Genomic DNA, 110294 nt, shown 5'->3' with positions numbered 1-110294 from the left:
GAAATTCCATAGCCAAACGCAATACGCGCTTGATCGGTTGGCATCCACTTTTTAAAGGGGTGCACTGTCCCCCCAACGGCACCGGGGAAGCCAATTTTTGGTGTCTGACCTAAACCAACTGCAGTATAAAAATCCCACATCTCTTCTGATGACAGGCTGTTCATTGCAATTTTTGCAGTACCGATATTGCTAGATTTCTGAATGATCTCTGAAACTGTCAGATTTCCATAAGGATGAGTGTCGGTGATAGGTTTTGGACCAACAAGATACTTAGCGCCAATCACCATATTGGTCTCGGGCTTTACCGAGCCTTTTTCCAAAGCAATCGCAACTGTTAATGGCTTCATTGTTGAGCCAGGCTCAAATGTATCTGTCAAAACACGATTACGTAGCTGCTCACCCGTGAGATTTTTACGATCATTTGGGTTGTAACTTGGGTAATTAGCTAAAGCTAAAATTTCACCCGTCTGCGTATCTAAAACTACAGCGCCGCCAGCTTTTGCATGGTGCTTCTCAACTGCATCCTTCACAGCGTTGTAAGCGAGATACTGAATTTTGCTATCAATAGACAGATTTAAATCTTTGCCATTTTGTGGCAACTGCAAGATCGCCATTTCCTCAACAACACGACCCAAGCGATCAACTACTACACGCCTTTGCCCTGGATGGCCAGCAAGCTCTTTCTCTCTAGAGAGCTCCATCCCCTCCTGGCCACGATCCTCAACGTTAGTGAATCCGACGACGTGCGCCATGGCCTCGCCTTCTGGATAAAAACGGCGATATTCGTTATTCAAGCCAATGCCCGGAATTTCTAATTGTTTAATTTGTTGTGCAATTGCTGGCTCAACTTGACGTTTTAAGAAAACCTGCTTGCGCTCTTCTTTTAACTTCTTACGTAATTCTGCTTCAGTCATTTTGAGCAGACTGGCAAGTTTTTTAACTTTCTCAGCAGATAAGTCATCTGGAACTGTGTCGTTGTAGGCGATCACAGACTTTGCTTCTAAACTTGTAGCAATCACCTGACCATTACGATCCAAAATTTTTCCACGACTTGCAGGTAACTCTAACTCGCGCTGAGTTCCTCGCACTCCCTTAGCTTCATAAAATTCATTTCCAGGGCCTTGAATCCAGAAGGCGCGCAGTAATAGCAACATGAACACAAAAAACAACAGGAATAGCATTAAGCGTGACCGCCACATTGGCAGACGCAATACTAAATTTGGTGTAGTGGAAAAACGAACCGGCCTCATTTAGCCTCCTTCAAGTACAAAGTACGTTCAGGGGAAATTGGGGACATACGTAATTGATTGCGCGCGATATCACGAATACGCGCAGACTTCGAAAGATTGCGTTGCTCATACTCCAGGCGCAGAAAATCTTGATTTAACTTGCGCTCTTCAATTTGGGCACGCTCTTGAGCAATAAATAATTTACGTGCACGTTGCTGAGCTGCTACTAGGGATAAAGAGCAAATTAACAATAAAGCGAGCAAAGTCAAGGTAGCGCGATTCATGCAGATACATCCATCCGCTTTTCGGCAACACGCATGATGGCTGAACGAGCGCGTGGATTTTCTGAAATCTCAGCATCACTTGGCTTAACGCGGCTAATGATTTCTAAAGCGCTTTGTGGCAAGTCCTTTTCGCGCACAGGTAAACCACGAGGTACCTCTACCTTTGAGTGCGCCTGTAAAAACTGTTTCACGATGCGATCTTCTAACGAGTGAAAACTAATGACTGCAAGTCTTGCGCCTGGCTTTAATAAATTCATAGCAGCTTTTAGGCCTAGCTCCAAATCTGCCAGCTCGCGATTAATCAAAATACGGAGTGCCTGGAAGGTCCTGGTAGCTGGATCTTGACCAGCTTCACGTGTTCGTACCACGCTAGCAACCAAGCTGGCTAGTTGCGTTGTGGTTTGTGGAGACAAACCTTCTTCGCGCTTTGCCACAATAGCTTTAGCGATCTGAAATGCAAAACGTTCTTCTCCGTAAGTCTTAATCACGTGCGTGATCTCCTCCTGCGGCGCCTGCTCCAACCACTCTGCAGCTGTTAAGCCCTGCTCTGTATTCATCCGCATATCGAGTGGGCCCTCGCGTCGAAAGGAAAAGCCCCGATGCGCTTGGTCTACCTGTGGCGAACTGATTCCTAAATCCAACAAAATTCCATCGACTGATTCTGCTTGCGCGTATTGATCCATCTGCGCAAAGCTGTCGTGCACGATCGTTAAACGTGGATTGTTGATTTGCCGTGCTACCGCAATCGCATCCAGGTCTTTGTCGAAAGAAATCATGCGCGCAGATGAAGGAAGCTCTTTGAGCAAGGCCTGAGTATGACCACCCCGTCCAAACGTTCCATCGATGACTAGAATATTTTTCGCTGCGTTTTGTTTTTGAATGAGCGGACCACTGATTAGCGCCGTCACCGCCTCGGCCAGTAACACTGGGCGATGAGTTATGTTCATAGCACCCTGTCATCAAAAATTAAATTGCTTGAGTGCTTCAGGCATGCCTAGTGAAATGGCAGCCTGTTCTTTTGCAGCATATGTTGCGGCATCCCACAATTCCAAGTGACTGCCCATGCCAAGCAAGATCACCTCTTTCTCGATTGCTGCTGCTGCACGTAATTCGGGGCTCACCAAAATTCGGCCAGCATTATCTAAATCAATTTCTGAGGCATTACCGAGAAAAATTCTGCGCCACCAATGCGCATCCATTGGTAGTTGAGCGACTCTTGCTCTAAAACTTTCCCATTCGGGTCTTGGAAATAGCAAAAGGCAGCCATCTGGATGTTTTGTGAGCGTGAGGCGGCCATCGCCTTGAACCAACAAGGCGTCACGATGCTTGGCCGGAACCGACATTCGACCTTTTGCATCCAAATTGAGTGATGACGCACCTTGAAACACTATTTACCCCACTTTTTCACACTTCCTCCCACTTTAGAGGATCGCAATAAGGGGGTCAAGTGTTTTTGGGTATTTTTTTGGGAAATTCTCTAGTGTTTACAAACACTTAGCGTCATATGTTCAGAAAATGATGATAGTAAAATAGCTACTTGAAACAATGGCTTGGAAAATATACTTAAGAATAGGTCTTAGCTATATAACTAGATAATACCCAAATATACTGTTTTTAAAAACAGTAGTGCTTGAAAAAATAGATGAAAATTAATCTGAAATTAAATCTCTGGATTTATTCAGATTAAATTGCAAATATCCATTTTAAATTTTGTAAGCAGTTGTTGTCATTACCCTGGACATTGCTTGCATAATTTTCTGAATTGGCTCTGGCAAATTCGCTCCACCAGCATGCAAGGCTGCTTGCCCATGCTCGATCTCATCCATTCGCATTTGATCAACGATTGCACGTGAACGATGATCTTCTGTAGGTAATTTTTTGAGGTGGCTCTCAAGATGGCTCTCGACCTGTTTTTCAGTTTCAGCAACAAAACCTAAACTCCACTTATCACCCGCTAAGCCTGCTGCCAAGCCGATCGCAAAGGATCCTGCATACCAAAATGGATTGAGATAACTCGTATGTGAGCCAAGCTCTTTCAGGCGAGTTTCGCACCAAGCTAAGTGGTCCATTTCTTCTTGACCAGAGTGATCAAGCATCTCTTTAATTTCTGAATTTCTGGCAACTAATTTTTGTGACTGATACAAAGCTTGCGCGCAGACTTCGCCAACGTGATTAATTCGCATCAACCCCGCTGCGTGTTTTCGTTGCTCTGAATCTAACGCAGCATTTGCTCCAGATTCTGAGCCAGGAGTAGGCCTTTGAGCATTTGCTCCGCCAACAACTGAACGCAGGGCGGTATCAAATTCAACAATGAAGCGGTCTATTGGGGTCATATATGGAAAATTAAACCAGAACTTCAGCTTTACAGCTTTGCTTGGTCTTTAATCCCAGCTCCGCCAATAGCTTACGGTCCTCTTCCGCCTCTGGATTACCGGTAGTGAGTAATTGCTCACCATAGAAGATTGAATTGGCACCTGCCAAGAAACACATAGCCTGAACAGCTCTGCCTAATTGTTGGCGGCCAGCTGATAAACGCACGCGAGCCTTTGGCATGGTGATGCGAGCTACAGCAATGGTTCTCACAAACTCCAAAGGATCTAAAGGTTTCTGATCGGCCAAGGGTGTTCCAGCAACAGGCACTAAGTGGTTAATGGGAACAGACTCAGGATAAGGGCTTAAATTTGCCAAGCGGGCTAAGAAAGCAGCTCGCTGTTCACGGGTCTCACCCATACCCACAATGCCGCCGCAGCAAACAGACATGCCGGCTGCACGAACATTGGAGATAGTATCTAAGCGATCCTGATAACCGCGAGTAGAAATCACTGAGCGATAAAAATCTTCGCTGGTATCGAGGTTATGGTTATAAAAATCTAAGCCAGCCTCTTGAAGCGCTAAAGCTTGATCAGCTTCCAACATCCCTAAGGTCGCACAGGTCTCAAGGCCTAAAGCTTTCACTCCCTTAATCATTGCCGTGACTTTTTCAATATCGCGATCTTTGGGCTCTCGCCAAGCCGCCCCCATACAGAAACGGTTTGATCCTGCAGCTTTAGCAGCTTTAGCAGCCTCTAATACCTCCTCCAGGCCCATTAACTTCTCAGCCTTCACGTCGGTGTCATAGCGCGCAGCCTGCGGGCAATAGCCACAATCCTCTGGGCAGCCACCAGTTTTGATCGATAACAAGGTAGCTAACTCCACATCACCTTCAGGGAAATGGGTTTTATGTGCCTCTTGAGCCTTGAGCATTAATTGATCAAAAGGTAGGGCAAACAATGCTTCAATTTGAGCTACGGTCCACCCGCCAGAGGAATCCACCTCTTTACGTAAATTAGCCTTAGATTTAACTAAGGTGAGAGGTTTATCAGTGGTTTGGGTGTCCAACATGGGCAAATTCCAGAAAATAGATCAATTCAAGCCATAAACATAACAGATACAAGCCGGAAATTGGAAAAACTAGTGGTCAAATATCAAACATGAAGGTTATTTCTGATTTAAATCAACCCACTCTTGTTGATCGCAGCTTGGATGCTGTTTGGCACCCCTGCACTCAGATGAAACATCACGAGTCTTTTCCCTTGATTGCCATCACCAAAGGCAAGGGTCCGTGGCTTTATGATGAACAGGGTAATGCCCTGCTCGATTGCATCAGTTCTTGGTGGACCAATTTATTTGGCCACTCCAATCCGCAGATTAATCAAGCCATTACTGATCAGCTAGAAAAAATTGAGCATGTGATGCTCGCTGGATTTACCCATCAACCAGTGGTTGAGCTCTCTGAAAAACTTTCTGCACTCACAAATGGTAATTTAGGTCATGTCTTTTATGCGTCAGATGGCGCGTCTGCAGTAGAGATTGCATTAAAAATGAGTCACCATTTTTGGCAAGTCAATGACAAACCAAATAAGAAAAAATTCGTTTGCCTAGAGAACGGATATCACGGAGAAACGCTCGGTGCATTAGCGGTAACCGATGTTGCTATTTTTCGTGAAGCATATAGCTCAATCCTGCAAGAGGTCTATACCGTCTCATCACCCGATGCACGCAAAGCAAAAAATGGTGAGAATGCAGAAGAGGTTGCAAGGCATGCAGCAGCCGAACTCGAAAAGCTATTTAAAAAAGAGCATCAACACATTGCCGCAATCATTATCGAACCGCTAGTGCAATGCGCAGGACAAATGGCAATGCATTCACCAGAATATCTTCGCTTAGTGAGAGAATTATGTAACAGCTATGACATCCACCTGATAGCCGACGAGATCGCGGTAGGCTGTGGGCGCAGCGGTAAGTTTTTTGCCTGTGAGCACGCTGGTATTTGGCCAGACTTTCTTACTCTATCCAAAGGTATTAGCGGTGGCTACCTTCCTCTATCGCTTTGCATGACTACCGATAAAATTTATCATGCGTTTTATGGCGATAAAACCCAACAAGGCTTCTTGCACTCACACTCATACACAGGTAACCCATTAGCTTGCGTTGCAGCGCTTACTTGCTTGAATATCTTTGAAACAGAAAATGTTTTAGAAAAAAATATTGAGCGCTCACAAGATTTAGCAAACGCATTTGCATGGGCAAAAGCAGATTCTCGAATCGAGCACTGGCGTCAACAAGGAATGATTCTGGCTTTCGATCTTAAACAGGAAAGTATTAAGAATATCAGTAGCTTTCCACGTGAAATGTTTGCTAAAGGACTTGAGGAAGGAGTTCTCATTAGACCAATTAGTAATACGATTTATGTCATGCCTCCCTATATCCTTTCGTCCGAAGAGACTATGCGAATGGGTAAAGCTGTTGAGCGTGCACTAGATAGGGCTCTGGCATGACGAGTTCATTTAAGGCCTTAGAACTCGCACAAGAAAGTATTGCGGATTTAGATCTACAACTACTCAGACGAAAATTACGCGTTACCCAATCACCTTGCAATAGCAACGTAACTGTTGAGAATAGGCAACTTAAGGCCTTTTGCAGTAATGATTATCTTGGTCTTGCCAATCATCCAGACTTAGTCGATGCCTGGTCACAAGGCGGTCAACAATATGGTGTTGGTAGCGGCGCTTCGCATTTAATCAGCGGCCACAGCGCTGCACATGAATTACTTGAAATAAAATTAACGTCTTTTCAAAAGAAGCATATTCAAAATGCTCGCGCTCTATTTTTTAGCACTGGCTACCTTACTAATCTAGCCGTCATCACAGGTTTAGCTGGGCTTACCGAGCGCGGTGATCTGAGTATTTACTCGGCCAAGCTCAATCATGCTTCGCTGATTGACGGCGTTCGATTGGCGGTCGCGCAAATGAATGCGACGGTCAACTTATTCGACCATACTCAACTTAACTCATTAACTGACACACTCACAAAGGATACGAAGTCTCTGAAACTCATCGTGACTGATGGCGTCTTTAGCATGGATGGCGATCTTGCGCCCGTTAAAGCATTACTTCAGATAGCCGAGCAGTACGATGCCCTATTGATAGTCGATGATGCACATGGTTTTGGAGTACTAGGCAAACAAGGTCATGGCATCTTAGAGCAAGAAGAAATTCAATCTGACCGCATTATTTATATCGGTACCTTGGGTAAGGCTGCTGGCGTGAGTGGGGCCTTTGTTTGTGCACAGGATTCTTTTATTGAATGGCTGGTTCAAAAGGGTCGCCCCTATGTTTACAGCACTGCAACCCCTCCTGCTATTGCACACGCCTTACTTAAAAGCCTGGAAATCATTGACAGTGCTGAGGGTATAGAGCGTCGTGCTCAGCTCAATCAACTCATCAAAATTTGGCAAGATGAAATGATCTTTTCAGAATGGAAAAAAGTCTCTTCTTGCACACCTATTCAACCAGTCATATTGGGTAGCAATGCCAGTGCACTCATGGCGGCTAAGTTATTAGATGATGCAGGTTATTGGATTCCGGCAATTCGTCCGCCAACAGTAGCTCCTGGTAGCGCTCGCTTGAGGATTACTTTTTCTGCAAATCATAGCGCTGATGATTTACATAAACTAATTACTACCTTAAACAGAATAGAGCAAAAAGTAAGCAAAAAGGTCATGCATGACTAAGATGACTGGCTTTTTTGTAACAGGGACCGACACTGAGGTTGGTAAAACTTTAGTGAGCGGTGCGCTGATTCTTAAGTTACGTGAACAAGGAAAACAAGTAATCGGATTTAAACCCGTAGTTGCTGGAACATATCAAGATGCCAGTGGTCACACCTTGAATGAAGATCTAGAAACCTTACGCATTGCTTCCCAGTTAGCGCCAGGCCAATTTAACTTATCTCCTTATGTTTTAGATATGCCGGTGGCACCTCATCTTGCTGCCGCAATTAAAGGTATTGCGCTTGATATGAATACCATCATTCAAGCACTTGACGATGTTCAAAAACACAGTGATTGCATTGTTGTCGAAGGGGCAGGCGGATTCTTGGTTCCCTTAAGTGATGATCAAGACCTAGGTGATTTAGCGCAGAAAATTGATTTGCCAATAGTTTTGGTAGTTGGTATGAAGTTAGGTTGTATTAACCATGCTCTACTCACGCAAGAAGCAATCAAAGCACGTGGATTAAAAATTGTAGGTTGGGTTGCAAACTCTCTCGAAAATGAAATGCCTCTTTTACAAGAAAATGTTGCCACCTTAAAAGCAGCAATCAATGCGCCCTTTTTAGGGTTAATTCCCTCATTACCAAATGCGCTTCAAAAATCTCATAACAGCCCCTATTCAATAGAGGCGCTCGATTTTGCTGCACGGCACATCCAAATAGCGATCCACTAAAGCCACTAGAACAAGCCCTAAGGTGCAACTGGTGGTACTTTCAGATAAGATAAAGATATGAATTTAATTCCCGAAATCCTTGATTCTGCAGCAGCTATTCAAGATATTCGTCGCAATATTCACGCTCACCCTGAATTACGCTTCGAAGAAAAACGCACATCTGACTTAGTTGCAGAGGCTCTTTCTAGTTGGGGAATTACAGTTTATCGAGGCATGGGGAAAACGGGTGTTGTTGGTCGTCTAGATGGCGACTTAGGTCCTGGAAAAATGATTGGCTTGCGGGCTGATATGGATGCACTCCCGCTTCAAGAACACAATAATTTTCAGCATACTTCCCGCAACCCTGGAAAGATGCATGCTTGTGGTCACGATGGTCACACCGCAATGCTGTTAGGTGCTGCGCAATACCTTTCAAATCATCGCGACTTCAAGGGTACTGTGATTTTTATTTTCCAGCCTGCCGAAGAAGGCGGTGCTGGTGCTAAAGAAATGATCCAAGATGGCCTCTTTAAAGAATTTCCTTGCGATGCGGTTTTTGGCTTACACAACTGGCCTGGCTTAGCCGAAGGTCACTTTGGCGTAACTACTGGGCCCATGATGGCCTCTAGCAATGCTTTTGAAATTACCATTACTGGTAGAGGTGGTCATGCTGCGCTACCTCACAATAGTGCCGACCCCGTTCTCACTGGTGCGCAAGTGGTGCTGGCACTACAAAGCATCATTACTCGCAATAAGCGGCCTGTTGATGCCGCCGTTCTTTCAGTTACACAATTTCAGGCAGGCAAAACGAGTAATGTCATCCCTGACAGCGCATTTATCGGCGGTACAGTCAGAACATTTACCTTGGAAGTGCTTGACTTGATGGAGCGACGTCTTCGTGAAATTGCGCACAGTGTTGCAAGTGCATTTGATTGCCAAGCTGAAATTACTTTCCTCAGAAGCTATCCGCCGTTAATTAATCATGCTGCTGAAGTTCAGTTTGCCAGCGAGGTTATGAGCGAATTAGTAGGCAAGCAAAATGTGAATACCAATATTGACCCCACCATGGGTGCAGAAGATTTTGCCTTTATGTTGCTTGAGAAGCCGGGATGCTATGTGTTTCTGGGCAATGGGGATGGGGATCACCGTTCGGTGGGTCATGGCATGGGCCCGTGCCATCTTCACAATCCCTCTTATGACTTTAATGATACATTGATTCCAGTGGGCGTGAGCTACTGGGTAAAGCTAGCGCAACGCTACTTAGAAAAAAACTAGATCTTTTACAAGATCATTTCACTTAAGAGTTAGTAAATTTAGCAGGTCGCTTTTCTACAAATGCGGCCATACCTTCTTTTTGGTCATTCGTTCCGAAGCAAGTATGAAACAAGCGACGTTCGAAATGGATTCCTTCTGAAAGAGTCGTTTCATAAGCAGCATTCACTGCCTCCTTCACCATCATTGCTGTTAGTAGCGGCATATCAGCAATCTCTTTGGCAATCGCCTTTACTTCTTTCAATAAATCTGCTTTTGGAAAGACTCGAGACACCAAACCCGAACGCTCAGCTTCTGCAGCATCCATCATTCTTCCGGTTAAAGCCAAATCCATTGCTTTGGCTTTGGAGACTGCCCGGGGCAAACGTTGTGTACCGCCAGCGCCAGGAATAATGCCAAGCTTCACTTCTGGTTGCGCAAACTTGGCACTATCAGCAGCCATGATGGTGTCGCACATCATCGCCAATTCACAACCACCGCCAAGTGCATAGCCCGATACTGCAGCAATCACAGGCTTGCGAACTTTTTGCATATGCTCCCAATTTCGGGAAATAAAATTATGGCGATATACATCTTGAAAGCTACGCTTCGCCATTGATGAAATATCGGCACCAGCAGCAAATGCCTTCTCGCTACCCGTCACAATGATGCAACCAATATTGTCATCGGCATCAAATGAAAGCAATGCTTCACCAAGCTCATCCATTAATTGATCATTAAGTGCATTGAGAACCTCAGGGCGATTTAAGGTAATGGTGGCTACCTTGCCATCCACTTCAGTCAAAATTGTTTTATAGCTCATCAACTTCTTTCTCTCTATGTCGATCAATTAACGTGGTAACAATAACCACATCTTGCCATTTTGCTTCATACGTCCTGCAATTTCTCCTGCAGCATCACCCGAACCCCAATAATAATCAGCTCTGACACCACCCACAATCGCTTTTCCAGTATCTTGTGCCATAACCAGTTTTTGCAATGCCTGATTACTTAAAGGCCTGGTGGTGGCTAAGAATACAGGCGCGCCTAATGGCATAGCCTGTAAATCAACCGCAATGCTACGCTCGCTAGTCAGCGGAATACCCAGCGCACCATTGGGACCTAAATCGGCATCAACATTACTTGGCAACTCTTTGAAAAATACAAAGCGTGGATTGGCGTTGAGCATTTCATTTACCCGATCAGGATTTCGCTTGGCCCATTGTGAAATTCCCTGCATGCTTGCTTCACCCCGTGTCATCTCTTTGCGATCTATCAACCACTGTGCGGATGATTTAAATGGCTGCTCATTGGTACCGGCAAAACCTAATCGTAATATGCGGCCATCCTGAAGGCGAATTTTTCCTGAACCCTGAATTTGCATAGACGCAGCTGCAACAGGATCTTGTACCCAAGCAATTTCTGATCCCTGCAGCACTCCCGAGCTAATGAGCTCAGCCCTTGCTGGTCCTGGATTTGGTCGTGATTTTTTCCAAGCATTTGGATAAGAATACAGTGGCACGTTATAGATACTGGTGCGGGTTTGTGAGCCATTCATGACCGGTTCGTAGTAGCCAGTGACCAAGCCTATTTCGCTACCAGAACTATTGCGGATTTCGTAAGCCTGAAAATTACTTTCAAAATATCGACGAATCGATTGAGCATCACGAGGAGATACAGTTGTAGCTAGCGTACACACCTGACGCCAATTGACTTCTCCACTACGCTTACGTAATGCATCACAACTTTTTAGCCACGCAGGCCAAGCTTGCGATAAATCATCATCTTGCCATCCTGGCAAGGCTTGCCATGACACGGCATTAAAACTAGCTATCGACGAACTATAAGATGTGGGTGCTGCACCAGAATCGCTGGACCGATAGCCTGTGCCGCGGGTAGGAGGTGTTGAGCACCCAACAACGAGACTCGCAATCAAAATAGCGAATACACTTACCTGAACTAATTTAAATTTAGAAATCATGATTGCCAATTTACTCGATGAATACCCAATGCTGCTTTTTGTACTAGAAGGGGCTATCGCTTTGGGACTTCTGCTATTTATTGTCCTATGGACAGGCAAAGGGAAAAAATAGTTTTTCCAAGTGCTTTGGTCTAATGCAAGGTTCGCGGCATCACCAGTGCAAATTCTGGAATTGGCGCCTGGAAAAACTGCGCTTCCTCAGTAACGCAAAAGTACTCTCCTCGCATGGTTCCGGCCGGCGTGGGTAAAGTAGCCCAGCTGGTGTACTCAAACTGTTCCCCAGCGCGCAATAAAGGCTGTTGGCCAACCACCCCTAGGCCACGTACCTCCTGGACATCATTGTCCCCATCGGTAATGAACCAATGGCGGGCAATCAGCTGAATACTGGCCTTACCCGTATTACGAATAGTGACCGTATAAGCAAAGGCAAATTGACGATTATCGGGGTCAGATTGCTCTGGAAGGTACTGGGCTTTGACCGTAATGCTAATTTCGTGAGGATTCATGCTCGAATTCTGCTCCATCCTAAGCCCAACTGCAAGCTAGAATCTAGGGATGGAAAGCCAAAAATTACCTACAAATGGTCAATTCGTCATTGCCCCCTCGATTCTGTCGGCTGACTTTGCCTGCCTAGGCAAGGAAGTTCAAGATGTTCTGGTGGCGGGCGCCGATTGGATTCACTTTGACGTGATGGACAACCACTATGTTCCTAACCTCACAATTGGCCCACTAGTTTGTGAGGCTATTCGCCCGCATACCATCAAAAATGGCAAGCCTGCAATGATCGATGTTCACTTAATGGTTGAACCTGTAGATCGCATCGTGCCCGATTTTGCAAAAGCTGGTGCAAATTTAATTAGCTTTCATCCTGAGGCAAGTCCTCATGTTAATCGCACGCTCAATTTAATTCGTGATCAAGGTTGTCAAGCAGGTCTTGTATTGAATCCTGCAACACCACTCGATCATCTGGACCACACCTTAGAATTACTCGACTTAGTTCTGCTCATGTCAGTCAATCCAGGCTTTGGCGGTCAATCCTTTATTCCAAGTACGCTTGAGAAGATTAAGCAAGTACGCGCACGCTTAGATCGCTATGAAGCTCAAACAGGTCGCCATATTCGTCTCGAAGTAGATGGTGGAATCAAGGTTGACAACATTGCACAAGTTGCACAAGCCGGTGCAGATACCTTTGTCGCTGGCTCAGCTATTTTTGGAAAAGAAAATTACACACAAGTGATTGAGGCAATGCGTACTGAATTAGGAAGGACTGGAAAGTCCTAATGCAGCAGGAAGAATTTAACGCCCTAGCAAAACAGGGTTTCAATCGCATTCCCCTTGTGAAAGAGGTACTTGCTGATTTAGAAACACCGCTATCGCTCTACGTCAAACTCAGTCAAGCGTTTGGCAAGAAAAATACTTACCTACTAGAATCTGTATTGGGTGGTGAGCGCTTTGGCCGCTTCTCCTTTATTGGCTTGCCTGCCAAGACAATTGTTAGAACGGTTGGGACCCCAACTTCACCGGTGAATGAAGTGCTCACTGACGGAAAAGTAGTTGAGAGCAATACCGATAATCCACTGGATTTTGTAGATGCTTATTTCAAACGCTTTAAGGTTGCTGTCCAACCAGGTCTTCCTCGTTTTTGTGGCGGTCTTGCTGGCTACTTCGGTTATGACACCGTTCGGTATATTGAGTCACGTCTAGCTAAACATGCTTTACCAGATGAACTCGGTGTGCCTGATATTCAGCTCATGCTTACTGAAGAGTTAGCAGTGATTGATAACGTTGCAGGAAAAATTTATTTCATCGTCTATGCAGATCCCAGCATTCCCGATGGCTTTGAGAAAGCGCATAACCGCTTACAAGAATTACTCACTTGCTTAGGCAAGCCAGCGAATATGCCAGCATCATTGCCAAGCACAAAGACAGATTTAATTCGCAAGTTCAAGGCTGCAGATTTTGAAGCGGCAGTTCGTAAAACTAAAGAATATATTTTGGCTGGTGACTGCATGCAGGTTGTAATTGGCCAACGCATTAGCAAACCATTTACTGAATCGCCTCTGGCGCTCTACAGAGCCCTGCGTTCCTTAAACCCATCGCCTTATATGTATTTCTATGACTTTGGCGATATGCAAATTGTGGGCTCTTCCCCAGAAATCCTGGTTCGCCAGGAAAAACGCGCTGCAGAAAAAATTGTGACGATTCGCCCTCTTGCCGGTACCCGTCCGCGCGGTGCTAACCCAGAGGAAGATGAGCGTTTAGCAAAAGAGCTACTTGCAGACCCTAAAGAAATCGCTGAGCACGTCATGCTAATTGACCTGGCTCGTAATGACGTTGGCAGAATCGCTAAGACAGGATCTGTAAAAGTCACTGACTCTATGTCGATTGAGAAGTATTCCCATGTGCAACACATTGTGAGCTCTGTAGAGGGCGATCTTCTAGATAATATGAGCAATATGGATGTTTTACGAGCAACTTTCCCTGCAGGCACCCTCTCTGGCGCACCTAAAATTCGTGCCATGGAAATTATTGACGAGATGGAAATTGTGAAACGCGGTGTTTATGGTGGCGCAGTAGGATATCTTTCTTTCTCTGGCGATATGGATGTAGCTATTGCTATTCGTACTGGTGTGATTCGTAATGGCATGCTGCATTCCCAAGCGGGTGCCGGTGTTGTTGCTGATTCTGACCCCACTGCTGAATGGAAAGAAACCGAAGCTAAGGCACGTGCAGTATTAACAGCCGCAGAATTAGTGCAAGGAGGACTCGATGCTCCTCATGATTGATAACTACGATTCTTTTACTTACAACCTTGTGCAATATTTTGCAGAACTTGGTGAAGAGGTCAAAGTATTTCGGAATGATGAAATCGCGGTAGAGGATATTGCGAAGCTAAACCCTGCTCGCATTTGTATTTCTCCTGGACCCTGCAGCCCTGCAGAAGCTGGTATCTCAGTGGCGACAATCAAACGCTATGCTGGGCAGATTCCAATTCTCGGCGTATGTCTTGGCCATCAAGCCATCGGCGAGGCTTTTGGAGGCAAGGTGATTCGCGCCCAGAAGGTGATGCATGGTAAGACCGATCTCATTCACCACACTAGTGTGGGTGTATTTAAAAACTTGCCAGATCCATTTAAAGTTACCCGCTATCACTCACTCGCTATCGAAAAAAGCTCCTTACCCGCAGCGCTAGAAGTAACAGCTACATCTTCTGATGGAGAAATCATGGGTGTTCGTCATCGTGAGCTCGCAGTAGAGGGAGTGCAATTTCATCCTGAATCTATCCTTTCTGAGCATGGTCATGCCCTGCTGAAGAATTTCTTACTTAATAAGTAACTCAGAAATTAGATATGAGCGCTACGTCAATTACCCCACAAGAAGCCCTACAACGTTGCATTGAACATCGTGAACTCTTTCATGATGAAATGACTGCGATGATGCGACTCATCATGAACGGGGAAATGTCGCCAGAGTTAGTCGCTGGACTATTGGTAGCTCTACGCACCAAAAAAGAAACCGTTGGGGAAATCGCTGCAGCAGCACAAGTGATGCGTGAATTTGCAACTACCGTTCATGTAGATGATCGCGCCCATTTAGTGGATGTTGTCGGTACAGGTGGCGATGGAGCGCATACCTTCAATATTTCAACTGCAGCGATGTTTGTTGCTGCAGCTGCTGGAGCAAAAATTGCTAAGCATGGTAATCGTAGTGTGAGCAGTAAGTCTGGCAGTGCTGATGTGCTCGAAGCATTAGGCGTAAATCTAGGACTTTCTGCAGAGCGGGTTGCTAAATGCATCTCAACTGTAGGTGCTGGCTTTATGTTTGCCCCAAATCATCACCCTGCCATGAAAAATGTCGTACCCATTCGCAAACAATTAGGTGTGCGAACTATTTTCAATATTTTAGGGCCACTGACTAATCCTGCTGATGCCAAACGCATCTTGATGGGCGTGTTTCACCCTGATCTGGTCGGTATTCAGGCTCATGTATTGCAAGCCTTAGGTATGGAACATGCGCTTGTGGTCTATGGTCGCGATGGTCTTGATGAGATTTCTCTCGAAGGTCCTACTCTTGTAGGCGAACTTAAAGATGGTGTTGTGCGCGAATATGAAATTCATCCAAAAGACTTTGGACTCAATACCGCTCTCACGAATAGCTTTAAGGTGGCTAATGCAGAAGAGTCAAAACAAATCGTATTGGACGTGATCGACAACAAGTCAGGCGCCGCAAGTGATATTGTTTGCCTGAATGCTGGTGCTACGCTCTATGTTGCTGGTGTATCCAAGGACATAGCCTCCGGCTTAGTAACGGCTAAAGCAGCAATTGCATCCGGGGCTGCACGTCAGAAGTTAGACGCATTTGTTGCCGCAACCCAATCCAAATAAAACCCATGAGCGATATTCTCGACAAAATTGTTGCGACCAAGAAGATTGAGATTGCACATAACCTCAAAAAAATCTCTCTTGGAAATCAGCGCGAGATTGCAGAATCAAATAATCAGGATGTCCTTCTAAAGCCACGTGGTTTTATTAGGGCTATTGAAAACAAAATTTCTGCTGGCAAAGCTGGTGTCATTGCCGAAATCAAAAAGGCAAGTCCGAGTAAGGGCGTTCTCCGAGAAAATTTTCAGCCCGCAGAAATCGCTCAGTCTTATGAAAAGCATGGCGCTGCCTGTTTATCAGTTCTTACTGATATCGACTATTTTCAAGGCTGCAATGCTTACCTTCAAGAAGCTAGGGCTGCATGCAGCATTCCCGTGCTCCGCAAAGATTTCACGATAGATCCATATCAAATCTATGAAGCTCGTGCAATCGGCGCAGATGCGATCCTCTTAATTGTGGCTTGCCTAGAGCTTAATCAAATGAAAGAGCTTGAGGCCTGCGCTCATGAGCTAGGCCTAGACGTTTTAGTGGAGGTTCACAATGCTCCCGAGCTAGAGCAGGCCTTAGAACTTAAAACACCCTTACTTGGCATCAATAATCGCAATCTCAAGACCTTTGAAGTCACACTACAAACAACACTATCTCTCTTGCCCATGGTGCCTAAGGACAAAATTTTAGTAACAGAGTCTGGAATATTGGGTATTGCCGATGTACAACTCATGCGCGACAATCAAATCAATGCGTTCTTGGTTGGCGAAACATTTATGAGAGCTACTGATCCTGGGGCAGCCCTTAGAGAACTTTTTGCCTAGCCTTCTTCAACATATCTAAGCTGTACTTGATTAGAGAAATTAGCAGTAATGAACCAAGTACGTCCCCAATAAACATTACAGAGGCGTGGTTTATTCCGCCTGCATTCTCTAGCGCCATAGTAGAAAACCACCACTGATGTAATCCAGCACTGAGTAATGCATAGATCAAAATACAAATCACTAGCTTTCGAAAATTGAGATCGCTTAGATCAGGCGACAAGCGAACGTTCTGAATCACAAAAACTCTTGCTACGTAGGGGGCAAATCCAGATACCAATCCAATACCAATACAAATTAGGAGGTCGCGAGGAAAGTCGCCATAGTAGCTAATTAAAAAAGAAGCTAGAGAAATTCCAATGGCGCCTGGAAGTCCAAAAATCAAGGTTAAAAATAAACGCAGACCTGCTGGCAAATAAATCCAATTAACGCCCAGACTAAATACCAGTTCGCTTGTTAACCAATTATTTACGTAGAAAAGAAATGTGTACGATAGCGCACTAATTACAAGCGCAAAGGTGACTTCAGAAAGCGTTCCCAGTTGTTTACTCATTACATTTATTATGAATGCTTTCGATAACGAGAGCCGCTTGAGAAAATCAAGCCAAGGGTATACACTAATACTAGCTCTATAGCTAATAACAATTCACCGCACAACATATCCCTAAATAATGGCCACCACAAAGTCCCCTTCTTACATCCGATTTTTGAATTTGCTCGATGCTTTAGATCGACTCAATCCTGGCAAGAAACTAGACTCTATTGAAGAAAGCTTACTAGACAAGATTGTTCAGTGTGCTAATTTAAAAGAGTCTGTACTGGTTGGTGATTTAATTTCGCTCGCGGAGCTCGGCTCTCAAGCCACATTGCATGGTCGCCTGAAGAATCTGAGTGCGATGGGCTATATCAAGATGGCCTCAAATACTGATGGCCGTAAAAAAGAATTGTTACCAACAAAGTTGGCAATCAAGCGCTATGAAGAAATCTCTAAATGCCTAGAAAAGGCGGCTAAGACTGCTTAAGCTCCTTACTCGCTAATAAAAAAGCCCTTAGAACAAGGGCTTTTTTATTGTGTCGCAAAACAGATTACTGCTCTAGACATTGAACAAGAAGTTCAATACATCTCCATCCTTAACGACATATTCTTTACCTTCGGCGCGCATCTTGCCAGCCTCTTTAGCGCCGGCTTCACCCTTAAACTGAATGAAGTCATCGTAGGCAATAGTTTGTGCGCGAATAAAGCCTCGCTCAAAATCTGTATGAATAACGCCTGCTGCTTGTGGCGCAGTATCACCTTGGTGAATGGTCCACGCGCGCACTTCTTTAACACCAGCAGTGAAGTAAGTTTGTAAACCGAGTAATGAGTAGCCTGCACGGATTACGCGATCTAAGCCAGGTTCTTCCATACCTAAATCAGATAAGAACTCTGTTTTATCAGCGTCATCAAGATCGGCGATCTCAGCTTCAATTGCTGCGCAAACAGCAACTACTGGAGCTTTTTCTTTGGCAGCATGCTGCTTTACTGCATCAAGATGAGGGTTATTTGTAAAACCATCTTCTTTTACATTAGCAACGTACATTGCTGGTTTAGCGGTGATTAAGCACAATGGCTTAATTAGTAGTAATTCTTCTTCACTTAAGTTAAGGCTACGCACTGGCAGTGCAGAATCGAGATGGGCTAGCACCTTAGTTAGAACAGCAACTAAAGCTGCTGCTTCTTTATCGTTGCCTGACTTCGCAGCCTTACTAGAGCGATTCAGTGTTTTCTCAACGGTTGCCAAATCAGATAAAGCCAATTCAGTATCGATCACGCCAATATCAGCGATGGGATCAATCTTGCCGGCAACGTGAATCACATTGGGATCTTCAAAGCAACGGACGACATGGGTAATAGCGTCGGTTTCCCGAATATTGGCTAAAAATTGATTGCCCAGACCTTCACCCTTGGAGGCACCAGCAACCAAGCCGGCAATATCGACAAACTCGACGGCAGCAGGCAGGATGCGCTCAGGCGTCACAATCTGCGCTAGGGCAGCTAGACGATGGTCAGGCACCTCAACCACCCCTACATTGGGCTCAATCGTGCAGAAAGGATAGTTTTCCGCCGCGATCCCAGCCTTGGTAAGCGCGTTAAAGAGGGTAGATTTGCCGACATTAGGCAGGCCGACGATGCCACATTTCAAAGACATAAGCATATTGTAAAGGGGCGCGATTCGATATCATCGAGTTATGTCAGAAGTTCATCTCAGCACCCCGCCCAAAACCCCTGTGCAATCCGCCAAAATTCGCTCCACAGACGTGGTCGTTGTTGGTGGAGGCATTGCTGGCAAGGCTTGCGCGCTTGGTCTAGCGCAGTTAGGCCTTAATACCATTGAGATTGCCCCCGATCTGGGTCAGACGGTACCGACCCCAGAAGGACTGCAATGGGGTCAACGAATCTACGCCTTTTCTCCAAGCACCCAAAAACTATTGGCCCATTTACAAATTTGGGATGCGCTTGATCACAGCCGAATGCAGTCAGTTCGGGATATGCGGATTTATGGTGACCGGGGTGAAAAACATGATCAACTTCATCTTTCTGCATTTGAGGCGGGCGTCCCTCAATTGGCCTGGATTGGTGAATCGAATTTAATTGAGCACACACTCGATCAAGCTTCTCGCTTTCAAAATAAACTAGAGCGTGTTATCGATGTCATTGAGAAGATCGAGGTTGATGCAAATGGCGGCACGCTACACCTAAAAAATGGTGGCGCTATTCGAGCACAAATCATTATTGCTGCTGATGGAGCAAATTCTCCCATTCGATCCGAACTTGGTATTGCAGCGAGCGAAGAGAGTTACTCGCAAAACGCCGTAGTTGCTAACTGGACTTGCACATACCCACATCTTGAAACAGCCTTTCAATGGTTCTTGCCTGGCGGCGATATTGTGGCGATGTTGCCTTTACCTGGCAAGCAAGTATCAATGGTGTGGTCTACATCAGCTGAACATGCTGCAGATTTATTAAAACTGAATCAAGCCCAATGGCAAGATCGATTTGCCTCGATTGCGAATGGCGCCATTGGAAAACAATTGGGTGAGCTCACTCTCAACTCGACCCCGGCGGCATTTCCATTACGAAAGATTCAGGCGAAACGTTTTATTGGCCCTGAATCAACACCGAAAGTTGTCCTCATTGGCGACGCAGCCCATGTCATGCACCCTTTGGCTGGGCAAGGATTGAACTTGGGCTTACGCGATGTTGCCGTACTACTCAATATCCTTGGTAAACGTGAATCCTTCCGCTCACCAGGTGATACGGTCTTACTGCGTCGCTACGAGCGTCAACGCCAAGGTGATACTAGTGTACTTTTGTGGGTCACCGACAAACTCAAGAAATTATTTTCTGCTAGCAGCAATACAGAACGACAACTTCGTAACTGGGGGCTTGGACTAGTTAACAAAAGCCACTTTATTAAACAACGCCTGATTGAGCGCGCTTTAGGGGACATTGATTTTGAATAAATTACTATCTGCAGTAGTTCTTATCTACATTACCCTTCTCTTCCCTAGTCTTGCTAATGCGCAAGCTGAGCAGCAGATTAAAGCGGAGATCCAAAAAAAGCTCGGGCCAAATGTAAAAGTAAAGAGCGTATCAGCAACACCAGTCACAGGTTTGTATGAAGTGTTGGTTGGTAATGAAATTTTTTATACAGATGCCTCTGGAAAATATTTAATTCAAGGGGAGATTATTGAATTAGCGAGCGGTAAAAATATTACCGAGCAAAGGCAAACTGATTTAAATCGCATTAAGTGGACCGACTTAAACCAAGCCAATGCTATTAAGACGGTGCGCGGTAATGGCAGCCGTCAGCTAGCGGTATTTTCAGATCCTAATTGCGGCTACTGTAAGCGCTTAGAAAAATCTCTACAGCAATTAGATAACGTCACTGTTTATACCTACCTCATTCCTATTTTGGGCGCTGACTCACTACAAAAATCAAAACAAATTTTGTGCTCTGCAGATCCCTATAAGGCCTATATCGACTGGATGATTAACGGGACCGCTCCCAGTGGAAAAACTGATTGCAACACTCCACTGGATAAGAACACTGCGTTTGCAAAAACCTACGGCATCACTGGTACACCTACTCTTTTCTTCACCGATGGTAGTCGCTTCCCTGGCGCGGTTCAGATTACTGATATTGAAAAGAAATTTAGTACCTTGAAATAAATATCATGAATACAGCAGATCTACCAGCAATTCAATATACCGTATGGCCTGCAGACCTTCATGGCCATCGCTATCGGGTGAAATTACATATTGCAAAGCCAAATCCTGAGGGGCAAGTATTGCAGATGCCGGCATGGATCCCGGGAAGTTATTTGATTCGTGACTTTAGTAAACAGATTGAATCGCTTGAGGCTTATTTAATTGGCGCTAAGAAGAAAATTTCCTTAGAGAGGATTGATAACGATCATTGGCGCTTACCAAAAGTTAATGGCGCTGTTGAGATAGTAACAACGGTATACGCCTTTGATTCCTCTGTGCGCGCTGCCTATCTCGATACAGAGCGTGGTTTCTTCAACGCAAGCAGCTTATGCCTTGCTGTGAAAGATCAAGAAAATTTACCTTGCTCGCTTGCGATTGCAGCACCAGAGCGTAGCTTTACAGATCAATGGTCAGTGCAAACTGGTTTAAGAGCCGCAAAAACAGATAGTCGTGGATTTGGTTTCTATCTTGCACAAAATTATGATGACCTACTTGACCAACCAGTTGCCATGGGTGAGTTTCAGATCATTCGCTGGAAATCTAATGGCGTTCCACATAGCATGGCCATCCAGGGATGTATTAATCCGGTTGATACAAAACGCCTTACACAAGATTTACAAGCAATTTGTACTTCCACAATTAATCTCTTTGAGCCGAAAACTAAACGTGCTCCTTTTGCAAACTATCTCTTCCTAGTAAATACAATGCTCAATGGCTATGGTGGACTTGAGCATCGTAATAGCACAGTACTAGTATCTCGTCGGGATCAGATTCCACAACAAGATATGCCACTAGATGAGTCTGCATATCGCGAGTTCTTGGGCTTGTGTAGTCACGAATATTTTCATGCGTGGTTAGTAAAGCGGATTCAGCCAAAAGCATTCCAACCCTATGACCTCAATAAACGCAATCACACTCGTTTACTCTGGCTATTCGAAGGCTTTACGAGTTATTACGATGATCTCCAGCTTTTCCGAAGCAAACGCATCGATCTCAAAACGTATCTAGGCCTCATCTCCACGAATTGGAATGGTATCCTGCGTGGGCCAGGAAGAAATAAGCAAAGCCTAGCGGATAGCTCATTTGATGCCTGGACCAAGTATTACCAAGCAGATGAAAATACCCCTAATGCTGTAGTGAGTTACTACGGTAAGGGCGCCTTACTGGCGCTAGGATTGGATTTACAAATTCGTGCATTCTCAAAACACCAAAAATCCTTAGATGACCTCATGCGTCTGATCTGGCAAAAGCATGGTGCCACGCTAGATGGTATTGCCGAGGATGGGCTCGACGATTTGATTTCTGAATTACTCGGATCTGGTTTTTCCAAAACTTGGAATGAAATCAAATCACGTTATATTTTTGGCACTGAGGATATCCCCATTCAAAAATGGATTGCCTCTAAATTGGTTTTGGTTAGGCCAAAATCTCAGACCAAATTGGAGAAAATTAAACTTCGGCTTGGTATGCGCCATACCGATAGCAATGGATGGCTAAAAGTAAGCCATGTCTTAGATGGGGGTGTAGCTCAATTAGCAGGCCTTGCACCTGGCGACCTTCTTGCTAGCATCAATGGTCAACGCCTTACTAGTGCTCGCCTAGATAAGATTCTTGCTAGCCTTGCGGAAGGGCAAAGTATTCACTTTTGCTTCTATCGTGATGATTTAGAGCATGAGCGGATAGCAAGCTTGCATGCTAGTCAATTGCCGATGCAGTTTGAGCTCATTGCTAATAACGCAAACCTGTAATACAGATCTATTCTTTCGCTAGATGCCCGCCTTCTCTAAAGACGACATTCCAATAGATTGGCAAGATTTACTAGGTAACTATTTTGATTCTAGCGACTGGATCAATTTAGCGAGTAATTTACAAGTAGCTCTTGATGTTGATCCTACAATGATCCGACCAGAGCCAAGTCAGTTCTTTAGGGCGCTCAAGCTAACCCCCGTTGACTCAGTAAAGGTCGTGATACTCGGTCAAGACCCTTATCACTCTCCAGGCCTTGCTCAGGGCTTAGCATTTTCAATTCCAGAGAACATCCCTACCAACTCGCGCGCATTTCCTAGCTCACTACGCAACATTAGCAAAGCACTTGCTCTGGAAGGGTTTGGTCAGCTGCCTAACGGTGACCTCCATACCTGGGCAGAACAGGGAGTGCTACTTCTCAATACAGCACTGAGCGTCAGATTAGGTGAAGCAGGAAGTCATAGCAATTTGGGTTGGAAAAGTTTGATTGATCGACTGATTTCGGGTTTAGCTTTGCACAGGTCCCATTTGGTTTGGATGCTCTGGGGTGGCCACGCACAATCTAAGCTAGACTTCATTGAATCGGGTATCGATCAACTGATTCTGCAATCCTCACATCCATCCGGTTTAGGTGTTTATAAAACCGATAAGCCTTTCTTAGAGCCTGGAGCAAAAGCCAGTTGTAGTCATTTCACTAAAGCAAATGCATGGCTAAAACAGCACGGCAAGGAAGAGGTGATTTGGGTGAGTGCCGCGCCCCAGACAGCCCTATTTAGCTAAAGCTGTAAAAATACAGCCTGCTAGGCAAGAGGCAAAAATGGCACTCAACCACTCTAGCATCTGCCCAGACTGAAAGAACCCAAAGTATTGTCCAAGATAGGAGCTAGCAAGGGCGGTTGTAAAGCCCAAAAATGCTGCTAGTAGAAGCTTTATCGGCCCTGGGCCATTGGATTTGCCAGGATAAAAAATCCAGGCAGAAGCCCCAGAAATACCCCCAATCACTAGAAAAGCTAAAAACCCCATTGATACCCCCATTAATGCTGTCATCAAATCTATAATCACCATCATTATGAAGTTGTTGACACTCGGCATCAATCATCACACAGCGCCGGTCGCTATTCGGGAAAAGGTCGCCTTTGCCCCAGAATTTCTTCAAGAAGCGTTGCATGATCTACGCCAACATTTGCTTGGTGCGAATCAGGCTGGCCTGCCCGAGGCTACGATTTTATCAACCTGTAACCGCACCGAGGTGTACTGTGCGGCAAATGATGCTAGCGCTGCTGGCCTTTTGCATGAAGCGACTTTTGATTGGCTCGCTAAAACCCAACAACTAGCACCAAGTAGCCTCCAGCCCCATATCTATTCCTTACCTCAATCTGATGCCGTGCGACACGCCTTCAGAGTTGCCTGTGGCTTAGATTCGATGGTGATTGGCGAAACCCAAATTTTAGGGCAAATGAAAGATGCGGTTCGCACTGCAAATGATGCGGGTGTTTTGGGAACCTATCTCAACCAACTCTTTCAGAAAACATTTGCTGTTGCCAAAGAAGTACGTGGCTCCACTGAAATTGGTGCACATTCAATTTCAATGGCTGCTGCATCTGTTCGTCTTACAGAACGTATCTTTGAAAAGATTTCTGATCAGCGCGTTTTATTTATTGGCGCTGGTGACATGATAAGTTTATGCGCTACGCACTTTGTTGCACGTAAACCTAAAAATGTGGTGATTGCCAACCGTACCATTGAACGCGGTCAAGAATTAGCAGATGCTATTTCTGCGCAAGATATACAAGCCGAGTCTCTCAAACTCTCAGAGCTTCCCGGCCGCCTGCATGAATTCGACATCATTGTTTCTAGTACCGCCTCATCCCTACCCATCATCGGCCTAGGCATGGTCGAGAGCGCCATCAAACAGCGCCGCCATAAGCCAATGGTGATGATTGATCTTGCAGTTCCCCGCGATTTTGAGCCAGAGATTTCAAGACTAGCTGACGTATACCTTTATACGGTAGATGATCTTGGTGTCATGATTCAGACTGGCGTTAATTTACGCCAAGCTGCAGTGAGTCAAGCTGAGGCGATTATTGAAGATCGTGTTGGCAATTTTATGCATTGGATGCATGGACGAGATTCTGTTCCCATCATTCAGGATATTCAATTACAAGGTGAGCGCTTAAGACAGTTGGAATTAGAGCGTGCCATGAAACGCTTAGGGCGTGGTGATGACCCCCAAGAGATTCTGAATGCGATGGCTCAAGGTCTAACGAATAAATTCTTGCATGGCTCTCTGCATGCATTGCAACACTCTAACGGCGCTGAGCGTGACGCGCTAATTAAACTCTTACCCAAACTATTCGCTACACACACTAAGCCAGAAGACCATTAGATGAAGCCCAGCATGCGGGCTAAGCTAGAACATCTAGACACGCGCTTAGCCGAACTCAATTCCCTCTTAACTTCCGAAGAAGCAACCAAAGATATGGATGCCTATAGGAAACTCACGCGCGAACATTCTGATATTGCTACGGTTGTTGAGCAATTTGGTCTTTATAAGCAGGCTGAAGAGGATGCCCAAGCTGCCGAAGAGATGCGCAGGGATCCCGATATGAAGGATTTTGCCGACGAGGAACAAAAACAGGCTTTAGCGACCATGGAAGAACTTGCAGGGACACTGCAAAAACTCTTGCTACCTAAAGACGAGAACGATGAACGTAACGTCTTCCTAGAAATTAGAGCGGGCACTGGCGGTGATGAAAGTGCGCTCTTTGCGGGCGACTTATTACGGATGTATACCCGTTTTGCTGAACGTCAGGGCTGGAAAGTGGAAGTTGTGAACGCAGCTGAATCAGATTTAGGGGGTTATAAAGAGGTTGTCCTGCGTCTTGTAGGGCAATCTGTTTACTCTCGCCTGAAGTTTGAATCTGGTGGCCACCGCGTGCAACGTGTGCCCCAGACGGAAACTCAGGGACGTATTCATACATCAGCCTGTACTGTAGCGGTGATGCCAGAGGCTGATGAATTACAGGCGGTCAAAATTAATCCTGCTGAATTACGAATCGATACTTTCCGCGCCTCTGGTGCTGGTGGTCAACATATTAATAAGACTGACTCTGCAGTCCGTATTACGCATTTACCCACTGGCACCGTTGTCGAATGTCAAGATGATCGCAGCCAGCACCGCAATCGCGAACAAGCAATGAAAGTACTCGTATCACGAATTATGGATGCCCGTGAACGTGAGAAACATCAACTCGAAGCGCAAACTAGAAAATCCCTGATAGGCTCTGGCGATCGTAGTGATCGTATTCGTACCTATAACTTTCCGCAGGGACGAATTACCGATCACCGTATTAACCTGACGCTCTATAAGATCGATGCCATGATGGATGGTGACATTGATGATCTGTGCAATGCACTAGCCTCTGAACATCAAGCTGAGTTACTGGCCGCCTTAGGCGATAGCTAAAATAAATCATGGGTCAAGATTTGAGTCTGCGCTCTTTATTGAGTGCTACATTACTTCCCTCTAATGAAGCTCGAATCCTTCTGGCTCATTTACTAGATAAGCACTACCAACTTCCTCGCTCCGCTCTACTAGCGCATGATGATATGGAGCTTAATGAGCAAGCATTAGAGGATTGGAGAGCCCTTGAATCAAAAAGGCTTCAAGGCGAGCCGATCGCCTACCTCATTGGCAAACGAGGTTTTTACAGCATTGAATTACAGGTTGCGCCAGGCGTTTTGATACCCCGCCCCGAAACTGAACTGTTAGTTGATATTGGTCTTCGTGAAATTCAGCGCATTACAAAAGAAACTGAGGCAGCTCAAGTTCTTGACCTAGGAACGGGGTCTGGAGCGATTGCACTGGCCATTGCACATGAAGCCCCAAGTGCAATAGTTACCGCAACAGATCAGTCCTCCGAGGCCCTAGAAATTGCTAAATCTAATGCCAAGCATTTGGGCCTTGAATCTCGCGTGCAGTTTATGCAAGGGAATTGGTACGAAGCCTTGGGGGGTAATGCGCTGTTTGATGTCATCTTAAGTAATCCTCCTTATATCGCCCATCAAGATCCTCACCTAACTCAGGGCGATCTGCGCTTTGAACCGATTTCAGCGCTGACCGATCATGGGAATGGATTAACTTGCCTGGAAACGATCATTCAAGGGGCCGTAAATCATTTAAAACCCATGGGCCTTATTGCGGTTGAGCATGGCTTTGATCAATCCCAACAAGTGAGTAGACTGATGTCAAATGAAGGTTTATTAAATATAAATCACGCTGTAGACTTATCAGGACATATTAGAGTTACCTTTGCCAGAAAAGCTAGTTCATAAATCATGACTTCCAGTATCCAAACTCTAGTAAAAAAAGGTATAGAGTTTCTGAAAAATGGCAACCTTAGTGAGGCCAAAATAGCTTTGGTAGATGCAATAGCTATTGAACCAAATAACTTCGATGCATTGCTAAATCTAGCCTTAACATATGCCCATAGCGGCTTGCTTCAAGATGCCAAACAACTCTTTCTTAAGGCTAGCTTAGTCAATCCTCAAAATCCTGAGCCACAGTACAACTTAGGGATTATTTATTCATTAGAAAAAAATAGCTTAGCAGCAGTTGAAGCTTACAAGAATGCAATCCATATAAATTCAACGCATATTGAGGCATACACTAATTTAAGTGAACTTCTAATTCAGCTTGAGCGTAATGAAGAGGCGTTAGAAGCAGCAAATCAAGCAGCTCAACTAAGCTCCTCCTATGCAGAAACTTGGATCAACCAAGGAAAGGCATTGGCAAACCTAAAAAGAAATGAAGAAGCCCTTGGTGCGTTCAAAAAAGCCCTTGAACTGAAGCCGACGCATGCAGAAGGTATGCTTCTATTGGCCGAAACGCTAGATGAACTTGGACAAGAGCAAGAATCATTAAACCAATATGATCGATTAATTAATCAATTTCCACAACATTGCGGAGCCCTCTCAAATAAAGGAATTATTTATCATCGTCTAAAGCGTTACGAAGAGGCTCTGGAAATATATGCCCAAGCTCTACGTGTGGAGCCAAATAATGCAGCAATATTGACGAATCAAGGTGCAACGCTTAATGAATTAAAGCGATATAAGGAGGCGCTAGATGCCCATGAGCGATCAATAGGAATTAACCCATTAATTCCTGTGTCCTGGCTGAACTTGGGGGTTGTTTTACAAAATCTCAAGCGCTTCGATAAGGCCTTAGCTGCTCACGAGCAAGCCCTAAAAATACTCCCAAATTATGCAGAAGCTCTCATTAATAAAGGGAGTGTTTTAACAGAGCTCAAGCGCTATGAAGAAGCCCTGAATACTTTTACGCATCTTCTGAAAATTACTCCAAATGAAAAAGGCATCTTAGCGCAAATAATGCACCTAAAAATGAGATTATGCGAGTGGAGTAATTATGAAGAATACTATTTGAACTTATTGGAAGCCTGCACTAAAGGTGAGGATACCTGTCAGCCTTTTATTTCATTTAGCCTCTTTGAGGAATCTGCTTTACAAAAAAGCCTTGCTGAAGCATGGTCAAGAAAAAATACCTCTTCAGACTCTACTCTGCCAAAATTTTCTGGGGGAAAGCGTACAGGGAAAATTCGGATTGGCTACTATTCTCCAGACTTTAAAAATCATCCGGTCTCATATTTAATTGCTGAATTAATTGAGCTACATGATAGAAATAGATTTGAGGTAATTGGATTTTCTTTTGGTTCCGATGATTTGAATCTAATGCAAGATAGGCTACGTAACTCATTCGATCAATTTATAGACGTAAAAAATAGATCAGATATAGAAATTGCAAGTCTCTCCAGGGAGATGGGAATCGATATTGCAATCGATTTATGTGGTCATACGCATGAAAGTCGCAGCGGTATCTTTTCTCATCGCGCCGCGCCAGTTCAGGTAAGTTACTTAGGTCACCCAGGCACTATGGGGTCTCACTATATTGATTACATCATTGCAGACCCTATTCTGATTCCAGCCTCTAATGCTGCTCATTACACTGAAAAATTAATTCATCTTCCCTACTCTTTTCAAATTAATGATCGTAAAAGAGCAATTGCAACTCATAAACTCAGTAAAAAAGACTTTGGATTACCGGAGAGCGGCACAATTTATTGCTGCTTCAACAACAATTTTAAAATTACGCCGAAGGTTTTTCGATCCTGGATGAAAATCCTTGCTAGTGTAGACAACAGTGTCCTATGGCTACTCAAGGACACGCCTGCTGTAGTTGAAAATCTAAGTAAAGAATGCATGAAATCGGGTGTTGATCCTTCGCGCATCATCTTTGCAGAAAGAATTCCAGCAGAACTTTATCTTGCGAGATATCGATTTGCAGATCTCTTTTTAGATACCTGTCCATTTAACGGTGGCGCAACTGCAAGCGATGCCTTATGGGCTGGCTTGCCAATTATTACTAAATTAGGCGATGCCTATGCCGGCAGAATGGCTTCGAGTCTGTTGCAAGCTATTGGCTTACCAGAACTAGTAACCAGTACAGAAAAAGAATATATTGAGCTTGCACAAGCTCTTGGACGAGACCCTTCTAGATTGGCAAGCATTAAAGCAAAACTTGCACATAACAAATTAAGCGCGCCCCTATTTAATACGCCTTTAAATGTTAAATACATAGAAACAGCTTTTGAGAAAACGATGGAACGTTATTTAAATAATCAAATCCCTGATCACATTACAATTACCGCATAATTTTCTTTAACACCAGCAGCACTAACCAACACAAAAAATGAACTACTGAGGTATCATTTATTGATTACATTTAAAGGATTTTTATGGACTCTCAAGCTCAAATCAAAGAAATTGTTACTAGCCATCCCGTTGTGCTCTTTATGAAGGGAACTGCACAGTTTCCTCAGTGTGGATTTTCTGGCAATGCTATCAATATTTTGCGCGCAAGCGGTGTCGAAACACTCCACACCGTTAACGTCTTAGAGGATGCTGGAATTCGTCAAGGTATTAAAGAATATGCCAACTGGCCAACCATCCCCCAACTCTATATCAACGGTGAGTTTATTGGTGGCTCAGACATCATGAGTGAAATGTTTGAGTCTGGTGAGCTTCAAAAACTAATCAAAGCTTAATTACTCCTATTAGCGCAGTGACTTTTGATCTAAGCTCGCCTCTACTATTTGGCCTGCCATTTGCTTTGTGTGCAGGCCTTTTAGTTTATGCGCTAAATTTACGCTCTGCCCTATCGCGTACTGAGCAACAAAGCCAGACAGAAGCAGCGCTTGCAGTTGCTCTGCGTACTGAGCGAGATCATGCACTTCAGAGCGCCATACGCCTTGAAGCAGAGTTAGATTCTGAGCGCAAGCAAGGCCTTGGAAGGGTTGAATCTCTCAATGAAGCTAAAGAGGCTTTAACAAACCAGTTTAAGAATTTAGCCAACGAGATTTTGGAAGATAAATCGAAGCGCTTTACTGAGCAAAATGCTGCTAGCTTAGATGCACTGCTTAAGCCGCTACAAACTAAACTCACTGAGTTTAAAGAGCAAGTCAACACCTCTTATGGCAATGAGGCACGCGAACGCTTTGCCCTCAAAAGTGAAATTGAACGCTTAGCCAACCTCAATCTACGAATGTCTGATGAAACACGCTCCTTAACGCAAGCACTTAAGGGCGATTCAAAAGTGCAAGGTAATTGGGGAGAGCTGGTTCTAGAATCCATCCTAGAATCCTCTGGGCTGCGTAAGGGTGAAGAGTATTTAGTCCAAGATAGCCATACTCAATCGGATGGGTCGCGCCTACAGCCCGACGTTGTGATCAAGCTTCCCGAAGGCAGAAGCCTAGTAGTAGATAGCAAGGTATCCATTACTGCTTATGCAAGACATGCCCAAACAACCGATCCAGTCGAAGCGGAACAAGAGCTGGGAGCCCATATCCAATCTCTTCGCCAGCATATACAAGGCTTATCTGGAAAGAACTACAGCTCCTTATATGGCGTTGGCTCTGTCGACTTTGTTTTGATGTTTGTGCCCATTGAGCCAGCATTCTTATTGGCGCTGAAGACCGCGCCCAATCTCTACCAAGAAGCGTTAGCCAAAAATATCGTGTTAGTTTGCCCAAGCACATTGATGGCTACCTTAAGAACTGTTGCCCATCTTTGGAGACAGGATCAGCAAAATCGTAATGCCCTTGAGATCGCCAAACAGTGTGGCAATCTCTATGACAAGTTTGTGGGATTTGTGGAGGACCTAGAAAAACTAGGTCAACGTTTAGATCAAGCGCAATCCAGTTATCACGATGCTTTTAATAAATTGAAATCTGGCAAAGGCAATCTCATTCGCTCTGCTGAAAAAGTTCGTGAGCTTGGAATCAAGCCTAGCAAAAATTTATCTACGCCATTGATCGAATCTTCCACAGATTCTGAATAACTCAGCATCAATAAAAAACCCCGCCTAGTTCACACCAAGCGGGGTCTTATTTAAAACGCGTTTCTGAAATTAGATCTACTAATTAAGCAGACTTTCGCGCACGTGATGCAGGTGCAGCGGATTTTTTAACTTGAGCAATTTGACCTTGAATAGCTTCGATCGCTTGATCGGCAGTTTTTTCTGCGGTCACAAAAGCTTCTTTGCTAGCAGAGCGGAACTGCTCAAAACCTTGCAATGCACTACCGTATGTAGTCTTTAAAGATGAGATAAACGCCTCAGAGCCTGCTGGTGCATTAGCAGTAACAGTATTGATCCAATCTTGAAAGCCATCTTGTAACTGGTCAATGCTCGCATCAACTACATTTACAAATTCTTTATTGCCATCACGCAATACTTTGCTTACTTTCTTTTGGTACGCAGCAGTTTGGCTACCGGCAGCTTGCAATGCTTCAGCACTCAAAAGTTCAGTAACTTGTTTTGGGTCCTTAGCCGTTAAAACTTGCTGAATGCCATTTTGAGTATTTTCTAAAGCATCTTTTGAAGCAGCGTAATTTAACTCAGCTAATTTCTGAGCATTTTCTAGGGCAGCTTCGCTCAAAGAAAATGTGGCCTCAAGGCTTTTGCTGTTAATTTGGGACAATTGAGCGGTGATTTGATCTTGGTTCATGTATTTCTCCATAATTTAAGTGGTACAACTAATTCATTAAGTGCGGGATTGAGAGATTGAAAGGCTTCAAACGCCCTAAATATTGCACTGCACCATAGAACTGTAACTGAACAAATATGACAAATCAAGAACTTTTTGCTGCTCTGCAACATATATATTTAAAAACGAACTAAATTGAATAAAATCAATACCTTAGAAAAAAATAAAGAGGCTCATTCCTATCGAAAAGTGGCTTTTGCTGCCTGCTTTGGGACCTTTTTAGAGTGGTATGACTTTTTAACTTTTGCCACTTTGGCAGTTGTTTTCGGCCCCCTATTCTTCCCTTCCAGCGATCCAGGGGCAAGCTTACTGGCAAGCCTGGCAACTTTTGGAGTTGGGATGGTAGTGCGCCCTATCGGTTCAGCCATATTTGGCTCTATGGGCGACCATATTGGCCGTAAGCCCGTCTTTATGATCACGATTGCCCTTATGGGTCTAGCCACTGTCTGCGTTGGCTTTTTACCTACCTATGCCGATATAGGTATTTGGGCGCCCATTCTCCTAGTTACCTTACGTCTACTCCAAGGCTTATCCGCAGGCGGAGAGATTGGGGGAAGTGCTGTATTCCTAGCTGAGCATGCTGGTGATGGATTCAGAGGCTTTAAAACCAGCTTCTTACAGCTGATGGGCCCACTAGGAATTCTGTTTTCCACCCTTCAGATTGCCTTGTTGAGAAATTACTTAAGTCAGGAGGAATTTATCTCATGGGGTTGGAGAGTGCCATTTTGGATCTCACTTCCACTACTGATGATTGCATTTGTTATCCGCAAATCTTTAAAAGAAACGCCAGTATTTGTTGGGCTATCAAAACAAAACCAAAAAGTAGAGTCACAGCTTGTCAATAACTTTAAGAGTGCAGAAATTCGTAAAAGAATGTTTTTGTTATTTTTCTGCGTCTCATCAAGTGGGGCAATCTTATTTTTCTGTGTTCAAGTGTATACAGCCATTTTTTTAAAAACCAGCGTCAATCTCCCTCCAGAAATCGTCGATCAACTATGTATTTACTCGACGATTGCTCTTTTGCCCTTAACTGTTTTTGCAGGATGGTTATCTGACAAGATTGGTCGAAAACCTGTAGTCACTAGCGGACTGATATTGGGCGCCCTATTAATGCATGGCGCTTTTGAACAATTACAGAGCCTAGGAAATTCCTATCTAGAAAATAACAGCCTCATTACGCTACTATTCATTGCAGGTATTCTAGTAAGCCTCTCTTTGATATTGGCTTTGGTAGTCGGACCACAAACAGCTTTACTTGCAGAGCTATTCCCAGCAAGAAATAGAAATAGTGCAGCAACCTTACCGCACAATCTTGCAGCAGGGTGGATTGGAGGACTTCTTCCACTAATAGTTACCTGGCTAAATCAGCAACTAGGGAACAGTCTTGCAGGATTATGGTATCCAGTCATTTTTCTCAGTATTGCCGCCATTCTTGCTATCTACTTATTGCCTGAAACAGCCCATAAAAACCTCAATCAATAGATGCTAATATTCTCATCATGAAAGCTCCAGAAAATATCCATGTCATTGAAGATGTCGTCTCGAAAGAGTTGCAGGATGAGCTCGAGAAAAAATTACTCAGCAACCAGTTTCCGCTTTATCTCAATACAAAATCAGTCTATGTAGATGATCAAACGGGCTTTTGGGACAAAAATACTAAAGAATCTGTCAGGCTCAATCACTGTTTTGTGACTGAAGGAAAGTTAGCATCAAATGAATGGGGTCTTATTGAATCTCTAGCGCTAGCCATCGTCAGTAAAATTGGTGTTCCACCAAAAATGTCCAGCTGTAAGCTGAATGTTAATTTTCCTGTAGTCGAGTTTTCAGAGAAAAATTACTATCCCCCTCATTTCGATACAACTGATAAGGGGATTGTTGCAATTTATTACGTCAATGACTCTGATGGAGATACGCTTTTTATGACCAATGAAAAAGTAGATGAGCAATACCCCGTCATTTATTCATTTACCCCTAAAAAAGGAACGTTGGTTTACTTTCCTGAGAGCCAGCTCCACGCCAACAAGCCGCCTCGGGCAACCCCAGCAAGATGTGTCATCAACTTTAATTTCTTGCAGGGCTTCTAAATAGTAAATATCACAATTGCTTAATGCTATCCGATATACGGCCGGCAATTGCTTGTTTATAGCGAGTCCACCAATCAATACAATTAGCTTGCAGTTTTATGATCTCAGCAGGATTGGTGCTCAGTGTGCTTTTCATTTGCACAAGATAAGAGGGTAATTGCTCCCAAGAATCGATCATTGGAAAAGGTACGGGGCCGATTGCAGCTAGGGCATTTTCTGAAACCAGGAAGTCATGTTTTAAAGAAATAGGAATTGCTCCAACCTCCAATGCGTCGTAAAGACGAATCGTTTCAGGCGAATTACCAGCAGGGCATGGTGCAAAAATACTGTCCTCCAAAATTGCGGAATATAGACCTACGTTATAGCCGCCAGCAAAACCATTGGAGGGCATAACAAATAAATTCTCACCACACAAAGCCGCAGCTTTTGCAAAGCTTTCACGTTCGCCCTGATAGGACGCTGCATTATTAATCCAGCCCAAGAATGCTGCGACAGCTTGTCGTTGATCTGCCTGCTTCAGGGCACTAGCCGAACGTGGTCCCACTCCAGTTCTAAAACCATTAGGGGCCCAAAGTACTTTTGGCGCTCCAGCAACTGTAGATACGATGTGGGAAAAGTAATAATTTCTGATTACTAAATCACAGGCTGAATACAGTGCAATATTTTTGTCTGCTCGCTCATCACCCATATGGAACAAAATAACTTTATTGCCAGCAGTCTTGAGCGCCTGAATTAATCCAGGATTAATTTCACCCAGCTCCAAATAGACTACTCTAGAGTTTCTGATTTTTTCCGGATCAAAGCCTGGGTTATAAGGTGCGCCACCTAATAGGTCATTCTGAATAAACCACGTCTCGAGAGCAGCGTTTAAGGTATCAGGTGTGGCAACTATCTGCAATGAAGTCATACTCATTAGCCGCCGTGATATTGAATGATGGAATCTTTACTCTGATAGTAGGCAGTCATCTCATCAAAGAAAGGTGGTGGATCTGAATAGTCATGCCACACCTTGATTGGACCAAAAAAACTACGGTGCCACATAGGTCTAAAGTTCCAATTTAAGGGCAGGATAAAAGGATTGAAACCCGTATTTTCAATGGCCAATGCAAATGAGCCCTGATCGTTTGCAGGCATTGTATAAACCCCCTGCTGTCCAACTCCAAGAATAGAGGAATCTACTGTATTAGCTAATTTTTTCCACTCTTCAAAAACATCAGCTGACTTCTTGGTAAAGAAGATAACGCCTGTGTTGTATTCAATTTCATCACCCTTAAATAGATTTGGGTAACGACGACCCCAGGGAGCCTCACATATGGATAGGGCTAAGCCAAACTGCTTGGCTTTTTCAAACCCAAAGCTCAGATCCCCCATAACAACCGTATCCAGATCTAAGAACAGGGTTTCGTCGAAAGGCGATAAATCCATCATGGCAGCTTTTTTATTCAAACTACTGGGATCCCCGCTGGGCGCATCTACCTTGATAATTTCATGGGGTAAATCTGGATGATGCTTTTTGACTGAATTTTTGAGTCGGTCAATGGGTAGCTTTGCTTCATCGCCCCAGTAGATTGAAATAATTCCTCTAGACATGTCGTACCCAAATCGTTAAAGATAATTTTGTTAAATAAACTGATATTTTGGATTGTAGAGGAACTGCCCGGCTGTTTGTTGGTTAAACTGCTATCAACAACACTTCAGTAGACCCATGAAAAAACTAGCGGCTGTCATTATTGATACCTACCCAAATAAGCATTTGGCAGTGGTTGCAATTCATATGGCCTTACGCCTGCCAAATATCGGGAAAATATATACTTTCTCGGATGAACCATTCTTTGATGGCGCTGAATTTATCGAGGTGCCAAAGCTTTCTAGCAACAATGATTATGGCACCATCATCTTTAATATGCTGCCCAAGCATGTAAGCGAAGAGCATTTTTTTATCATTCAGTGGGATGGCTTCCCTATACTCCCAGAAAATTGGAATGATGAGTTTTTAAAGTATGACTATATTGGTGCTCCATTAGGTGGCTGGGTAGGTAATGGCGGCTTTAGCCTTCGATCGCAAAAGCTATTACAAGCAATTAATACCTTAGGAATTGGGATTGATCCCAGCAATCCAGACGATCAACCCGAGGACGCAATCATCTGCACTAAATTTAGAAGTCTGCTTGAATCACAAGGTATTCAATTTGCACCTCTGGAGGTTGCTGAAAATTTTTCTTTTCAGGCTGGGGCGATTAAACCTGACATATTAGGGTTTCATAGTGCGGACAACCTACCTTTTTTTATTCCAGAATCTGAGCTTGTAAAAGTGGCAGACCAAATTATTGAACGAATTCCGCAGCCATTAATGATGCTGCGCTACCTGCAAGTCTGCATTCAGGAAGGCTATCACCAACTGTTTTCAACAAGTGTTAGAAACTACAAAACAAAGCTAAATTTAATGAAAGCGATAGATTTTGAGCTAAAGCAGAATCCCAGTAGCCCACTAAAAGGCTTAATTGAAAAAATCAACTTGTAGGATCATTACTTTATGTTTTTAACCGCATTTATCAGCATAGTTATTTTTGTAGTGCTTGCACTGCCTATTAAAAATTGGCTTGAAATCAAAGGTGCCGAGAAAAAAGATGTAGCTTGGTCTGCTTGGCTCAAAAATAAGCCATCGAGGGAAGAGTTTTGCAAAATGCACAATCAAGATATTAAAAATCCTGAATGTGACTTTTGTGGAGGGAAGAGAATTATTCCTAGCCTTGAAATGGTTATTGTGTATAAACCTAAATTTGGACTAATCAATAATTCATTTGAAAAATACTCTTACTTCAAAAGCCATATTTGCTCACAATGCAGTAGCGAGCTGTTTAGGGAGCGCTACGAAGACCAGTGAGCCGGGTTTACAGTCCCGATGGTCTAACTACACCATCTTGAGTAAGCACTAATTGATAGCCTGTAATATTTGGATCGAAATTAAGCTCTTCAATTACGCTCATTAATAGATAGGAGTGAATCCGCTCCAAGCAGAATGCAATGATTCGCTGATTATATCCATCATATTTTTTAGCACCCGCCTCCAAATATGCTTTTGTTAGCTGTTCCAGAATTCTCATATGCTTAATGAATCGGTCGGCAGGAAAAACCCCGACTGAAGGTGCTGTAATCATGTGGGATGAAGAAAGCAAATTCACGACATCACCTCCATCAAGTACGCCAATATCCATTGCCAAAGCAAGCATTCTTAAATACTCCTGCAAGGGGTGTGAAAGTTGAAAATGGTTTAATTGACTGCCGTTATGAATGATGACAGGTGTGCCGATAAGCCATGAGCCTGACTTTGGCAAAATAATTGAAGGGTCCTGTCTTTCGGCTTCTTCAGGTGTTACTGCAAAGGTGTGCGATTGATTTAAATTGGTAGGCGCACCCATCTTTTGAGAGGACAAGAGTCGGCGATAATGCTCGACAATGACGACTCCAAACTTTTCCTGGCTTTCCTCCAAATATCTTCTTAAGCCAAAAAGGTAGTGATACTCGCCAATCTCCCTATCGTCAACACCTGGATAAATTGAAAAGTTCGGCAAGGTTAAAAATTGATCGCCCTTGTCCTGATAGGTAACTTGCTTAAATTTCCCCCAAAAACTAAATAAAGGAGATTTATGTCCAATCACCACCGGGAGGGCAAGTAAACTCATAAACTAGAATAGTACAAATAATTGAAATTCATAATGAAATAATACCAATGAATACTTTAACAAACCTCTATGATGAACATTCTGGAAAAACCTCAGATAAATGGGCGATTTATCTTCGGGAATATGAGCAGAAATTTGAGCCATACCAAAATCTTGCGATCAAACTTCTTGAAATTGGGATTCAAAATGGTGGCTCCCTTGAAATTTACTCTAAATACTTCCAAGAAGCTAAGCGCATTATGGGATGCGATATTAATCCTAAGTGCTCAAATCTTAGTTATGATGATCCAAGAATTCAGGTTATCGTTGGAGATGCAAACCAGCCCTCCATTAAGGCAGAGGTACTAAAAGAAGGGCAATTTGACATCATTATTGATGATGGCTCTCATACCTCAAAAGATATTGTTCAATCCTTTTGTCACTATTTCCCCGCACTCAAAGAGGGTGGGATTTTTATAGTCGAAGATTTGCACTGCAGCTATTGGAATGAATTCCAAGGTGGGCTATTTCACCCCATTTCTTCAATGAATTTTTTTAAACGTCTGGTCGATATACTTAACTTTGAGAGTTGGGGAATCAATAAGCCAGCGGACTCTGTATTAAAGACTTTTCTATTAAATTATGATGCCGCCATCACCGAAGATGATTTACTAAAAATTCATTCTATTGAGTTTGCAAATTCACTGTGTTTTATTAAAAAAGAGCACCCTGAAAAAAATTTAGCGGGCAAGAGAAGGGTAGTTGGAACAGAAGCCATGGTTGAACCGATCGTTCAAGGACTTAATGGACAAACTATTCAAGCTCTCGATCAGTCTAGAAATTCGTTTTCATCTAAAACCTTGCTACCAGAAGAGGAGGCGCTGTTTCTAGCGCGTGAAAACACAAAACTAAAACAAGAAATTGAGGATTTGAAGGCTGCGTTAAAAAAATAGCAGCTATATGAATGGTGCCCCTTGTCCGACTCGAACAGACCACCTACTGATTACAAATCAGTTGCTCTACCAGATGAGCTAAAGGGGCACGGTAAGTATTTTAGCCTATTTCACAATCTTCAAGGCGGGCCTGCTAGTTTTAGGCTTCTCGGGGGTTCCGTCCGAGGAGTCTGCACTAGGCAACTGCCGGGCTTGCTTTGGATCGAATGGAAAAGACATCCCTTGCCCATTCTCCCTGGCGTAAATGGCCAAGACATGGGTTACTGGAACCATAATCTTTCTTGGAATCCCACCAAATCTAGCCTGAAAGCTAATCCAATCATTTTCCATCTGCAATTGATGGCAGGCCTCTAAGGAGAGGTTTAAAACGATCTCGTCATTCTTCACAAACTCCATAGGCACTTCTACGCTAGTGTCTACAAAGACCGCTATAAACGGCGTAAAACCAAAATCCGTGCAACACTGATGTAGAGCACGGATTAGATAGGGTTTATTGCTTGGAACGTCAGGCATTCTGACTGAAATGAACCGCTAGTAAACCTTAGCGGCGCATTACCTTTTCTGAAGGAGTTAATGCTTCAATATAAGCGGGTCTACTGAAAATACGCTCGGCATATTTCAAAAGAGCTGCAGCATTACGAGAAAGGTCAATACCATAGTGCTCAAGACGCCACAGTAAAGGCGCAATCGCTACATCTAGCATTGAAAATTCATCGCCAAGCATGTACTTATTCTTTACGAAAATTGGTGCCAGCTGAGTTAAACGATCACGAATTGCCAAACGCGCTTTCTCATGAGTCTTTTCAGCGGCTTTACCTTTTTCATTTTCCAAAGCAGCAACGTGAACAAACAGCTCTTTCTCGAAATTAAACAAGAAGAGACGTGCACGTGCTCGCGCTACAGGATCAGGCGGCATCAATTGTGGATGAGGAAAACGCTCATCAATATATTCATTGATGATGTTTGATTCATACAAAATAAGGTCTCGCTCAACCAAGATTGGAACTTGGCCATATGGATTCATTACCGAGATGTCTTCTGGCTTGTTGAACAAGTCAACATCACGGATTTCAAAATCCATGCCTTTTTCAAAAAGCACCAAGCGGCAGCGTTGCGAGAATGGGCAATTAGTACCCGAGTACAACACCATCATAAATTGATTTCCTTAAATTTCTACTTCAATACAACAAACGCACAACAGCGTTAAATCTCATTATTGATGGGGCCTGGTTTCAGGACCCATCAAATTCAATTAGTGAATATCTTTCCAATACGCTTTATTCAAGCGCCAAGCCAAGAGGGTAAAGATTGCTAAAAACAAAAGCACCACTACACCGATGCGTTTGCGCTGTAGTTGCACTGGCTCAGCCATCCATGACATGAAGGCTACTAAGTCGGCTATATTATCGTCATACTCTTGTGGCTTCATCGTGCCTGGAGTGAGCTGCTCAAAGCCTACAAATACTTTCTCCATTCTGCTTGCGTCATGCGGATCTTTACGCTCCTCAAACTTAGCAGCACGCTCACCCTGTAACTGCCAGAGTACGTGTGGCATACCTACGTTTGGATATACCAAGTTGTTCCAACCAGTTGGAGTGGCATCGTCCTTATAAAAGGTACGGAAATACGTATAGAGCCAATCTGTACCGCGGGCTCTAGCCTCAACAGATAAATCAGGCGGGACTTTACCAAACCATACCTTGGCATCTTTTGGCGTCATGGCAATAGTCATCAAATCACCAACCTTAGCATCGGTCAAAATCAAGTTGTCTTTAATTTGCTGATCAGTCAAGCCAATATCGCGCAAACGGTTGTATCGCATGCTTGCTGCTGCATGACAGTTCAAGCAATAGTTCACAAAAATCTTAGCGCCGTTTTGCAAAGAAGCATTGCTGCTGACACGGTCCGGGGCCTTCTCTAAAGGAAAGCCGCCTTCGCTTGCATTTGCGCTTAGGCCAAAACCAAGGGCAATAACTAGGGTAGCCGCTTGGCAGACGCCCATTAAAGTGTGCAGAATTCTTTTCATACTATTTCCTAATTTCTCTTAGCTGTTATCTCAGGCGTGAATTAATGGGACTCAAAAGTAACGCGGTCTGGAACTGGCTTGAATGTGCCAAGCTTGCTCCAAAACGGCATTGCCAAGAAAAAGCCCAGATAATAAATAGTGCAAATCTGAGAAATCTTTTCATACACAGGTGATGGTGGCTCGATGCCTAAGTAACCCAAAATTACAAAGGTCACTACAAAGATGCCATAAATATATTTATGGAACTGTGGGCGATAGCGAATAGATTTCACTGGGGAGTGATCTAACCATGGCAAGAAGAACAGAATCACTACAGAAGCGCCCATGATCACAACGCCCCAGAACTTCGCATCAAGTGCATAGAATCCAGCAGCTAAAACTAGAGCGATGACTGCGCAAGCGCCCTTCACCTTGATATCTTTAGACTGAACAGCAAACATCCCGAGAATCACTGCTAAGAAAATCCATAAAGGCAATAGGAAGTTCGTAGTAGTAGCGCGCAACATAGAGTAAAACGGTGTGAAATACCAGACCGGTGCAATATGCGTTGGCGTTACAAATGGGTTTGCTGGGATGAAGTTATTGGCTTCTAAGAAGTAACCACCCATCTCTGGTGCAAAGAAAACAATCGATGCAAAGATGATCAAGAAGCCGCCCAGATACATCACGTCATGAACGCTGTAAAAAGGATGGAATGGAATGCCATCTACTGGATGGCCATTAGCATCTAGCGTATTTTTAATTTCTACGCCGTCTGGATTGTTTGAGCCCACTTCATGTAATGCAAGGATATGCGCCGCTACCAAACCAATAAGTACCAATGGAATGGCAATCACGTGAAACGCAAAGAAACGATTGAGGGTAGCGTCACCCACAACATAATCGCCGCGTAACCAAAGCGATAGGTCTGGACCAATCAATGGAATCGCAGAGAACAAATTCACGATCACCTGAGCGCCCCAATAGGACATCTGACCCCATGGAAGCAAGTATCCAAAGAATGCTTCACCCATTAAGGCTAAGAAAATTGCGCAACCGAAGATCCAAATGAGTTCACGTGGCTTGCGATAAGAACCGTAAATCAAGCCGCGGAACATATGCATGTACACCACTACAAAGAACATCGAGGCGCCAGTCGAATGCATATAGCGAATCAACCAACCGAACGGAACCTCTCGCATAATGTATTCAACAGACTCAAATGCCTTAGCAGCATCTGGCTTGTAGTTCATGGTCAAGAAAATACCGGTAATGATCTGGATAGCCAATACAACAATTGCTAAGGCGCCAAAGATGTAGAAAAAATTCAAGTTTTTAGGAGCGTAATACTCGCTCATATGACGCTTGAAGGCTTCTGTGACGGGAAGACGTGAATCAACCCATGCCATAAGCTTAACGGCGGCGGAGGCGTCTGCTGGGACTTCTTTTTCGTGAAATGCCATTTATATCTCCTTAAGCCTTCTTATCTTCGCCGACCAGAATCTTGGTGTCGCTCAAATACATATGTGGCGGCACTTCCATATTGTCTGGAGCTGGTTTATTTTTGAAAACGCGACCCGCCATATCGAAGGTAGATCCGTGGCATGGGCAAAGAAAACCGCCCTGCCATGTATTTGGCAGCGAAGGCTGAGCACCCGCCTCAAATTTCGGCGTTGGAGAGCACCCTAAATGGGTACAAATACCAACTACAACCATGTATTCAGGCTTAATTGAACGCCATTGGTTTTGAGCATAAGGAGGGGTAAATTGGGCTGGATCCCTCAAAGAATTTGGGTCTGCGAGCTCTGAATCAATCTTAGAAAGCTCGGCAACTTGCTCAGGAGTACGGCGTACAACCCATACAGGCTTACCGCGCCACTCAACCATGCGCATTTCATCTGGCTTCATGTCAGCAATGTCAATTTCAACAGCTGCTCCAGCGGCTTTAGCGCGCTCGGAAGGCTCAAAACTGTCTACAAAAGGGTAAAGGGCTGCAGCTGCGCCTACGCCGCCAACCGCCGATGTGGCTATCAGCCAATTGCGACGATCCTTGTCCATACTGGGCTTATCACTCATTTACAAAATTCCTAGAAAGGGTATTTTTGGGTGGAAATTACTTAAACCTCGTATTTTAAAGTAAAAAGTGGGGTGAGGAAGAAAGTTATGGGGTTAATCTCGGGCTAATCCAAATACAAGCAAAAAGGAGGGTAATTATGAGTGTTTTGAAGGAATTTCGTGAATTTGCCGTAAAGGGCAATGTGATTGATTTGGCTGTAGGCGTCATTATTGGCGGGGCTTTCGGGAAAATCGTCGATTCTCTTGTAAACGACATCGTTATGCCGGTGATTTCTACCCTTTTAGGAGGGCATATTGACTTTACAAACCTCTTCATCATTCTTGGTCGTATTCCAGAGGGTGTTCCCAGAACTTTTGATGCACTCAAGAAGGCTGGAGTCCCTATTTTTGCCTATGGAAATTTCATCACCATTTCAATTAATTTCATTTTGCTAGCCTTTGTGATTTTTCAAATGGTCAAGGTCGTTAATAAGATTCGCTTAATGGATACACCTCCGGCACCGCCAACTCCAGAAGATGTAATGTTGCTGCGCGAAATTCGCGACAGTCTCAAAAAATAATTGCGCAAAGAAAATTACAACATGTTCAATCGCCTATGGTTACTATTTGCGCAAGCTGTAACCATTCTGCTTGCTGCATGGTTCATTGTTGTAACTCTCAAACCAAGTTGGATATCGGGAGAAGTTGTCAGCTCAATTGTTGAGAGCGTCACCCTAAAAGAGGGGGCATACGATGGTAGCGCTCTGAGTCCCGGCTCATATCACGATGCAGTCAAAAGATCGATGCCAGCTGTTGTCAATATTTTTACCAGCAAGACTTCTGCAAAGACAAAAACGCGCAAAGGTAATAAACAAAACCCTGCCGACCCATTATTTAAATTCTTCTTTGGTGATCAGCCACCAGACGAAGAGCCCAGCTCCAGCTTAGGCTCTGGGGTTCTAGTAAGCCCAGAAGGAATTATCCTCACAAACCACCATGTCATTAATGATGCGGATGAGATTGATGTGGCGCTTTCAGATGGCAGAAAAGTAAAGGCAAAAATCATTGGTAGTGATCCAGACACAGATATCGCTGTTTTGAAAATTGAGGCTAAACAATTACCGACTCCCATTACGCTCGGAAAAATAGATTCTGTCCACGTTGGTGATGTCGTACTTGCTATCGGCAATCCATTTGGCGTTGGTCAAACCGTGACCTCTGGAATTGTCTCTGCTATGGGTCGCGATCACGTTGGTATCAATACATTTGAAAATTTTATTCAGACAGATGCTGCGATCAATCCTGGCAATTCCGGTGGCGCACTCATCGACACCCGTGGCAATCTCATTGGTATCAACACTGCAATTTTCTCTAACAATGGTGGATCGATGGGAATAGGGTTTGCAATTCCCATTAACCTTGCTAAACAAGTAATGGAATCCATCCTGAAGAATGGCAGCGTCACTCGGGGCTGGATTGGCGTTGAACCCCAAAACCTATCCAAGGAGCTCTCTGAATCTTTAGGGCTTCCTGGCAATACCGGAGGAGTGCTTTTATCCGGAGTTCTAGAGGGTGGGCCTGCAGCCCGCGGTGGCGTAAAGCCTGGGGATGTACTAACGGCTGTTAATGGCGACAAAACTAAAGATGTAAAGCAGCTTCTGAATCAAATTGCCCAAATTAGCCCAGGAAACGAGGCTACTTTAACTATTTTGCGAAAGGGGAAAGAGGCGGTTCTTACAGTCCAAACCGGAAAACGCCCAAAACCCAAAACGCTCAATTAATGAGACTTGCCTACTAGTTAGCCAATATCTTTGATAGGAAGTCTTTGGCTCTTGGAGAGCGAGCTTCTGGATTGCCAAAAAATTCGTATTTGCTACAGTCCTCAATAATGCGGCCTTGATCCATAAAAATCACTCGGTTGCCAACCTTGCGAGCAAAGCCCATCTCGTGGGTAACGCAGCACATTGTCATACCTTCGTTAGCAAGCTTAACCATGACATCTAACACTTCGCCTACCATCTCTGGATCGAGTGCTGAGGTAGGCTCATCAAACAACATCAGGATGGGATCCATACTTAAAGCACGGGCAATCGCAACACGCTGCTGCTGACCACCCGAAAGCTGACCAGGAAATTTATCTTTTTGCGCAATGAGTCCAACACGCTCGAGATACTTGAGGCCATGGGTCTTAGCTTCATCGCTCGATCGACCCAAGACTTTAATTTGAGCCAGCGTGAGATTTTCAGTAATACTTAAATGGGGAAATAACTCGAAGTTCTGAAACACCATTCCAACCCGCGCCCGCAACTTGGGAAGATTGGTTTTGGGGTCATGCAAATTAATGCCGTCAACAGTAATCTCACCTTTTTGAAATGGCTCAAGAGCATTGATGGTTTTAATCAAAGTTGACTTACCAGATCCTGAAGGGCCACAAATCACCACCACCTCCCCCTTGCTAATTGAAGTAGTGCAATCAGTCAAGACCTGAAAGGAGCCATACCATTTCGAAACGTTTTGAAGTTCAATCATGATGGTCTATGTAATCTATAACAATGAATAAAATATTTAGCGAATGATGGCAACTTTTGCCTGAATGGCGCGCACTGCCTTAGACAGTGAAAAACAAATCACAAAATACGTTGCTGCTGCCAATATATAAGTCTCAATTGGACGGCCATAGTTCTTGCCAGCAATCTCAAAGCCTTTCAATAAGTCGTATGCGCCAATCGCATAGACTAATGAAGTGTCTTGGAACAGAATAATGGTCTGCGTCATAAAGACAGGGATCATATTCCGAAATGCTTGAGGCAAAACCACTAAACGCATGTTCTGTCCATAGGTCATTCCTAGGGCCTCGCCTGCGTAGGCCTGACCCCTGGGTACCGACTGAATTCCAGCTCTCACAATCTCCGCAAAGAAGGCAGCCTCAAATGCAATAAAGGTAATCGTGGCGGATAAATCTGCTCCGATGGGTTTGCCAATGAGCATTGGGATTAACAAAAAGAACCAGAGAATCACCATCACCAATGGAATAGATCGCATAGTGTTGATATAAAACGTCGCAGGAATAACCAAGATAGGTTTGCCTGATAGCCTCATCAAGGCTAAGAAAGTGCCAACTACAATTCCCCCAACTGTCGCGATGATAGTGAGCTGGACGCTGAATAAAAGTCCCTTCAGAATGTAATTCGTGAAGAGATCCCAGTTATAAAAACTTAAATCTAAGCTCAACATGTAGCAACCATTTAATGAGCCAGACTTGCATCATTCGATGCGGCAATAAAACCAGGGATGCGACTTCTTTTTTCTATGAAAGTCATCACACGATTGACGGCAAAAGCTGATAAGGCATAAAGCAAAGTCACTGCTAAGTAAATTTCTACACCTCGAGAGGTTTCTTCCTGTGCTTGCATAGCAAATAAAGTGAGCTCCGGCACCGAGACAGCGAAAGCAACTGAAGAGTTTTTGACGGCATTCATACTCTCAGAGGTAAGGGGAGGAATCACAATACGTAATGCCATAGGCAATAGGACAAAGCGATAAGTCTGTGGCGTAGTTAATCCAAGCGCAGTTGCTGCAGCCCGTTGCCCACTAGGTAATGACTGAATACCTGCACGCACTTGCTCGGCTATACGAGCGGAGGTAAAAAAGCCCAACGCAATACTGACCAGCCAATAAGATGGAAGCGCCTTTAAGGGCAAAACAAAAGCAGGAATAACGTGGTACCAAAGAAATACCTGGACTAAAACAGGAATATTTCTAAATAGCTCTACCCAAGCAGTTGACAGTCGCACTAGCAATCTACTCACGATTCCGCTATCAGGCAAGGTTCTGAGGGTACCCATCACTAAGCCAACAATCAAAGCAATAGTCAGACCCAAGCCTGCAACCGCCAAGGTCCAGCCCCAGGCTTTCATCAGCCAGTCTAGATAACTGGCATCTGCATTTTGTCCAAGCCAAAAAATAGAGGAGAAGCAGTGTTCAACTACTTCTCCATCAATGGTGCTTTTACAAAAAACACCGAAATCTAATGCCATATTAGAAACTTAATTGATTAAATTATTTCTTGTTGTAGTCTTCGGCTGGTTTGTCGTTGAGATTTGCCCAAGCATTTTTAGTGGCTGGAGATAATTCAAGACCAACGACAGCATTTTTTGGTGGAATTGGTGACAAGAACCACTTATTCCAGAGTCCAGGCATTTTTCCATTTGCAACAATCTTCGCAATAGCGGCATTCACAGCAGCCTTAAACTCAGGATCATTCTTGGGAACCATAATGGCAATCGGCTCGGTTGAAAGTACTTCCCCAACAATCTTGTAATCTTTTGGATTCTTAGAATTGGCAATATTGCCAGCCAAAATAGAGCCATCCATCACAAAGGCGTCAGCACGGCCAGACTCTAACAACAGGAAGCTATCAGCATGATCTTTACCAAAAACTTCATCAAAGTTAACGCCATTGGCTTTTTCATGTTTGCGCAGCAATTGAACAGAGGTTGTGCCAGTAGTAGTGGCAACTTTTTTACCAACTAATTGAGAAATTGAATTAATTCCTGAGTTAGCTTTAACTGCAATACGCACTTCTTCAACATACAAGGTATTAGCAAAGCCAACATCCTTAGCGCGAGTACTATTATTGGTTGTTGTGCCGCACTCAATATCAACGGTACCGTTTTGCACTAAAGGTACGCGGTTTTGGGATGTCACAGGCTGGTAGTTAATGCGGATTGTGCTCATACCCAATTTATCTTTGATGTCGCCGAGAATCATGCGGCAAATTTCAACGTGGTAGCCATCAAAACGGCTATCGCCAGTGGTGTAGGACATTGGAATAGATGACTCACGAACGCCCATAGTTACTGCACCCGTAGATTTAATCTTGTCTAGCGTTGCGCTTGCGGCAAACACTGTAGGGGTAGCCAAAAAAGCGGTGGCAAACAAAGACAGAACGGCTTTTGGAAAAACGCCTTGGGCGAGTATTTTTTTCATTTTTTAATTCTCCTTAATGATTGCTTATAACAAAGTTTTCATGCCCTTATAACTGGCATATTTTGGAATTGATAATAAATCTTGGAATCCTTACTTTTTAACAGATATCATGCCTTTCAGCCACTATTAATGCCGTAAATAAGGGCAATAATGAGTCGGCTATTTGCGAAAACACTATGATTAGTTTCAGTTGGGCCTTATTAAGAGTCAAATGTAAGATATAAATACACCCAGTTAGGGTTATCACTAATTAGCCTATATAGGTCCATATTTTTTCAGAATAGGCTCCAACCCTAGCACCCTAGAATTCTATGAATCGATTAAATTAGATTAAGAAATTAATGCCATCAAACATATTTAACCTAATTAATCAGGAGATTAATCAAGCAGTCGATCTTAACCCTGAAAATGGGTTTATTCGCCCGTGCTTAGCGAAAGCTATTTAGCCCACATTGAAAAACTATTGACCGGGCTAATGTGACTACAGACAACTTATTTGAAAAGGCAAAAGAATATTTTCAATCTGGCTTGGATTATTCCGATCAAGGCGATTATGAAAATGCCAAATTAGCACTTCTTGAAGCATACAAAATCATGCCGGAGCGTGCCTCAATTTTGGCCAATCTTTCGGCAACCTTAATCCAGCTGAGAGAATGGGATGAGGCCAAAAGTTTTTGCAGTAAATTGTTAAAGATCTCTCCCGAAGACTCTATCGGCTGGCTGAATCTAGGGGTTTGTACCGCGCATGAAAACAATTACGACACTGCAATTGAATATTTTTCTAATTGCCTAGCAATCGATCCAAATTCAATTGCTGCTTGGTCTAATAAAGGTCATGCTCATCTAGAAAAAGAGGAATTTCTAGATGCTAATAATTGTTACATAAAAGTACTTGAACTAAATCCGAAGTATGAAGATGCACTCATTGGATTAGGAAATTTACTCAACGAACAAAAAAAATATGAGGATGCACTCAAATATTTTGATGAAGTGATATTTGCAAGCCCCAATCACCATCTCGCTAAATGGAATAAAGCACTCTCACTACTCAGATTAGGAAACTTCGAGGCAGGCTGGCCTTTATTTGAATCACGCTGGCATGTTTCGGGGATGATGGAGCATATGCCCAAGCTCGATGCTCCACTGTGGCTTGGGCATGAATCTCTTGAGGATAAGATGATTTATATCCATGCAGAACAAGGTCTTGGAGACACAATCCAATTTAGTCGTTATCTACCTCTTCTTGAAAAAGAAAAAGGTGCAAAAGTTATATTTGGAGCCCCCAAATCCCTTGTACCCCTGATGAAAAGTCTCAGCCCCACAATCAAGGTTGTGGATCAGCAAAGCTTCTCAGTAAAATATCACGGCAAGATTGATTTCCACTGCCCCATCATGAGTCTTCCTCTAGCATTTGGCACAAAACTAGACACCATCCCCAAATCTACTGCATATTTAAAGGCTGATTCATCAAAGATAGCAACCTGGGCTGAAAAACTTAAATCCTCAAAAGGTAAACCTACACGACTCAAGATTGGAATAACTTGGCGCGGATCCGGAAAATATGCCAATAAGGTAAGTGAAAAAAGGAATATTCCCTTCGCACTGATTGCTGACCTGGTTACCGAACTCAGATCTGATGGAGTTGAGTTTCATGCCATTCAAACAGAATTTGGATCGGACAACGCATTCAAAGCGCCATCTCTGGAGGGTTTGATTATCCATGCCAATGACCTTATCGATTTTTCAGATACAGCAGGGTTAATATCTCAATTAGACCTTGTAATATCGGTAGATACTGCCTGCGCTCACCTTGCAGGAGCCCTTGGGACGCCCACCCTATTACTGATACCAGACCCACCTGATTTCATGTCTCTGACCGAATGTGACCAAAGCCCTTGGTATCCCAACACCTCTTTACTCAGACAAGAAAAAAGGGGGGATTGGGCTGGTCCAGTTGCAAAAGCAAGAGCAGTAATAGTTAACCGAAAGATTTAAGCTCAACTCTTAATTAGGGCAGCGACATCTTTTTTTAACTGCACTAATACAGTAGGCCAATCGCCAAAAGACTTTTGCCTATAGAGTTTAGCGGATGGATACCATGGGCTATCTTCACGATCTAAGAACCACCTCCAATCTGATGCCCAAGGTAACAATATAAAGACTTGCTTACCAAGAGTACCGGCTAAATGAGCAAGAGAAGTATCAATAGAGATAATCAAATCCATATTTTCAACTACCGCAGCGGTGTCCTCAAAGTTATTTAAGTAATCCCCCAGATAGTGAATCGCGGGATGATTAGAGAGTGTCTCTAAGTCATTCTCACGAAGATCTTTTTGAATCAGGAATAAGTTGTCATTTGGAAAGGCCTCCTGTAACAGGGCTAGGGATATGGGACGAGTATTTCCGCGTTTGATATCAAAATTGATATTTCCCGAACAAGCGATACCAATATTTAGCCTCCCAGCATGCGCAAGGGGTAGTTTTGCTTGCCAATCTTTGATTGAAGATTGTGAGACTTGAAGGTAAGGAATAGTACTGGGGATTGAATCTAAAGTAGTATCGAAAAGCAAAGGTAGGCTACCAAAGGGAATTTGATATTCATAGTCAGAATCTGGTGCCAAACTTTCTAGAACATCAAATCCAGATTACTTAAACAATGGTTCTAATTGTTTTTGTACACGAACTGTTACTGATGCACCCAATCTTTGAAGGCATGGCAAATATCTACTGAACTGTATAACGTCACCTAAACCCTGCTCAGACCAGACCAGAATTTTAGAGTCCGCTGTCTCATATAAACTTTTCAAACGCGGGATGCTAAGAAACGTAGGTCTCTCAAAAGTCTCCATACCCCAACGCTGCTCATAATCGCTCCAGCCTTCCTTGAGTCGCCCAAGTGTTAGTAATATCAAGGCCCTATTCCAGTACGACTCGCGATAATTTGGATTGATGCGAATAGCGATGTTACAGCTCTCCAGCGCTTCTTGATAGCGCTTGAGATCATTTAAGGCTAAAGCTTTGTTTGACCAGGCTTCGGCAAAATTAGGAGATAACTTGATTGCTTTCTCGCAACAAATTAGAGCCTCTTCATATTGCGTTAAGCTAACATGAGCGGCACCCTTGTTAGACCAGAACTGACTATTATCAGGCTGAAGACTTACAGCCTTTTCATAACAAGCAAGCGCACTCTCATATTGATTTAAGCCTTTATAAGCGCCCCCTTTGTTTGACCAGGCTTCGGCAAAATTAGGGTTAGTCTCAAGAATAGCATCGGCGATTTCAATTGCCTTTTCATATTGACTTAATTCCGTTAGGGTCGCTCCAATATTTAAACGTGCCTCTAGCGAATTCCCATTAATAGTAAGAGCTTTTTCAAAGGCTCTAAGGGCATCCTTAAATCGTCCAATATTTGAAAAACTCTTGCCATAGTTAAGCCACGCCATCAAATTATTAGGATCCAAGCGAGTCGCTCGCTCATGATGCAATATGGCTGACCTATCATCACCAAAATCAGATAATGCCTTAGCAAGGTTATATTGAATTGAGGGGTCACTAGGGCTTAACTTTTCAGCCTGCCTTAAAAAATTAATGCAGCTCTTATGATCTGCAATTGATGCTTTGATAAGCCCCATCATCTGAAGCGCCATCAAATTTTTTTTCTCAATCTTTAATGCCGCCAAAAGTAATTCTTCTGCAGATCCCAGAGAGCCTGCTTCAAAATATTGCAATGCCTGAATAATTAATGCGTCAATCTGTGAACTCTTCATATTTGACCAATTAAAAACCTTATTTTTAAAAGAAATTTAGGCGCTAATTTATTGCCTAAATCCAAGGGAAGTTATTCACTATGCTTATTTAAAATGCATAATAACCCTAATATGAATGAGATTAAGGCCACCTCTAACCAATTGCTTGCTAAAGCAGTTTCTTTTCATCAAAATAATGAGTTCATTGATGCTAGGAAGCTATACAAACAGTGTCTATCAATTGACCCCAATAATTTTGACTGCTTATATTTCTTGGGACTTCTTTATGCACAAACTGGTGAATTCCAAAAAGCGGTCAACAGCCTAAGTAAAGCGAGCGAATTAAATCCTAATCATCCAGCGACCTTTAGCACTTTAGGCTTTGCGCAACTGGAGTTAAAGGAATATCTTCCCGCTATAGATAGCTTTAGACGTACTATCAAATTGCAGCCAAACCTAGTAGATGCGCATTACAACCTTGGCAATGCCCTGCAAGACACTCATCATCATTTGGAGGCAATCGCATCATATGATGCGGCGCTCCAGTTACAAAAAAATAATCCCAATATTTACTTCAATAAAGCAAATTCATTGCGATATCTCAAAGATTTTGAGGCAGCAATTCAAGCCTATGATCAGGCACTTTTTATCGAGCCCAATTTTGCTGAGGCGTATTGCAATAAAGCAGGCTGTTTAGAGCAAATTGGAGCTTATGAGGAAGCTATTACGGCCTGCAAACAAGCTCTTTCTATTGATCCCAACTTTGCCACCGCCCACTGGAATCTTGCTTTTTGCTACCTATTGCTTGGCGACTTTGAAAACGGCTGGAAGGAACACGAATGGCGGTGGGTCAGTCCTGATCTCCCAATACATCAAGAGCGTAGAAATTTTGATCAGCCCTTGTGGTTGGGGCAAGAGTCTTTATTCAATAAAACTATTTTCTTGTATGCAGAACAAGGTCTTGGGGATACGCTGCAATTTTCCCGCTTTGCTATTCAAGTTAAACGGCTCGGTGCGAAAGTCATTCTTGAGGTTCAAAAACCTCTCGTTTCCCTGCTATCTAGCCTTACAGGTGTTGATCAAATTATTTCTAAAGGTGAGGCAGCCCCAGCATTTGACTATCAATGCCCACTGATGAGCCTTCCTTTGGCTTTAAGGGCCTATTCAAAGGAGGCAATGAATATCTCTTCGCCCTACCTCCACACCTCTAAAGAAAGCCTCTCTAAATGGGAAAGCATACTTGGCAAAAAAACCAAGCCGCGGGTTGGAATAGTGTGGAGTGGTAATCCAGATCATCACAATGACTGGAATCGAAGCATTCCTTTGGATCAATTACTTCAACTAAGTTCATCCAAGTACCAGCTAGTGTCAGTCCAGAAAAATATTAGCGCTGCTGATCGCACGCTCCTTGAGGCTCACCCCGAGGTTTTGCGCTTTGACAATGATTTACATGACTTCAGTGATACTGCCGCCCTATGTGAATTACTTGACCTAGTGATTACCGTTGATACTAGCGTGGCACACGTCGCCGGAAGTCTTGGCAAAGAGACGTGGTTATTGCTACCTAAAAATCCGGATTGGAGATGGTTGCTAAACAGAGCAGATACCGATTGGTATCCAAATACGAGAATTTATAGGCAGAAGGAGCTCCTCAATTGGGCTCCTGTAATTGATCAAGTTAAAAATGATCTAAATACAGCCTTCTCTGTCTAATCTTATCTAAATCAAAAAACTATATCTAACTCTAGCAATAAAAAACCCACTGTGTTTCCACAGTGGGTTTTTATTTACTTCTATGTCTTATAGACTAATTCAAACTAGCTTACGCTAGCGTTAAATTAGAATGTATGACGTGCACCAATAGCGTATTGGTTACCACTTGTACCTGATCCATCTGTACCAGTACTACCTGAACTAGTAGTAGTTGAACCAAATGCAGCGTACAAGTTTGTACGCTTGCTGAGGTAGTAGTTAGAACCAATCTGGTATGCAGTGAAGTTAACAGTGTTAGCTTGTACACCAGTAGAAGCATCAGCGCCTCTGTAACGACCATTACCTACGCTTGCCCAAGCCTCAATTGCTGGAGTGATGTAGCTACGTACACCAATCTGTTGCGCATTGCGGTTAAATTGGGTGGAGCTTGAAGTAGATGCACCAGTAGCAGTTTGACCAGAGTTCAAAGTCACTTTACGTCCGATCCACTGAGCGTAAGCCTTCAAGATACCAAAGTCGTATGTACCAGCAAGGTAAGTCTGCTTGTCAGCTAAGTTGGTAAAGCCAGCCAATGTACCACTAGCAGCAGATGATTGTGCTGTCAAAGGAGTTTGTGATCCGCCAATGTTGTATGAAGGAGCTGCATATGCATCAAGGCCAGTAACCTTAGTATTGAAAGACTGGTAGTTAGCTGTCAAATACAGTTTTTGCCATGTGTAGTTAGCGCCTAAGCCCCAACCGTTCCAGTTTTGATTGCCACCGGAAGAGCTAGCAACCATCTGAGTGTTGGTGTTATTCATTGCATACAGACCTTTTACTTGGAAACCAGCAAAGGTATCAGATGATGCTGTCAACGCATTAGAGGCACGGTTTGTAAATCCAATGTTTGTTGATTGGCCAGAATCAATACCAGTCTGGTTACCACCAACATAGATTACGCCACCAGTAATATTCATGTATGCAGTTGGATCAGTCTTTGCACCTTCTTCATAGATTGGGGTGTATTGACGACCAAATGCGAATTGACCGAGGCCATTCTTTTTCAAACCAACAAAAGATTGACGGTTATTCAATGCAGCACCGCTATCCGTAGATGTTTTTTGTACTGCATCAACAGCTGTACCGCCAGATAAACTAGCGTTAGCAGGTGTTAAACCAGCTTCAATTGTGAAGAAAGCGCTTGTACCGCCACCCAAATCTTCAGTACCTTTGAAACCCAAACGGCTTGTAGACTGAGCGCCTTGACCAAATTGGCTTGATGTTGCTCTTACTAGACCGGTAGAATTGCCACCCACACCTTTAGCAGCTGAGGAGTAGGACGTTCCGTTAGCACCAATGTAACCACCGTCAATAACGCCGTATACGGTTACGCTGGATTGTGCTTGAGCAGCGCCAGCAATAGCTGACATAGCTGCAACTGCGAATAGCGATTTTTTCATTCTTTAAATCTCCAAAAATTAAAAGTAATGCCCAAATAAAACCGGGACCATTGAATTTTGCTGGTTTTGCCCATGCAGACTGGGGGTAAGGGCATTTAGGAGTTCTTTTTGCTTGTCAAAAGGTAGTTTTTTGGCTTTCTTCGTTGTATCTCGGCAACAAGGCCTTTGTTTTCTGTCTTTTCAGGCCCTCAGATGACAAAATTGTCATATGGCAAGTCGCGAATTCTTAAAAATCCTCAGTTCTGCCCGTTTAGGTGATGTATTGGCGCAACAAAAATTAGCACAGGCCTACATGACGGGGGCATTTAAAACCCCAATTCAGCCCACCAACGCCTTAATTTGGCTCGAAAAATCCTTTTTTTCTATTACAAATCAAAGACTTGAGGAAATCGACTCAATCCCACAGGAAATTTCCGGCCTTTTAGATCAAGTGGCTAGCATCCCTCTCGTGGAGACCTTCAATTCCCCTGCTTTTGGCTTTGGTTGGAGTTCGTTTTGGGAGTTGGCAGAAAAAAATATTCAGGATGAATCAAGCCTTGCAGCCAAGTGGCAACTCGCCAATCTTTTAGTGAACCCAGCTTATCAAGAAACTCAATCTCAGCTGGTCGATTGGTTAGAGAAAAAGATAACTCCACCTTCACTTGAAAAAGTTGCGGGTCTGGATTTCGCTGGGCTTCAAAAACTGGCTCGGGAATACTTGAAAGAACTCTCTGAAATAGATTCGCCATTCACCACCTCTGCTAAAGAATTATTAATCAAGCTGCAGCCAAAAAATGAAGCCCTTTCCTCCTTATGGAATACCTGGCTCACAAATAAAAATGAAGAGGCTCTACTTCAGGCAGCAGAGCTAGGTCTGACATTGGCCAAACTCACATTAGGTTTACGTCTTGCTCAACTAGATGGGAGTGATAGTAAATCAAATGCCTCTCTCAAAAAAGCAGCGCATTGGTTAGAGCTTGCCGCTAAAGATGGTGACCGTGATGCATGGTATGCGCTTGGTGAGATTTATCGTCGTCCGCAATTTTCTGGATACAACGCCGCAGAGAGTGATCGTTGCTTTGATCGGGCTGCTGACCTAGGGCATGCACAGGCCCAACTTCGCAAAGGCGCTAATCTTTGGCGTAAGCGAGAAAAGTCTGAAGAAAAAGTTCGTGGTCTGCAAGCCTCTTATTGGGTATGGCAAGCGCATCAGCAAGATGTGGCGGAGGCAAAAGAATTACTTGGCAAAATCTTAGAGAGTTGTCCTAACCCCAAATCAAATGAGCGGCTTGAATTAGCCCAATATGCTGAACGCGCCATTAATCATCATGCTGAATATAAATTAGATGAAGATTGGCTATTACTCTGTCATCGTATCGTCATTGCCAATCAATTTAACTTCAGCAAATCAGAATTACTGCTATGCGAAGTTGGTCAACTTCAACATGAACACTGTGTAGTAGTGGATATTCGCTGGGAGCTGCCGAAAATTTTACCGAGATTGATTCAGATTGAAACGATTCAGCAACGGCGCGCCCTATTGGCTGCGGGTAAAGTGTTCGCTGGTTCTGACGCAAATATCGAAGGTAACCTACGTCAACGACGATACCGCTTTGATCGAGTGAGCAATTGGCTAACTGATACTTTTTCTCGGGGCACTAAAAATCAGACTGATGCTGAGCTAGTTTGATCTTCTTTATTAGCCTCATCATCAGCAGGCTTGGGGATATAAAAACGGGCAATAAATAGTCCCAATTCATAAAGCAGCGTCATCGGTATAGCCAACAGTAATTGTGAAAGCACATCGGGCGGAGTAACGACTGCTGAGATTACAAAGGCGCCGACAATTACATAGGGGCGAATCTCTCTCAGCTTAGCTAAAGGTACGATGCCCATCCTCACCAAGACAACCACCACAACGGGCACTTCAAAAGTAATACCAAAGGCCAAAAAAGTATTCATGGCAAAACTCAGGTATTTATCGATATCCGTAGACATCTCAGCACCTAGTGGTGCGTTATAGCTAGCCATGAAATTAAATACTGTTGGAAATACTAAGAAGTAAGCAAAAGCCATACCGAAAATGAATAGGCTATAGCTACTCACCACTAAAGGCACAATTAATTTGCGCTCATGCATATATAAGCCTGGTGCAATAAAGGCCCACAATTGATATATCACCATTGGCAATGCAATGATGAATGCTACTAGCATGGTCACTTTCATGGGCACAAAAAATGAACCAGTGACATCCGTGACGATCATCTTGCCACCCGCTGGCAATGAATCTAGTAAGGGCTGTGAAAACAAATGAAAAATATCGGGTGCCCAATAAACCAAGCAAACGAATACAACAATAATTGCTAAAGCAGACTTGATAACACGATCACGCAACTCAAATAAATGCGAGAGGAAAGATTCTTGCAATCCTGAATCTTCAGTGGAATTATTTTCTGACATGCGAAAGTATTTTTATTCTTGTTCTATTTATTTGATGGCGCTGTGATGAAAACGTTTCATTCTGGCAGCGCCCGATTGAACACGTGTGCGCACACCCGCTGAACGTTTAAACCAAATGGGTCTGGCTGCCCGTCTAACACCCCAACTACTGCGGCCTTGGCGCTTGGTCTTATCCCACACCGCTCTCTCATCAACAGGTAACTTCTCAAAACTGGTTTCAAAAATATCAGCTTGATCACTCAGATTTGTATTGGCCTCTTGAACCGTTGAATGAATACTATTTTCAACTTCTTTAAGGGCGGAAGCACTTTCTTCACGGAACTTTTTAAATTCCTCAACTTCCATCTGACGATTCACTTCAGATTTAATGTCAGCCATATAGCGTTGTGCACGACCAAACAAGTTGCCCGCCATGCGAGCAATTTTTGGCAGGCGCTCTGGACCTACAACGATCAAAGCAACTACTGCAATGAGCGCAAGTTTTGAAACCCCAAGATCAATCATTTAAACAGTCTTCTAAAACCACGTGGATTTCTATTGCGCTATCAAAAATCACTTGTTAACGTCTTTAGCTTGCACATCAACAGTTTTTTCTGTTGCAGTAGCAGCTTGCTGGATTTGCTCTTTAGGTTCTTCGCCCGGCTTCATGCCATCTTTGAAACCTTTTACAGCGCCACCCAAATCTTGGCCAATATTGCGCAATTTCTTGGTACCAAATACCAACATCACGATGACCAAAACAATTAACCAATGCCAAATGCTAAATGAGCCCATTTTGAATCTCCTTGGATTATTTTTTCCAGGGACGCGGACCGCCCATCACATGCAAATGCAAGTGATAAACCTCCTGCCCTCCATCCGCACCATTATTCACCATTAAGCGAAAGCCGCCATCCTGACCAGGACGGCAACCTTGCTCTTTAGCAAGACGCGGTGCTAATTCCATCATTCTACCCAGCAAAGGGGCATCAATGCTTTCTACGGATGCCAGCATGGGGATATGTTTCTTGGGAATCATTAAAAAATGTACTGGCGCGGCGGGATTGATGTCTTTAAATGCATAGATTTCCTCATCCTCATAGACCTTCTGGGATGGGATCAAACCTTGTGAAATCTTGCAAAACAGGCAATTCGGATCGTGCAACATAGGTGTTTATTCCTGGCCAGACGCTTTTCTGGCGGCCTTTTCTTCGATTCCTGAGGTGCCCAAGCGGCGATCTAGCTCTGCAATCACATCTTCAGGACGCAAGTTAAATTGCGACAAGGCAATCAAGCAATGAAACCAAAGATCTGCCATTTCAGCTACTAGCAGCTTTTGCTGCTCGGCAGCCAAGTTAGAGCTACGAGCATCCTTAGCGGCCATGACTGCCTCGGTTGCCTCTTCGCCAATCTTCTTCAGAATTCCATCATCACCCTTAGAAAAGAGTAAGGCGGTATACGAAGTCTTGGGATCGGCTTGACCTGCCTTAAATGCATCACGTCGTTGATCTACCACATCAGCTAAATGCGCAAATGCAGAATCCAAATTAGTAGGTTTATTAGTTGAACTAGTCATTGGTTCATTTTATGTCTTTAAAGCAAAGAGCTTGAGCTTGTTTATTTTTTAGGACTCGACTGATCAACCCAAGTGGCCTTGGCTGAGTCCCACTGTTTAAAGAAGCAGCTGTGCTCACCAGTATGACAGGCGATTCCATCCTTTTGCTCAACCATGAGCAAAATCGTATCGCCATCACAATCCAAACGAATCTCTTTCACCTTTTGGGTATGCCCAGATTCTTCACCTTTATGCCATAGCTTTTGTCGTGAACGCGTCCAGTAGACTGCTTCGCCTAAACGAATGGTTTCTAAAAGGGCATCACGATTCATCCAGGCCATCATCAATACATCGCCGCTACTCGCCTCCTGCGTAATCACAGGCACAAGACCCTGTTCGCTCCAGGTCACAGCATCTACTAAGGCTTGGTCTTGAGGATTTTTATTTATATCTGACATTGACTCAATTTTGACAGAATTGTTAAGACCAAACCAAATAAATAGTTGTCAGAGCCTGCTTTAATGACCCGCCGCACCTCATGGACACTTACCCAATTTGTGTGTATGATGTGTATAGAATTTATAATGTGGGAATGAATAGCAAAGAACTCATTAAGGCATTAGAAAAAGATGGATGGGTGTTGCGGGGCTCAAAAGGCTCTCATCATGTTTTTAATCACCCCCATAAAGCTGGGCATATCACTGTTCCTCACCCCAAAAAGGATTTAGGGATTGGGTTAGTTCAAAAGCTACTGAAACAAGTAGGAATGAAATAAAGGAATCATCATGAAATATCCAATTGCAATTGAACCTGGTGGAGATAAGTTAGCGTGGGGCGTAATCGTTCCTGACTTACCTGGTTGCTTCTCAGCGGCTGATAGCGGAATTGATGAGGCAATTGAAAATGCCAAAGAAGCGATTGAACTTTGGGTTGAAGCAGCATTAGATGCCGGTGAAGATATACCAAAGCCTAGCCCTATTACTAATCTACAGAAGAAGAAAGAGTTCAAGGGATATATTTGGGCAATTGCTCAGATTGACCCGGCGTTGCTATCAGACGATATTGAAAGAGTAAATATCTCTTTACCAAAAAGAGTATTGGCAAGGTTGGATGCCAAGGCTAAATCAGCTGGAGAAAATCGCTCTGCTTTTATCGCTCATATGGCGATCAGCGCCTAAGAGCTCTCGCTAAATCCGAACCGGAATTCCTTGGGCAGCCATATATTCTTTTGCCTGCCCCACGGTGTACTCGCCATAGTGAAAAATACTAGCCGCTAATACGGCATCGGCATGCCCCTTGGTAATACCATCGACTAAATGCTGGAGATTGCCAACACCGCCAGATGCAATCACCGGTACCGAGACTGCATCGCTCACGGCTGCCGTTAAAGCCAAGTCAAAACCATCTTTGCTACCATCGCGATTCATGCTGGTCAGTAAAATTTCACCAGCGCCGCGTTTAGCAACTTCACTGGCCCACTGCACGACATCAATGCCTGTAGCTGTTCTGCCACCATGAGTAAATACTTCCCAGTTTCCGGCAAGAGTTTGCTTAGCATCAATCGCTACCACAATGCATTGAGATCCGTAATAGGCTGCAGCATCGGAAACTAAATCGGGATTAGCTACTGCAGAAGAATTCATACTGACTTTATCTGCGCCAGCATTGAGTAGGCGACGCACATCAGCAACAGCACGCACACCACCGCCAACCGTTAAAGGAATAAAAACTTGTGAGGCAACATCTTCAATGATGTGCAAAATGAGATCACGGCCATCGGATGTAGCAGTGATATCTAAGAATGTAAGCTCGTCAGCGCCTTGGGTGTCATAACGCTTAGCGATTTCTACAGGATCACCTGCATCGCGCAAGCCTACAAAGTTAACACCCTTTACAACCCGTCCTGCAGTGACATCAAGACAAGGAATAATTCGCTTAGTTAGCACTAGAGAATTTTCTTCATGTACTTCAGCGTTAACTCATCCGCATACTTTTGAGCTGCGGAAAGATCAAGATCTCCAGCGTAGATAGATCTGCCAGCAATGACTCCCATCACACCCTCTTCTTCTGCTTTGCAGAGTGCTTCGATGTCTTTGTTGTTTGAGAGACCGCCACTGGCAATTACCGGAATACGAATCGCCTGAGCCAGCTTGATAGTGGCATCAATGTTGACGCCCTTTAGCATCCCATCACGCCCAATATCGGTATAGATGATTGCTTCAACACCCCAATCTTCAAACTTTTTAGCAAGATCAATGACTTCATGACCGGTAATCTTGCTCCAGCCATCCGTAGCCACCTTACCATCGCGAGCATCCAAGCCCACCATGACATGACCAGGAAATGCAGTGCAGGCATCTTGTACAAAGCCCGGATTTTTTACTGCAGCCGTTCCAATAATCACAGTACTGATACCGTCATCTAATAAACGCTCAATGGTTTCCAGGTCACGAATACCACCGCCTAGTTGAACCGGAATCTCATCACCAACTGCTTTGAGAATCGATTTGATGGCAGATTCATTCTTGAGCTTGCCCGCGAATGCGCCATTGAGATCCACTAAATGTAAGCGGCGCGCGCCTTTACTAATCCAGTGCGCGGCCATCGCGCCAGGATCTTCAGAGAAAACCGTGGCTTTGTCCATATCACCTTGTTCAAGTCGAACACAGTGACCGTCTTTGAGATCAATTGCAGGAATCAGCAGCATATCTAAAGTTTAAAAGTTTTAAGGTTGCCAAGAAACAAAATTTTGATAAAGCTTTAATCCGTATTCTGCACTTTTTTCAGGATGAAATTGTGTAGCGAAAATATTATCTCGTGCCACTGCAGAAGTAAACCAATCTCCATACTCTGTAGAGCCCGCAATATCTTCTTTGCGTTGCGGCACAACATAGTAACTGTGGACAAAATAAAAGCTCGTTAAATCAGGAATACCTCTCCATAGAGGGTGTTTGGAGTCTTGGCGCACCTGGTTCCAGCCCATATGGGGGACCTTAAAAGCAGAGCCATCGGGCTGTTTTTTGCCTGCCAACTCAAAACGACGAACCTCCCCTGAAATTAAGCCCAAACAGGGTGTCCATAAATTCTTTTCTGTTGCGCGCACTTCAGCGCTTTGATCAAAAAGCATCTGCTCACCTACACATACTCCAAGTAGGGGTTTATTTTTGGATGCCTCTAAGAGCGCCTCTAACAAACCAGATTCTGCAAGATGCTTCATGCAATCGGGCATCGCGCCTTGGCCGGGCAAGACAACCCGATTTGCAGAAAGAATTTCTTCGGGCTTGTGCGCAATCAATACATTGTCATCTGGAGCTACATGATGAAATGCTTGATATACGGAACGTAAATTACCCATTCCATAATCAACGATCGCAATAGTTTGCGCCAATTTAGCTTATCTTTCGCTGTGGTCTACAGAGCAACTAGGTTGTCTAAATTAGAGACTGCCTTTAGTTGAAGGAACGGCACCAGAGGCCCGTGGGTCAATCGCCAGAGCCATACGTAAAGCACGGCCAAAAGCCTTGAACACAGTCTCAATCTGATGGTGTGCATTAATACCGCGCAGGTTGTCGATGTGCAAAGTCACTCCAGCGTGATTCACAAAACCACGGAAGAACTCAATGCTGAGATCAACATCAAAGTCGCCCACTCGTGCGCGAGTAAATGGAACATTGAATTCCAACCCTGGGCGGCCAGAGAAATCAATGACAACGCGTGAAAGGGTTTCATCCAAAGGTACATAGGAGTGACCGTAACGGGTAATACCCGCTTTATCGCCAACCGCCTTAGCAAAAGCTTGGCCCAAGGTAATTCCAACATCTTCTACGGTGTGATGATCATCAATATGGGTATCCCCATTGGCCACTACTTTGAGGTCAATCATGCCGTGACGGGCAATCTGATCAAGCATATGGTCTAGAAAAGGGACGCCAGAGGCCAGCTCAGCCTTACCAGTACCATCTAAATTGATGGAAATTTGAATTTTGGTTTCCGAAGTGTTTCGGATAACGTCGGCTTGCCGCATTTCATTGCGCCGCGAGGCGAAGTGTTGAGTGAAGCCTCATAATATCATTCCTAGAAGATTTTTAAATACAGATATTGCTGCACTTTCTTTCTGATTTTTAAGCTGAGTACCCTAATGAGCCGTTTTTGGAGCCCTGTCGTTCAAACCCTAACCCCTTATACGCCTGGGGAGCAACCGCAAATGCAGCGGTTGGTAAAGCTCAACACCAACGAGAGCCCTTACGGTCCCTCGCCCAAAGCCCTCGCAGCCATTGATGGTCAAAATAATGAAGGCTTGCGTCTGTACCCTGATCCAGAAGGTACTGCACTCAAACAAGCTATTGCCAAGCTGCATGGCCTAGATCCAAAACAAGTTTTTATAGGCAATGGCTCAGATGAAGTACTCGCCCATGTTTTTGCTGGCCTACTTAAACAGAACAAGCCAGTTCACTTTCCAGATATCACTTATAGCTTCTATCCTGTCTACTGCAAGCTTTTCGGAATTGACTACAAAGTAGTGCCGCTTGGAAAAGAATTTGAAATCAATCTGGCCGATTACAAAACACCTAATGGCGGAATTATTTTCCCCAACCCAAATGCACCAACAGGTAGATCTATCACCCGCTCAGAAATCGAATCCTTACTTTCTCAAAACAAAGACTCAGTATTAGTCATTGATGAGGCGTATGTAGATTACGGTACAGAGTCTTGCATTCCGCTATTGCGTGGTTCTGACTGCCCGGAAAATCTTCTTGTTGTTCATACACTCTCAAAATCAAGAGCGCTTGCTGGTTTGCGCGTTGGTTTTGCGGTTGGCCACCCTGCATTGATTGAAGGGTTAGAGCGAGTAAAAAATAGTTTTAACTCTTACCCCCTAGGACGTCTTGCGCAAGCAGGTGCAATCGCTGCCATTGAGGATCAAGCCCATCTTGAACAGAGCTCTGCAAAAGTAATGCAGACGCGCAGCAAATTAGTCGATGACCTGAATACCCTAGGTTTTGAAACACTGCCTTCAACTGCAAACTTTATCTTTACTCGCCACCCCCAACATGCCGGTGCAAAGATCTATCAAGCATTACGAGATCGCGGCATCATCGTGCGCCACTTCAAGTTGCCGCGTATTGAAGAATTCCTGCGCATTACGATTGGCACAAACGAACAAAGCGGCGAACTTGTCGCCGCTTTAAAAGAAATCCTAGCTTAGATTTATTTTTAGATTACTTCTGAATTATTTCTTCAAGCGCATTTCAGCGGCGCGTGCATGGGCTTGTAAGCCCTCACCGTGTGCAAGCGTACTTGCTACTGCACCTAGGATTTGTGCGCCAGCTTCACTTACTTCAATCATGCTCGAACGCTTAATAAAGTCATACACGCCCAATGGTGATGAGAAACGTGCAGTGCGGGCCGTTGGCAAAACGTGGTTCGGTCCAGCACAGTAGTCCCCAAGGGACTCACTTGTGTAGTTGCCCATGAAGATCGCGCCTGCATGACGAATTTTTCCTGCCCACTTGCGTGGATCAGCGGCGCAAATCTCTAAGTGCTCTGCAGCGATCGCATTAGCGATCTCACAGGCTTCACTCATATCTTTCACCTGGATCAATAAGGCGCGATTAGTCAAAGATGCTTCAATGACTTTAGCTCTTGGCATCTCAGGTAGTAGCTTATTAATACTGGCTTGCACTTGCTCGATAAATGCAGCATCAGGACAAAGCAAAATCGATTGAGCCTGCTCATCGTGCTCCGCTTGAGAAAACAGGTCCATGGCAACCCAGTCGGGGTTACTTGTGCCATCACACAGTACCAAGATTTCAGATGGGCCCGCAATCATGTCAATGCCGACAATGCCAAATACCCTGCGCTTAGCAGCAGCCACATAAGCATTACCCGGGCCAACAATCTTATCTACCGATGGAATGGTCTTCGTTCCATAAGCTAGGGCGCCAACTGCTTGTGAACCGCCGATCGTAAAGACACGATCCACACCAGCTAAGTAGGCCGCAGCCAAAACTAGTGGGTTACGTGCACCATCTGGAGTTGGTACAACCATGATGACTTGCTCAACACCAGCCACCTTAGCAGGGATGGCATTCATGAGCACAGAAGATGGATAAGCAGCCTTACCACCAGGCACATAAATTCCAACACGATCTAGTGGTGTCACTTTTTGACCTAAGCGCGTACCGTCTGCCTCTTCATATTCCCAAGAGTGGCAGCCCGCTTCAATCTTTTGCTTCTCGTGATACGCACGAACGCGTTGTGTGGCGATGTCTAATGCGCTCTTTTGTACATTGGATAGAGATTTGTAAGCTTGCTCTAAATCTTTTCGGGGAATTTCCAACTCAGAAACGCTAGCGACATTTAAACGGTCAAATTGTTTGGTGAATCCCAAGACAGCTTCATCACCCTTTTCCTTGACCGCCAAGAGAATCTTAGCAACAGTAGCCTCAATCGCATCATCATCGGCCAAAGGTAACGAAAGGCTAGAGAGTAGGATTTCTTTGAAACCCGCATCCTGACTCTTGAGGCGCTTGATTATGATTTGTGCAGACATTTGAGTGAGAAGTCAGGTTGCGCTTTACTTCAGCAACTCAAAAATTGGTTGCAGCTGAGCACGCTTCCGCTTGTATGAAGCTTGGTTCACTACTAGACGCGCACTGATATCAGCAATGGGCTCAACTTCAACTAAACCATTCGCCTTTAGCGTATTGCCAGTAGAAACTAAATCCACAATGGCATCGGCCAAGCCTACCAGTGGCGCTAACTCCATAGAGCCATAGAGATGGATCGTATCGATGTGTACGCCCTTGTTAGCAAAGTGCTCACGTGCACAATTAACGTACTTTGTAGCAACTTTTAAACGAGAGCCTTGTTTAACTGCTGCCGCATAGTCAAAGCCTTCACGCACCGCAACCGACATACGGCACTTCGCAATATTGAGATCATAGGGAACATAAAGACCATCAGTCCCTTTTTCCATGAGTACATCTAAACCAGCTACGCCGAAATCAGCGCCACCAAATTGAACATAGGTAGGGACGTCCGAGGCGCGCACAATAATTAAGCGCACATCCGGATTAGAGGTCTCAATAATGAGTTTGCGTGATTTTTCAGGATCTTCCTTCGGCACAATACCGATCTTGGATAAGATCTCTGCAGTCTCTTCGAAGATGCGCCCTTTAGAGAGGGCCAAAGTCAATTTCATGGACTAATTATCCATCAGGCTTACTTTATGCGCTCAATCTTTGCGCCTAAAAGCGTCAATTTATGCTCCATGCGGTCATAGCCTCGATCTAAATGGTAGATCCGGTCAACCTGGGTTTCACCTTGAGCTGCCAAGCCAGCAATGACCAAACTAGCGGAAGCGCGTAAATCCGTAGCCATCACGATGGCGCCTGAGAGTTTTTCAACGCCCTGCGCGATGGCAGTATTTCCTTCGATTGCGATATCAGCACCCAAGCGATTTAACTCTTGAACGTGCATAAAACGATTCTCAAAGATCGTTTCAGTAATTGTTGAACTACCGCCCGCTACCGCATTGACTGCCATCAATTGGGCCTGCATATCCGTCGGAAAAGCCGGGTACTCAGAAGTGCGAAAACTTACCGCCTTTGGACGAGTCTGCATAGAGGCATTAATCCAGTCTGGACCCACTTCCATTTGCAAGCCAGCCTCTTTTAGTTTGGCTATCACCGCATCTAAAGTATCGGGTCGACAATACTTCACAAGCACTTCACCACCAGCCGCAGCAACTGCACACAAGAAAGTGCCCGCCTCAATACGGTCAGGTATCACTGTATGCTCAGCGCCATGAAGTTTTTCAACACCTTCGATAACTAAACGATCACTACCAATACCAGAAATCTTTGCGCCCATCTTCACCAATAACTCAGCAAGATCACCAACCTCTGGTTCGCGTGCAGCATTCTCCAGAATCGTAGTACCTGATGCCAAGGTGGCGGCCATCAATAAATTCTCAGTGCCCGTTACCGTGATCATGTCAGTCACAATTGATGCACCTTTAAGGCGATCGTTTGGTGGCTTAGTTTCTGCCTGGATATAACCACTCGTAATCTTGATGCTCGCGCCCATGGCTTTCAAGCCTTTGATGTGCTGATCTACGGGGCGAGCACCAATGGCGCACCCACCCGGCAATGAAACCTTGGCGCTATGCATTCTGGCTAGTAGTGGGCCTAAAACTAAAATGGAGGCGCGCATGGTTTTCACCATCTCGTACGTTGCTTCTGAACTCTTAATCACTGCCGCGTTCAGTATTAAATGACTACGATCACTCGCATCTGGAAAATGAATGGTTACACCAATTTCTTGCAAGAGCTTGAGCATTGTGCGCACGTCCTGTAAATCCGGAACATTGCGCAACACCACTGGTTGATCCGTCAGTAAGCATGCGCAAAGAATTGGCAAGGCTGCGTTTTTGGCTCCTGCAATGACTACCTCACCTTTAAGAGGAGTGCCGCCAACCATTCTTAATTTATCCATGAAACGATTCCAGTAAAGACTTCTGCAGTGCTGTTAGTAGTGATAGCTAGTGAGTATTATTAAGCTGCAGGGTTTTGAGCAAACTCTTGCGGTGTAAATGCCTTAATCGATAAAGCATGTACTTCTGCTTTCATCCGATCACCCATTGCGCCATAGACCAATTGATGGCGTTGCACTAAACGCTTGCCTTCAAAGTCTGGGCTCACAATCGTTGCATAAAAATGCTGGCCATCACCCTCTACCTGAATATGGGTACAGGTAATTCCCTGCTTAATGTAGCCCTCAATTTGCTCTGGGGTTGGAAACATACTTCTCTCCTATAGAACTTCAATGATTAATGACGGAGCTTATAGCCCTTTTGTAACAAGCGCAAAGCGATCACGGAAACCACAATAAAGAAACAAACCACGATTGCCAAACTATTCCATGGGGAAATATCAGAAACTCCAAAGAAGCCATAGCGGAAGCCATCAATCATATAAAAAAATGGGTTGAAATGTGATACCACTTGCCATGCTGAAGGCAGCGAATGGATCGAGTAGAAAACACCCGACAACATGGTGGCCGGCATAATGACAAAGTTCTGAAAGGCAGCAAGTTGATCGTATTTATCGGCCCAGATGCCCGCAATCAAACCCAAGCTTCCTAAAATAGCGGCGCCAAAGAATGCAAAAGTTAAAATCCACAATGGGTAATCTATTGCAGGCAAGCCGTACCAAGATGTGATTAACAGTACACCGAAGCCCACCACTACGCCACGAAATACGGCCGCCAAAATATAGGCTGCATAGAATTCAAAATGGCTCAAGGGGGCAAGCAAAACAAAGACTAAATTGCCCGTGACCTTGGACTGGATTAAAGATGAGGAGGTATTTGCAAAAGCATTTTGCAAAACGCTCATCATGACTAACCCCGGTATCAAGAACGCCGTGTAACTTAAACGGCCATAGACTTCTCTACCTTCAAGAACGTGACCAAAAATCATGAGATACAAAACAGCTGTTAATACTGGGGCAGCTACGGTCTGAAACCCCACCTTGTAAAAACGTAATACTTCTTTACGCAACAATGTTGGGAAACCACTACCGTACTCTAAGGGTGGCCTACTCAGTCCATGCTTCATGAATTGTCTCCGGACATGATGTTGACAAACACCTCTTCTAAATCCGTCTTACCTTCGCCATCTTTTTTGACCGAACCATGACGAGCCAAAAGATTGGCGGTGGTATCTAAAGCAACAATCTTGCCTTGCTTGAGCATAGCAATGCGCTGACATAAGGCTTCGGCCTCTTCCAAGTAATGCGTCGTCAAGACAATCGTATGGCCATCTTGATTCAAGCGGCTAATAAACTGCCATAAAGACTGGCGTAACTCTACGTCTACGCCAGCAGTGGGCTCATCCAAAATAATGACTGGAGGCCTATGCACCAAAGCTTGAGCAACCAATACTCGGCGCTTCATACCACCAGATAAAGATCGCATATTGCTATCTGCTTTAGATGTGAGATCAAGGTTAGCCATGATCTCGTCAACCCATGCATCATTATTTCGAATGCCAAAGTAGCCCGATTGAAAACGTAAGGTTTCACGAACAGTGAAAAAAGGATCAAAGACTAACTCTTGAGGCACAACCCCCAACATACGACGCGCTTCACGAAATGTCTTTTGCACATCGGCACCCATAATTGCTACATGACCTTTGCTTGGGGTAACCAAGCCAGCCAAGATAGAAATGAGGGTAGTTTTGCCAGCGCCATTAGGGCCAAGTAAGCCAAAAAATTCACCAGGCTCAATAGTCAAACAAATATCATCTAGAGCCTGAAGTGCCCCGTAATGCTTAGATATATTTTGAATTGAAATTGCAGCTTGCATGCGATTACAAACCTAGCAATGCAGATACACCATAAACACTAGCTAGTACTTTTAACTTTTCTGGAGCATGCTCTACAGAAAGGGAATGACCCTCAACTTGGAGTCTTTTTTGCCACTCCAATAGAACGGTTAACACTGTTGAATCAAAATCTTTTAGCGAAGAGCAGTCAATAACTCTTAAGTCAGCTAGATTTAACGAGCCTTCTTTTTCAAGCTGCAGAGCATTTGCCTGCGTAACTGTCTTGGGCAAAGAAAAGGTCATCGTCAAATATCTAGGTTATTAATTTGCTGGTTTAGCATTAGCCAGCTGCTTATTGCGGTCTTGCAAGAACTTCACTAGACCATCAATTCCATTTTGACTAATCTGATTTGAGAATTGATTGCGATACGCCTCAACTAACCAAACGCCCATGATGTTCATATCGTAGACTTTCCAGCCCTTGTCTGTTTTCTCGAGACGGTAATCTAATGGCACCGGGTCTCCACGACCAAGAACGACGGTTTTAACAACAACTTCTTTGTCATCTGGAGCAGCACGCAGCGCCTTAAATTGCACCGTCTGATCACGCAGCTGACTAAGAGCACCAGAATATGTCCGAATCAATAAGTTTTTGAACTCCAGCACCAATTGATTTTGCTGTTCAGGAGTGGCTTTCTTCCAATTGGGTCCCATTGCCATTTCGGTAGTGCGTCGCATATCGGTATAGGGAACAATTTTCTTCTCAACCAAATCAACAATCTTTGGAATATTGCCTTTTTGAATATCTGGATCTGACTTTACAGAGGCCATAACATCAGATACCACCATCTTAATAAGTGCATCAGGAGCTGTAGCTTGGTCAGGAGCTTGCGCAAATACCGCGCTAGAGATCAGTAGCAAACATGCCACTAAATACTGAGTGATTCTTTTGTAACTATTCATATCCAATGATCTCGCTATCTTTATCTAGATTGAGGCCCATTTTAGCCCCTTAAGCAAACTACTTATTCGTAAGGATTCTGGTAAACAGGTGGCGTTGACTCTTCATCATCACGACCCTCGTTAATCTGATACTGACGACGCTGAATATAGGCATCTCGCATGAAGCTGTACTTATCAATTGCGGCCCCATCCAATAAGTCACCAGCTTCGTAGTAGGTATTGCGAGCATTAATTACTCGTAAACCTGTAATGCTGTTTCGTAAGGCTACATCGGGCAACAATCTAAACAGGTAATCAGACTGTAAGTCAGCAGCCGTACCGAATGTATCTCGTACATTACTGGGCCCAAAGAATGGCAATACCACGTATGGGCCTGCAGGTACACCCCAAACACCTAAGGTCTGACCCCAGTCTTCTTTATGCTTTTCAAGGCCGCCAGGCGTTGCCAGATCCAAGAGCCCACCCAATCCCATAGTGGTATTGACGACTACCCTCATGAAGTCATTGAATGCATCACCCGGCTTACCTTGCAATAAGTTATAGATTGCTGTGTAAATATCGCTGTAGTTACTAAAGAAGTTATAAACTCCATCGCGTACAAATTCAGGTAACACAAAACGGTAACCAGCCACTACCGGCTTTAAGACATAGGCATCTAGTCCTTCGTTAAATTCAAAGACCGAACGGTTGAAGGGTTCCCAAGGATCCTGGGGTGAGCGCTCAACTCCTGCTGGTATAGAGGCGCAGCCTACCAAGGCACAGACGATACAAAGCAAGGCACATTGTCTAGCTTTGCTAATGAACTTAACAGCTGACAGCATTATTTTGCTGCGCCCTTGTCCTGACCGCTATCGGCTGCTTTGTTATAAAGGAATTGGCTAATGAGATTTTCTAAAACAATTGCTGATTGAGTCTGAGTAATTTTTCCACCATCAGCCAAAAAATCATCGGAGCCGCCAGCCTCAAGACCGATATATTGCTCACCTAATAAACCTGAAGTCAAAATCTTAGCGGATGAATCCTTTGGAAACTTGTAAGAGTCTTCAATCGTCATCACAACAGTTGCTTGATAGGTTTTATCGTCAAAAGAAATACTAGCAATGCGGCCAACGACTACACCGGCACTCTTTACGGGTGCTCGCGGCTTTAAACCGCCGATATTATCAAAGCGGGCAGCAATTTTATAAGTCGGCGCAAATGACACCGCGTTCATATTGCCAACCTTTAATGCCAGAAATAAAGCTGCCAGCAAACCAATGGCAACAAAGACTCCTACCCAAATATCAATTGCACTTTTTCTCATAAGAGCCCCAGTTTATTCTTTCTAGTTCGAGAACATCATTGCGGTTAGCAGGAAATCCAATGCTAAAACCGATAAAGAAGAAATCACCACCGTCCGAGTGGTAGCTTGCGATACGCCCTCGGGCGTAGGTTTAGCTTCATAACCTTGATAAAGGGCAATAAACGTCACTGCCACGCCAAAGACCACACTTTTAATTAGGCCGTTACCGATATCTGAAAAGAGATCAACGCCACCCTGCATTTGAGACCAAAAGGCACCGGAATCAACGCCAATCAGTGGGACGCCAACAAAATAACCACCCATGACACCTACTGCAGTAAAGATGGTTGCCAAAATTGGCATAGAAATAATGCCGGCCCATAGTCGTGGGGCAATCACACGACCCAATGGATCCACAGCCATCATTTCCATAGCGCTTAACTGTTCGCCAGCTTTCATCAAACCAATTTCTGCAGTTAATGAAGTGCCGGCTCGGCCAGCAAATAATAAGGCGGTAATGACTGGACCTAATTCACGCGTCAAAGAGAGTGCGACCAATAAACCCAATGCCTGTTCTGAGCCGTAGCGATTTAAGGTGTAGTAGCCCTGTAAGCCCAACACGAATCCAACAAATAAACCTGATACTGCAATGATGACAAAAGAGTGGTTGCCGACGAAGAGAATTTGATCGATCACTAAACGAGGTCTTTTGAACAAGAACCCCGAACGTAAAATCACAGCAAGAAACATTCGCGCAGCTAGCCCAAGACTACTCAAATTGCGGCGAACAAAAAATCCAAGGTCTCCGAATAAATCTAGAAGTTTATGAAGTGTGGTCATTAAATGCTGACTCCAAAATCTTCTGCCAAGCTTTGACCCGGGTAATGGAAAGGTACAGGACCATCAGGAGCTGCATCTAAAAACTGTCTAAAAAACGGATCTGTAGAGCGACTTAATTCATCGGGGGTGCCTTGTGCACCAATACGGCCATTGGCAATGAAATACACATAATCAGCGATTTCAAAAGTTTCCTCAACATCGTGCGTAACCAATAAACTCGTGGCTCCTAGGGCGTTATTCAGATCCCGTATCAATCGCGCAGTAATGCCTAAAGAGATTGGGTCTAGGCCAGCAAAAGGCTCGTCGTACATGATGAGTGGAGGATCTAGAGCAATTGCTCTAGCGAGCGCAACGCGCCTTGCCATTCCACCAGAAATTTGTGATGGCATTAAATCACGTGCGCCTCGCAAGCCCACTGCATTTAACTTCATCAATACTAAAGAACGTAAAAGCTCTTCACTTAAATCAGTATGCTCGCGCAATGGGAAGGCGACATTCTCAAAGACACTTAAATCCGTGAACAATGCGCCGAACTGAAACAGCATGCCCATACGACGACGTGCAGCCATCAGTTGATTGCTAGTCATCTTGCCAATGTCTTTGCCTTCAAACAACACTTGGCCAGATTGAGCAGTAAATTGACCGCCAATTAAACGCAGAATAGTAGTTTTACCGCAGCCTGATCCACCCATCACTGCGACTACTTGACCACGACGAAAATCCATATTGAGCCCAGACAAAATCTGCCGCTCGCCTGGAGCATAGGAAAAGTCTACGTTCTTAATAGAAACGACAACTTCGCCTAGAGCTTGATTGCTTGCGTCCAAAGAGGTTGAGTCGACACTGTTCATATCCCCGATATTATCGGGGTAAAACAGATGACCCCATCAAATACTCATCTACTGCCTGAGCACATTGGCGACCCTCACGGATTGCCCAAACAACTAAAGACTGACCACGACGCATATCACCAGCTGCAAACAGCTTGGGAACGTTGGTTTGATAGGCATTTTGGCCATCTACAGTAGCCTTGGCATTGCCACGGGCATCTTTCTCAACACCAAAAGCATTGAGTACCTGCTGCGCTGGGGATACAAATCCCATGGCTAAAAGTACTAAATCTGCTTTGATCTCAAATTCAGAGTTTGGAACTTCAGTCATCTTGCCGTCTTTCCACTCCAAACGAACGCCAATGAGTTTTTCTACCTTGCCATTTTTACCTTCAAAACGCTTTGTTCCTACCGACCAGTCACGCTCACAACCTTCCTCGTGAGATGAAGATGTACGTAACTTTGTTGGCCAATAAGGCCATACCAAAGGTTTATTCTCAACTTCAGGAGGCTGAGGGAGCAATTCAAACTGAGTAATTTGCTTTGCGCCATGACGGTTAGAAGTTCCAACGCAATCAGAACCAGTATCGCCACCACCAATGACTACAACATGTTTATCAGTAGCGCGAATTTCATTTTTGAAGTCGCCAGCATTCTCTTTGTTTTGTGGAATTAAAAAATCCAATGCATAGTGCACACCAGCCAACTCACGGCCAGGCACTGGCAGGTCACGTGGTTGCTCTGCGCCACCACTAATCACCACTGCATCAAAATCTTTCATCAACTGCTCTGGCGAAACAGTCTTTGTAGAGTAATTCTTGACTTCAGTGCCCATGGCTTCTTTACCAACAAAAACGCCTGTTTCAAATTTCACGCCTTCAGCCTGCATCTGCTCTACACGACGATCAATCAACCACTTTTCCATTTTGAAATCAGGAATTCCATAACGCAGCAATCCACCAACGCGATCATTTTTTTCAAATACGGTAACGTCATGCCCAACACGCGCTAATTGCTGAGCCGCAGCCATACCCGCCGGACCACCACCAACAACGGCAACTTTTTTGCCAGTCTTGGTTTTAGATGGCTGAGGCTTAACCCAACCATTTTCCCAGCCCTTATCAATGATGGCATGCTCGATAGACTTTATGCCAACAGGGGCGCGATTGATTCCTAAAGTGCAGGCAGCTTCGCAAGGCGCAGGACAAATACGGCCCGTGAACTCAGGGAAGTTATTGGTTGACTGCAAAACATCTAGAGCATTCTTCCAGTCATTATGAAAAACTAAATCATTGAAATCTGGAATGATATTGTTTACAGGGCATCCGTTATTGCAGAATGGAATGCCGCAATCCATACAACGAGCGCCCTCAATCTTCGCCTCATCATCAGTTAAAGCAATAACAAACTCTTTGTAATGGTGGAGACGTTTAGCAGGCGCTTCGTATGTTTCGTCGACACGCTCAAACTCCATAAATCCAGTGACCTTACCCATATCTAATCCTTAGTATCTTTTTCTTAATATCTCTATTGATTAAGCAACGACAGTTTTGTTTTTTGCTTTGTCCCACAACTCACCAAGAGCACGCTTGTACTCGGTTGGGAGAACTTTCACAAAACGGCTACGAGTATTTTCCCAATCTGCCAAGAGTGCTTTAGCACGCTCTGAACCGGTATAGCGGAAATGACGCTCAATTAAGTTCTTCAAAATTTGCTCGTCTGTTAAACGCTCGCCACCATCTTTCACATCAACTGGAGCATGCCACTCAGACTGAGGCATCTTGGCAATTTGCTCTGCTGCAGGCAATACTTTTTCTAAAGTTGCCATACTGGTATTGCAGCGCTTAGCGAACAGGCCATCTTCGTCATAGACATAAGCAATGCCACCGCTCATACCTGCAGCAAAGTTACGCCCAGTAGTACCAAGCACCGCTACGGTTCCACCAGTCATGTATTCACAGCCATGATCGCCAGTACCCTCCACAACCGTAGTGGCTCCAGAATTACGCACTGCAAAACGCTCACCAGCAACCCCATTAAAGAAGGCTTCACCAGCAATTGCACCGTACAAAACAGTATTGCCAACAATGATGTTCTTCGCTGTATCGCCACGGAACTCATGTGGAGCACGAACAATCACGCGCCCACCAGATAAGCCCTTACCAACATAGTCATTGCCGTCACCGACCAAATCCAAAGTAATGCCGCGAGCTAAGAAAGCTGCAAAGCTTTGGCCGGCAGTGCCGTTCAATTGAATATGAATAGTGTCATCAGGTAAGCCAGCGTGACCATGGCGCTGTGCCACTTCGCCTGAAAGCATTGCGCCAACAGTACGGTTTACGTTCTTCACCGGAACAATGAATGAGACTTTCTCACCACGCTCTAAAGCGGGCTCACTCTTCTCAATCAAGATATTGTCTAGAGCGCTTGCTAGGCCATGATCTTGTGTCAGCACTTGATAGCGTGGAACATCACTTGCTACTTTTGGCTCAGCAAAGATCTTGCTGAAATCTAAGCCATGTACTTTCCAGTTATCAATACCCTTACGAGTATCTAACAAATCAACGCGGCCAATCAAGTCATCAAACTTACGAATACCCAATTGCGCCATGATCTCGCGAGCCTCTTCGGCAATAAAGAAGAAGAAGTTCACAACGTGCTCAGGCTTACCAGAGAATTTCTTACGCAATTCTGGATCTTGCGTAGCAACGCCCACTGGACAAGTATTTAAATGGCACTTACGCATCATGATGCAGCCTTCAACTACCAATGGCGCTGTGGCAAAACCAAATTCATCTGCGCCCAACAGTGCGCCGATCACGACATCACGACCAGTCTTCATTTGACCATCAGCCTGAACGCGAATACGACTACGCAAACCATTTAGAACTAATGTTTGCTGTGTTTCAGCCAAACCGAGTTCCCATGGTGAACCAGCATGTTTAATCGAAGAAAGTGGTGAGGCGCCAGTACCACCATCGTGGCCAGCAATCACCACGTGATCTGCTTTTGCCTTAGCAACACCAGCTGCAACCGTACCAACGCCAACTTCAGATACCAACTTAACAGAAACATCTGCTTTTGGATTGACGTTCTTCAAATCATGAATTAACTGAGCAATATCTTCAATTGAGTAAATATCATGGTGTGGAGGCGGAGAAATCAAACCAACACCCGGCACAGAGAAGCGTAACTTACCAATGTAGTCAGATACCTTGCCACCCGGTAATTGACCGCCCTCACCTGGCTTAGCGCCTTGTGCCATCTTGATCTGAATTTGATCCGCAGAACGTAAGTACTCAGTAGTTACGCCGAAACGACCTGAAGCTACTTGCTTGATCTTTGAGCGTAATGAATCGCCATCTTGCAATGGAATATTCGCTTCAACTACATCGCTACCCAAAACGCTCGCTAAGGTCTCGCCCTTCTTAATTGGAATGCCTTTGAGCTCATTAATATAGCGGTTAGGATCCTCACCACCTTCTCCAGTATTGGACTTTCCGCCAATGCGGTTCATCGCAATTGCCAAAGTAGCATGCGCTTCAGTAGAAATTGAACCTAAAGACATTGCGCCCGTAGCAAAACGTTTCACGATTTCTTTAGCAGACTCAACCTCATCTAATGGAATGGCTTTAGCGGGATCGATCTTGAATTCAAACAGACCACGCAGTGTCATTTGACGTTTGGTTTGGTCGTTGATGATATTGGCGTACTCTTTATAGGTCTGGTAGCCCTTCTCTGCACCAATTCGAGTAGAGTGCTGTAACTTCGCAATCGTATCTGGTGTCCACATATGGTTCTCACCACGAATACGGAAGGCATATTCACCACCAGCATCAAGCATATTAGTTAGGACTGGATCATTGCTAAACGCAGCCGTGTGCATACGTAGGGCTTCTTCAGCCACCTCAAACACACCAATACCACCAACGTTTGATGGGGTGCCCTTGAAATACTGATTGATGATTTCAGGATTTAAACCAATCGCTTCAAAAATCTGTGAGCCGGTATAGGACATATAGGTAGAGATGCCCATCTTAGACATCACCTTTTGCAGACCCTTACCAACTGCTTTGATGTAGTTCTTAACCGCTTTTTCACCAGATAAATCGCCTGATAAGCCTTTAGCCATATCGGTCAACGTTTCCATGGCTAAATATGGGTGAACTGCTTCAGCGCCATAGCCAGCCAAGAGCGCAAAGTGATGTGTTTCACGAGCGCTGCCTGTCTCAACTACGAGGCCTACGCTAGTACGTAAGCCTTTTTGTACCAAATGCTGGTGAATTGCTGAAGTTGCTAATAAAGCAGGAATAGCAACATGCTTCTCATCCACTTGACGATCACTGACAACTAAGATGTTGTAACCAGAACGTACTGCATCAGCAGCTTCTGCGCACAATGATGCTAAGCGTGCTTCGATACCATCTTTACCCCATGCTGCTGGATAGCAAATATCGAGCTCATAAGAGCGGAACTTACCATTGGTGTAGTGATCAATGTGACGAATCTTCGTGATGTCATCAAAATCTAAGATTGGTTGACTGACTTCCAAACGCATTGGAGGGTTGATATTGTTGGTATCTAACAAGTTGGGTTTTGGCCCAATGAATGAGACTAATGACATCACCATGTTTTCACGAATTGGATCAATCGGTGGATTGGTTACCTGCGCAAACAATTGCTTGAAGTAGTTATAGAGGGGCTTGTTCTTGTTTGAGAGCACAGCCAATGGGCTGTCATTACCCATTGAGCCGATTGCCTCTTCACCGTTCATGGCCATTGGAGCCATGAGGTACTTAATATCCTCTTGGGTATAACCAAAGGCTTGCTGACGATCTAATAATTTTGCGGCTGGACGAATGGTCGTTTTTTCATCTACCAAATCTGCTTTGCTGGCATCAACTTCATCAAGCTTTACTCGCACTGCATCAATCCAACTCTTGTAAGGTTTGGCTTTTGATACAGCATTCTTGAGCTCAACGTCATCGATGATTCGACCTTGCTCCATGTCAATCATGAACATCTTGCCAGGTTGCAGCCGCCATTTTTGAACAATCTTGCTCTCAGGAATAGGGAGTACACCGGCTTCAGAAGCCATGATGACCAAGTCATCGTCAGTTACGTAATAACGTGCTGGACGCAAACCGTTGCGATCTAGAGTTGCGCCAATTTGACGGCCATCGGTAAATGCCATTGCAGCTGGGCCATCCCAGGGCTCCATCATGGCCGCATGATATTCATAGAAAGCGCGGCGATTGTCATCCATTAATGCGTGTTGTTCCCATGCCTCAGGAATCATCATCATCATGGCTTGTGCCAACGGATACCCAGACATCACCAACAACTCTAAACAGTTATCAAAGCAAGCAGTGTCAGATTGGCCTGGGTAAATCAATGGCCATAATTTCTGTAGGTCGTCACCCAATACTGGCGAACTAATTGCACCCTCACGTGCATTGACCCAATTGACGTTACCTTTAACGGTATTAATCTCACCATTGTGAGCAATCATGCGGTATGGATGAGCCAATTCCCAAGCAGGGAAAGTGTTGGTAGAGAAGCGCTGGTGCACCAATGCAAGTGCTGATATGGTGCGTTGATCTTGCAAGTCCTGGTAATATGCGCCCACTTGATTGGCTAACAGCAGGCCCTTGTAAACAATGGTTCGTGCAGACATCGAAGCAACAAAATATTCTTTACCGTGCTTCAAATGTAAATCCTGAATTGCATGGCTCGCTGTTTTACGAATCACATACAACTTGCGCTCAAGCGCATCCGTCGTCATGATGTCGCGCCCACGGCCGATAAAAATTTGACGGATGAATGGCTCTGTCATTTGCACTGTTGGAGACATCGGCAACTTCACATCTACCGGAACATCTCGCCAGCCCAATACAACCTGACCTTCTAAACGCACAGTGCGCTCTAACTCTTGCTCGCAAGCCAAACGAGATGCTTGCTCTTTTGGCAAGAAAATCATACCAACACCGTACTCGCCTAACGGCGGCAAGGTAACTCCTTGCTTGGCCATTTCTTCGCGATACAAAGTATCTGGAATCTGAATCAAGATTCCCGCACCATCGCCCATTAATGGATCGGCACCAACCGCGCCCCGGTGATCTAAGTTCTCAAGGATCTTTAAGCCTTGAGCAACGATTTCGTGAGATTTCTTACCCTTGATGTGTGCAACAAATCCTACGCCACAGGCGTCATGCTCATTACGTGGGTCATATAGCCCTTGAGCGATTGGTCGAAGATCCGCATTGAATTGTGTAGTCATAGTATTTCCGAGGGGCGACAAAGGCCAAATAACTTTTGGAGGATCAAATATAGGTGAATACCCATATCGATGCAACAGAAATAAAATGAGTCTGTCCCATTTATTTACAGCATGCACCACAATGAGAGACTTAAAAGGGGACAGAGTTAAGGCACTACAGTTGTCACTAACCACTAGGAAACTTCTAAGTTACTGAATTTATTAACTTAATTTTTCTAGGACGGCCACGATCCCGGATTTTGGTCGCCTCTGGATCATCCTTAAATAGCTTATTTGCATAAATATCGCTAATCCAAGGCTTGGATCGAAGCAAGGATTCGGTGATTTGCTGGTCTTCCCAGTGGGGCGCACCCTCTTTTACAAAGTTCGCCCAGTTCATTTGCCTTTCAAAAGGCGTATTACCTAGCCTCCAAAAGTGCTGGTGGTCTGCCAACCAAGGCTCCCTCTTTCCTCCAATATGAGTGGCAAAGCTAGTCCAACTGGAGTCTTGTGGGCTTGACTCATACCCAGCCCTTACCGGATTGAGCTCAATATAGCGTTGGCAACGTAAAAAATAATCTGGGTCAATTAAAGAGGAGCGATAACGTCCTTCCCAAATCGTTCCAGAACGATGATGTTGTTGATTAAAGTATTGGGCATAACGACGGCCTAGCGATTGCATCGTTTTAGCTAAAGAATCTTCTTTTTGTGGGGTTAACAATAAATGCGCATGATTAGGCATTAATGCAAATGCATGTACAGCACAAGCAAATTGTCTCGCTGCTTCTCGCAACCACTCCAAGTAAATGTGACGATCCTCACCTCCAAAGAAAATAGTCTCGCGATTATTGCCACGAACCATCACATGCATTACTTGGCCAGGTATTAGAGTTCGTGCTTGCCGAGCCATGATGATGAAGAACTATTGCAGTTCACGAACTCCGCCAGTTCGAGCAAATTCTGGAATAAACCAATCTCCATCAGCTTGTGTAACGCCCTCTGGCACGATGCGCGATTCCTGCGGGATATCTTTTAAAGCGGTAGCCATATATGAAATCCACATTGGCAGAGCGAGCCCTCCACCTGTCTCACGATCACCCAAGCTAGCTGGCTTATCGAAACCAATCCAAGCAACTGCTACGATCTTCGGGTTGTATCCAGCAAACCAAGCGTCATGAGAGTCATTGGTAGTGCCGGTTTTTCCAGCAATGTCATTACGACCAAGCTTAGGGCGGGCAGAAGCAGCGGTGCCAGTTTTGGTAACCTCTTGGAGCATGCTGTCCATTACAAAAGCCGTACGAGCATCTAGTACGCGAGCGGCATCCTTACCAGCATGGGTAGGTTTTGCCTCAAATAAAACAGCCCCCTTAGCGTCAATCATCTTATCAATTAAGAAAGGATCAACGCGATATCCGCCGTTGGCAAATACGCTATATGCTGAGGCCATCTGCAAAGGCGTTACTGAACCAGCACCCAAAGCCATTGTCAAATAAGGTGGGTGTTTTTCAGGTTCGAAACCAAATCGCTGGATATATTCTTGTGCATAGGAAGGACCGATTGCACGAATAATACGAACCGATACTAAATTCTTTGATTTAGCCAAGGCATTGCGTAAACGTATCATGCCATCATACTTACCGTCATAGTTTTTTGGTTCCCAAGCCTGGCTACCTGTTTCCAAGCTACCAATCGATAAAGGTGCATCATTGACCATCGTGTTTGGTGTAAAGCCTTTCTCTATTGCTGCGGCATAGATAAATGGCTTAAACGAAGAGCCGGGCTGTCGTAAAGCCTGAGTCACGTGGTTGAATTGATTGCGTCGAAAATCAAAACCCCCGACCAAGGATAAAATCGCGCCAGTATCTGCATTCATTGAAACAAAAGCTGCTTCGACTTGAGGTAGCTGCGCCAACTTCCACACCCCCCCGTCTAAAAGTAATCTCACTATCGCACCGGGACGTAAACGTTTTTTGGGCTGAGCGCTATCAGTAATTGATGCTGAGGCTAATTTCATGTCATCACCTTTTAAGATGACTGTATCGCCAGTAGCAATCATGACTTGCATTTCTTTTGGTTTCACATCGAGCACAACACCAGATTGCAAATCATCTAACTGTGGATAGGCAAGTAAAGCCTCATCGATAGCGCGTTGCCGCTTGACACGATCCTCAGGAAGATCAATAAAGCCCTCTGGACCACGATAAGCGTGTCGTAAGTCATACTCAAATATGCCACGACGCACAGCTTTATGAGCGGCATCTTGGTCCGCCTTTAAGATCGTTGTATAGACATCGATTCCCTGAGAATAAATCGCCTCACCGTATTGAGTAAAAAGTAACTGTCGAACCATTTCTGCAGGGAAGTCTGCGCGCACAGTAAATTCATTACCCAAGCCGCGAATACGCAACTCCTCAATCATGGCTATTTGATATTCCTCAGAGCTGATGTATCCCAAATCGCGCATGCGCTGCAAGATATATTCCTGACGAATTTTGGCTCGTCGGAAATTCGAGACAGGGTTATACGCGGAAGGCGCCTTTGGTAATCCTGCCAACATTGCAGACTCTGCAATCGTGATGTCTTTTAATTCTTTGCCAAAGTAAATCTGGGCGGCACTTGAAAAACCATAAGCCCTTTGACCCAAGAAAATCTGATTCATATAGATTTCAAGAATCTTATCTTTTGTTAGTTGCGCCTCGATTTCCCAGGCCAATAAAACTTCATAGATTTTTCGACTGAATGTTTTCTCATTGCTCAGGAAAAAGTTTCGAGCCACCTGCATGGTGATGGTGGAAGCGCCCTGAGATAAATTTCCCCGCAAATTAGTCAAGGTAGCCCTCAAAATCCCGACGTAGTCGACACCGCCATGGGAGTAGAAGCGATCATCCTCAATAGCTAAGACAGCATTACGCATGCTTTTTGGAATTTCAGCCAGTGGGATCACTTTGCGGCGCTCTTCCCCAAACTCGCCAATCAAAACCTTATCTGCCGTATAAATTCGGAGCGGGGTTTTCGGGTTGTAATCGGTTAAAGCTGAGATTTTCGGTAAATTTGGTTTGGCTACTAAAAATGCGTAGCCCATCAACAGCGTCACTACCATTGCAAACACCACGCCAATAATCAATATGGCTTTCACCAAAGGATTGCTAGAGGATTTTCGGGTTGAGTCAGGCCCCACTCGGGAGTATCGCGGACTTCTATCGTCTTGACGGCTTGGGCGCTGATTTTGCGGCGGCTTGTCTTTTGGGGGGAGGGCCATAAGCTCAAATTATAGGGTGCTTAAGTAATTTGCCTAAAAGTTCCAAAACCCTTGTTTTTGAGTTTTGATGCCTGTCTTGTCTGACATGAGCTTCAAACCAAGCCGATGGCTATTCCTTCCCTAAACTTGAAAATAAGGTCATGCCATCTCGCCATATTTCCCCCCAATCTTTCGACGATATTTTGAGTGAGCTTGGTGATGATCCAGCTATTCCTGATCCCCATGGAATTCGTAAACCCAGTTACCCCAAGGGCAGCCCTTTAAAGCCCTCAACACCAAACAAAGATCGAACCGAGCCAGAGGCCTTCGGTAGCCAAAATCTATTGGGTCAGATTCCAAAATTAGGAGGATTCCTTGCTTTTGCTGCCTGCGTTTTCGGTACTAGTATTGCGCTTTTGGTTGGCTATGACTCTCTAAAAACAAGTTCCCAAGCTCAGATCCAAGAGTCGCATAAGGAAATTACTGATCTTAAAAAAGAATTCATTCTGTTACGTACTGAATTGCAAATGGAGCAAGACGACCTATATGAAGCAATGGATTTAATAGAAGTGAGTGTTCACTCATTAATAGAAAATAAGTTAACCCATAAAGTTACCGCCAAGCCTCAAGCGCTTCCTCATGAGGTGGAGTTACGTCGCTGGCGATATTTGGGGGCTAGCCAAATGGGGGGCTCCCATCAGGCATTTTTTGATTCTGGGCAAGGCACTGTGATGTTTCAAAAGGGGATGCTTGTTTTGGGAGATTGGCGCTTGACTCAACTTGATAAAGATCTGGCCACTCTAAGCCATAGCAAAGGCAAAACCCTAAGTCTCAAATCCTCGAAAACCGAATAAAGCAGACCCCATAACGCATGCACCAAAACATTCAAAAATTCAGTTTTTGTATTGGCCTCTTATCCATTTTTTTTCTTAGTCCAATACGCGCCAACATGCCCGCACAAAACTTGCTGGAAGCCCCCATTAGTTTGCAATTTACCGATATTGAAGTGACTGCGCTTTTGCAGGTGCTTGCAAAACTTTCTAACACCAACTTTTTGTTAAGCGAATCCATCAAAGGCAGGATGACGATTGAACTCAATAACACGCCCTGGCATACAGCGCTTGATGCGATTCTAGCGAGTAGGGGATTACGGCTAGTTCGTAACGGCGATATTTACTGGATTGGTCCTCATGCAGAAATTACCGCATTCCAAAAGTATCGTCGTGAAGATGCTGCCCTACCCTTTGGTGGCGACCACGTTAACAGCCCAAGGCAAATACTCATTGAGGCCCGCATTGTAGAAGCTGATGAGCGCTTTGCCCGTGAACTAGGGGTGAAGCTTGGCTACCAAGCGAATTCCTTAGGTGGCAACCCGGATCAGAAAGTTTCTAGCAATGTTGATTTAGGTGGATCGGGCTTAAGTGGATTTAATCCAGCAACTGTGGCTACAACTCTAGTCTCTAGAAATGGGAGTCGTCTTTTACAAATGGAACTATCAGCCCTTGAATCGGATGGCCAAGGCAAGATTCTTTCTAACCCCCGCATCATGACCGGTGATCAAGTGAAAGCTACTATCGAACAAGGTACTGAGCTCCCCTATCAAACGACCTCACAAAATGGCAGTAAATTGCAATTTCGGAAGGCTAATTTGCGCTTAGAAGTTTTGCCAAAAATTCATCCTGACGGAAAAATCTCCATGCTTGTTGGCATTAATAAGGACACCGTTGGTATGAAAACAGAGCAGGGATACGCCATTGATACTAAAAGTTTGAGTTCTGAGGTGACCGTTGAGAGCGGAGGAACAGTCATTATTGGGGGTATTTTTCAGACAACCGAAAGGGAAGATGAAGTCAAAATCCCCTTGCTAGGTGATATTCCTCTCATTGGCCACTTATTTCGCCATAAATCTAAATTACAAGACAAAACTGAGCTACTTGTCTTCCTAACGCCTACCGTTATTGATAAACCCTAATAAAATCAAAGGGTGAACTCTCCGACGAATAATATCTTTCTCATTGGCCTCATGGGCGCTGGTAAGTCGACCGTGGGCAAAATGCTGGCTAAGAAATTAGGTCGCCGCTTTCTAGATGCTGATCATGTGATTGAAGAGCGCTGTGGCGTCAAGATTCCAGTGATCTTTGAGATGGAAGGCGAAGAAGGGTTTCGTAAACGAGAGGCGCAAGTCATTCGAGAAATTACAAATGAGCATGACATTGTCTTAGCCACGGGTGGTGGTGCTGTTTTATTTCCCGACAACCGTCAAGCGCTCCGCGAGCATGGTACCGTCATTTATCTTCATGCAAATCCAAATGAGCTTTGGCATCGTACTAAAGGGGGCGACGGACGCCCTTTGCTTCTCAATGGCGATACCAAACAAATTCTGGAAAATTTATACACTATTCGTGATCCTCTTTATCGCGAAATCGCCGATCATGTGATTGAAACTGGCAAGCCCAGCGTGAATCAGCTGGTCAATACCTTAATCATGCAACTTGAACTTTCCGCTTAAATATACTGGCACTATGATGAAAACACTTGAAGTTGATCTTGGTAACCGTAGCTATCCAATCTATATTGGCAGCGATCTCATTGATCAAGCCAGCTTGTTTAGCGCCTGTGAAAAATCCACTTCAATTTATATCGTTACTAACACTACAGTTGCGCCGCTTTATGCAGCCCGCCTGACTAAGACCTTAGAGGTATTTGGTAAGTCCCTTAGAACGATCACCCTTCCGGACGGCGAGTCCTATAAAGACTGGAAAAATCTTCAGCTTATTTTTGATGATCTTTTAAAGTTTGGCGCCGATCGGCAAACTATGTTGATTGCTTTAGGTGGTGGTGTGATTGGCGACATGACAGGCTTTGCTGCCGCCAGCTTCATGCGTGGCGTTCGCTTCATTCAAGTACCAACGACCTTATTGGCCCAGGTTGATTCTTCAGTTGGCGGTAAAACTGGCATCAATCACCCTTTGGGTAAGAATATGATTGGGGCATTTCATCAGCCTGTTGCGGTAATTGCAGACCTCAACACACTAAAAACTTTGCCACCGAGAGAGCTCTCAGCAGGCCTTGCCGAAGTGGTAAAACATGGTGCCATTGCTGATGCTCAATTTTTAGATTGGATTGAAACAAATACAGGGGCATTGCTGGCCTGCGATACAAACGCTATGGGACATGCAGTACTGCGTTCTTGTGAAATTAAATCTGCAGTAGTTTCCGCAGATGAGAGAGAGGGCGGCATTCGTGCAACTCTCAACTTTGGCCATACATTTGGACATGCGATAGAGGCTGGCATGGGTTATGGCGAATGGCTTCATGGGGAAGCTGTTGGCTGCGGCATGGTGATGGGTGCTGACTTATCTTACCGTTTAAACCTCATTAGCAAAGCTGAGCTCGAACGTCTCACCAAGATTATCAAATCAATGAATCTGCCTACTGTTCCACCTAAATTTGGCGCAGAACGTTATATGGAGCTGATGCAAGTGGATAAGAAAACTGAGGGCGGCCAAATTCGCTACGTCATCCTAGAGAAGATGGGTAAGGCTCAAATTAAGAGCGTACCTGATACCCAAGTGATCGAAACTTTATCTGCTACTGGTGCAGCCTAAAGACTTAAGGTTTAATCAGCCCAATCTTCACAGCCTGACCAGCCTGAGCACTAGCAAACTGCGTCAAATCATTTAAGAGCTCTCGGCCAGTTTTGGTATCGAGCCACAAAGGCGTTGCCATGGTGCCTGCCCAACGGTAGTGATAACCGCCAGACTTCGCTGCCACCCAAATTTCGTGTAAAGGTGGCTGGGTATTGACCACAATTACGCTTTTATCCCTAAAGCGGATATTGATGACATTCCCGCCTTGGCGTTCCACATCTAAATCCAGATCCAATTCGTCATCAGCAGCCTCCAAGGCTACTTCAATAGACTGCAATAAATTGCTGCCTAGCTGATGAAACTGCTTGTCATCAATGGCTTCCACGGTCAAATTATTTGGATTCATTCCAGAGTCCTGCATGCTATATTCAATCATTCGTTTTAGAGACATTCATGATATCGATTCTTAATAGAGCCTTTGGCATTGCCCTACTAATAGCCCTAGTTGGATGTGGGGTTAGGGGTCCTTTGTATATGCCAAATCCACCCAGTGCGCCACCAGCCCCTACAGAGCTGGAACCTAAAGGCAGGCTCTATCCACCACAAAACCCTGCTAGTACCAGCAATTCATCACCGGCAAAGCAATGACAAGTAAAGCAATTCCACTTCCACCATTATCTGGATTTACTGAACGCGAAGGTAATTGGCACGCTGAAGAAGTTCGGCTGGCGGATTTAGCAAAAGAATTTGGTACGCCACTTTATGTCTACAGCAAGAAAGCTCTGACTGAAGCTTACCAAGCTTATGACAAGGCCTGCATTGATAACAAAGGCAAACGTCGCGCACGCGTACATTACGCCATGAAAGCAAATAGCAATCTGGCAGTGATTGATTGCTTTAAAAAACTTGGTGCAGGGTTTGACTTAGTGAGCGGCGGAGAATTAGCGCGTGCATTAGCAATCGGTGCCGATCCTAAAAGCCTCGTATTTGCCGGCGTCGGAAAATCCGCTACTGAAATCGCTGCAGCTCTAGAGGCTGGAGTTAAGTGCATCAACGTTGAGTCAACTGCCGAACTGCATAATATTAATCGTGTTGCTAACAAGCTAAACTGCCGCGCGCCAGTATCTTTACGCGTAAATCCAGATGTCGATGCACAAACACACCCTTATATTTCCACTGGCTTAAAAGGAAATAAATTTGGCATTGCGTATCACGAAGTTTTAAAAACATATCGTGAGGCTAGTCAACTCTCACAGATTGATGTGGTGGGCATTGATTGTCATATTGGCTCTCAAATTGTTACTACTGCGCCCTACTTAGACGCTTTGGATAAAGTTTTAGACTTAGTAGAGCAGCTTCAGAAGGAAGGTATTGTGATTCACCATCTTGATTTAGGTGGTGGCCTCGGAATTTCCTATAGCGATGAAACACCGCCCGATATTACCGATTTCACGAATGCACTTTTAAACCATGTAGCGGGGCGTGGCTTTGCTCATTTAGATATTGTTCTAGAGCCTGGCAGATCCTTAGTAGGCAATGCTGGCGTGCTCCTCACCACCGTTCAATACCTTAAACCTGGTGCCGAGAAAAACTTCTGCATTGTTGATGCCGCTATGACAGAGTTGATGCGTCCAGCCTTATATGAAGCGCATCATGGCATTGTTCCCGTTCAAACGAAAGAAGCTAAGAGCTCGATCTATGATGTTGTAGGGCCAGTCTGCGAGTCTGGCGACTGGTTGGGAAGAGATCGCAAACTTGCTGTGGAAGAAGGCGATCTTCTAGCAATTCTTTCAACTGGGGCTTATGGTTTTGTCATGGCATCTAACTACAACACTCGCCCAAAACCAGCTGAGATTATGGTTGATGGAAAAAATGTTTACGTCATTCGTGCGCGTGAAAAAACATCTGACTTATTTGCAAGCGAAACCATCTTGCCAAAGTAATTTCTTGGAAATGGAAGCAAAATAAAAACCCCGCCACCTGAGCGGGGTTTTTATTTGAAGCTGAGAATCATTTCTTAATGTAAGCCAGCCATGTAATCAGAAACTGCCTTCATTTCTGCATCAGAAAGCTTAGTGGCAATGGCAGTCATTTGGCTGCTATTTTTACGAACACCTTCACGGAATGCGATCAGCTGCGCATTCGTGTAATCAGCCCATTGGCCACCTAAGAGTGGATATTGAGCGGCAATACCGGCGCCGGTTGGACTGTGGCATGCAGCGCAAGCTGGAACGCCTTTTGCAGCAATACCGCCACGATAAATACTTTGACCTAATTCAATAGTTTCTTTGTTTTGAGCTACCCCCTGCGAAAGAGGCTGCTTCACTAAATATGCAGAAATATTTTGCATATCTTCCTCAGTCAATGCCGCAGCCATACCCATCATGATCGGGTTAGCACGACTACCCTCTTTGAAGTTTTTCAATTGCTTATTTGTGTATGCAGCATGTTGTGCAGATAACTTAGGCCAGGCACTGACTGCGCTTTGACCTTTAGGGCCATGGCAAGTAATGCAAGCTGTAACGCCACGTTTTGCATCCCCATTAGAGTAAAGAGCCTCGCCAGCAACAGGATCAACCTTTGGCTTGCCTGGCACTCCAGCCTTGGCTTGAGCTGGAGGCATTGGAGCTGGATCGGCGGCCATAGCAGCTCCAGAAATACCTATCAGAGCGAAAATAGAGAGAACCGCAAAACTAGCACGCAAACCAGTTAATTTGGAGATTTTGGAGCTTTGACGCATTATGTTTACCTTGGCAAAAATTCCTAAAAGTGTTTGGGCCCTATATTTACAACTCTTTTACCCAACACCATGAATTATTTCATGATTTTACAATAGCTTCAGGACATGTCTAAACTCTTTCAAGCCCGATTCGCCACCACAGTCAATGACACCCATTACCTGCCCGCCACACCTTTGCGTGAGGTGGCATTTGCTGGCCGCTCAAATGCTGGTAAATCCAGCGCTATTAACGTTCTATGCAATCAAAAAAGGCTTGCTTTTGCCAGTAAAACGCCTGGTCGCACCCAACACATCAACTACTTCGGGCTTTTCGCCAAAGATGAGCTTTTAGCCTATCTAGTGGACTTACCAGGCTACGGCTATGCCGCGGTCAACCATGAGACTAAATATCACTGGAATAGCCTTCTCAGTGACTATCTTCAGGAACGTGAGCAACTAGTCGGCATGGTTCTCATTGTGGATGCCCGGCGCGGCATCACCGACCTGGATGAGCAAATGATTGAGTGGTTTGTACCTACCGGTAAACCGATCCATATTTTGCTGAGCAAATGCGACAAACTCAATAAAAGTGAGTGCAAACATGCTCTTGAGGCTGTTCAGAAGCAATTACAACAATACGACCCGGCGTTGCCAGACGGTACTGGTCACTCTAAGCAACTTACGGCACAATTATTTTCAAGTACAAAACGGATTGGCCTTGAAGAGGCAGATAATTTAATTATTAAATGGCTATTTGAACCAGAAACCCACGAAGATGAAATCACCAACTAACTCTTTGCTCAACTTTCCAGGGCACCGCCCACGCCGCATGCGTCGTGATGATTGGTCGCGGCGCCTCATGCAAGAAAATAGTCTTTCTGCAAATGACTTGATCTACCCTGTGTTCTTACTAGAGGGCAAAGGTAAATCCGAGGCAGTTGCTTCGATGCCAGGTGTCAATCGTGTTTCATTAGACTTACTGTTTAATGTTGCACAAGAATGTGTAGATTTAGGCATTCCAGTTTTAGCTTTATTTCCGGTGATTGATACAGCATTAAAAACACCTGATGGCAGAGAAGCCTTTAATCCAAATGGTCTCATTCCTAACGCGGTTCGCGAACTCAAAAAACGCTTTCCTAATTTAGGCATCATGACGGACGTTGCGCTTGACCCATATACCAGCCATGGCCAAGACGGCGTCCTCGATGAACAAAGTCGCATACTTAACGATGAGACTACTGCGATCTTAGTACAACAAGCAACCACTCAAGCGGAAGCTGGTGTAGATATCGTTGCGCCATCAGACATGATGGATGGGCGCATCGGAAAAATTCGGGAAGCGCTCGAACAAAAGAAATTGATTCATACGCGCATCATGGCTTATTCAGCTAAATACGCCTCTGCGTTTTATGGCCCATTTAGAGATGCCGTAGGCTCAGCCAAGAACCTGGGCAAAGCAGACAAAAAAACCTATCAAATGGATTGCGCCAATGGCAACGAAGCTTTGCGGGAGGTTTCCCTCGATATTAGTGAGGGCGCAGACATGGTCATGGTTAAGCCCGGAATGCCCTATTTAGATATCCTGCGTCGCGTTAGGGAAGAATTTGATTACCCCACTTATGCCTATCAAGTGAGCGGTGAATATGCCATGCTCAAAGCTGCTGCACAAAATGGCTGGCTAGATCACGACGCTGTGATGATGGAATCTTTACTGGCATTTAAACGGGCTGGTGCAGATGGCATTCTGACTTACTTTGCACTCGAAGCTGCAAGACTCATTAAGTCAGGCAAGTAAGGCTTCATTGAGCTGGTCGCCAACTCTGATATCGCCAGAGTCTAAAACTTGAGCTCTAATGCCGCCTCTGTTTTTAAAAGCTGATAAAAAGTTTGGTTTTTCACTCAGTTTTGCTGGGCGCTCGCAAGGAATACACAACTCTGTGGCCCTCAGCCTAATGAAGCCTAGAGAGAACTCCTTTCCAATTAATTGATTGAGAGCATCCGAACTCATACCCTCAATGACAATATTTCTTCTAGTCTCACTAGCAAGATAGGCCTCTAATCCACTTGCCTCTAGCTCTTGATTAGCATCTTCAATTCCGGCCAACGCAATGAGCGATACATCTCTGACCTTTGCTGGAATTGAACCTGAGAATGCGCCGATACCAAGCGCATATCTATCGCCCTCAATTCCTGCCCCAACAATTAGTCTTACGCTCTCCCTTTTATTCATTGACTCCCCGGCCTGAGAAGCTATATAAATAGAATGTATTCTGGGCATGAACTAGCTCTAAGGTAACTTTTGTAGGCGGTCAATGAAGCGTTGGGGTGGCATATAGCCAATCACGCGCTGATCTTTTTGTTCTTCAGAGTTGAGATTGAAGAACAAAATACCTGGCGGGCCGAATAAACCAAAGCGCTTCATTAAAGCTTGATTGTCAGGGCTATTCTTTGTCACATCAGCCTGTAACAAAATAAATTGTTTTAATTCTTTACTCACTTCTGAGTTGGCAAAAGTATTGATCTCCATCTCTTTACAGCTGATGCACCAATCTGCATAAAAATCGAGTAACACCAATTTTTTCTCTTGCTTTGCTTGACGAAGTTGTGCATCAAGCTCTTCCAGAGAGTGAATCACTGCGAAAGACAAATCACCAACTTGATGAATTTTTTGTCCATTGATTATTTTTACAGACCCACTGACATCCTTCTGCCCCAGCAATGGAGATGCTATCCAGGCTGCGGTTGCCACGAGCAACACCCCCAAGGTGCGCTGTAACCAAACCATCCAAATACCGGTCGAAGGAATCAAAACGCGGGCCTCAATGGCAATGAAGAGGAGCGGCAAGCCCATTCCCAAGGCCATGACAAAAAGCAATCCAGCACCTAAGGACATAGATCCAGTTTGGGCAATAAATGCTAATACGCCTGCCAATGGTGCCGTGATACAGGGGCTTGCGACTAAAGTAGAGATTCCGCCTAAAGCGAAGGCACCAAAGACGCTACCGCCCTTTTGACGTCCTGCCAGACGATCAACCTGCTGGTGCCATGAATGCGGTAAACGTAGCTCATACAACCCAAATAAGCTCCCTGAGAGGGCCAATAGCAATAAAGCAAAGGCAGCCAATGCAACTGGGCTTTGTAAAACCCTTTGTACGCTACCCCCTAAAGCAGCCATCAAGGTTCCTGCCAAGGCATAGACCATGGCCATACCCAACACATAAGAGAGTGCCAAGAGGCTTGCACGCCCCTTAGAAATCGCTTTACCACCTTGCGAACCAAAGATCACGCTAGAGAGAATCGGGAGCATTGGTAAAACGCAAGGCGTAAACGCCAATGCAAGGCCCAACACAAAGAAAGCCAAGAATAAATAAGCTGTAGACGTGTTTGCTAAAAAGCGGCTAATCGCATTAATGTCATCTCGATCACGCCACAAATCGGCCAAACTGAATTCGACTTTGGATTGGGCTATATTTTGTGAACCTTCAAAAGCTTTTGGTATTGGTGCTGCTTTAACACCAGGCGCAGCTAACAAAAACTTTAAAGTCATGGGTGGATAACAAATACCGGCTTCTGCACAGCCCTGTAGACCAACTTCAATATGAAGTGGTTTTCCTACTTCTGGCTTTACATCCAACAGCACTATCAATGGCTGCTTATAAATCTGCATTTTTTTCTGAAAAGTTTCATCAAACTTTTCAATGCCCAATGGCAGTGAGGGGCTTATTTTATATAGCTTAGAATCCTCTACGCCTACATCAAATTTAAGCGATTCCTGATAGATGTAATAACCCTTAGCAGGAATAAATTCAATCTCAAGCTGATTAGAATTTTGTAACCAAGTTGCCTCTACCCGAAACGCTTTTTCTGGCGGCAAAAAATCTGGCGCTGCAAATACATGCGTCGATAAGAGCAGTAATAGCCCAAAAAAATTTGTCAGAAAATAAGACAATCTCATATCTTTGAATTTACCTCAGAGCCAACCCACTGACCATATTGCTGGTCGTATTGCTCTGGTGAAAAAGCCAAAATCTCAGGCAGCCCATAAGGATGACTTTCTTTGATGAATGCGCAGATCTCTTCCCATTGATGAGACATCGTTTTTGCAGACAAGAGAACTTCTTGCTCCTCGCAAACCCTTCCTTCCCAACGATAGATTGAATAAATTCCTTCATTCATCTGAACACAGGCAGCAAGATGTGCCTCAATCAGGGCTTTAGCTAAGGTTGTAGCAGCCTCTATACTCGGCAGAGCAGTCACCACTACCAGAAGCTGATTGGAATTGACTGAGAGGTTTTGAGGCATACCGTATTTATAAACCTATTAATGAAAAAAGCCAGACCGAAGCCTGGCTTTTGAAATGGCTGTGAGACTTAAGCCTCTTCAACCGTAGCTGCTGTTTCATCAACCTCTGGACGATCAAGCAACTCAACCAGTGCCATTGGCGCATTGTCGCCATGACGGAAGCCAAACTTCAAAATACGAAGGTAGCCACCCGGACGCGTTGCATAACGTGGACCAAGCTCTGTGAAGAGTTTAGTCACGATATCGCGATCACGTGTGCGATTGAATGCCAAGCGACGGTTTGCCAAGTTATCTTTTTTACCTAAGGTAATTAAAGGCTCAACAACCATGCGCAATTCTTTTGCCTTTGGCAAAGTGGTTTTAATCACTTCGTGCTCCAAAAGAGAATTGGACATATTGCGCAGCATCGCCAAGCGATGTGAAGATGTTCTATTGAGTTTGCGTAAGCCGTTTCCGTGACGCATGATGCTTCCTTTCTAATTATTTCTCAAGGTTAGCTGGAGGCCAGCTTTCGAGTTTCATGCCAAGACTTAAGCCACGAGCAGCCAATACGTCTTTAATTTCATTCAAAGACTTACGACCCAAATTAGGCGTCTTCAACAATTCATTCTCTGTACGTTGAATCAAGTCACCGATGTAGTAAATATTCTCAGCCTTCAAGCAGTTTGCAGAGCGAACTGTGAGCTCGAGATCATCAACCGGACGCATCAACATTGGATCAACCATTGAAGAGCGGCTTGGTGCGAGATCGCCAGAAACTTCGCTACTCTCAAGAGCTGCGAATACAACCAACTGGTCAACCAAAATAGTTGCTGCTTGACGAATTGCTTCCTCAGGCGACAATACTCCGTTTGTTTCGATAGTCATTACGAGACGATCGAGGTCGGTACGTTGTTCAACACGAGCAGATTCAACAGCATAGCTAACACGACTTACTGGGCTAAATGAGGCATCCAATACGATACGACCGATGATCTTAGTAGTTTCGTCGTTGTATTGACGCACGTTACCTGGGACATAGCCACGGCCTTTTTCAACCTTGATCTGCATATCTAACTTACCACCTGCAGATAAGTGAGCGATCACATGATCAGGATTAATGATTTCTACATCGTGTGGCAAATCGATATCTTTTGCTGTAACGACGCCTGGGCCTTCTTTACGCAAATTGATAGTCACTTCATCACGTGACTGCAACTTAAATACGATACCTTTGAGATTGAGCAGGAGATTAACTACGTCCTCTTGAACGCCATCTAAGGTGGAATATTCATGAACTACACCTGCAATTGCTACTTCAGTTGGCGCATAACCAACCATCGAGGACAAAAGTACACGACGTAATGCATTTCCGAGTGTGTGGCCATAGCCACGCTCGAACGGCTCCATAACAACCTTAGCTTGGTTGGCGGAAAGCGCTTCAACAGAAATAATTTTTGGCTTGAGCAAATTTGTTTGCATATTTTTTCCTTGATAGTGCCTAATTAGCGTGAATACAATTCAACGATCAAACTTTCATTAATTTCACCGCTAATTTCTTCGCGGTCTGGCACTTGCTTGAACGTTCCCTCCAGCTTGCCTGCGTCAACTGAAACCCAGCTGATAGCAGTCATTTGCTGAACTAAATTGAGTGATTCTGTAATACGTGTTTGCTTCTTCGCTTTTTCACGGATAGCAACCACATCACCAGGCTTAACTTGAATGGATGGGATATTCACTGGACTACCATTGAGCAAAATTGCGCAATGAGAAACCAACTGACGTGCTTCTGCGCGTGTTGAACCAAAGCCCATGCGATAAACCACATTGTCTAGACGTGACTCAAGCAACTGGAGCAATGTTGCACCAGTATTGCCCTTACGACGCTCAGCTTCTGCGAAGTAACGACGGAATTGACGCTCTAAAATGCCGTAGATACGTTTAACCTTTTGCTTTTCACGCAATTGATTACCGTAATCTGATGTTCTTGAGCCAGACGTACGACCATGTTGACCAGGCTTAGTATCTAACTTGCACTTGTCTGACAGGGCGCGACGTGCGCTCTTTAAAAATAAGTCGGTACCTTCCCGACGTGCTAATTTGGCCTTAGGCCCTAAGTAACGTGCCACGATGCTTTCCTTTCTTTGCCGCAGTCTTGCGACCAGCGGTGAGTTCACCCTTTAAATCAGATGAACAGTGGGCTTTTAATAAAAAACTACTCAACTTTTTACTACTAACTCCACAGCTTAAATACGACGACGCTTTGGAGGACGGCAACCATTATGTGGGACTGGAGTGACGTCTTGAATCTCAGTGATCTTGATTCCCAAAGAGTTCAATGCGCGAACTGCTGATTCACGACCTGGGCCTGGACCCTTGATTTGAACTTCCAAGTTCTTGATACCGCATTCAACAGCTGCCTTACCAGCAACTTCTGCGGCTACCTGAGCAGCAAAAGGTGTTGATTTACGGGAACCTTTGAAGCCCTGGCCGCCAGAGGTTGCCCATGAAAGCGCATTTCCTTGACGATCAGTGATCGTAATAATGGTGTTGTTAAAAGAAGCGTGAACGTGCGCGATACCGTCAGCAACGTTCTTTTTAACCTTCTTGCGCGTGCGCTGTGAAGCAGCAGAAGCGGATTGTTGTTTTGCCATGTCAATAAACTTTCTTGATTATTTCTTCAGTTGCACGCCAGACTTGCGTGGGCCCTTACGGGTACGTGCATTGGTCTTAGTACGCTGTCCACGTACAGGCAGGCCCTTACGATGACGTACGCCACGGTAGCAACCTAAGTCCATCAAACGCTTGATGCTCATAGTTACTTCGCGACGAAGGTCACCTTCGGTGATGAACTTACCTACTTCATCACGCAACTTTTCCAAGTCAGCGTCAGTAAGATCTTTGATTTTTTTATCAATAGCAACACCTGTGGTTTGGCAAATTTTGCGAGCACGAGTTGTGCCAATGCCAAAAATTGCTGTCAAACCAATGACAGTGTGTTGATGATTTGGGATGTTTACCCCAGCGATACGTGCCATGAGATTTCCTCTTAATTAACTAGATCAGCCTTGACGCTGCTTATGACGTGCGTCTGAAGAACAGATCACACGCACAACACGTTTGCGCTTAATGATCTTGCAATTTCTGCAAATACACTTAACGGATGCTAAAACTTTCATAACTCACCTCTTAAAAATAGGTACTACTAAATCTTTACTTCGCCCGGAATATAATTCTGGCGCGCGTCAGGTCGTAAGGAGTCATCTCCACTGTTACCTTATCTCCCGGCAAAATACGGATGTAATGCATCCGCATCTTTCCAGAAATGTGCCCTAGAACTACATGTCCGTTTTCAAGCTTCACGCGAAACATTGCGTTCGGCAAATTCTCAACAATCTCACCCGCCATCTGAATTGCATCGTCTTTAGACATTCAGTTAGGCGCCCATATTAAAGTTGGCTTTTTTCATCAAAGAGCCATACTGTTGCTGCATTACGTATGACTGAACCTGAGCCATGAAATCCATCGCAACAACAACAATAATCAACAAGGAAGTACCGCCGAAATAAAACGGCACGTTGTACTTCAACACTAAAAATTCTGGCAACAAGCAAACCAAAACCATATAAATTGCACCAGCCAATGTCAAACGCACCAAGATCTTATCGATATAACGTGCCGTTTGGTCACCTGGACGAATACCGGGAACAAACGCACCACTCTTCTTGAGGTTCTCAGAAGTATCACGGCTGTTAAATACCAAAGCGGTATAGAAAAAGCAGAAGAAGATAATTGCTGCCGCATACAGAATGGTGTACACGGGTTGACCTGGGGCCAAAGTAGCAGCCAAGTCTTTAATAATTCTGCTGAACATATTAGTTGGCTCGCCTGATGTAAACCAGCCAGCAATCGTTGCAGGGAACAAAATAATTGAAGAAGCAAAAATAGGAGGAATAACGCCTGCCATATTTAACTTCAATGGGAAGTAGGAAGATTGACCGCCATAAACCTTGTTGCCTACTTGACGCTTAGCGTAGTTCACTAAGATACGGCGCTGACCGCGCTCTACAAACACTACAAAATAGGTCACTGCCACGCAAATCACAACGATGAGCAATGCAGAAATAATATTCATCGAGCCAGTACGAACTAACTCTAACAAGCTAGCTAATGCGCTTGGCAATCCAGAAACAATGCCGCCAAAAATAATGATAGAAATACCATTGCCAAGGCCGCGCTCAGTAATTTGCTCACCAAGCCACATCAAGAACATCGTACCAGTGACTAAGGTCACAACAGTATTGAGTTCAAACATCAAACCTGGATTTAATACCAAGCCAGGCTGAGCTTGCAAAGCAACTGAGATTCCCAAAGCCTGGAAAGTCGCCAATAGTACGGTGCCATAACGGGTGTACTGAGTAATCTTACGTTGACCTGCTTGGCCCTCTTTTTTCAGAGCCTCTAAAGATGGGAGAACAATGGTCATTAACTGCATGATGATCGATGCAGAGATATAAGGCATGATTCCCAAGGCAAATACAGTGAAGCGCGATAAAGCGCCGCCCGAGAACAAGTTGAACATCCCCAAGATACCGTCTTTTTGATCTGCAAATAACTGAGCCAATTGGTCAGGATCAATGCCTGGAACTGGAATATGGGCACCCAAACGGAACACGAGCAAAGCCAACACCAAGAAAATCAAGCGTTGACGTAATTCGCCAAACTTGCCTCCTGCCGCTGCAGTGCCTAGGTTAGTGGTAGGTGCTAATGCCATATTCAGTAAAAAGGACCTATTAAGCTACTTCAAGCAATTTGCCGCCAGCCGCTTCGATAGCTGCTTTTGCGCCGGCAGTAGCTGTAATACCTTTGAGGGTTACAGCAATCTTGAGTTCGCCAGTTTTAACAACCTTAACTGAATTGATTTGTTCACCAGCAAAACCATGTGCTTTTAAAACCAACAAGTCTACTTCTGGCAAATTGATTTTTGCTAAGTCGTTCAAAGTGATTTGACCAACGTGACGACGTGTTAAAGATACGAAACCGCGTTTTGGCAAACGACGATACATCGGCATTTGACCGCCTTCAAATCCAACCTTGTGGAAACCACCGGAACGGGATTTTTGACCTTTGTGACCACGGCCAGCAGTTTTACCAAGACCAGAACCAATGCCGCGACCAACGCGACGACGATTTTTCTTGGAGCCCTCTGCGGGTTTCAGTGTATTAAGTTGCATATTATTCGCCTATTTACTTGCTAGTTATTAACCAAGGACTTTAACTAGATAAGAAACTTTATTAATCATGCCGCGTACAGCTGGTGTGTCTTCCAATTCAGAAACAGAATTGATGCGACCAAGGCCTAAGCCACGGACAGTTGCACGATGGCTTTCGCGTGTACCGATCAAGCTGCGTACTAGCTGCAGTTTGACTTTAGAGTTAGATTTTGTCATTTGTAGATTCCTAATCTTTTAGTCTTAGCCGAGAATCTCTTCAACTGACTTACCGCGCTTAGCGGCAATCTCAGCAGGAGTACTCATCTTGCTTAAACCATCAATCGTTGCGCGAACTAAGTTGTATGGGTTTGTAGAACCGAGTGACTTAGCAACAACGTTAGTTACGCCCATTACGTCGAAAATCGCGCGCATTGGGCCACCAGCAATAATTCCTGTACCGTCTTTAGCTGGAGAAATCAAAACGCGTGATGCGCCATGTTGACCAGTAACAGTGTGTTGCAAAGTACCTTTACGCAAGGAAACTTTGATCATCTTGCGACGAGCTTCGTCCATTGCCTTTTGAACGGCAACTGGAACTTCTTTTGATTTTCCTTTACCCATGCCGATGCGGCCATCGCCATCGCCAACTACAGTGAGTGCAGCGAAGCCGAGAATACGACCACCCTTAACCACTTTAGTAACACGATTAACAGCGATCATCTTCTCGCGAAGACCATCATCACGCTCTTCGTTTTGCATCTTAGTTTGCATTTTTGCCATGTTTTTTCCTAAACCCTATTAGAACTTCAGGCCGGCTTCACGCGCAGCTTCAGCTAAGGCCTTAATACGGCCGTGATAACGATGACCGGAACGATCAAAAGCAACATCAACAATGCCTGCTTTAACAGCACGCTCAGCAACTAACTTGCCAACTTGTTTTGCAGCTTCAGCGTTGCCGCCATTTTTGATTGCTTGGCGCAAATCTTTTTCCATTGTTGAAGCAGCTGCTACAACTTTGGTTCCACATGGGCTATAAACCTGCGCAGAAATATGTGAATTGCTACGGATAACTGTTAAGCGATTTGCCAATGCTTCGGCAATGCGAATACGAGTCTGCCGAGCACGTCTTTGTCTGGATTCGTCTTTATTCATTTTCTAATCTCGCTTACTTCTTCTTAGTTTCTTTTAGATGCACAACTTCGTCGACGTATCGAACACCCTTGCCTTTGTATGGCTCTGGTGAACGGTAAGCACGAACTTCAGCTGCGACCTGGCCAACTTGCTGCTTGTTGAAGCCTTTAATAATGATTTCGGTTTGCGTTGGAGTCTCAGCTTTTACACCCTTTGGTAGGTTATAAATAATGTCGTGTGAGAAACCTAACTGCAACTTCAATGTTTCGCCTTGTGCAGCAGCACGGTAACCAACGCCTACCAAGCTGAGCTTGCGCTCAAAGCCAGCAGTTACGCCAACAACCATGTTGTTAACTAAAGCACGTGCTGTACCTGACTGTGCACCAGCTTCCGGTGAGTCGTTATTAACAACCACTGTCAATACGCCATCTGCTTGTTTCAAACCAACAGAAGGATGCAAGTTATGTGTCAAGGTACCCAATGGGCCTTTAACAGTAATGTTTGCACCGTTGATGCTGATCTCAGCGCCCTTTGGAACTGTAATTGGTGATTTGCCTACGCGGGACATATTTCGCTCCTTAAGCTACGTAGCAAATAACTTCGCCGCCCACGCCTGTTGCACGTGCTTTACGGTCTGTCATTACGCCTTGAGGGGTTGAAATAATTGCAATGCCCAAGCCATTCATTACTTCTGGAATGTCATGGCGACCTTTATAGATACGTAGACTTGGTGTTGATACACGGTCAATACGCTCAATAACAGGGCGGCCTGCGTAGTATTTAAGATCAATGTGGAGCACTGGCTTAGCGGCTTCACCTTTGATTTCAAAACTTTCGATATAGCCTTCATCTTGCAATACTTTTGCAATGGCTACTTTAACTTTTGACGACGGCATCAAGACTACGGGCTTCTGCACTGCTTGCGCATTGCGGATCCGGGTCAACATGTCGGCGATTGGATCGCTGATACTCATGAGTTCTCCTAATTCTTTCGCCGCTTACCAGCTGGCCTTGGTTAAACCGGGGATTTCGCCACGGAAGGCGATTTCACGAATCTTGCTACGAGCCAAACCGAACTTACGGAATGTGCCACGTGGGCGACCGGTTAATGAACAACGATTTCTTTGACGAATCGGGCTTGCGTTACGTGGAAGTGCCTGTAGCTTCAAGCGAGCCTCATAGCGCTCTTCATCGCTGCGGGATTGATCAGCAATGATCGCTTTGAGTTCAGCACGCTTTACAGCGTACTTCTCTACAGTTTTTGCGCGCTTATTCTCGCGCTCAATCAGGGATAGTTTTGCCACGTTAGCCTCTTAATTGCGGAAAGGGAATTTGAATGCTGCCAACAAAGCTTTTGCTTCTTCGTCGGTTTTAGCAGTCGTCGTAATACTGATATTGAGACCACGCAGGGCATCAATCTTGTCGTATTCGATTTCAGGGAAAATGATCTGCTCTTTAACGCCGATGTTGTAATTACCACGGCCGTCAAATGCTTTACCGGAGATGCCACGGAAGTCACGTACGCGTGGCAATGCAACAGTAACAAAACGATCCAAGAATTCGTACATGCGTTGACCACGCAATGTCACCATGGCACCGATTGGGTAGCCTTGACGAATTTTGAAACCTGCAATCGCTTTTTTAGCTTTAGTTACTACCGGCTTTTGGCCTGCAACCTTAGTTAAATCGCCAACTGCATTTTCGATAATTTTCTTGTCGTTCACTGCATCGCCCAAGCCCATATTCAGGGTTACTTTGGTAATGCGCGGAACTTCCATTGCAGACTTGTAACCAAACTTGGTAATCAAATCAGCAACAACTTTTTGTTGATAGTGTTCTTGAAAACGTGTGCTCATAATTTCTCCGTGCCCCTTATGCGCTTAATGTTGCGCCAGTAGTTTTGAGGAAACGCTGTTTTTTACCGTCAACGAGTTTGATACCAACACGTGATGGTTTGCCGTTACCGTCAACCAAAGCCACATTAGAAATGTGAACAGGCATCGTCTTGTCAATCATGCCGCCGGTGACGCCAGCAGCTGGGTTTGGCTTAACGCTCTTTTTATAAATATTCACGCCTTCGATCACTAGTTTGTTCTCGAGAACGTCCGTTACAGTTCCTTGCTTGCCTTTATCGCGGCCAGTCAACAAAACTACGGAATCACCTTTACGAATCTTTTTCATATCAGCCTCTTAAATCACTTCTGGGGCGAGAGAAACGATCTTCATGAACTTTTCAGTACGCAATTCGCGTGTAACTGGTCCAAAGATACGTGTGCCAATTGGCTCTAACTTAGCATTGAGCAATACCGCAGCGTTTGCATCGAACTTAATCAATGAACCGTCTGGACGGCGAACACCCTTAGCTGTTCTCACCACTACAGCGTTATAAATATCACCTTTTTTTACACGGCCACGTGGAGCAGCTGACTTAACGCTGACTTTGATGACATCACCGATACTGGCGTAACGACGCTTAGAGCCGCCCAATACCTTGATGCACAAAACTTCACTGGCGCCTGTGTTGTCGGCGACCTGCAATCTACTTTCGGTTTGTATCATTTCTAATCCCCAACTTATTAGCCAAAGGCAAACAGTCTTGGTTCCGTCTAGGGGCTTTAACGAAAGCTAAAACCCGGAATTAATGAAAAACACTGCTTCTCCAATAAAACCAGAGAAGCCTTCTATTCTACTACGTAAAACAGGGATTTGGGGGAAATTTCCACCAAAATCCCTTAAATACCTTTTGAAGCCTCTACTAAACGGGTCACAACCCAAGATTTAGTACGTGAAATTGGCTTAGATTCAGCAATTTCAACGGTATCACCCATCTTGTATGTACCAGCTTCGTCATGAGCATGGTACTTTTTGGACTGGCCAACGTACTTACCAATCACCGGATGCTTAACTTGACGCTCAACCAACACCGTCACAGTTTTTTGCATTTTGTCGCTAACAACACGGCCCACGAGGGTGCGGCGCAAGGGTTTAGATAATTCTGTCATATCCCTTTTTCCTTATTTCTGTGCAGTCTTTTGGGTAATAAAAGTCTTCACACGAGCAATGTCGCGCTTAGTCTTACCCAATTGGCTGGTATTAGTGAGTTGCTGAGTACCTTTTTGCATACGGAGCTTAAAGTTAGTCTTTAAGAGCTCTGTCAATTCTGCATTCAAGCCAGTCAGATCTTTAGCTGCTAATTCTTTATTTTTCATAATCTCTATCCCGATCAACCTAAGTGGCGAATCACGAAAGTGGTTTGTAAAGGTAACTTAGCTGCAGCAAGCTTGAAAGCTTCGCGCGCCAAAGTCTCATCTACACCGTCCATCTCGTAAAGCACTTTGCCTGGTTGAATTTCTGCTACGTAGTACTCTGGGTTACCTTTACCGTTACCCATACGGACTTCAGCAGGTTTTTGTGAAATTGGCTTGTCTGGGAAAATACGAATCCAGATACGGCCACCACGTTTAATGTGACGGGTCATTGCGCGACGTGCTGACTCGATTTGACGAGCAGTTAAACGACCACGGCCAACGGCCTTCAATCCAAAGTCACCAAAGGCTACAGAACTACCGCGTGTTGCCACGCCAGTGTTACGGCCTTTTTGTTCCTTACGATACTTGCGACGCTTTGGTTGCAGCATGCTTACTCTCCTGACTTCTGCGTATCTGCGGCAGGTGCTTCAACCTTACGCACACGCTTGATTGCTGGCTTAGCAGCAACTAACGGCTTGTCGGTTCCGGCAGCTGGTTTACGAGCAGCTGTTTTGCCTGGAGCACGACGAGTTTTCTTTTCTTCGGCAGCTGGTTCAGCAGATGGAGTAGCCACTTGAGCTTCTGCACCACGACCCAATGTATCGCCTTTGTAAACCCAAACTTTTACACCGATGATGCCGTAGGTTGTTTCAGCTTCTGATGTTGCGTAATCAATATCAGCCTTCAATGTATGAAGTGGAACACGGCCTTCACGGTACCATTCGCGACGAGCAATCTCAGCACCATTCAAGCGACCAGATGACATGATCTTGATCCCTTGTGCCCCAAGACGCATTGCACTTTGCATTGCACGCTTCATTGCGCGACGGAACATGATGCGCTTTTCTAACTGCTGGGTAATGGAGTCAGCGATCAATTGCGCATCAACTTCTGGCTTACGAATTTCTTCGATATTCACGTGCACTGGAACACCCATACGCTTTTGGAGTTCACGACGGAGAACTTCAATATCCTCGCCTTTTTTACCAATTACCACGCCTGGACGTGAGCTATAGATGGTGATACGTGCATTCTTCGCAGGACGCTCAATCACGACTTTGCTAACAGATGCATTCTTTAACTTCTTCTTCAGATAGATGCGGACATCTACGTCCTCTTTAAGCATCTTTGCGAAGTCAGTATTGTTTGCATACCAACGTGATGTCCAATTCTTCGTTACCGCGAGTCGGAATCCGGTGGGGTTTATCTTTTGGCCCATATCTTTCCTTAGTTACTCAAGGTCACGCTAATGTGACAAGTTTGTTTTTCAATTTGATTGCCACGACCCTTAGCGCGTGCTGTGAAACGTTTCAAGGATGTTCCTTTATCAACGATGACCGCTGATACCTTGAGCTCATCAATATCTGCGCCTTTATTGTGCTCAGCATTTGCAATCGCTGATTCAACTACTTTTTTCACAATGAAGGCAGCTTTCTTAGGGCTGAAATTCAAAATGTTTAATGCGCGAGCAATCGGCAAACCACGAATTTGATCAGCGACCAAACGTGTCTTTTGCGCTGAAATGCGGGCGCTCTTGTGAATAGCTTTAACTTCCATCATCATCCCCTTACTTCTTCACAACTTTCTTGTCAGCAGCGTGACCTTTGAAAGTACGGGTCAAGGCAAATTCGCCTAACTTATGACCCACCATGTTTTCTGATACATAAACCGGAACGTGTTGACGACCGTTGTGAACAGCGATTGTCAGACCGATAAAGTCTGGAAGAATCGTTGAACGGCGTGACCAAGTTTTGATCGGCTTTTTGTCTTTATTGGCTTGTGCGACTTCAACTTTATTTACTAAGCTGGCTTCGCAAAATGGGCCTTTTTTAGCTGAACGTGTCATATCTATTTTTCCTTAATCGCTTAGCGCTTTTGACGGCGTTGAACGATCATCGATGTTGTACGCTTGTTACGACGTGTACGATAACCTTTGGTTGGAGTGCCCCATGGAGATACAGGTACACGGCCTTCGCCGGTCTTACCTTCACCACCACCGTGTGGGTGATCAACTGGGTTCATTGCCACACCACGAACGGTTGGGCGAATACCACGCCAGCGATTTGCGCCAGCTTTACCAATAACACGCAAGCTGTGCTCTTCGTTGCCAACTTCACCAATTGTGGCGCGGCAATCAATTAAAACGCGGCGAACTTCACCAGAGCGCAAACGCACTTGAGCGTATACACCCTCGCGAGCTAGTAATACTGCAGAACCGCCGGCAGAGCGCGCTACTTGAGCACCTTTGCCTGGGAGGATTTCAACGCAGTGAATAGTACTACCCACTGGAATATTGCGAATCGGCAAGTTATTACCAGATTTAATTGGTGCTTCTGAACCATTCATGATTGCCTGGCCAACAGTCATGCCTTTAGCAGCTGGAATATAACGACGCTCACCATCGGCAAACACAATCAATGCAATATTGGCACTGCGGTTTGGATCGTATTCCAAGCGTTCAACTTTTGCTGGAATGCCATCTTTGTCGTTGCGCTTGAAATCCACAACACGATAGTGATGCTTATGACCACCACCCTTATGACGGGTAGTGATGTGACCATTATTGTTACGACCTGCTTTTTGGAATTGTGGCTCTACCAACGCTGCAAAAGGCTTACCTTTATGCAGATCAGGATTGACCACCTTGACCATTGAACGACGACCTGGTGAGGTCGGTTTTGTCTTCATCAAAGGCATGATTAGTTCGCCTCCGCTTCAAAGTTAATCTCTTGACCTGGCTTCAAATTCACATAGGCCTTCTTAGTGTGGTCACGACGACCTTCAAAACGGCCATAGCGCTTAGGCTTACCCTTTTGATTCACAATTTGAACTGAGTCAACTTGCACCTTAAAGAGCAATTCAACTGCTTGTTTTACATCGCTCTTGTTTGCGTCGCGAGCTACTTGGAAAACTACTTGTTCGTTTTTCTCTGCAACCATTGTCGCTTTTTCAGAGATAACAGGACCAAGCAGAACCTTCATCAGGTTGTGATCGTTTTTACGGACTTGGCTCATTTCAGCAACTCCTCAATTTTTGCGATCGCAGCCTTGCTTACCAATACTTTTTTGTATTGAACCAAAGCTAATGGATCAGCATGCTGTGGCTCACAGATGGCAACCTTATGCAAGTTGCGTGATGCCAAGTACAAATTCTCGCTAACCTGATCAACAATGATCAAGACTGAATCTAAGCCCATTGCTTTAACTTTCTCAGCTAATGCTTTGGTCTTAGGAGCATCAAGATTAAATTGATCAACCACATTCAAACGACCTTCGCGTGCCAACTGAGACAAAATAGATCTCATACCAGCGCGGTACATTTTCTTGTTTACTTTTTGGCTGAAATTCTCTTCTGGAGAATTCGGGAATATACGGCCACCTCCACGCCACAGCGGGGAAGAGCTCATACCGGCACGTGCACGACCAGTACCTTTTTGGCGCCAAGGCTTCTTAGTTGTGTGCTTAACTTGCTCACGGTCTTTTTGTGCACGGTTACCACTACGTGCATTTGCTTGATAAGCCACTACAACTTGGTGTACCAATGCTTCGTTATATTCACGTTCGAATACTTCTGGTGAAGCTTGTACGCCCGCACCTAAAGTACCGTTGTCTTGGAGAAGCTTAAGTTCCATATTCGCTCTCCTTATTTCTTCTTCAACGGTGTTTTCACCGCTGGAGTAACAATGACCTTACCGCCTGGGGCACCTGGAATGGCGCCTTTAACCATGATGAGATTACGTTCTGCATCAATGCGTGCGATGACTAAATTTTGAACTGTTTTGGTAACGTCACCAAGGTGGCCCGTCATGCGCTTACCTGGGAAAACACGACCTGGATCTTGTGCCATACCGATAGAACCTGGTACGTTGTGTGAACGAGAGTTACCGTGAGAAGCACGACCAGAAGCAAAGTGATAACGCTTGATAGTGCCTGCGTAACCTTTACCGATAGATACGCCTTGCACATCTACTTTTTGGCCTGTTGTAAAAGCAGCTTCAGCAGTAATGACTTGTCCTGGTGTCATTTCAGCGATTTTTGCTGCGTCTAATTGGAACTCGTTAAGCCCATTACCAGCCATCACACCTGCTTTAGCAAAGTGACCAGCCATTGATTTGGTAACGCGAGTAGCTCTACGTGTGCCATGTGCCAACTGGATAGCGTCATAGCCATCAGTTGCCTGGGTCTTGATTTGAGCGATTCTGTTATCGCTCACGTCGATTACGGTCACAGGAATTGAATCCCCTTCGTCCGTAAATAGACGGGTCATGCCGACCTTGCGGCCGATTAAGCCTAAGCTCATATTCATGCTCCACGCCGACTTCGATTGGTCGGCAAAATTAATTTAAGTGATTTACAAGTAAAAGTACTTCTAAATCAATAACTTACGACGTTTTTAATGCTGATAAAACCTATAATTTCGCCCAAATAATTGAGCGAAGCCTTAGATTCTATCCTGAAATGCCAGTCTTGACAAGCGAAAAGACCGGAAACAAGAAATTACTGCAACTTAATTTCGACGTCCACGCCTGCTGGAAGGTCTAATTTCATCAAAGCATCAACCGTTTTCTCTGTAGGATCAACGATATCCATCAAACGAAGATGGGTGCGAATCTCTAATTGGTCGCGGGATGTCTTGTTCACGTGTGGTGAACGCAAGATATCAAAACGCTCAATACGGGTTGGCAAAGGTACTGGACCCTTAACAACTGCACCAGTACGCTTAGCTGTGTCAACGATTTCAGCAGCAGACTGGTCGATTAAACGGTAATCAAATGCTTTAAGGCGAATACGAATTTTTTGGTTTTGCATATTAATTCCAAAGAGCGGTGTGGTGCTGCCACGTTATACATCTAAAGAGCACGGTGACATCAGCAGCACTGACGTCACCGGTTAGCAAACCGCTAAATATTATTTACTTCTACTACTTAAGCCAAAATCTTTGCAACCACACCGGCGCCAACAGTACGGCCACCTTCGCGGATCGCAAAACGTAAACCTTCTTCCATCGCGATTGGTGCGATGAGTTTTACAGTAATCGTGACGTTATCACCAGGCATCACCATTTCTTTATCTTTTGGCAACTCAATTGAACCGGTTACGTCCGTAGTACGGAAGTAAAACTGGGGACGATAGTTGTTAAAGAATGGAGTATGACGACCACCTTCATCTTTACCCAAGATATATACCTCGGCTGTAAAGTGAGTATGTGGTGTGATTGAACCTGGCTTAGCCAATACTTGGCCGCGCTCAACTTCTTCACGTTTTGTACCGCGTAACAAGATACCAACGTTATCGCCAGCTTGACCTTGGTCGAGCAATTTGCGGAACATTTCAACACCTGTACAAGTCGTTTTCAATGTTGGCTTGATACCGATGATTTCGATCTCTTCGCCAACCTTCACAATACCGCGCTCAATACGGCCGGTAACAACAGTACCGCGACCAGAGATCGAGAACACGTCTTCTACTGGCATCAAGAAGGCGCCATCAATCGCACGCTCTGGAGTTGGGATGTAACTATCGAGTGCTTCAGCCAATTTCATGATGGCTTCTTTACCCAATGGACCTTCGTCGCCTTCTAACGCCAACTTAGCAGAACCTTGGATGATGGGTGTGTCATCGCCTGGGAAGTCATATTTAGACAGAAGTTCACGAACTTCCATTTCAACTAACTCGAGCAATTCAGCATCATCAACCATATCGCATTTGTTTAAGAACACGATGATGTAAGGAACACCTACTTGGCGTGCCAAGAGGATGTGCTCACGCGTTTGTGGCATTGGGCCGTCAGCAGCAGAGCAAACCAAGATTGCGCCGTCCATCTGCGCAGCACCAGTAATCATGTTCTTTACATAGTCAGCATGTCCTGGGCAATCAACGTGAGCATAGTGACGATTAGCTGTCTCATACTCTACGTGCGCTGTATTAATCGTAATACCGCGGGCTTTTTCTTCTGGAGCAGCATCGATCTGATCGTATGCTTTTGCTTCGCCACCAAATTGCTTAGAGAGCACGGTTGCAATCGCTGCAGTTAGTGTGGTTTTACCGTGGTCAACGTGACCGATGGTGCCTACGTTTACGTGCGGTTTTGTCCGCTCAAATTTTTCTTTTGCCATTTTTGTCTGCCTTCTTTAGCTAGTCAATATTCAAAATAATGTGGATAAATTACTTCGCTTTAGCAGCCATGACTGCTTCAGCAACGTTCTTAGGTGCTTCGGTGTAATGCTTAAATTCCATAGTGTAGGTAGCGCGACCTTGGGTCAGCGAGCGTAAGCCAGTTGAATAGCCAAACATCTCTGCTAACGGCACTTCAGCGCGAACGATCTTGCCACCGCCTGGAATGTCATCCATACCTTGTAATATTCCACGACGTGATGAGAGGTCACCCATTACGTTACCCATGAAATCTTCTGGAGTTTCTACTTCAACAGCCATCATTGGCTCAAGCAATACTGGAGATGCTTTGCGCATACCATCTTTAAACGCCATTGAACCCGCCATCTTAAATGCGTTTTCATTGGAGTCAACGTCATGGTAAGAGCCAAAGAACAAGGTTGCTTTGATATCAACCACTGGATAGCCAGCCAAAATACCGGAGTTCAATGTTTCGATAATTCCTTTTTCTACTGCCGGAATGTATTCACGTGGAACTACACCGCCTTTAATAGCGTCAACGAATTCAAAACCTTTGCCTGGCGCTTGCGGCTCAAGCTTGAGCACCACGTGGCCATACTGACCGCGACCACCAGACTGCTTAACAAACTTACCTTCGATCTCTTCGCAAACCTTACGAATCGTTTCGCGGTAGGCAACCTGTGGCTTACCAACAGTTGCTTCAACGCTGAACTCACGCTTCATACGATCAACTAAAATTTCCAAGTGGAGCTCGCCCATTCCGGAAATAATTGTTTGGCCTGATTCTTCATCAGTCTTCACGCGGAAAGAAGGATCTTCTTGTGCCAGGCGATTCAAAGCAAGGCCCATTTTTTCTTGGTCAGCTTTAGTCTTTGGCTCAACAGCTTGAGAGATCACCGGCTCTGGGAATACCATGCGCTCCAAAATCACGATGCTATCCGGATCACACAATGTTTCACCAGTCGTTGCGTCTTTCAGACCAACTGCAGCAGCGATATCCCCTGCGTAAACTTCTTTAATTTCTTCACGTTGATTTGCATGCATCTGCAACAAACGACCAACACGCTCTTTCTTACCCTTAATTGGGTTGTAGATGGTGTCGCCAGACTTCATTACGCCTGAGTAAACGCGGAAGAAAATGAGCTGGCCAACGAATGGGTCAGTCATAATCTTAAATGCTAATGCGGAAAACTTCGCGCTATCAGATGCTTCACGTGTAGCAGGTGTGCCGTCTTCCAATTCGCAAGGCACTGGGGGAACATCTAAAGGAGATGGTAACAACTCAACTACTGCATCTAACATTGCTTGAACGCCTTTATTTTTGAAAGCGGTTCCGCACAACATTGGAACGATTTCATTAGCAATAGTGCGTTGACGCAATGCGCCTTTAATTTCTTCTTCGGTCAAGCCTTCGCCGCCGAGATACTTTTCCATCAACTCTTCTGAGCTCTCTGCAGCAGCTTCGAGCATTTTTTCGCGCCACTCTTCAGCAGAAGCTTGCAATTCAGCAGGAATCTCTTCGTAAGTAAATTTAGTACCTTGTGAAGCCTCATCCCAGTAGATTGCTTTCATCTTTACCAAATCGACAACGCCTTTGAAGTTTTCTTCTGCGCCGATTGGAATCTGGATCAAGATTGGATTTGCCTTAAGGCGGGTCTTCATTTGGTCATAGACCTTGAAGAAGTTCGCGCCAGTGCGATCCATCTTGTTTACAAATGCTAAACGTGGAACCCGATACTTGTTAGCCTGACGCCAAACTGTTTCAGACTGTGGCTGCACTCCACCTACCGCACAGTAAACCATGCAAGCGCCATCCAA

131 protein-coding genes and 1 tRNA gene (1 of these 132 running past the window's edge) are annotated in these 110294 nt (G+C 44.7%); 41 read left to right on the top strand and 91 right to left on the bottom strand.

Features of this window, described 5'->3' with window-relative positions:
• The 6 genes from ICN31_RS09935 to bioB all read right to left on the bottom strand — a co-directional run.
• Positions 1-1250, bottom strand: the 5' portion of a protein-coding gene (locus ICN31_RS09935; RefSeq protein WP_216261070.1) for a penicillin-binding protein 2. 523 nt of this gene lie to the left of the window's left edge; the window shows 1250 of its 1773 coding nt (coding positions 1-1250); the start codon lies at positions 1248-1250; the stop codon falls past the left edge of the window.
• Positions 1247-1513 (bottom strand): cell division protein FtsL, encoded by a 267-nt coding sequence (gene ftsL, locus ICN31_RS09930; protein ID WP_216261068.1) that lies wholly within the window; start codon positions 1511-1513, stop codon positions 1247-1249. Before ftsL ends, ICN31_RS09935 begins: the two co-directional genes overlap by 4 nt.
• Positions 1510-2460 (bottom strand): 16S rRNA (cytosine(1402)-N(4))-methyltransferase RsmH, encoded by a 951-nt coding sequence (gene rsmH / locus ICN31_RS09925; RefSeq protein ID WP_216261067.1) that lies wholly within the window; start codon positions 2458-2460, stop codon positions 1510-1512. The genes ftsL and rsmH overlap by 4 nt, the downstream gene beginning before the upstream one ends.
• Positions 2461-2472: 12 nt before the next feature.
• Positions 2473-2901, bottom strand: a complete 429-nt coding sequence (gene mraZ, locus ICN31_RS09920; RefSeq protein ID WP_216261064.1) for a division/cell wall cluster transcriptional repressor MraZ — start codon at positions 2899-2901, stop codon at positions 2473-2475.
• Positions 2902-3216: 315 nt separating this feature from the next.
• Positions 3217-3846: a 2-polyprenyl-3-methyl-6-methoxy-1,4-benzoquinone monooxygenase gene (gene coq7 / locus ICN31_RS09915; RefSeq protein WP_216261062.1), complete on the bottom strand. Its 630-nt coding sequence runs from the start codon at positions 3844-3846 to the stop codon at positions 3217-3219.
• Positions 3847-3856: 10 nt separating this feature from the next.
• A complete protein-coding gene (bioB, locus tag ICN31_RS09910; RefSeq protein ID WP_216261061.1) occupies positions 3857-4894 on the bottom strand; it encodes a biotin synthase BioB in 1038 nt (345 codons plus the stop codon).
• Between the two features lie 89 nt (positions 4895-4983).
• On the opposite strand from bioB, the gene bioA reads away from it, so the two are divergent.
• Genes bioA through ICN31_RS09890 form a run of 4 tightly spaced genes read left to right on the top strand, consistent with a single transcriptional unit; the run spans position 4984 to position 9531 of the window.
• Positions 4984-6330 carry an adenosylmethionine--8-amino-7-oxononanoate transaminase gene (gene bioA / locus ICN31_RS09905; protein WP_216261059.1) on the top strand — a complete coding sequence of 449 codons (1347 nt, stop codon included), beginning with the start codon at positions 4984-4986 and terminating at the stop codon, positions 6328-6330.
• Positions 6327-7565, top strand: a complete 1239-nt coding sequence (locus ICN31_RS09900; protein WP_216261057.1) for an 8-amino-7-oxononanoate synthase — start codon at positions 6327-6329, stop codon at positions 7563-7565. The genes bioA and ICN31_RS09900 overlap by 4 nt, the downstream gene beginning before the upstream one ends.
• Positions 7558-8277 (top strand): dethiobiotin synthase, encoded by a 720-nt coding sequence (gene bioD, locus ICN31_RS09895; protein WP_216261055.1) that lies wholly within the window; start codon positions 7558-7560, stop codon positions 8275-8277. The genes ICN31_RS09900 and bioD overlap by 8 nt, the downstream gene beginning before the upstream one ends.
• Positions 8278-8334: 57 nt before the next feature.
• Complete coding sequence (locus tag ICN31_RS09890) at positions 8335-9531, top strand: M20 aminoacylase family protein (RefSeq protein WP_216261053.1); 1197 nt, start codon at positions 8335-8337, stop codon at positions 9529-9531.
• A 22-nt stretch (positions 9532-9553) separates the two neighbouring features.
• Here ICN31_RS09890 and ICN31_RS09885 read toward each other — a convergent pair whose 3' ends face one another.
• The 3 genes from ICN31_RS09885 to apaG all read right to left on the bottom strand — a co-directional run bounded on the left by ICN31_RS09885 (position 9554) and on the right by apaG (position 11994).
• Positions 9554-10330 (bottom strand): enoyl-CoA hydratase, encoded by a 777-nt coding sequence (locus ICN31_RS09885; RefSeq protein ID WP_216261051.1) that lies wholly within the window; start codon positions 10328-10330, stop codon positions 9554-9556.
• A gap of 27 nt (positions 10331-10357) precedes the next feature.
• Entirely contained in the window at positions 10358-11488 is a 1131-nt protein-coding gene (locus tag ICN31_RS09880) for a murein transglycosylase A (RefSeq protein WP_216261049.1), read from the bottom strand.
• A gap of 131 nt (positions 11489-11619) precedes the next feature.
• Positions 11620-11994 carry a Co2+/Mg2+ efflux protein ApaG gene (gene apaG / locus ICN31_RS09875; protein WP_088525708.1) on the bottom strand — a complete coding sequence of 125 codons (375 nt, stop codon included), beginning with the start codon at positions 11992-11994 and terminating at the stop codon, positions 11620-11622.
• 49 nt (positions 11995-12043) lie between these two features.
• Between apaG and rpe the strand changes: the two genes are divergently transcribed.
• Genes rpe through trpC form a run of 5 tightly spaced genes read left to right on the top strand, consistent with a single transcriptional unit; the run spans position 12044 to position 16682 of the window.
• Entirely contained in the window at positions 12044-12769 is a 726-nt protein-coding gene (gene rpe, locus ICN31_RS09870) for a ribulose-phosphate 3-epimerase (RefSeq protein ID WP_216261047.1), read from the top strand.
• Positions 12769-14274, top strand: coding sequence for an anthranilate synthase component I (gene trpE / locus ICN31_RS09865; RefSeq protein ID WP_216261045.1), 1506 nt, complete (start codon positions 12769-12771; stop codon positions 14272-14274). Before rpe ends, trpE begins: the two co-directional genes overlap by 1 nt.
• Entirely contained in the window at positions 14258-14824 is a 567-nt protein-coding gene (locus tag ICN31_RS09860; protein ID WP_216261043.1) for an aminodeoxychorismate/anthranilate synthase component II, read from the top strand. The genes trpE and ICN31_RS09860 overlap by 17 nt, the downstream gene beginning before the upstream one ends.
• Before the next feature lie 14 nt (positions 14825-14838).
• Positions 14839-15873 carry an anthranilate phosphoribosyltransferase gene (trpD, locus tag ICN31_RS09855; RefSeq protein ID WP_216261041.1) on the top strand — a complete coding sequence of 345 codons (1035 nt, stop codon included), beginning with the start codon at positions 14839-14841 and terminating at the stop codon, positions 15871-15873.
• A gap of 5 nt (positions 15874-15878) precedes the next feature.
• On the top strand, positions 15879-16682 hold the full coding sequence (gene trpC / locus ICN31_RS09850; RefSeq protein WP_216261039.1) for an indole-3-glycerol phosphate synthase TrpC: 804 nt from the start codon (positions 15879-15881) through the stop codon (positions 16680-16682).
• On the opposite strand, the gene ICN31_RS09845 is transcribed toward trpC, so the two are convergent.
• Positions 16663-17232: a hypothetical protein gene (locus tag ICN31_RS09845; protein WP_216261037.1), complete on the bottom strand. Its 570-nt coding sequence runs from the start codon at positions 17230-17232 to the stop codon at positions 16663-16665. The two genes, trpC and ICN31_RS09845, sit on opposite strands and share 20 nt — an antisense overlap.
• A gap of 118 nt (positions 17233-17350) precedes the next feature.
• Here ICN31_RS09845 and ICN31_RS09840 point away from each other — a divergent pair, with 118 nt between their 5' ends.
• On the top strand, positions 17351-17701 hold the full coding sequence (locus tag ICN31_RS09840; protein WP_216261035.1) for a hypothetical protein: 351 nt from the start codon (positions 17351-17353) through the stop codon (positions 17699-17701).
• Between the two features lie 72 nt (positions 17702-17773).
• Here ICN31_RS09840 and ychF read toward each other — a convergent pair whose 3' ends face one another.
• Positions 17774-18868 carry a redox-regulated ATPase YchF gene (gene ychF, locus ICN31_RS09835; protein ID WP_216261033.1) on the bottom strand — a complete coding sequence of 365 codons (1095 nt, stop codon included), beginning with the start codon at positions 18866-18868 and terminating at the stop codon, positions 17774-17776.
• A gap of 40 nt (positions 18869-18908) precedes the next feature.
• On the opposite strand from ychF, the gene ICN31_RS09830 reads away from it, so the two are divergent.
• Genes ICN31_RS09830 through ICN31_RS09815 form a run of 4 tightly spaced genes read left to right on the top strand, consistent with a single transcriptional unit; the run spans position 18909 to position 23457 of the window.
• Positions 18909-20183, top strand: coding sequence for an FAD-dependent monooxygenase (locus tag ICN31_RS09830; RefSeq protein WP_216261031.1), 1275 nt, complete (start codon positions 18909-18911; stop codon positions 20181-20183).
• Positions 20176-20892: a DsbC family protein gene (locus ICN31_RS09825; RefSeq protein ID WP_216261029.1), complete on the top strand. Its 717-nt coding sequence runs from the start codon at positions 20176-20178 to the stop codon at positions 20890-20892. Before ICN31_RS09830 ends, ICN31_RS09825 begins: the two co-directional genes overlap by 8 nt.
• A 5-nt stretch (positions 20893-20897) precedes the next feature.
• Positions 20898-22679, top strand: coding sequence for a M61 family metallopeptidase (locus ICN31_RS09820; RefSeq protein WP_216261027.1), 1782 nt, complete (start codon positions 20898-20900; stop codon positions 22677-22679).
• 22 nt (positions 22680-22701) lie between these two features.
• Positions 22702-23457: a uracil-DNA glycosylase gene (locus tag ICN31_RS09815; protein WP_216261025.1), complete on the top strand. Its 756-nt coding sequence runs from the start codon at positions 22702-22704 to the stop codon at positions 23455-23457.
• Here ICN31_RS09815 and ICN31_RS09810 read toward each other — a convergent pair.
• A complete protein-coding gene (locus ICN31_RS09810; protein WP_255530999.1) occupies positions 23446-23745 on the bottom strand; it encodes a hypothetical protein in 300 nt (99 codons plus the stop codon). The two genes, ICN31_RS09815 and ICN31_RS09810, sit on opposite strands and share 12 nt — an antisense overlap.
• 1 nt (position 23746) lies before the next feature.
• Here ICN31_RS09810 and hemA point away from each other — a divergent pair, with 1 nt between their 5' ends.
• The 6 genes from hemA (at position 23747) to rmuC (ending at position 31093) form a co-directional block, all read left to right on the top strand.
• Positions 23747-25063: a glutamyl-tRNA reductase gene (hemA, locus tag ICN31_RS09805; RefSeq protein ID WP_088525696.1), complete on the top strand. Its 1317-nt coding sequence runs from the start codon at positions 23747-23749 to the stop codon at positions 25061-25063.
• On the top strand, positions 25064-26143 hold the full coding sequence (gene prfA, locus ICN31_RS09800; RefSeq protein ID WP_216261024.1) for a peptide chain release factor 1: 1080 nt from the start codon (positions 25064-25066) through the stop codon (positions 26141-26143).
• Between the two features lie 8 nt (positions 26144-26151).
• On the top strand, positions 26152-27012 hold the full coding sequence (gene prmC / locus ICN31_RS09795; protein ID WP_216261023.1) for a peptide chain release factor N(5)-glutamine methyltransferase: 861 nt from the start codon (positions 26152-26154) through the stop codon (positions 27010-27012).
• A 3-nt stretch (positions 27013-27015) separates the two neighbouring features.
• The gene (locus tag ICN31_RS09790) at positions 27016-29409 is read left to right on the top strand and encodes a tetratricopeptide repeat protein (RefSeq protein WP_216261022.1); all 2394 of its coding nucleotides are present in this window, start codon (positions 27016-27018) and stop codon (positions 29407-29409) included.
• Positions 29410-29492: 83 nt separating this feature from the next.
• Entirely contained in the window at positions 29493-29801 is a 309-nt protein-coding gene (gene grxD / locus ICN31_RS09785) for a Grx4 family monothiol glutaredoxin (protein WP_216261021.1), read from the top strand.
• Between the two features lie 17 nt (positions 29802-29818).
• The gene (gene rmuC / locus ICN31_RS09780) at positions 29819-31093 is read left to right on the top strand and encodes a DNA recombination protein RmuC (RefSeq protein ID WP_216261020.1); all 1275 of its coding nucleotides are present in this window, start codon (positions 29819-29821) and stop codon (positions 31091-31093) included.
• A gap of 82 nt (positions 31094-31175) precedes the next feature.
• Here the strand turns inward: rmuC and ICN31_RS09775 are convergent, their stop codons facing one another.
• Positions 31176-31760 carry a phasin family protein gene (locus ICN31_RS09775; protein ID WP_216261019.1) on the bottom strand — a complete coding sequence of 195 codons (585 nt, stop codon included), beginning with the start codon at positions 31758-31760 and terminating at the stop codon, positions 31176-31178.
• A 174-nt stretch (positions 31761-31934) separates the two neighbouring features.
• Here ICN31_RS09775 and ICN31_RS09770 point away from each other — a divergent pair, with 174 nt between their 5' ends.
• Both ICN31_RS09770 and ICN31_RS09765 read left to right on the top strand, forming a co-directional pair.
• The gene (locus tag ICN31_RS09770; protein WP_216261018.1) at positions 31935-33281 is read left to right on the top strand and encodes an MFS transporter; all 1347 of its coding nucleotides are present in this window, start codon (positions 31935-31937) and stop codon (positions 33279-33281) included.
• A gap of 17 nt (positions 33282-33298) precedes the next feature.
• Complete coding sequence (locus ICN31_RS09765) at positions 33299-33883, top strand: 2OG-Fe(II) oxygenase (RefSeq protein ID WP_216261017.1); 585 nt, start codon at positions 33299-33301, stop codon at positions 33881-33883.
• Between the two features lie 10 nt (positions 33884-33893).
• Here the strand turns inward: ICN31_RS09765 and ICN31_RS09760 are convergent, their stop codons facing one another.
• Positions 33894-34796: a glycosyltransferase family 47 protein gene (locus ICN31_RS09760; protein WP_216261015.1), complete on the bottom strand. Its 903-nt coding sequence runs from the start codon at positions 34794-34796 to the stop codon at positions 33894-33896.
• A complete protein-coding gene (locus tag ICN31_RS09755; protein WP_216261013.1) occupies positions 34796-35473 on the bottom strand; it encodes a hypothetical protein in 678 nt (225 codons plus the stop codon). Before ICN31_RS09755 ends, ICN31_RS09760 begins: the two co-directional genes overlap by 1 nt.
• A gap of 115 nt (positions 35474-35588) precedes the next feature.
• Here ICN31_RS09755 and ICN31_RS09750 point away from each other — a divergent pair, with 115 nt between their 5' ends.
• Both ICN31_RS09750 and ICN31_RS09745 read left to right on the top strand, forming a co-directional pair.
• Entirely contained in the window at positions 35589-36404 is an 816-nt protein-coding gene (locus ICN31_RS09750) for a DUF5672 family protein (protein WP_216261010.1), read from the top strand.
• Between the two features lie 12 nt (positions 36405-36416).
• Positions 36417-36767 carry a hypothetical protein gene (locus ICN31_RS09745; RefSeq protein ID WP_216261008.1) on the top strand — a complete coding sequence of 117 codons (351 nt, stop codon included), beginning with the start codon at positions 36417-36419 and terminating at the stop codon, positions 36765-36767.
• 7 nt (positions 36768-36774) lie between these two features.
• Here the strand turns inward: ICN31_RS09745 and ICN31_RS09740 are convergent, their stop codons facing one another.
• Complete coding sequence (locus ICN31_RS09740) at positions 36775-37566, bottom strand: hypothetical protein (protein WP_216261007.1); 792 nt, start codon at positions 37564-37566, stop codon at positions 36775-36777.
• Positions 37567-37613: 47 nt separating this feature from the next.
• On the opposite strand from ICN31_RS09740, the gene ICN31_RS09735 reads away from it, so the two are divergent.
• A complete protein-coding gene (locus ICN31_RS09735) occupies positions 37614-38498 on the top strand; it encodes a class I SAM-dependent methyltransferase (protein WP_216261006.1) in 885 nt (294 codons plus the stop codon).
• A gap of 12 nt (positions 38499-38510) precedes the next feature.
• Here ICN31_RS09735 and ICN31_RS09730 read toward each other — a convergent pair.
• The 6 genes from ICN31_RS09730 to petA all read right to left on the bottom strand — a co-directional run bounded on the left by ICN31_RS09730 (position 38511) and on the right by petA (position 42579).
• Positions 38511-38586 (bottom strand) — tRNA-Thr (locus ICN31_RS09730).
• 17 nt (positions 38587-38603) lie between these two features.
• Positions 38604-39011, bottom strand: coding sequence for a ClpXP protease specificity-enhancing factor (locus ICN31_RS09725; RefSeq protein WP_216261005.1), 408 nt, complete (start codon positions 39009-39011; stop codon positions 38604-38606).
• A 28-nt stretch (positions 39012-39039) separates the two neighbouring features.
• On the bottom strand, positions 39040-39651 hold the full coding sequence (locus ICN31_RS09720) for a glutathione S-transferase N-terminal domain-containing protein (protein ID WP_028819209.1): 612 nt from the start codon (positions 39649-39651) through the stop codon (positions 39040-39042).
• 99 nt (positions 39652-39750) lie between these two features.
• The gene (locus tag ICN31_RS09715) at positions 39751-40524 is read right to left on the bottom strand and encodes a cytochrome c1 (protein ID WP_216261004.1); all 774 of its coding nucleotides are present in this window, start codon (positions 40522-40524) and stop codon (positions 39751-39753) included.
• Between the two features lie 41 nt (positions 40525-40565).
• Positions 40566-41966 (bottom strand): cytochrome bc complex cytochrome b subunit, encoded by a 1401-nt coding sequence (locus tag ICN31_RS09710; RefSeq protein ID WP_216261003.1) that lies wholly within the window; start codon positions 41964-41966, stop codon positions 40566-40568.
• A 10-nt stretch (positions 41967-41976) separates the two neighbouring features.
• Positions 41977-42579: a ubiquinol-cytochrome c reductase iron-sulfur subunit gene (gene petA, locus ICN31_RS09705; RefSeq protein ID WP_088525681.1), complete on the bottom strand. Its 603-nt coding sequence runs from the start codon at positions 42577-42579 to the stop codon at positions 41977-41979.
• Positions 42580-42716: 137 nt separating this feature from the next.
• On the opposite strand from petA, the gene mscL reads away from it, so the two are divergent.
• Entirely contained in the window at positions 42717-43139 is a 423-nt protein-coding gene (gene mscL / locus ICN31_RS09700) for a large conductance mechanosensitive channel protein MscL (RefSeq protein WP_216261002.1), read from the top strand.
• A gap of 21 nt (positions 43140-43160) precedes the next feature.
• Positions 43161-44339, top strand: a complete 1179-nt coding sequence (locus ICN31_RS09695; protein ID WP_216261001.1) for a Do family serine endopeptidase — start codon at positions 43161-43163, stop codon at positions 44337-44339.
• Positions 44340-44352: 13 nt separating this feature from the next.
• Here ICN31_RS09695 and ICN31_RS09690 read toward each other — a convergent pair whose 3' ends face one another.
• From ICN31_RS09690 to ICN31_RS09675, 4 genes are read right to left on the bottom strand one after another with little or no spacing between them, the layout of a single operon-like run.
• Positions 44353-45087: an amino acid ABC transporter ATP-binding protein gene (locus ICN31_RS09690; RefSeq protein WP_216260999.1), complete on the bottom strand. Its 735-nt coding sequence runs from the start codon at positions 45085-45087 to the stop codon at positions 44353-44355.
• Between the two features lie 36 nt (positions 45088-45123).
• Complete coding sequence (locus tag ICN31_RS09685) at positions 45124-45792, bottom strand: amino acid ABC transporter permease (RefSeq protein WP_216260998.1); 669 nt, start codon at positions 45790-45792, stop codon at positions 45124-45126.
• 11 nt (positions 45793-45803) lie between these two features.
• Positions 45804-46595, bottom strand: coding sequence for an amino acid ABC transporter permease (locus tag ICN31_RS09680; RefSeq protein WP_216260996.1), 792 nt, complete (start codon positions 46593-46595; stop codon positions 45804-45806).
• A 22-nt stretch (positions 46596-46617) separates the two neighbouring features.
• Positions 46618-47547 carry an amino acid ABC transporter substrate-binding protein gene (locus ICN31_RS09675; protein ID WP_216260994.1) on the bottom strand — a complete coding sequence of 310 codons (930 nt, stop codon included), beginning with the start codon at positions 47545-47547 and terminating at the stop codon, positions 46618-46620.
• Positions 47548-48075: 528 nt separating this feature from the next.
• Here ICN31_RS09675 and ICN31_RS09670 point away from each other — a divergent pair.
• Positions 48076-49542, top strand: coding sequence for a tetratricopeptide repeat protein (locus ICN31_RS09670; RefSeq protein WP_216260992.1), 1467 nt, complete (start codon positions 48076-48078; stop codon positions 49540-49542).
• Between the two features lie 2 nt (positions 49543-49544).
• On the opposite strand, the gene ICN31_RS09665 is transcribed toward ICN31_RS09670, so the two are convergent.
• Positions 49545-50168 carry a hypothetical protein gene (locus ICN31_RS09665; protein WP_216260990.1) on the bottom strand — a complete coding sequence of 208 codons (624 nt, stop codon included), beginning with the start codon at positions 50166-50168 and terminating at the stop codon, positions 49545-49547.
• A 24-nt stretch (positions 50169-50192) separates the two neighbouring features.
• A complete protein-coding gene (locus tag ICN31_RS09660; protein WP_216260988.1) occupies positions 50193-51314 on the bottom strand; it encodes a tetratricopeptide repeat protein in 1122 nt (373 codons plus the stop codon).
• A 111-nt stretch (positions 51315-51425) separates the two neighbouring features.
• On the opposite strand from ICN31_RS09660, the gene ICN31_RS09655 reads away from it, so the two are divergent.
• Positions 51426-53006, top strand: coding sequence for a tetratricopeptide repeat protein (locus tag ICN31_RS09655; protein WP_216260985.1), 1581 nt, complete (start codon positions 51426-51428; stop codon positions 53004-53006).
• Positions 53007-53131: 125 nt separating this feature from the next.
• Here the strand turns inward: ICN31_RS09655 and ICN31_RS09650 are convergent, their stop codons facing one another.
• On the bottom strand, positions 53132-54445 hold the full coding sequence (locus tag ICN31_RS09650) for a porin (protein ID WP_216260983.1): 1314 nt from the start codon (positions 54443-54445) through the stop codon (positions 53132-53134).
• A gap of 208 nt (positions 54446-54653) precedes the next feature.
• Between ICN31_RS09650 and ICN31_RS09645 the strand changes: the two genes are divergently transcribed.
• Positions 54654-56114: a tetratricopeptide repeat protein gene (locus tag ICN31_RS09645; RefSeq protein WP_216260980.1), complete on the top strand. Its 1461-nt coding sequence runs from the start codon at positions 54654-54656 to the stop codon at positions 56112-56114.
• On the opposite strand, the gene tatC is transcribed toward ICN31_RS09645, so the two are convergent.
• The 6 genes from tatC to hisI are packed head-to-tail and all read right to left on the bottom strand — an operon-like array spanning position 56090 to position 58876.
• Positions 56090-56884 carry a twin-arginine translocase subunit TatC gene (gene tatC / locus ICN31_RS09640; RefSeq protein ID WP_088525667.1) on the bottom strand — a complete coding sequence of 265 codons (795 nt, stop codon included), beginning with the start codon at positions 56882-56884 and terminating at the stop codon, positions 56090-56092. The two genes, ICN31_RS09645 and tatC, sit on opposite strands and share 25 nt — an antisense overlap.
• Before the next feature lie 27 nt (positions 56885-56911).
• Positions 56912-57388 (bottom strand): Sec-independent protein translocase protein TatB, encoded by a 477-nt coding sequence (gene tatB / locus ICN31_RS09635; RefSeq protein ID WP_088525666.1) that lies wholly within the window; start codon positions 57386-57388, stop codon positions 56912-56914.
• 48 nt (positions 57389-57436) lie between these two features.
• The gene (gene tatA, locus ICN31_RS09630) at positions 57437-57658 is read right to left on the bottom strand and encodes a Sec-independent protein translocase subunit TatA (RefSeq protein ID WP_216260977.1); all 222 of its coding nucleotides are present in this window, start codon (positions 57656-57658) and stop codon (positions 57437-57439) included.
• Positions 57659-57674: 16 nt separating this feature from the next.
• On the bottom strand, positions 57675-58031 hold the full coding sequence (locus tag ICN31_RS09625) for a histidine triad nucleotide-binding protein (protein WP_216260975.1): 357 nt from the start codon (positions 58029-58031) through the stop codon (positions 57675-57677).
• A gap of 6 nt (positions 58032-58037) precedes the next feature.
• Positions 58038-58439: a phosphoribosyl-ATP diphosphatase gene (locus ICN31_RS09620; protein ID WP_216260973.1), complete on the bottom strand. Its 402-nt coding sequence runs from the start codon at positions 58437-58439 to the stop codon at positions 58038-58040.
• A gap of 41 nt (positions 58440-58480) precedes the next feature.
• Positions 58481-58876 (bottom strand): phosphoribosyl-AMP cyclohydrolase, encoded by a 396-nt coding sequence (gene hisI / locus ICN31_RS09615; RefSeq protein WP_216260971.1) that lies wholly within the window; start codon positions 58874-58876, stop codon positions 58481-58483.
• Positions 58877-59010: 134 nt separating this feature from the next.
• On the opposite strand from hisI, the gene ICN31_RS09610 reads away from it, so the two are divergent.
• Positions 59011-59193, top strand: coding sequence for a type II toxin-antitoxin system HicA family toxin (locus ICN31_RS09610; protein ID WP_216260969.1), 183 nt, complete (start codon positions 59011-59013; stop codon positions 59191-59193).
• Between the two features lie 10 nt (positions 59194-59203).
• Positions 59204-59596, top strand: a complete 393-nt coding sequence (locus tag ICN31_RS09605) for a type II toxin-antitoxin system HicB family antitoxin (protein ID WP_216260967.1) — start codon at positions 59204-59206, stop codon at positions 59594-59596.
• A gap of 9 nt (positions 59597-59605) precedes the next feature.
• On the opposite strand, the gene hisF is transcribed toward ICN31_RS09605, so the two are convergent.
• The 4 genes from hisF to hisB are packed head-to-tail and all read right to left on the bottom strand — an operon-like array spanning position 59606 to position 62442.
• The gene (gene hisF / locus ICN31_RS09600) at positions 59606-60364 is read right to left on the bottom strand and encodes an imidazole glycerol phosphate synthase subunit HisF (protein WP_216260965.1); all 759 of its coding nucleotides are present in this window, start codon (positions 60362-60364) and stop codon (positions 59606-59608) included.
• Positions 60364-61125 carry a 1-(5-phosphoribosyl)-5-[(5-phosphoribosylamino)methylideneamino]imidazole-4-carboxamide isomerase gene (hisA, locus tag ICN31_RS09595; protein ID WP_216260963.1) on the bottom strand — a complete coding sequence of 254 codons (762 nt, stop codon included), beginning with the start codon at positions 61123-61125 and terminating at the stop codon, positions 60364-60366. Before hisA ends, hisF begins: the two co-directional genes overlap by 1 nt.
• An 18-nt stretch (positions 61126-61143) precedes the next feature.
• On the bottom strand, positions 61144-61806 hold the full coding sequence (gene hisH, locus ICN31_RS09590) for an imidazole glycerol phosphate synthase subunit HisH (protein WP_216260961.1): 663 nt from the start codon (positions 61804-61806) through the stop codon (positions 61144-61146).
• 48 nt (positions 61807-61854) lie between these two features.
• A complete protein-coding gene (gene hisB / locus ICN31_RS09585; RefSeq protein WP_088525656.1) occupies positions 61855-62442 on the bottom strand; it encodes an imidazoleglycerol-phosphate dehydratase HisB in 588 nt (195 codons plus the stop codon).
• Positions 62443-62556: 114 nt separating this feature from the next.
• Between hisB and hisC the strand changes: the two genes are divergently transcribed.
• Complete coding sequence (gene hisC / locus ICN31_RS09580) at positions 62557-63624, top strand: histidinol-phosphate transaminase (protein ID WP_216260958.1); 1068 nt, start codon at positions 62557-62559, stop codon at positions 63622-63624.
• 24 nt (positions 63625-63648) lie between these two features.
• Here hisC and hisD read toward each other — a convergent pair whose 3' ends face one another.
• The 16 genes from hisD to ICN31_RS09500 form a co-directional block, all read right to left on the bottom strand.
• The gene (gene hisD, locus ICN31_RS09575; RefSeq protein ID WP_216260956.1) at positions 63649-64971 is read right to left on the bottom strand and encodes a histidinol dehydrogenase; all 1323 of its coding nucleotides are present in this window, start codon (positions 64969-64971) and stop codon (positions 63649-63651) included.
• A gap of 24 nt (positions 64972-64995) precedes the next feature.
• Positions 64996-65622: an ATP phosphoribosyltransferase gene (gene hisG / locus ICN31_RS09570; protein WP_088525653.1), complete on the bottom strand. Its 627-nt coding sequence runs from the start codon at positions 65620-65622 to the stop codon at positions 64996-64998.
• A 20-nt stretch (positions 65623-65642) separates the two neighbouring features.
• Positions 65643-66917, bottom strand: a complete 1275-nt coding sequence (murA, locus tag ICN31_RS09565) for a UDP-N-acetylglucosamine 1-carboxyvinyltransferase (protein WP_216260954.1) — start codon at positions 66915-66917, stop codon at positions 65643-65645.
• Positions 66918-66976: 59 nt separating this feature from the next.
• Positions 66977-67225, bottom strand: a complete 249-nt coding sequence (locus ICN31_RS09560; RefSeq protein ID WP_088525651.1) for a BolA family protein — start codon at positions 67223-67225, stop codon at positions 66977-66979.
• A gap of 26 nt (positions 67226-67251) precedes the next feature.
• Complete coding sequence (locus tag ICN31_RS09555; protein WP_216260952.1) at positions 67252-68040, bottom strand: ABC transporter permease; 789 nt, start codon at positions 68038-68040, stop codon at positions 67252-67254.
• A complete protein-coding gene (locus tag ICN31_RS09550) occupies positions 68037-68789 on the bottom strand; it encodes an ABC transporter ATP-binding protein (RefSeq protein WP_216260950.1) in 753 nt (250 codons plus the stop codon). Before ICN31_RS09550 ends, ICN31_RS09555 begins: the two co-directional genes overlap by 4 nt.
• Positions 68790-68793: 4 nt before the next feature.
• Positions 68794-69051, bottom strand: a complete 258-nt coding sequence (locus ICN31_RS09545; protein ID WP_088525648.1) for a lipid asymmetry maintenance protein MlaB — start codon at positions 69049-69051, stop codon at positions 68794-68796.
• An 18-nt stretch (positions 69052-69069) separates the two neighbouring features.
• Positions 69070-69711, bottom strand: a complete 642-nt coding sequence (locus ICN31_RS09540) for a phospholipid-binding protein MlaC (protein ID WP_088525647.1) — start codon at positions 69709-69711, stop codon at positions 69070-69072.
• A gap of 62 nt (positions 69712-69773) precedes the next feature.
• Positions 69774-70532 carry a VacJ family lipoprotein gene (locus ICN31_RS09535; protein WP_088525646.1) on the bottom strand — a complete coding sequence of 253 codons (759 nt, stop codon included), beginning with the start codon at positions 70530-70532 and terminating at the stop codon, positions 69774-69776.
• Positions 70532-71014: an outer membrane lipid asymmetry maintenance protein MlaD gene (mlaD, locus tag ICN31_RS09530; RefSeq protein WP_088525645.1), complete on the bottom strand. Its 483-nt coding sequence runs from the start codon at positions 71012-71014 to the stop codon at positions 70532-70534. The genes ICN31_RS09535 and mlaD overlap by 1 nt, the downstream gene beginning before the upstream one ends.
• A gap of 21 nt (positions 71015-71035) precedes the next feature.
• The gene (mlaE, locus tag ICN31_RS09525; protein WP_088525644.1) at positions 71036-71833 is read right to left on the bottom strand and encodes a lipid asymmetry maintenance ABC transporter permease subunit MlaE; all 798 of its coding nucleotides are present in this window, start codon (positions 71831-71833) and stop codon (positions 71036-71038) included.
• Complete coding sequence (locus ICN31_RS09520) at positions 71833-72684, bottom strand: ABC transporter ATP-binding protein (RefSeq protein WP_216260948.1); 852 nt, start codon at positions 72682-72684, stop codon at positions 71833-71835. The genes mlaE and ICN31_RS09520 overlap by 1 nt, the downstream gene beginning before the upstream one ends.
• Before the next feature lie 10 nt (positions 72685-72694).
• Positions 72695-74158 carry a glutamate synthase subunit beta gene (locus ICN31_RS09515; protein WP_216260946.1) on the bottom strand — a complete coding sequence of 488 codons (1464 nt, stop codon included), beginning with the start codon at positions 74156-74158 and terminating at the stop codon, positions 72695-72697.
• A 39-nt stretch (positions 74159-74197) separates the two neighbouring features.
• Positions 74198-78943 (bottom strand): glutamate synthase-related protein, encoded by a 4746-nt coding sequence (locus ICN31_RS09510; protein WP_216260945.1) that lies wholly within the window; start codon positions 78941-78943, stop codon positions 74198-74200.
• Positions 78944-79127: 184 nt separating this feature from the next.
• Positions 79128-79832, bottom strand: coding sequence for a transposase (locus tag ICN31_RS09505; protein ID WP_216260943.1), 705 nt, complete (start codon positions 79830-79832; stop codon positions 79128-79130).
• A 12-nt stretch (positions 79833-79844) separates the two neighbouring features.
• The gene (locus tag ICN31_RS09500; protein ID WP_216260941.1) at positions 79845-82181 is read right to left on the bottom strand and encodes a penicillin-binding protein 1A; all 2337 of its coding nucleotides are present in this window, start codon (positions 82179-82181) and stop codon (positions 79845-79847) included.
• Between the two features lie 140 nt (positions 82182-82321).
• Here ICN31_RS09500 and ICN31_RS09495 point away from each other — a divergent pair, with 140 nt between their 5' ends.
• The 4 genes from ICN31_RS09495 (at position 82322) to aroB (ending at position 85768) form a co-directional block, all read left to right on the top strand.
• On the top strand, positions 82322-83014 hold the full coding sequence (locus ICN31_RS09495; RefSeq protein ID WP_216260939.1) for a hypothetical protein: 693 nt from the start codon (positions 82322-82324) through the stop codon (positions 83012-83014).
• 95 nt (positions 83015-83109) lie between these two features.
• Positions 83110-84132, top strand: coding sequence for a secretin and TonB N-terminal domain-containing protein (locus ICN31_RS09490; protein WP_216260938.1), 1023 nt, complete (start codon positions 83110-83112; stop codon positions 84130-84132).
• 12 nt (positions 84133-84144) lie between these two features.
• Entirely contained in the window at positions 84145-84669 is a 525-nt protein-coding gene (locus ICN31_RS09485) for a shikimate kinase (protein WP_370624333.1), read from the top strand.
• 16 nt (positions 84670-84685) lie between these two features.
• The gene (gene aroB, locus ICN31_RS09480) at positions 84686-85768 is read left to right on the top strand and encodes a 3-dehydroquinate synthase (RefSeq protein WP_216261169.1); all 1083 of its coding nucleotides are present in this window, start codon (positions 84686-84688) and stop codon (positions 85766-85768) included.
• Positions 85769-85772: 4 nt separating this feature from the next.
• Here aroB and cyaY read toward each other — a convergent pair whose 3' ends face one another.
• Entirely contained in the window at positions 85773-86156 is a 384-nt protein-coding gene (cyaY, locus tag ICN31_RS09475; RefSeq protein WP_216260936.1) for an iron donor protein CyaY, read from the bottom strand.
• 47 nt (positions 86157-86203) lie between these two features.
• Here cyaY and ICN31_RS10715 point away from each other — a divergent pair, with 47 nt between their 5' ends.
• Positions 86204-86398, top strand: coding sequence for a lipoprotein (locus ICN31_RS10715; RefSeq protein ID WP_216260934.1), 195 nt, complete (start codon positions 86204-86206; stop codon positions 86396-86398).
• Positions 86395-87693: a diaminopimelate decarboxylase gene (gene lysA, locus ICN31_RS09465; protein WP_216260933.1), complete on the top strand. Its 1299-nt coding sequence runs from the start codon at positions 86395-86397 to the stop codon at positions 87691-87693. Before ICN31_RS10715 ends, lysA begins: the two co-directional genes overlap by 4 nt.
• A gap of 74 nt (positions 87694-87767) precedes the next feature.
• Here the strand turns inward: lysA and ICN31_RS09460 are convergent, their stop codons facing one another.
• Positions 87768-88490, bottom strand: coding sequence for a cytochrome c (locus tag ICN31_RS09460; protein WP_216260930.1), 723 nt, complete (start codon positions 88488-88490; stop codon positions 87768-87770).
• A gap of 105 nt (positions 88491-88595) precedes the next feature.
• Between ICN31_RS09460 and yihA the strand changes: the two genes are divergently transcribed.
• Positions 88596-89261 carry a ribosome biogenesis GTP-binding protein YihA/YsxC gene (gene yihA / locus ICN31_RS09455; RefSeq protein WP_216260928.1) on the top strand — a complete coding sequence of 222 codons (666 nt, stop codon included), beginning with the start codon at positions 88596-88598 and terminating at the stop codon, positions 89259-89261.
• The gene (gene hemB / locus ICN31_RS09450) at positions 89245-90264 is read left to right on the top strand and encodes a porphobilinogen synthase (protein ID WP_370624332.1); all 1020 of its coding nucleotides are present in this window, start codon (positions 89245-89247) and stop codon (positions 90262-90264) included. Before yihA ends, hemB begins: the two co-directional genes overlap by 17 nt.
• On the opposite strand, the gene ICN31_RS09445 is transcribed toward hemB, so the two are convergent.
• From ICN31_RS09445 to fusA, 34 genes are all read right to left on the bottom strand, one after another.
• Positions 90253-90699: an MOSC domain-containing protein gene (locus ICN31_RS09445; protein ID WP_255530997.1), complete on the bottom strand. Its 447-nt coding sequence runs from the start codon at positions 90697-90699 to the stop codon at positions 90253-90255. The genes hemB and ICN31_RS09445 overlap by 12 nt on opposite strands.
• A 57-nt stretch (positions 90700-90756) precedes the next feature.
• On the bottom strand, positions 90757-92424 hold the full coding sequence (gene dsbD / locus ICN31_RS09440) for a protein-disulfide reductase DsbD (protein WP_216260923.1): 1668 nt from the start codon (positions 92422-92424) through the stop codon (positions 90757-90759).
• Positions 92421-92771: a divalent-cation tolerance protein CutA gene (gene cutA / locus ICN31_RS09435; protein ID WP_216260921.1), complete on the bottom strand. Its 351-nt coding sequence runs from the start codon at positions 92769-92771 to the stop codon at positions 92421-92423. The genes dsbD and cutA overlap by 4 nt, the downstream gene beginning before the upstream one ends.
• A gap of 68 nt (positions 92772-92839) precedes the next feature.
• Positions 92840-93235, bottom strand: a complete 396-nt coding sequence (rplQ, locus tag ICN31_RS09430) for a 50S ribosomal protein L17 (protein WP_088525626.1) — start codon at positions 93233-93235, stop codon at positions 92840-92842.
• A gap of 16 nt (positions 93236-93251) precedes the next feature.
• A complete protein-coding gene (gene rpoA, locus ICN31_RS09425; RefSeq protein WP_088525625.1) occupies positions 93252-94232 on the bottom strand; it encodes a DNA-directed RNA polymerase subunit alpha in 981 nt (326 codons plus the stop codon).
• A gap of 23 nt (positions 94233-94255) precedes the next feature.
• Positions 94256-94879, bottom strand: a complete 624-nt coding sequence (gene rpsD, locus ICN31_RS09420; RefSeq protein ID WP_216260916.1) for a 30S ribosomal protein S4 — start codon at positions 94877-94879, stop codon at positions 94256-94258.
• Between the two features lie 117 nt (positions 94880-94996).
• Complete coding sequence (rpsK, locus tag ICN31_RS09415) at positions 94997-95404, bottom strand: 30S ribosomal protein S11 (RefSeq protein WP_088525623.1); 408 nt, start codon at positions 95402-95404, stop codon at positions 94997-94999.
• An 18-nt stretch (positions 95405-95422) separates the two neighbouring features.
• Entirely contained in the window at positions 95423-95788 is a 366-nt protein-coding gene (gene rpsM, locus ICN31_RS09410; protein WP_088525622.1) for a 30S ribosomal protein S13, read from the bottom strand.
• A gap of 24 nt (positions 95789-95812) precedes the next feature.
• Positions 95813-95929, bottom strand: coding sequence for a 50S ribosomal protein L36 (gene rpmJ / locus ICN31_RS09405; protein ID WP_012357167.1), 117 nt, complete (start codon positions 95927-95929; stop codon positions 95813-95815).
• Between the two features lie 34 nt (positions 95930-95963).
• Positions 95964-96182 (bottom strand): translation initiation factor IF-1, encoded by a 219-nt coding sequence (gene infA, locus ICN31_RS09400; RefSeq protein ID WP_088525621.1) that lies wholly within the window; start codon positions 96180-96182, stop codon positions 95964-95966.
• A 4-nt stretch (positions 96183-96186) separates the two neighbouring features.
• A complete protein-coding gene (secY, locus tag ICN31_RS09395) occupies positions 96187-97524 on the bottom strand; it encodes a preprotein translocase subunit SecY (RefSeq protein ID WP_216260915.1) in 1338 nt (445 codons plus the stop codon).
• Positions 97525-97543: 19 nt separating this feature from the next.
• Positions 97544-97984: a 50S ribosomal protein L15 gene (gene rplO / locus ICN31_RS09390; RefSeq protein ID WP_088525619.1), complete on the bottom strand. Its 441-nt coding sequence runs from the start codon at positions 97982-97984 to the stop codon at positions 97544-97546.
• A 27-nt stretch (positions 97985-98011) separates the two neighbouring features.
• Positions 98012-98200 carry a 50S ribosomal protein L30 gene (gene rpmD, locus ICN31_RS09385; protein ID WP_088525618.1) on the bottom strand — a complete coding sequence of 63 codons (189 nt, stop codon included), beginning with the start codon at positions 98198-98200 and terminating at the stop codon, positions 98012-98014.
• Positions 98201-98224: 24 nt separating this feature from the next.
• Entirely contained in the window at positions 98225-98743 is a 519-nt protein-coding gene (gene rpsE / locus ICN31_RS09380) for a 30S ribosomal protein S5 (protein WP_068947703.1), read from the bottom strand.
• Between the two features lie 18 nt (positions 98744-98761).
• Positions 98762-99115, bottom strand: a complete 354-nt coding sequence (rplR, locus tag ICN31_RS09375) for a 50S ribosomal protein L18 (RefSeq protein ID WP_088525617.1) — start codon at positions 99113-99115, stop codon at positions 98762-98764.
• 13 nt (positions 99116-99128) lie between these two features.
• Complete coding sequence (gene rplF / locus ICN31_RS09370) at positions 99129-99662, bottom strand: 50S ribosomal protein L6 (RefSeq protein WP_088525616.1); 534 nt, start codon at positions 99660-99662, stop codon at positions 99129-99131.
• A gap of 10 nt (positions 99663-99672) precedes the next feature.
• Positions 99673-100068 carry a 30S ribosomal protein S8 gene (gene rpsH / locus ICN31_RS09365; RefSeq protein ID WP_011901914.1) on the bottom strand — a complete coding sequence of 132 codons (396 nt, stop codon included), beginning with the start codon at positions 100066-100068 and terminating at the stop codon, positions 99673-99675.
• Positions 100069-100092: 24 nt separating this feature from the next.
• Entirely contained in the window at positions 100093-100398 is a 306-nt protein-coding gene (gene rpsN / locus ICN31_RS09360; protein WP_011901913.1) for a 30S ribosomal protein S14, read from the bottom strand.
• Between the two features lie 9 nt (positions 100399-100407).
• Entirely contained in the window at positions 100408-100950 is a 543-nt protein-coding gene (gene rplE / locus ICN31_RS09355; RefSeq protein ID WP_088525615.1) for a 50S ribosomal protein L5, read from the bottom strand.
• A 16-nt stretch (positions 100951-100966) separates the two neighbouring features.
• Entirely contained in the window at positions 100967-101275 is a 309-nt protein-coding gene (gene rplX / locus ICN31_RS09350; RefSeq protein WP_088525614.1) for a 50S ribosomal protein L24, read from the bottom strand.
• Positions 101276-101284: 9 nt separating this feature from the next.
• Positions 101285-101653 (bottom strand): 50S ribosomal protein L14, encoded by a 369-nt coding sequence (rplN, locus tag ICN31_RS09345; protein ID WP_011901910.1) that lies wholly within the window; start codon positions 101651-101653, stop codon positions 101285-101287.
• Between the two features lie 173 nt (positions 101654-101826).
• Complete coding sequence (gene rpsQ, locus ICN31_RS09340; RefSeq protein WP_011901909.1) at positions 101827-102096, bottom strand: 30S ribosomal protein S17; 270 nt, start codon at positions 102094-102096, stop codon at positions 101827-101829.
• 12 nt (positions 102097-102108) lie between these two features.
• A complete protein-coding gene (gene rpmC / locus ICN31_RS09335) occupies positions 102109-102303 on the bottom strand; it encodes a 50S ribosomal protein L29 (protein WP_088525613.1) in 195 nt (64 codons plus the stop codon).
• 14 nt (positions 102304-102317) lie between these two features.
• A complete protein-coding gene (rplP, locus tag ICN31_RS09330; protein WP_071464443.1) occupies positions 102318-102731 on the bottom strand; it encodes a 50S ribosomal protein L16 in 414 nt (137 codons plus the stop codon).
• Between the two features lie 2 nt (positions 102732-102733).
• Positions 102734-103561: a 30S ribosomal protein S3 gene (gene rpsC / locus ICN31_RS09325; RefSeq protein ID WP_216260912.1), complete on the bottom strand. Its 828-nt coding sequence runs from the start codon at positions 103559-103561 to the stop codon at positions 102734-102736.
• An 8-nt stretch (positions 103562-103569) separates the two neighbouring features.
• Positions 103570-103902, bottom strand: a complete 333-nt coding sequence (gene rplV, locus ICN31_RS09320; protein ID WP_215358374.1) for a 50S ribosomal protein L22 — start codon at positions 103900-103902, stop codon at positions 103570-103572.
• A 7-nt stretch (positions 103903-103909) separates the two neighbouring features.
• Positions 103910-104188 (bottom strand): 30S ribosomal protein S19, encoded by a 279-nt coding sequence (gene rpsS / locus ICN31_RS09315; protein ID WP_088525610.1) that lies wholly within the window; start codon positions 104186-104188, stop codon positions 103910-103912.
• A 20-nt stretch (positions 104189-104208) separates the two neighbouring features.
• Positions 104209-105039: a 50S ribosomal protein L2 gene (gene rplB / locus ICN31_RS09310; protein ID WP_216260909.1), complete on the bottom strand. Its 831-nt coding sequence runs from the start codon at positions 105037-105039 to the stop codon at positions 104209-104211.
• A gap of 2 nt (positions 105040-105041) precedes the next feature.
• Complete coding sequence (gene rplW / locus ICN31_RS09305) at positions 105042-105356, bottom strand: 50S ribosomal protein L23 (RefSeq protein ID WP_068947693.1); 315 nt, start codon at positions 105354-105356, stop codon at positions 105042-105044.
• Entirely contained in the window at positions 105353-105973 is a 621-nt protein-coding gene (rplD, locus tag ICN31_RS09300; RefSeq protein ID WP_216260907.1) for a 50S ribosomal protein L4, read from the bottom strand. The genes rplW and rplD overlap by 4 nt, the downstream gene beginning before the upstream one ends.
• An 11-nt stretch (positions 105974-105984) precedes the next feature.
• Positions 105985-106641, bottom strand: coding sequence for a 50S ribosomal protein L3 (gene rplC / locus ICN31_RS09295; RefSeq protein WP_088525886.1), 657 nt, complete (start codon positions 106639-106641; stop codon positions 105985-105987).
• Between the two features lie 197 nt (positions 106642-106838).
• On the bottom strand, positions 106839-107150 hold the full coding sequence (rpsJ, locus tag ICN31_RS09290) for a 30S ribosomal protein S10 (RefSeq protein ID WP_011901899.1): 312 nt from the start codon (positions 107148-107150) through the stop codon (positions 106839-106841).
• Positions 107151-107266: 116 nt separating this feature from the next.
• Positions 107267-108457, bottom strand: a complete 1191-nt coding sequence (gene tuf / locus ICN31_RS09285) for an elongation factor Tu (protein ID WP_088525598.1) — start codon at positions 108455-108457, stop codon at positions 107267-107269.
• Between the two features lie 49 nt (positions 108458-108506).
• A partial coding sequence (gene fusA, locus ICN31_RS09280; protein WP_216260905.1) for an elongation factor G occupies positions 108507-110294 on the bottom strand: 1788 nt, incomplete at its 5' end.

Origin of the sequence: Polynucleobacter sp. UB-Piko-W3, from assembly GCF_018881635.1 — a bacterium.
Lineage (GTDB): Bacteria > Pseudomonadota > Gammaproteobacteria > Burkholderiales > Burkholderiaceae > Polynucleobacter.
This window is presented reverse-complemented; position numbering and strand designations above follow the sequence as displayed.

What these genes read in the sequence shown, in the direction of transcription:
- ICN31_RS09490 (WP_216260938.1), top strand. Translation starts at nt 83,110, where the DNA reads ATGCCCGCACAAAACTTGCTGGAAGCCCCCATTAGTTTGCAATTTACC.
- tatC (WP_088525667.1), bottom strand. Translation starts at nt 56,884, where the DNA reads ATGTCAGAAAATAATTCCACTGAAGATTCAGGATTGCAAGAATCTTTC.
- hisG (WP_088525653.1), bottom strand. Translation starts at nt 65,622, where the DNA reads ATGAAATTGACTTTGGCCCTCTCTAAAGGGCGCATCTTCGAAGAGACT.
- apaG (WP_088525708.1), bottom strand. Translation starts at nt 11,994, where the DNA reads ATGAATCCTCACGAAATTAGCATTACGGTCAAAGCCCAGTACCTTCCA.
- ICN31_RS09550 (WP_216260950.1), bottom strand. Translation starts at nt 68,789, where the DNA reads ATGCAAGCTGCAATTTCAATTCAAAATATATCTAAGCATTACGGGGCA.
- trpC (WP_216261039.1), top strand. Translation starts at nt 15,879, where the DNA reads ATGAGCGATATTCTCGACAAAATTGTTGCGACCAAGAAGATTGAGATT.
- ICN31_RS09740 (WP_216261007.1), bottom strand. Translation starts at nt 37,566, where the DNA reads ATGAGTTTACTTGCCCTCCCGGTGGTGATTGGACATAAATCTCCTTTA.
- ICN31_RS09555 (WP_216260952.1), bottom strand. Translation starts at nt 68,040, where the DNA reads ATGAAGCATGGACTGAGTAGGCCACCCTTAGAGTACGGTAGTGGTTTC.
- ICN31_RS09655 (WP_216260985.1), top strand. Translation starts at nt 51,426, where the DNA reads ATGAATGAGATTAAGGCCACCTCTAACCAATTGCTTGCTAAAGCAGTT.
- ICN31_RS09680 (WP_216260996.1), bottom strand. Translation starts at nt 46,595, where the DNA reads ATGGCATTAGATTTCGGTGTTTTTTGTAAAAGCACCATTGATGGAGAA.
- rplV (WP_215358374.1), bottom strand. Translation starts at nt 103,902, where the DNA reads ATGATGGAAGTTAAAGCTATTCACAAGAGCGCCCGCATTTCAGCGCAA.
- dsbD (WP_216260923.1), bottom strand. Translation starts at nt 92,424, where the DNA reads ATGAGATTGTCTTATTTTCTGACAAATTTTTTTGGGCTATTACTGCTC.
- rplP (WP_071464443.1), bottom strand. Translation starts at nt 102,731, where the DNA reads ATGCTGCAACCAAAGCGTCGCAAGTATCGTAAGGAACAAAAAGGCCGT.
- ICN31_RS09815 (WP_216261025.1), top strand. Translation starts at nt 22,702, where the DNA reads ATGCCCGCCTTCTCTAAAGACGACATTCCAATAGATTGGCAAGATTTA.
- ICN31_RS09750 (WP_216261010.1), top strand. Translation starts at nt 35,589, where the DNA reads ATGAAAAAACTAGCGGCTGTCATTATTGATACCTACCCAAATAAGCAT.
- trpE (WP_216261045.1), top strand. Translation starts at nt 12,769, where the DNA reads ATGCAGCAGGAAGAATTTAACGCCCTAGCAAAACAGGGTTTCAATCGC.
- bioB (WP_216261061.1), bottom strand. Translation starts at nt 4,894, where the DNA reads ATGTTGGACACCCAAACCACTGATAAACCTCTCACCTTAGTTAAATCT.
- rpmD (WP_088525618.1), bottom strand. Translation starts at nt 98,200, where the DNA reads ATGACAAAATCTAACTCTAAAGTCAAACTGCAGCTAGTACGCAGCTTG.
- hisC (WP_216260958.1), top strand. Translation starts at nt 62,557, where the DNA reads ATGAGCCGTTTTTGGAGCCCTGTCGTTCAAACCCTAACCCCTTATACG.
- cyaY (WP_216260936.1), bottom strand. Translation starts at nt 86,156, where the DNA reads ATGAATCCAAATAATTTGACCGTGGAAGCCATTGATGACAAGCAGTTT.
- prmC (WP_216261023.1), top strand. Translation starts at nt 26,152, where the DNA reads ATGGGTCAAGATTTGAGTCTGCGCTCTTTATTGAGTGCTACATTACTT.
- secY (WP_216260915.1), bottom strand. Translation starts at nt 97,524, where the DNA reads ATGGCATTAGCACCTACCACTAACCTAGGCACTGCAGCGGCAGGAGGC.
- bioD (WP_216261055.1), top strand. Translation starts at nt 7,558, where the DNA reads ATGACTAAGATGACTGGCTTTTTTGTAACAGGGACCGACACTGAGGTT.
- hemA (WP_088525696.1), top strand. Translation starts at nt 23,747, where the DNA reads ATGAAGTTGTTGACACTCGGCATCAATCATCACACAGCGCCGGTCGCT.
- ICN31_RS09690 (WP_216260999.1), bottom strand. Translation starts at nt 45,087, where the DNA reads ATGATTGAACTTCAAAACGTTTCGAAATGGTATGGCTCCTTTCAGGTC.
- ICN31_RS09720 (WP_028819209.1), bottom strand. Translation starts at nt 39,651, where the DNA reads ATGATGGTGTTGTACTCGGGTACTAATTGCCCATTCTCGCAACGCTGC.
- ICN31_RS09540 (WP_088525647.1), bottom strand. Translation starts at nt 69,711, where the DNA reads ATGAATAGTTACAAAAGAATCACTCAGTATTTAGTGGCATGTTTGCTA.
- hisI (WP_216260971.1), bottom strand. Translation starts at nt 58,876, where the DNA reads ATGTCAGATATAAATAAAAATCCTCAAGACCAAGCCTTAGTAGATGCT.
- ICN31_RS09880 (WP_216261049.1), bottom strand. Translation starts at nt 11,488, where the DNA reads ATGATTTCTAAATTTAAATTAGTTCAGGTAAGTGTATTCGCTATTTTG.
- rpsK (WP_088525623.1), bottom strand. Translation starts at nt 95,404, where the DNA reads ATGGCAAAACAACAATCCGCTTCTGCTGCTTCACAGCGCACGCGCAAG.
- ICN31_RS09650 (WP_216260983.1), bottom strand. Translation starts at nt 54,445, where the DNA reads ATGAAAAAATCGCTATTCGCAGTTGCAGCTATGTCAGCTATTGCTGGC.
- rplB (WP_216260909.1), bottom strand. Translation starts at nt 105,039, where the DNA reads ATGCCTTTGATGAAGACAAAACCGACCTCACCAGGTCGTCGTTCAATG.
- hisB (WP_088525656.1), bottom strand. Translation starts at nt 62,442, where the DNA reads ATGCGGCAAGCCGACGTTATCCGAAACACTTCGGAAACCAAAATTCAA.
- mlaE (WP_088525644.1), bottom strand. Translation starts at nt 71,833, where the DNA reads ATGACCACACTTCATAAACTTCTAGATTTATTCGGAGACCTTGGATTT.
- rpmJ (WP_012357167.1), bottom strand. Translation starts at nt 95,929, where the DNA reads ATGAAAGTTTTAGCATCCGTTAAGTGTATTTGCAGAAATTGCAAGATC.
- ICN31_RS09735 (WP_216261006.1), top strand. Translation starts at nt 37,614, where the DNA reads ATGAATACTTTAACAAACCTCTATGATGAACATTCTGGAAAAACCTCA.
- rplR (WP_088525617.1), bottom strand. Translation starts at nt 99,115, where the DNA reads ATGAATAAAGACGAATCCAGACAAAGACGTGCTCGGCAGACTCGTATT.
- rplW (WP_068947693.1), bottom strand. Translation starts at nt 105,356, where the DNA reads ATGAGCCAAGTCCGTAAAAACGATCACAACCTGATGAAGGTTCTGCTT.
- rplN (WP_011901910.1), bottom strand. Translation starts at nt 101,653, where the DNA reads ATGATACAAACCGAAAGTAGATTGCAGGTCGCCGACAACACAGGCGCC.
- ICN31_RS09725 (WP_216261005.1), bottom strand. Translation starts at nt 39,011, where the DNA reads ATGCCTGACGTTCCAAGCAATAAACCCTATCTAATCCGTGCTCTACAT.
- infA (WP_088525621.1), bottom strand. Translation starts at nt 96,182, where the DNA reads ATGTCTAAAGACGATGCAATTCAGATGGCGGGTGAGATTGTTGAGAAT.
- rpsQ (WP_011901909.1), bottom strand. Translation starts at nt 102,096, where the DNA reads ATGACAGAATTATCTAAACCCTTGCGCCGCACCCTCGTGGGCCGTGTT.
- ICN31_RS09760 (WP_216261015.1), bottom strand. Translation starts at nt 34,796, where the DNA reads ATGAGTATGACTTCATTGCAGATAGTTGCCACACCTGATACCTTAAAC.
- ICN31_RS09790 (WP_216261022.1), top strand. Translation starts at nt 27,016, where the DNA reads ATGACTTCCAGTATCCAAACTCTAGTAAAAAAAGGTATAGAGTTTCTG.
- ICN31_RS09810 (WP_255530999.1), bottom strand. Translation starts at nt 23,745, where the DNA reads ATGATGGTGATTATAGATTTGATGACAGCATTAATGGGGGTATCAATG.
- rplX (WP_088525614.1), bottom strand. Translation starts at nt 101,275, where the DNA reads ATGAAAAAGATTCGTAAAGGTGATTCCGTAGTTTTGTTGACTGGCCGC.
- ICN31_RS09620 (WP_216260973.1), bottom strand. Translation starts at nt 58,439, where the DNA reads ATGACTAGTTCAACTAATAAACCTACTAATTTGGATTCTGCATTTGCG.
- petA (WP_088525681.1), bottom strand. Translation starts at nt 42,579, where the DNA reads ATGAGTGATAAGCCCAGTATGGACAAGGATCGTCGCAATTGGCTGATA.
- cutA (WP_216260921.1), bottom strand. Translation starts at nt 92,771, where the DNA reads ATGCCTCAAAACCTCTCAGTCAATTCCAATCAGCTTCTGGTAGTGGTG.
- lysA (WP_216260933.1), top strand. Translation starts at nt 86,395, where the DNA reads ATGACAAGTAAAGCAATTCCACTTCCACCATTATCTGGATTTACTGAA.
- trpD (WP_216261041.1), top strand. Translation starts at nt 14,839, where the DNA reads ATGAGCGCTACGTCAATTACCCCACAAGAAGCCCTACAACGTTGCATT.
- yihA (WP_216260928.1), top strand. Translation starts at nt 88,596, where the DNA reads ATGTCTAAACTCTTTCAAGCCCGATTCGCCACCACAGTCAATGACACC.
- ICN31_RS09610 (WP_216260969.1), top strand. Translation starts at nt 59,011, where the DNA reads ATGAATAGCAAAGAACTCATTAAGGCATTAGAAAAAGATGGATGGGTG.
- rpsH (WP_011901914.1), bottom strand. Translation starts at nt 100,068, where the DNA reads ATGAGTATCAGCGATCCAATCGCCGACATGTTGACCCGGATCCGCAAT.
- rpsJ (WP_011901899.1), bottom strand. Translation starts at nt 107,150, where the DNA reads ATGCAAAACCAAAAAATTCGTATTCGCCTTAAAGCATTTGATTACCGT.
- ICN31_RS09515 (WP_216260946.1), bottom strand. Translation starts at nt 74,158, where the DNA reads ATGGGTAAGGTCACTGGATTTATGGAGTTTGAGCGTGTCGACGAAACA.
- ICN31_RS09645 (WP_216260980.1), top strand. Translation starts at nt 54,654, where the DNA reads ATGGCAAGTCGCGAATTCTTAAAAATCCTCAGTTCTGCCCGTTTAGGT.
- rpsS (WP_088525610.1), bottom strand. Translation starts at nt 104,188, where the DNA reads ATGACACGTTCAGCTAAAAAAGGCCCATTTTGCGAAGCCAGCTTAGTA.
- ICN31_RS09745 (WP_216261008.1), top strand. Translation starts at nt 36,417, where the DNA reads ATGTTTTTAACCGCATTTATCAGCATAGTTATTTTTGTAGTGCTTGCA.
- ICN31_RS09845 (WP_216261037.1), bottom strand. Translation starts at nt 17,232, where the DNA reads ATGAGTAAACAACTGGGAACGCTTTCTGAAGTCACCTTTGCGCTTGTA.
- ICN31_RS09830 (WP_216261031.1), top strand. Translation starts at nt 18,909, where the DNA reads ATGTCAGAAGTTCATCTCAGCACCCCGCCCAAAACCCCTGTGCAATCC.
- ICN31_RS09675 (WP_216260994.1), bottom strand. Translation starts at nt 47,547, where the DNA reads ATGAAAAAAATACTCGCCCAAGGCGTTTTTCCAAAAGCCGTTCTGTCT.
- ICN31_RS09505 (WP_216260943.1), bottom strand. Translation starts at nt 79,832, where the DNA reads ATGGCTCGGCAAGCACGAACTCTAATACCTGGCCAAGTAATGCATGTG.
- ICN31_RS09765 (WP_216261017.1), top strand. Translation starts at nt 33,299, where the DNA reads ATGAAAGCTCCAGAAAATATCCATGTCATTGAAGATGTCGTCTCGAAA.
- ICN31_RS09685 (WP_216260998.1), bottom strand. Translation starts at nt 45,792, where the DNA reads ATGTTGAGCTTAGATTTAAGTTTTTATAACTGGGATCTCTTCACGAAT.
- rplQ (WP_088525626.1), bottom strand. Translation starts at nt 93,235, where the DNA reads ATGCGTCACGGAAACGGCTTACGCAAACTCAATAGAACATCTTCACAT.
- rpsM (WP_088525622.1), bottom strand. Translation starts at nt 95,788, where the DNA reads ATGGCACGTATCGCTGGGGTAAACATCCCAAATCATCAACACACTGTC.
- ICN31_RS09560 (WP_088525651.1), bottom strand. Translation starts at nt 67,225, where the DNA reads ATGTTTCCAACCCCAGAGCAAATTGAGGGCTACATTAAGCAGGGAATT.
- rplC (WP_088525886.1), bottom strand. Translation starts at nt 106,641, where the DNA reads ATGAGCTTAGGCTTAATCGGCCGCAAGGTCGGCATGACCCGTCTATTT.
- ICN31_RS09695 (WP_216261001.1), top strand. Translation starts at nt 43,161, where the DNA reads ATGTTCAATCGCCTATGGTTACTATTTGCGCAAGCTGTAACCATTCTG.
- ICN31_RS09710 (WP_216261003.1), bottom strand. Translation starts at nt 41,966, where the DNA reads ATGGCATTTCACGAAAAAGAAGTCCCAGCAGACGCCTCCGCCGCCGTT.
- hisD (WP_216260956.1), bottom strand. Translation starts at nt 64,971, where the DNA reads ATGTCTGCACAAATCATAATCAAGCGCCTCAAGAGTCAGGATGCGGGT.
- tuf (WP_088525598.1), bottom strand. Translation starts at nt 108,457, where the DNA reads ATGGCAAAAGAAAAATTTGAGCGGACAAAACCGCACGTAAACGTAGGC.
- bioA (WP_216261059.1), top strand. Translation starts at nt 4,984, where the DNA reads ATGAAGGTTATTTCTGATTTAAATCAACCCACTCTTGTTGATCGCAGC.
- ICN31_RS09625 (WP_216260975.1), bottom strand. Translation starts at nt 58,031, where the DNA reads ATGTTGCACGATCCGAATTGCCTGTTTTGCAAGATTTCACAAGGTTTG.
- ICN31_RS09460 (WP_216260930.1), bottom strand. Translation starts at nt 88,490, where the DNA reads ATGCGTCAAAGCTCCAAAATCTCCAAATTAACTGGTTTGCGTGCTAGT.
- tatB (WP_088525666.1), bottom strand. Translation starts at nt 57,388, where the DNA reads ATGATTGATCTTGGGGTTTCAAAACTTGCGCTCATTGCAGTAGTTGCT.
- ICN31_RS09510 (WP_216260945.1), bottom strand. Translation starts at nt 78,943, where the DNA reads ATGACTACACAATTCAATGCGGATCTTCGACCAATCGCTCAAGGGCTA.
- rpe (WP_216261047.1), top strand. Translation starts at nt 12,044, where the DNA reads ATGGAAAGCCAAAAATTACCTACAAATGGTCAATTCGTCATTGCCCCC.
- murA (WP_216260954.1), bottom strand. Translation starts at nt 66,917, where the DNA reads ATGGATAAATTAAGAATGGTTGGCGGCACTCCTCTTAAAGGTGAGGTA.
- tatA (WP_216260977.1), bottom strand. Translation starts at nt 57,658, where the DNA reads ATGGGCTCATTTAGCATTTGGCATTGGTTAATTGTTTTGGTCATCGTG.
- ICN31_RS09715 (WP_216261004.1), bottom strand. Translation starts at nt 40,524, where the DNA reads ATGAAAAGAATTCTGCACACTTTAATGGGCGTCTGCCAAGCGGCTACC.
- ICN31_RS09775 (WP_216261019.1), bottom strand. Translation starts at nt 31,760, where the DNA reads ATGAACCAAGATCAAATCACCGCTCAATTGTCCCAAATTAACAGCAAA.
- ICN31_RS09605 (WP_216260967.1), top strand. Translation starts at nt 59,204, where the DNA reads ATGAAATATCCAATTGCAATTGAACCTGGTGGAGATAAGTTAGCGTGG.
- ftsL (WP_216261068.1), bottom strand. Translation starts at nt 1,513, where the DNA reads ATGAATCGCGCTACCTTGACTTTGCTCGCTTTATTGTTAATTTGCTCT.
- rpoA (WP_088525625.1), bottom strand. Translation starts at nt 94,232, where the DNA reads ATGCAAACAAATTTGCTCAAGCCAAAAATTATTTCTGTTGAAGCGCTT.
- rpmC (WP_088525613.1), bottom strand. Translation starts at nt 102,303, where the DNA reads ATGAAAAATAAAGAATTAGCAGCTAAAGATCTGACTGGCTTGAATGCA.
- rplD (WP_216260907.1), bottom strand. Translation starts at nt 105,973, where the DNA reads ATGGAACTTAAGCTTCTCCAAGACAACGGTACTTTAGGTGCGGGCGTA.
- aroB (WP_216261169.1), top strand. Translation starts at nt 84,686, where the DNA reads ATGAAAACACTTGAAGTTGATCTTGGTAACCGTAGCTATCCAATCTAT.
- ICN31_RS09900 (WP_216261057.1), top strand. Translation starts at nt 6,327, where the DNA reads ATGACGAGTTCATTTAAGGCCTTAGAACTCGCACAAGAAAGTATTGCG.
- ICN31_RS09820 (WP_216261027.1), top strand. Translation starts at nt 20,898, where the DNA reads ATGAATACAGCAGATCTACCAGCAATTCAATATACCGTATGGCCTGCA.
- rplF (WP_088525616.1), bottom strand. Translation starts at nt 99,662, where the DNA reads ATGTCCCGCGTAGGCAAATCACCAATTACAGTTCCAAAGGGCGCTGAG.
- ICN31_RS09660 (WP_216260988.1), bottom strand. Translation starts at nt 51,314, where the DNA reads ATGAAGAGTTCACAGATTGACGCATTAATTATTCAGGCATTGCAATAT.
- mlaD (WP_088525645.1), bottom strand. Translation starts at nt 71,014, where the DNA reads ATGAGAAAAAGTGCAATTGATATTTGGGTAGGAGTCTTTGTTGCCATT.
- ychF (WP_216261033.1), bottom strand. Translation starts at nt 18,868, where the DNA reads ATGTCTTTGAAATGTGGCATCGTCGGCCTGCCTAATGTCGGCAAATCT.
- hemB (WP_370624332.1), top strand. Translation starts at nt 89,245, where the DNA reads ATGAAATCACCAACTAACTCTTTGCTCAACTTTCCAGGGCACCGCCCA.
- ICN31_RS09840 (WP_216261035.1), top strand. Translation starts at nt 17,351, where the DNA reads ATGGCCACCACAAAGTCCCCTTCTTACATCCGATTTTTGAATTTGCTC.
- ICN31_RS09890 (WP_216261053.1), top strand. Translation starts at nt 8,335, where the DNA reads ATGAATTTAATTCCCGAAATCCTTGATTCTGCAGCAGCTATTCAAGAT.
- ICN31_RS09520 (WP_216260948.1), bottom strand. Translation starts at nt 72,684, where the DNA reads ATGAACAGTGTCGACTCAACCTCTTTGGACGCAAGCAATCAAGCTCTA.
- ICN31_RS09860 (WP_216261043.1), top strand. Translation starts at nt 14,258, where the DNA reads ATGCTCCTCATGATTGATAACTACGATTCTTTTACTTACAACCTTGTG.
- ICN31_RS09500 (WP_216260941.1), bottom strand. Translation starts at nt 82,181, where the DNA reads ATGGCCCTCCCCCCAAAAGACAAGCCGCCGCAAAATCAGCGCCCAAGC.
- ICN31_RS10715 (WP_216260934.1), top strand. Translation starts at nt 86,204, where the DNA reads ATGATATCGATTCTTAATAGAGCCTTTGGCATTGCCCTACTAATAGCC.
- ICN31_RS09535 (WP_088525646.1), bottom strand. Translation starts at nt 70,532, where the DNA reads ATGCTGTCAGCTGTTAAGTTCATTAGCAAAGCTAGACAATGTGCCTTG.
- coq7 (WP_216261062.1), bottom strand. Translation starts at nt 3,846, where the DNA reads ATGACCCCAATAGACCGCTTCATTGTTGAATTTGATACCGCCCTGCGT.
- rpsC (WP_216260912.1), bottom strand. Translation starts at nt 103,561, where the DNA reads ATGGGCCAAAAGATAAACCCCACCGGATTCCGACTCGCGGTAACGAAG.
- ICN31_RS09445 (WP_255530997.1), bottom strand. Translation starts at nt 90,699, where the DNA reads ATGAATAAAAGGGAGAGCGTAAGACTAATTGTTGGGGCAGGAATTGAG.
- rplO (WP_088525619.1), bottom strand. Translation starts at nt 97,984, where the DNA reads ATGCAACTTAATACACTGAAACCCGCAGAGGGCTCCAAGAAAAATCGT.
- rpsE (WP_068947703.1), bottom strand. Translation starts at nt 98,743, where the DNA reads ATGGCAAAAATGCAAACTAAGATGCAAAACGAAGAGCGTGATGATGGT.
- ICN31_RS09495 (WP_216260939.1), top strand. Translation starts at nt 82,322, where the DNA reads ATGCCATCTCGCCATATTTCCCCCCAATCTTTCGACGATATTTTGAGT.
- ICN31_RS09545 (WP_088525648.1), bottom strand. Translation starts at nt 69,051, where the DNA reads ATGACCTTTTCTTTGCCCAAGACAGTTACGCAGGCAAATGCTCTGCAG.
- ICN31_RS09885 (WP_216261051.1), bottom strand. Translation starts at nt 10,330, where the DNA reads ATGAGCTATAAAACAATTTTGACTGAAGTGGATGGCAAGGTAGCCACC.
- prfA (WP_216261024.1), top strand. Translation starts at nt 25,064, where the DNA reads ATGAAGCCCAGCATGCGGGCTAAGCTAGAACATCTAGACACGCGCTTA.
- rplE (WP_088525615.1), bottom strand. Translation starts at nt 100,950, where the DNA reads ATGAGCACACGTTTTCAAGAACACTATCAACAAAAAGTTGTTGCTGAT.
- grxD (WP_216261021.1), top strand. Translation starts at nt 29,493, where the DNA reads ATGGACTCTCAAGCTCAAATCAAAGAAATTGTTACTAGCCATCCCGTT.
- mscL (WP_216261002.1), top strand. Translation starts at nt 42,717, where the DNA reads ATGAGTGTTTTGAAGGAATTTCGTGAATTTGCCGTAAAGGGCAATGTG.
- ICN31_RS09755 (WP_216261013.1), bottom strand. Translation starts at nt 35,473, where the DNA reads ATGTCTAGAGGAATTATTTCAATCTACTGGGGCGATGAAGCAAAGCTA.
- rsmH (WP_216261067.1), bottom strand. Translation starts at nt 2,460, where the DNA reads ATGAACATAACTCATCGCCCAGTGTTACTGGCCGAGGCGGTGACGGCG.
- hisA (WP_216260963.1), bottom strand. Translation starts at nt 61,125, where the DNA reads ATGCTGCTGATTCCTGCAATTGATCTCAAAGACGGTCACTGTGTTCGA.